Source organism: Nocardia sp. 852002-20019_SCH5090214 (assembly GCF_001665865.1).
GTDB lineage: Bacteria > Actinomycetota > Actinomycetes > Mycobacteriales > Mycobacteriaceae > Nocardia > Nocardia nova.
Window position 1 is genome coordinate 1 of sequence record NZ_LZMK01000021.1, and the last position, 113,644, is coordinate 113,644.

Genomic DNA, 113,644 nt, shown 5'->3' on the forward strand with positions numbered 1-113,644 from the left:
CGCCCCCGCGCCGCTTCCGCCGCCGCCCCCGCCGGCGCCGGTCTACCCGGACAACCTGGACGGCTGGATCCACAACGCTCTCGACATCATGGCCGCGCACGGCATCCCGGGCAGCTACAACGGCATCTACCGCAACATCATGCGGGAGTCCTCGGGTAACACCCAGGCCATCAACCTGTACGACTCCAACGCCGCCATGGGCATCCCGTCCAAGGGTCTGCTGCAGGTCATCGACCCGACCTTCGCGGCCTATCACGTCGACGGCACCTCCTGGGACATCTGGGATCCGGTCGCCAACATCGTGGCCGCGTGCAACTACGCAGCGCATCGCTACGGCTCGATGGACAACGTCAACTCGGCGTACTGAGCCGAGGCGACCGCGCCCGAGCGGGCATGACCCCGCTCACATCGATCCCCGGCCGGGGGTTCCCGCCTCGAGCGCCGCGGCGGCACGGATCTAGGCTGGTCGGCATGACCGACGATCAGCTGGGGTTCTCCACACGAGCCGTGCATGCCGGGTTCGATCCCGACCCGCAGACCGGTGCGGTGAACGTGCCGATCTACGCGAGCTCGACCTTCGCCCAGGACGGCGTGGGCGGGCTGCGTGGCGGCTACGAGTACGCCCGCACCGGTAACCCGACCCGCGCCGCGCTGGAAGCGAATCTGGCCGCGCTGGAATCCGGGAGTTACGGGCGGGCATTCTCCTCGGGGATGGCGGCCACCGACTGTGTGCTGCGGGCGACGCTGCGCCCGGGTGATCACCTGGTGATCCCGAACGACGCCTACGGCGGCACGTTCCGGCTCATCGACAAGGTGTTCACGCAGTGGGGTATCGAATACTCCGTGGCCCCGGTGTCGGATCCGGACGCGGTCGCCAACGCGTTGCGTCCCAACACCAAACTGGTGTGGCTGGAGACGCCGACCAACCCGCTGCTCAACGTCGGCGACATCTCGGCACTGGCCGACGTCGCGCACGGCGGCGGCGCGAAACTGGTGGTGGACAACACCTTCGCCTCGCCGTATCTGCAGCAGCCGCTGCTGCTCGGCGCGGACATCGTGCTGCATTCGACCACCAAATATCTGGGCGGTCATTCCGATGTTGTCGGCGGTGCGCTGATCACGAACGACGCCGAACTCGACGCCGCCTTCGCCTTCCTGCAGAACGGCGCCGGCGCGGTTCCGGGTCCCACCGACGCCTTCCTCACCATGCGCGGCATCAAAACCCTTGCGCTGCGGATGGATCGGCATTGCGACAACGCGGAGACCCTCGCCGGATTCCTCGCCGAGCACTCGGCCATCTCACAGGTGATCTACCCCGGCCTGCCCGAACATCCCGGAAATCCGGTGGCGCAGAAGCAGATGCGCCGCTTCGGCGGCATGATCTCGGTGCGGCTGCGCGGCGGTAAGCAGGCCGCGCACGACTTCTGCGCGCGGACCAAGATCTTCACCCTCGCCGAATCGCTCGGTGGAGTGGAATCGCTGATCGAGCACCCCGGCGCGATGACCCACGCCTCGACCGAGGGCTCCGAACTGGAGGTGCCCGCGGATCTGGTGCGACTGTCGGTCGGTATCGAGGACATCAGCGATCTGCTCGCCGATGTGGAGCGCGCGCTGGGCTGACGCAGGGAAACGACGAACGGCCGCACCGGAATCGGTGCGGCCGTTCGTGTGGGTAGAGCTATATAAGGTATCCGGCCGGGCTGCTGCCGACCCGGCCGAATCTGCCGAGGAGCGCGCGCAACGCAGCCGCGGTGGTATCACCGCCGCTGCTCGCGTCCATCGACGACACCTTCCCGTCAGCTGTGGTACGGCTCCGCGCTGACCAGGGTCACCTTCATCATGTTGCCGTTGGGCAGGCGGTATTCGCGCGTCTCGCCGACCTTCGCGTCGATCAGGGCGCCGCCGAGCGGGGAACTCGGCGAGTAGGTCTCCAGGTCCGATCGGCCCAGGCCCTCTTCGCGGGTCGCGATCAGGAAGGTCTCGGTGTCGGTTTCGTCGCCGTCGTAGTAGACCTTGACCACCGAACCCGGAAGCGCCACACCGGATTTGGTCGGCGCGACGCCGACCTTGGCGTTGTTCAGCAGCTCCTGCAGCTGACGGATGCGGGCCTCCTGCTGACCCTGCTCCTCGCGCGCGGCGTGGTAGCCGCCGTTCTCCTTCAGGTCGCCTTCTTCGCGGCGTTCGTTGATCTCGGCCGCGATGACCGGACGGTTGGCAATGAGCGCGTCGAGTTCGCTCTTGAGCCTCTCATGCGACTCCGGTGTGAGCCAGGTCACTTGCGTCTCAGTCATCTCGATCACTCCCTAGTAGTTGTTCCCGGCGTGCCGGGGTCCGTGATACCCGTCGCGCATGCGCGAGAACGTGTCCGCGCACAGCAACAGTCGACGGCTAGAGCGATCCGGGGGGATGTTCCTCGAACCCCGACGGTGCGCGGGCATTGTGTGCCCGGGAACCGGCAGCGCTGGCCGTCAATGCAGCAAACACGGCTCCGAGCGTTCGGAACCGTGTTCGCGCCATTCTAGCACGAATTGGATATGTGCAGGTAGAAGGCTTGAATGTGGGGGTGTCAGCCGGCCTTCAGGTAGGCCGGTACCTGATCGCTGCACCCATAGATATTGCCGTTGGCGGGCCGGGCGGTGGTCCGCACCGTGGTGGTGAGTTCGACGGTTCCGCTGTCCGAGCCGGGGATCAGCACCTCGCGGCGGCCGATCTCGCTGCCCTCGGTGTCCATGCCCCGTACCAGGCACACCACCGGCTGCTCCGGATGCTTGCGGGTCAGCTTGAAGTGCACGGTCAGCGTGGAATCGTCGACGACGTCGTAGCCGAGTTGGTCGGGCTCGATATCCTTGGGACCGTACTGCCGATAACCCACATAGGCGACGATCAGCCCGAGTATCACCACCACGATGCCGAGTGCGATCGGAACCCAGCGGCGGTTGCGCACGGGACCGGTTCCGTAACGATTCGACACCCGATCGTTGCCTGCTCCCGTCGCCCCGGTCGCGGCGTCGGCGGTGCGCCCGTCCGGATCGGTCCGGTCGGACTGCGGTGCCGCCTCGCTCATGATGTGGTTGCTCCCGTGGTCGATCAGGGGGTAGGTCGGAACAAAAGACCGTCGGATGGAACTATAGGGAATGCAGTTCGGACACCCGCGTGCCGCTCGGGCACGGCGGACGGCTATGAGGTGAAACGGTGAGCAACGAGGTGAACGAGAAGTGAGCGGCAGCTTCGATCGGCCGCTGCGCCTCATGGCGGTGCACGCCCACCCCGACGACGAGTCGAGCAAGGGCGCCGCCACCACCGCGAAATATGCCGCGGAGGGTGACGACGTGCTGGTCGTGAGCCTGACCGGGGGTGAGCGCGGCTCCATCCTCAATCCGGCGATGGATGTGCCGGGCATTCTCGATCGCATCGACGATGTCCGCCGCGAGGAGATGGCGGCCGCCGCGAAGGCACTGGGCGTGCAGCACCGCTGGCTGGGATTCGTGGATTCCGGTCTGCCCGAAGGAGATCCGCTGCCGCCGCTGCCCGAGGGCAGTTTCGCGCTGGTGCCGCTCGAGGAGGCCACCGAGGCCCTGGTGCGGGTGGTGCGCGAGTTCAGGCCGCACGTGATGACCACCTACGACGAGAACGGTGGCTATCCGCATCCGGACCACATCATGTGCCACAAGGTGTCGATGGCGGCCTTCGAGGCGGCCGGCGACCCCGAGCGCTTCCCCGACGCGGGCGAACCGTGGACGCCGCTGAAGCTCTACTACAACCACGGTTTCAGCCTGCAGCGGCTGGAGACCTTCGCCGACGAGTACGACCGGATCGGGGAGCCGTTCCCGATGCGCGACTGGATGGAGCGCATCCGCAAGGCCGCCCAGGAACACGGCGATGTGATGTCGCGGGTGACCACGCAGATCGACTGCGGCAAGTACTTCCCGCAGCGTGACGAGGCCCTGCGCGCGCACGCCACACAGATCGACCCCAACGGCATGTTCTTCGCGATCCCGCTGGAGATGCAGCAGCGGTTGTGGCCGACCGAGGAATTCGAACTGGCCAGGACCCGGGTGCGCACCGCGATTCCGGAGAACGACCTGTTCGCCGGAATCCGGGACGCCGACGATGCGGAGGCAGATGACATGGTCGCCGACGATATGGTCGCCGACCGGGCGGTCGAGGGCACGGTTCGATGATGTCGATGTTGTACGCGCACACCGCGCTGCTGGCCCAGAACACCACCACGAACCCGACCGGTCCGGAATTCGGCAAGGCGTCGCCGCTGGGTCTGGTGATCATCCTCGTGCTGCTGGCCGGCACGGTGCTGTTGATCCGCTCGATGAACAAGCACATCAAGAAGCTGCCCGCGGATTTCTCCCGCGAACATCCGGAACCGGACCAGGAAGCCGACGAGGGCACCGAGCACGGTGTCGCCGGCGAAGATGACGATGCGGCAGGCGGCGATGCGTCAGGCGGCGATCGGGCGGAGCAGCCGCGCGACGGCGCCGCCAACGGATCCGGCCGCAGCGATTCGGGTCCGTCCACCCCTCCGCCGGCCTCCGGTAAGGCCTCCTGAGATCCGCTGATTCGCCGCGTCGTCGCCGATTCGCCGCCCAATCGCAATCCGAGGCCGGTCACGGCCGCGGGCGGCGACGTCGATTGATGCTCTGATCTGCTTTGATGTTGCCCGGGTCATACGACCCGGCGCTCGCTCACGCATGTCTCGATACCGCGCTTCGGCGGTAATCGGCCGGACGACTCCTATGGGATCCCACACGATACGTGCGGGTAACCCTGCACGGCGTACACATTCGTGGAATAAAGGTGCACACTACGCGGAGCCGCGATACCTCGAATTCTGCCCATGCACCGGGCCTACGCTGTGGAAAGGAGTCGGCGAGTGTTCAGCCGCATCGCCATCGTGAACCGGGGTGAGGCCGCAATGCGCCTCATCCACGCCGTCCGAGATTTGGCCGCGGCGACCGCGCGACAGATCGAAACCGTCGCTCTGTACACCGATGTCGACCGGAACGCGACGTTCGTGCGCGAGGCCGATATCGCCTACGACCTCGGTCCGGCCTCCGCCCGCCCCTACCTGGATCTGAAAGCGCTGGAGAAGGCGCTGGTGGCGACCAAGGCCGACGCCGCCTGGGTCGGCTGGGGTTTCGTCGCCGAGGATCCCGCCTTCGCGGAACTGTGCGATCACATCGGTCTCACGTTCATCGGTCCGAGCCCGGACGCCATGCGCAAACTCGGCGACAAGATCGGCGCGAAGCTGATCGCCGAAGAGGTCGGGGTGCCGGTGGCGCCTTGGAGCCGCGGTGCGGTCGAGACGCTGGACGCCGCCATCGCGGCGGCCAAGGACATCGGCTATCCGCTGATGTTGAAGGCCACCGCCGGTGGTGGTGGTCGCGGTATCCGTGTCATCACCAACGAAGCCGAACTGGTCGACGCCTACGAGCGCACCAGCCAGGAAGCGGCCCGCGCCTTCGGCAGCGGTGTCGTCTTCCTGGAGCGGCTGGTCACCGGCGCTCGCCACGTCGAGGTTCAGGTGATCGCCGACGGTCAGGGCACCGCGTGGGCGCTGGGCGTGCGCGACTGCTCGGTGCAGCGGCGCAATCAGAAGGTCATCGAGGAGTCCGCCTCGCCGGTGCTGCGGCCCGAACAGGTCGCCGATCTCAAGGCCTCGGCCGAGCGGCTCGCGGTGGCGGTCGGTTACCGCGGCGCGGCGACCGTCGAATTCCTCTACCACCCCGGCGACGAGTTGTTCGCCTTCCTGGAGGTCAACACCCGCCTGCAGGTCGAGCACCCGATCACCGAGTACACCACCGGGTTCGACCTGGTCCGGGCGCAGTTGCACGTGGCCTCCGGCGGACGGCTCGAGGGTGAGCCGCCGGCCGAACGCGGGCACGCCATCGAGGCCCGCCTCAACGCCGAGGACCCCGACCGCGACTTCGCCCCGGCGCCGGGCCGCATCGCCCTGCTGGATCTGCCGGCCGGCCCGGGTATCCGCGTCGACACCGGTGTCAGCGAGGGCGACACGATCCCCGCCGACTTCGACTCGATGATCGCCAAGATCATCGCCTACGGCCGCGATCGCGAAGAGGCCCTGGGTCGGCTGCGCCGCGCGGTCGGCGAGACCCGCGTGATCATCGAGGGCGGCGCGACCAACAAGAGCTTCGTCCTGGATCTGCTCGACCAGCCCGAGGTCATCGACGCCAGCGCCGACACCGGCTGGATCGACCGGGTGCGCGGCGAGGGCCGATTGGTGGCCCAGCGGCACACCGCGGTCGCCTTGGCCGCCGCCGCCATCGACGCCTACGAGGAAGAGGAGCGGGCCGAGCGGCATCGGCTGCTGTCCACCGCCGCCGGTGGCCGCCCGCAGGTGCAGCACGAGAGCGGCCGCCCGCTGGACCTGAAGCTGCGTGGCGCGAGCTACCGCCTGCGGGTCGCGCGAGTCGGCGCGCACCGATTCCGGATCGGCATCGAGGCGGCCGGCGAGATCGCCACCGCGGACGTCGATCTCGAGCGTTTCGACCGCCACACCGGTCAGATCGTGGTCAACGGCACCCGGTATCGGCTGGTCACCGGCACGCACGGCCCCACCCACGTGGTGGATGTCGACGGCGTGACGCATCGGGTGAGCCGTGACGAAGGCGGTGTCGTGCGCTCGCCCGCGCCCGCGCTGGTCGTCGCCAAGCCGCTCGAGGTCGGCGACGAGGTCGAGGCGGGCGCGCCCGTGCTGGTCCTCGAGTCGATGAAGATGGAGACCGTGCTGCGGTCGCCGTTCAGGGCGCGCCTCAAGGAGTGCAGCGTCTCGGTCGGCTCGCAGGTCGAGGCCGGCGCGCCGCTGCTGCGGCTGGAACCGATCGCCGACGACGATCAGGCCGACGAGGCCGCCGCGGTCGAGTCGGTCGAACTGGACCTGCCCACCGCGCCCACCGAGGTGCTGGCCCACGAGCGCACCGTGCGCGGCCAGGAGGATCTGCGCGGGCTGCTGCTCGGTTTCGACGTCGACCCGCACGACGGCGGCCGTGTCCTGACGGACTACCTGGCCGCGCGCCGCGCGGCGATCGCGGACAGCCGCCGCCCGCTCGCCGAGGAACTGGAACTGATCGAGGTCTTCACCGATCTCGCCGAGCTGAGCCAGTTCTGGGGTGAGGACGCCGGCCACGGCCACGTCCACAGCGCCCGCGAATATTTCCACACCTATCTGCAGAGTCTCGACGTCGAGCGGGCCGGACTGCCGGAGTCCTACCGGGCCAAGCTGTCGAAGGCGCTCGCGCACTACGGCGTCACCGACCTGGAGCGCACCCCGGAACTCGAGGCCGCGGTCTTCCGGATCTTCCTCGCCCAGCAGCGCCCGTCCGACACGGTCACCGTCGTCACCACGCTGCTGCGCGAATGGCTGGGCGAGCCGGTGCCGGATCGGGTGCTGCAGGAACCGGTGGGCCTGGCGCTGGAGCGGCTGGTGGCCGCGACCCAGGTGCGCTTCCCGGTGATCGCCGACATCACCCGCGGTGTGGTCTACGCCTGGTACGGCCAGCCGCTGCTGCGCCGCAACCGCGCGCGCGTCTACACCACGGTCCGCAAGCATCTGAGCCATCTGGACGCGCATCCGGACGCCGCCGACCGCGCCGATCGCATCGCCGAGATGGTGCGCAGCACCGAACCGCTGGTACGCCTGCTGGCCCAGCGGCTGGTGCGGGGCAACCCCGACAACACCGTCATGCTCGAGGTGCTGACCCGGCGGTACTACGGCAACAAGGGCCTGACCGACGTCCGCACCCAGGAGGTGGACGGCTGCACCTTCGTGGTCGCCGAACGCCGCGGTGTGAATCTGGTCTCCGCGGCCGTCAGTTTCGACTCGCTCGACACGGTGCTGAGCGGGCTCACCGAACTGGCCGGCGGCGCCGCCTCCATCGAGGCCGACATCTACCTCGGCTGGGAGAACCAGCCGGAGGACTTCGACGCGATGGCCGCCGCCCTGCAGGAGGTGCTCGGCGCCCGGTCGCTGCCCAACCAGGTGAATCGGATCACGGCCACCGTCGCGGGCAGCAACGGCGCGGTGATGCACCACCACTTCACCTTCCGCCCGTCGGCGACCGGTCTGGCCGAGGAGCGGTTGATCCGCGGTCTGCACCCCTATATCGCCGAGCGGATGCAGATGCGCCGCCTGCGCAAGTTCGATCTCACCCGGCTGCCGTCCTCCGACGAGGAGGTCTACCTGTTCCGCGGTGTCGCGAAGGAGAACCCCGCCGACGAACGGTTGATCGCCTTCGCGCAGGTGCGCGACCTGACCGCGCTGCGTGACCACGAGGGCCGGCTGCTGTCGCTGCCGACCGCCGAGAGCACGGTCGCGACCTGTGTCGATTCGATCCGCCGGGCACAGTCGCGGCGCCCGTCGGCCAAGCGCTTCCACACCAACCGGATCGTGCTCTACATCTGGCCGCCGCTGGATGTGACCCGCGCCGAGCTGGACACCATCGTCGGTCGCGTCGAACCGGCCACCGCGGGCGCCGGGCTGGAGGAGATCCTGCTCATCGCCCGTCAACCCGATGCGCAGACCGGTGAGCTCGTCAAGCTCGTCGTGCGCATCCGGTTCGATGCCACCGGTAGCACCGAGGTCACCGTCGGCGAGCGCACCGACGATCCGGTCGAACCGCTCGACGAGTACCGCCAGAAGGTGCTGCGGGCCGCCGGCCGAGGCACCGTGTACCCGTACGAATTGACCGGTCTGCTCGGCACTTTCACCGAATACGACCTCGACGCCGAGCACGCCCTCGTCCCGGTCGACCGGCCCAAGGGCCGCAACACCGCGGCGATGGTCGCCGGTGTGGTGAACACGCCGACCGACCGGCATCCGCAGGGCATCACGCGGGTGGTGCTGCTCGGCGATCCGACCAAGTCGCTGGGCGCGCTCTCGGAGCCGGAGTGCCGCCGGGTGATCGCGGCGCTGGATCTGGCCGAGCAGATGGAGGTGCCGCTCGAGTGGTACGCGCTGTCCTCCGGCGCCCGGATCTCGATGAAGTCCGGTACCGAGAACATGGACTGGGTGGCGGCGGCGCTCAAGCGCATCGTCGAATTCACCCAGGACGGCGGCGAGATCAACATCGTGGTCTCCGGCATCAACGTCGGCGCGCAGCCGTACTGGAACGCCGAGGCGACGATGCTCATGCACACCAAGGGCATCCTCGTGATGACCCCGGATTCGGCGATGGTGCTGACCGGTAAGCAGGCGCTGGACTTCTCCGGCGGTGTGTCGGCCGAGGACAACTTCGGCATCGGCGGCTACGACCGCGTGATGGGCCCCAACGGTCAGGCGCAGTACTGGGCGCCGAATCTGGCCGGAGCCCGCGATGTGCTGATGTCGCACTACGACCACACCTACATCGCTCCCGGTGAGCAGGGTCCGCGCCGCGCGCAGACCACCGACCCGATCGACCGCGACGTGTGCACGTTCCCACACAACGTGCCGGACAGCGATTTCACGACTGTCGGCGAGATCTTCTCCGCGACCGCGAACCCGGATCGCAAGAAGCCCTTCGATATTCGCACCGTGATGCGGGCGCTGGCCGACCAGGACCACGCCGTGCTGGAGCGCTGGGCGGGTATGGCCGATGCGGAGACCGCCGTCGTCCAGGACGCGCATGTGGGTGGTATCCCGGTCTGCCTGCTGGGCATCGAATCGCGGGGTGTGCCGCGGCGCGGCTTCCCGTCCACCGACGGACCCGACACCTACACCGCGGGCACGCTGTTCCCGCGGTCGTCGAAGAAGGCGGCTCGCGCGATCAACGCGGCCAGTGGCAACCGCCCGCTGGTGGTGCTGGCGAATCTGTCCGGCTTCGACGGATCGCCGGAGTCGATGCGCAAGCTGCAGCTCGAATACGGTGCCGAAATCGGCCGCGCGATCGTGAACTTCCGCGGGCCCATCGTGTTCTGCGTGATCTCGCGCTACCACGGCGGTGCGTTCGTGGTGTTCTCGAAGGCGCTGAACCCGAATATGACCGTGCTCGCGCTGGAGGGTTCGTTCGCCTCGGTGCTCGGTGGCGCCCCGGCCGCGGCCGTGGTGTTCGCCGGTGACGTCAACACCCGCACCGCCTCGGATTCGCGGGTGCGCGAACTGGAGTCGCGGGTCGCGAACGCGTCGGGCACCGAGCGCGCGGAGCTGTCCGCCGAACTCGACGAGGTCCGTTCGCAGGTGCGCGCGGAGAAGCTGGGCGAGGTCGCCGCCGAGTTCGACCGGGTGCACAACATCCACCGCGCCGTCGAGGTCGGCTCGGTCGACGCGGTGATCAGCGCTCGCGAGCTGCGGCCGCGCATCATCGAGGCGATCGAGGCGCGTCTCGGCTGATTTCCTGCCCGTGACCGGCCGTCCGCGGCCGGTCACGGGTTCGGCCGCGTTGCGATGATCATGGCGGGGTAGTCCCTTGTCGTGACGGTAATCACGCGACTTCTCGTAATGGTGTGTGCGGTCGTTGCCGGGGGTACTTTCGCGGCGGGTTCGGCCGCGGCGGACCCGGCGGCGCATGTGGTGGGCGAACATCCGCTGGGTCCGGCGGCGGTCGAGATGGACGTCTATTCGCCATCGATGGACCGGGTGATCACGAACCGGGTGATCCGCGCGGCCGGTGGCGGACCGGCACCCACGCTCTATCTGCTCACCGGCATCGGCGGCGGTGTGGACAACATCTCCTGGTGGGACGACACCGATGTGCGCGCGTTCTTCGCCGACAAGCATGTCAATGTGGTGATGCCGATCGGCGGGCCCAACAGCATGTACACCGATTGGATCGCCGACGACCCGATGATGGGCCGCAATCGCTGGCAGACCTACCTCACCCAGGAACTGCCCGATGTGGTCGACGCCCAGCTGGGGACCACGGGCCGCAATGCGATCGCCGGGGTGTCGATGAGCGGGGCGTCGGCGGTGGACCTCGCCATCCAGGCACCGGAACGCTTCGCCGCAGTGGCTTCTTACAGCGGGTGCCCGTGGTCGAACGATCCGGCCGGGATCGCGATGGTGAGTGCCCAGGTCGTGCGGGGCGGCGGTAATCCGGGCAATATGTGGGGCCTGCCGGGAACCGGGGCGTGGCCCGCGCACGATGCGTTCGCGCGGGCCGGCGCCCTGGCCGGCAAGGCCATCTATCTGTCTGCGGCGTCCGGTATCCCGGGTGGTATCGACCGGGGACTGCCCTTCCCACCGGTGGAGGCCGTCGCGAGTGCGTGTACCGGTGCTTTCGCCGGTCGGCTCGGGCAGCTCGGCATCCCGGCGGTGTTCGTGGACCGGCCCGAGGGCTCCCACACCTGGGGACTGTTCGAGGCGGACCTCCACGATTCCTGGCCCGTACTGGCCGGTGGTATCGGCGCCTGAGCCTGTTCTCGACGGTTCCCAGCAGTGGGAACAAACGCCGCCGAGATCAGCCGGTTCACGAGCGCCATATCGTTGCCGCCACCCGTGACCGGGGTGAAGGAGTAGACCAGGCGGCGACCGAGGTCTCGGGTGGTGAACATTCCGTCCGTGTAGCCGTAGGTACTGCCGGTCTTCCCCCAGACCGTCACTCCGTTCGCCGAGGTGACCCGCATGAGGCCCGCGCTGTAGTAGCCCGGCTTCGGTCACTGTCGCTCGTCCCTCGGCGCTACGTAGCCGTATGGGGTGGGGCCGGGAATCGTCGTATCGGTCTGCGGGGCAGTGGTATCGGGTAGACGCGGCGCTGCCCGGACGGAACCGCCCGTCCACCGGCACCGGGGCTTTCGTGACCGTGCCGGCGACGCCGGAAGTCCCGGGCCACTGCCCTGCGGGTCCGTTCGCCTGCGCGAGAACCGCCGTTGCTCGGTCGGGCGCGCTGGATACCGCGGCCTGCATCGATGCCGAATCGAGTTGTGGGAGAGCGGAATCGGCATACTCGTGGACTCGACTGCTCGTCGAGGGGACGAACTTCAGTGCCAGAGTTCCGGCGCCCAAGATCACTACGGCCGAGGCGGCGCTCACCAGGGCTACCCTCGGCGATCGGACTGCTCGCCGAAAACCGAACGGCGCGAAGAATTTTCAGACCGCTGCGGGCCGGAACCGCCGGTGGCAGATCTCGCAATCACAATCGAAATAGCCGAGTCCGGCATTGCCGTGGGCGCCACGTCGTTCGGCTTCTTCCAGATCCGCGAACCAAGGCCGCCGCCGCATCGGTACCGGTCGAATCTGCGCGCTGTCGTTCATGGCGACGGAGTACCCATTTCGGACAGCGCGTACGGTCACGGTTTCGGCGCGATGGGTGTGGTGATACTGGAGGGGATGGCGAGCACAGATCCCGAACCGATCCGGGAATCGCGCAGGGCGTCGGCGGGCGCCGGATGGTCGGCCGCCGACCGCGCGGCCTACCGCCGTTTCGTGCGCGCCCAACACCCCGACGTCGGCGGTGACCCGGCCGCGTTCCGAGAAGGTCTGGCTCGCTACGAGGCCGCCCGCCGGGCCGGTACCTCCGCATCCGAAGTCGACCCGACGGACCGATTCGACGGGCCGGTGCGGTTCGTCGCCACACCGCGTGGCTGGCGGCGAGCAGTGCGCGTGCTGCGTCCGCGCCGGCGTACCCGGCACCTGCAGTGATCGATATGCCGGAAGCCTATCCGGCTAATGGCCGACAGCAGCGATAGCTGGGTATACGCTGATGTAAGGCCATTCTGTGATGTGGCTTACTCCAAACATCGGGGTGTCGTCGCTCGACCTATCCCGCGGCAGTGTGGCCGCGCCGGCACGCCGAGCAAACAAGGAGAAGGCCATGAAGGGTGGCACAAGTATCGCTGTAGGAGTGGGTATCGGATACCTACTGGGCCGCACGCGGAAGATGCGGTTCGCGCTGGGGGTGGCGGGGGCGATGATGGCGAAACGTTCGTCGGACATTCCCGGTGAGTTGCTGGAGCGGGGGACATCGCTGCTCAAGTCGTCGGCGGATCTGACGCAGCTCACCGATACCGTTCGCGACGAATTGCTGGGCGCGGCCCGGTCCGCCGCCGTGACCGCTGCGAGCAATCAGCTCGACTCACTCAACACCCGGCTGCAGCAGGGCTCGTCCCTGTTGTCGGGCGACTCCCTCTTGTCGGGCAAGGACCGCGAGCGAGCACCGGCAGCCGAGCCGGACGACGAAGGCGAGCCCGAGGTCCTGGACGTGGAGTCCTCCGACGAAGATCTCGAGGAAGTCGATTCCGGCGACCGGGAAGAAGACCGGGAGCCGCCCGCCCCGCGGACACGCAAGTCCGCGGCCCCCCGCGCGCGGAAGACGACTTCTCGGACTTCCACTACTCGTAAATCCGCGGAACGCAAACCCGTTTCGGTCAGCCGACGCCGCAGCAGCTCCGATTCCGACGAACCGCCCGTGCGACGCACGAGGAGGTGAGAGCGATGGCGAAAACGGCTCAGCCGACCAGCCCGCTCCAGCAATCGGTGCAGAACCTCGCGGGCACGCTGGCCGAACGCGCGGTGGAAGGGCTGTCGAACCGGGTCTCGAAGACCGCCGGCCGGTTGAACGACTACGCGGGTGGCGAGGGAAATCTCCTCGCGGCCGTGACCGGCGTCGACAAGCTGGCCGGCGGCGCTTCCCCACTGCACGCCGTCATGAGCGGAGGTATGAGCAAACTCAAGCACTCGGCGGGGGAGACGTTCCAATCGATCAAGAATTCGCTGACCGGTGGTGGCAAGGGAGGCGGGGGGAAGAAGCTCAAGCTGACCAATATCGTCGAGGAGATCGACGTCGGCGTGCCGATCGATCTGGCCTACGACCAGTGGACCCAGTTCGCGGACTTCCCGAAGTTCACGAAGAAGCTCGAGCAGGTCGAGCAGGTCTCCGATGAGAAACTCAGCTGGACCGGCAAGGTGTTCTGGTCGAGGCGAACCTGGGAATCGACGATCATCGAACAGATTCCGTTCGAGCGAATCATCTGGCGTTCCAAGGGCGCCAAGGGCTATATCGACGGTGCCGTCGGCTTCTACGAGCTCACCCCGAATCTCACCCGCATCCTGGTGGTGCTCGAGTACCACCCGCAGGGAGTGTTCGAGAAGACCGCCAATATGTGGCGCGCCGCCGGGCGCCGATGCCGGTTGGAGCTCAAGCACTTTCAGCGTCATGTCATGACCGATGCGGTCCTGCACAGCGATGACATCATCGGCTGGCACGGCGAGATTCGCGACGGCGAGGTCGTGGAAGACGACGAGACGGCGCGACAGCGGGAAGAGGAAGAAAACGCCGCCGAGGAAGACCACGAAGAGGACAACACCGACGAGGACAACGCCGGCGAGGAAGCATTCGACGACGAAGAACCGGATGAGGCAGAAGAAGACGAGGAAGACGAGGAAGACGAGGAAGACGAGCAGGACCGGGATCGGAGCGAGCCGGACGAGGAGGAAGAACCGGAGCCGCCTCGCCGCCGAACGGCCGCCCGCAAGAGCTCGGTCACTCGCCGGCCACGTGTGAGCGGAGGAGCAAGAAGATGACGATCGAACCCGCGGGAGGCGGGGGCGGAGGCGGAGCCGGCACGATGGCCCGGCCGAATTCGTCCAGCCTGGCCGATGTAATCGACACCATTCTCGACAAAGGCCTGGTCATCGACGCGTTCGCCCGGGTGTCGCTGGTGGGCATCGAATTGGTGACCATCGACGCGCGCGTCGTGGTCGCCAGTGTCGACACATATCTGCGGTTCGCCGAAGCGGTGAACCGGCTGGAGATTTCGACCAGTGAGCCGAAGGGCATCACCGACATCGTCGGCGACGTCACCGAGGGCGCGGCCAAGCACAAGACCAAGGGCGCACTCGATGCGGCCGGACAGAAGGTCGCGGACTTCCTCGGCGATGTGCAGGAGAAGCGGCAGACGGTGCACCGGCCCTCCAAGCGGGAGGAGCGGTGATGGCTGCCGATGCAACCGCCGTATACGTCTACGGCATCGTGCCCGCCGACGTCGAGCCGCAGCCACACGCCACCGGAGTCGGCGATCCACCGGGTGAGGTAACGGTGGTGCGGCACGGCGACATCGCCGCGCTGGTCAGTCCGCTCTCCTCCGATCGGCCCCTGGGCACACCCCAGGACCTCACCGCCCACGAGAAACTTCTCGACGGGTCCGCGGCGGTGGCCCCCGTGCTGCCGCTGCGGTTCGGCGCGGTCATGACCGACACCGATGCGGTGGAAAATGAGCTGCTCGAGGCGAACGAAGACGAATTCCACGCGGCCCTGGTGGAACTCGAGGGGCGCGTGCAGTTCGTTATCAGAGGACGTTACGTCGAGAATGCGATCTTGCGCGAACTGCTCGACGAGAATGCCGACGCCGCCCGCCTCCGGGACGAGATCCGTGGGAAATCGGAGGATGCGACCCGCAACGAGCGAATCATGCTGGGCGAGATGATCAATCAGGCCATCGAGACGAAGCGAGCCGAGGACACCCGCAAAGTGGCTTCCGAACTCGAGAAACTCGAGGCGATGGTCAACCTGCGCGACCCCACCCACGAAGAGGATGCCGTGCACCTCGCGGCACTGATCGAAACGGCCCGCCAGGACGAGTTGGAGGAGTTGTTGCGCCGGCTCATGTCGGACTGGGACGGCCGGGTGGAGTTGAGTCTGCTCGGGCCGATGGCGGCTTACGACTTCGTGACCAAGCGAGCACCGGAGGGGTGAGGCATGGGTCTGTTCTCTTCGATACTCCTGCTCCCCGCCGCGCCGGTTCGTGGCGTGATCTGGCTGAGTGAATTGATCCAGGAGCAGGTCGAACAGCAAATGCACGATCCCGTGAGGTTGCGGCGCGAGCTCGAGGACATCGACCGTGCCGCAGCCGCCGGCGAGCTGTCCGCGGAGGAGGCCGCGCAAGCGCAACAAGAGATCCTGAATCGGATGACCGGTCCGAGGTAGGTCCGACCGACCGGAAGAAGTGACTCCCGTGGCCCGCGAAACCATCTCCGACGATGCCCAGGCATCGGACGAACAACCGCCACTCACCGCGGCGCAGGCCGCTGGGGTGGCGGTCGAATGCCTCGCGGAATTGACGTCGCACCCCCTCCAGGGCGTCACGAGCGTGGAGCCGACCGACGACGGGTGGCTGGTGGAGATCGAGGTGCTCGAGGATCGCCGGATCCCCTCCTCGGCGGACATCATGGCGCTCTATCAGGTGGAGATCGATTTCGACGAGAACCTGCTGGCCTACCGCAGAACCAAGCGCTACATCCGCGGCAGCACCGACATCGGCTCGAGGGGGCAACGATGACGGTGGTCGGAGGCGAGTCGTACGCGCCGCAGCCCTACGGGGGCGGGGGTGGGGGCGGGCACCACTCCACCAATCTCGCCGACATCCTGGAGCGAGTCCTCGACAAGGGTTTGGTGATCGCGGGCGATATCCAGGTGAATCTCCTCGACATCGAACTGCTCACCATCAAGTTGCGGTTGGTGGTCGCGTCCCTGGAGACGGCCAAGGCGGTGGGCATCGACTGGTGGGAGACCGATCCCTGGCTCAGCAGTAAGGCGCATACGCTGGAAAAGCAGGACAGCGACCTGGAAATCGAGAACCGGGAGTTGCGCGAGCGGATCGCCCAATTGGAGGCGGCGAACGAACGCCGGCAGCCCATCGAGCGCGGGCGCGAGTCGAGGAAAGAGCGATCGTGACGGATCGTTGCCTGGTCTGGCTGTACGCGGTGGCGCCCCGCGGCGACGAGGAGGCGGAAACCGCCGTGCCGGCCGGAGTCGCGGGGGAGCCGGTGCGGACGATCGTATCCGGCGATCTCACCGCGATCGTCGGCTCGGTGCCGATGGACGTGTTCGGCGAGGAGCCGCTGCGGCGGAACTTCGAAGACCTGGACTGGCTGGAGGCGACCGCGCGGGCACACGACGCGGTCGTCTCGGCCGTGGTGCGCCGCGGCCCGGCCGTACCGTTGCGGCTGGCCACCGTCTTTCGCGACGACGAGCGGGTGCGTGAGCTGCTCGACGAACGGCGAGCGGATTTCGCCGCGGCGCTGGAATTGGTGAGCGGGCGCACCGAGTGGGGAGTGCGCGCCTACGGCGACCGTGCCGTCCTCACCGCCGCCGTGGCCGAGGCCAAGGCCGAAGCCGGCACCATGACGCCGGGCGCGGCCTATCTCGCCCGGCGGCGCGCGCAATTGTCCGCGCAGGAGACGGTCGAACGCGACGCGGCCGAGCGGGCGTCGCAGGTGCACGAGCGGTTGCTGCGCCGGGCCGCGGCCGGACGATGTCAGCCACTGACCGATCCGGCGGTGAGCGGCCGCCGGGACTGGATGGTGCTCAACGGCACCTACCTCGTCGACGACGACCGGACCGAGGACTTCACGGCGACCGTGAACGCGCTCGGCGCCGAATTTCCCGGTATCCGGCTCGAACTCACCGGCCCGTGGCCACCGTATTCGTTCGCCGGCGTACAACGTGAGCCGACATGACGCGGGCCGATATGACGCGGGCCGGCACCACACCGCCCGATCGCGGCGTCGACGCCGAGCGGCGTATCGCGCTGGTGGACCTCTTGGACCGGGTGCTGGCCGGCGGTGTGATAATCACCGGCGACATCAAACTGGCCATCGCCGATGTGGATCTGGTGCAGATCTCGCTACGCGCCCTCATCTCCTCGATCAGCACCCTGTTCCCGCCGGCCCTGTCCACGTCGTCCGACAAGCACGGCGATGACTGAATTCGGCGGTATCCCACCGCGTATCGACACCGACCCGGAATCCGTCGAACGCGGACTGGTCACCCTCGTGCTCACCCTGGTGGAGTTGCTGCGTCAGCTCATGGAGCGCCAGGCGCTGCGCCGCGTGGACGCCGGCGACCTCACCGACACCCAGGTCGAACGCATCGGCACCACGCTGATGCTGCTCGAACAACGCATGGCGGAACTGCGCGAACACTTCGGCCTCACCCCGGAAGACCTCAACATCGACCTCGGTCCGCTGGGGCCATTACTGCCCCCGCCGGAGTGACCGGGTCGCCCTCCGCCACTTGCTGCCGCGTCGAGCATGCGCGATAATTGCGATCGATGATCTGTAAAGTGTTGGAGGGCAATTGGTCTGATATAGCACAATCTCGTTCACTGTTTCTTGTGTGATGCAGCCTGTGGGGGACTTCGCATTGGATACAGTGCCGGAGAGTGAAAACGCGAGCGTAACGCTCGGCAGCGTAATCGCTGCGCTCTGCTGCTCGAGTCGGCAGAGTCCGGGTCGGGGCTGAGGCCCGGGTCGACATATCTGCCTGCGAATTGATTGGTGCGTATTCGCGTCTCTCGTGCACTTCTTCAGGAGTTCTACATGTTTGATATCGCCCTGCTCGGGTCGGGTTGCTTCGTCTGCTATCTGGCGCTGTGTACCGTCGTGGTGCTCCGCACCGGCGACACTTCTGGTTTGCGTGATGTCGCTCTCGCGGTTCAGTGCTTGCGACGGATGCGACAATTGACCTGATGACGCAGGGCGGGGCGATGTATTCGAATCGCTCAATGCTCGCCTCGCCCTACAGCTTTCGATAGCGTTCATGCCTCATGCGGCGTGCACGTACGCGCTCAATACCTCGCGTTCCTCCGCCGCCGCCTGTGAATCCGGGAAGTGTTGTGCCAGAATCTCATCCAGTTGGTTGAGCCGCTTTCGTACCCACGAAAAATGATGTTCGATCGGCTGTTCGAGGACCGGCGCTACCGCGGCCAAGCTGGCGTCGAGGTCGCCCAGCCGGGCGCTGGACATGGCGAGATAAATCGTTGTCAGCATCTCATCACCGGGCGAACGCTGATTTTTCCACGCGCGCAGGGCTTCTTCCGATGCTTTTACCGAACGCTTCAAGGTCTTGGCATCATCGGCCCACATGAGTGAAAACCCGTGATAGTAAATCTGTTTCGCGGGTGTGAAGGTGAACAGACCTGGTATCTCATCGTTGTTGGCTCCGTGATCGCGCGCCCGGTCGGCTTGTACGAGCAATTCTGCGGCCCCCTCTGAATTGCCGAGGTTGGCTACCGATGCTGCCAAGCTGCACAACAGCCGTGGCTCACTGGTGCCGGTCGATGCGCTGACGTAGCGCAAACCGTCCTCCGCAGCGTCGCGGGCCAACTCGAAATCACGCGTGAAGCGGTGTGCGAGCGCCTGGGTTCCCCGCGCCCACGCACGGAGTTGGTCGTGGTTGGCTCGCTCACCGAGCTGGAAGGCCGCTTCGGCGTGCAACTTCGCATGGGAGTGCTGCCCGAGGTCGAGGGTGAGATATGCCAGCACACCGCACACGCGCCCGAGCGCTACGTAGAGGTCGCGAATCGTGTTCGGGTTGTACGCGCCCACTCGCAGCCGCCGCGTCAACTCTGCCCGGAGTGCAAGGGCACGATCGAGGGTGCGGTCATAGGACTCCAAGCGCGCCTGTGTAGCGATGTCCACGATGCGCTGGCCGATGTCATCGAGTGAGACTCCGTCCGGCGCCGCCAGCAGCGCCTCCGACCCGCGCCGAGCATCCTCGAGCATCCGCATGGTGTCGGCCGCTCGGGATCGTTCGATCTGGTCCGCGTCCCAAGCCGTGACCACCTCGCCGTCTGCATCGAGCGCCAGGTCTGCCTGTTCCGCCCACGCTCGATTGCCGGGCCAGCGCCGGCCTGCCTCGATGGAAGCGATCCACGAATGATCGCAGAACAGCGCCGCGGCCAGCTCGCGTTGGGTATGTCTCCGCAGAAGGCGGTAGCGGCGCACCATCTGTCCGACTCGGTTCGCGTTCATATGTGGCAATCGTGCACTGGTCATCTCATCCCCGCTGGTGACAGATCACGGATGCGCGCTTTGTCACCACGGTATCGCTACCGCGAGCTGCTTGCGACTGGTGATCTGAGCTGGACGGTTTCAAGGACCAGGGGAGTAGGGGAGTCAGCAATGTACGGGGTGATGAATCACGATCGCGTGCCGGTGATGACGATCGGCTACGCGCACATCATCATGCAGGTGCATATCGACTGTGCGCTGTGTGTCTGCCCGGTCAAGCAGCAGGCGAAGCAGCGTCTCATCGAAGCGAAGCATCTTGTCCCGGATAGCACACGGCAATGACGGCTGAGGGGTGGGGACTCGTTGCGGCAGTCGGTATTCCGATCGCCGTAATTGTGCTCGCGGTGGTCTGGCCCGAGCGGGTCGCCAAAGACATAGCGCGGGACAACTCGGTGCAGGGAATTCTGAATCGCGTTGAGCGAGAGAAGGAACAGGGTGCGCGGCAGGCGAATTATCTGGGTCGAGCCTACGGCGGACTTGGATTGGATGTTACGGATCGCTTGCCCCGATTGCGGCCAGGGGACGCCGGTGGTGCGAGGTACGGTTGCGAAATTCCTCATAGCGGACCATCTCGGGCGCGACGACGAGACGTGTACGGCAGCTGAAGCTGAAATTCACAGGCGCCTAACCAGACTGAAGTCATGGGAGGAGACCCGGTGGCGGTCGAATTGAGCACAACCAATCTCGGTCGGCAGTGCGCGGACTGGGCATTGACGGACGGGCAAGTCACTGTCTTCGGTTTCGTCGACAGCGACCGCGACCGTCTCTACATGGCCCGGTTCGACCGAGTGAACGCCCTGTGGCGTGAGCCGCGTGGCGTCGCATTCCCGGAGGGGCTGTCGTTGGCTCGGGTTCATTCGATCCTGCCCGAGTTCACCCGCAAGAGCGACCCAGACCTCGGCTTCCCGCATCACTGACGCCAGATGCCGGAGAGCGGAAACCCGTCGTTTCGTGGGTGCCTACGCCTCAGGCCGTCGGTGCCGTGTGTTCGCAATTCGATTGCACGGCAGTGCGCAGTCGTGTGATGATCGGGATCACTCGTACGGTGCGACGAAGGGGAGGCAGCTTGTGGAACGTGCCACGGTCTACCGCTGGAACGTTCGTAACGGCACCGGAGTGCTGACTCGACCGGACGGCTCACTCGCGTGGTTCCACTTGTCAACTGTGGACCAAGAAGATGTTCTTGCACTGCGGGAGGGCGATGAGGTCGATGTCGAGATCGAGAATATTCCTCAGGGGGACTACGAATGTCGAGCTGTATCCGTGCGACGGCATATAGAATAAGCGCCACACTGGCGGCGCTATTTGCTTGCGCCGCAGCGTTTCTCGTATCAGCGCCGCAGGTTGTGGCAAATCCCGGAGCTGTGCCGGGCGTCTATCACTATCATCCGAATGACACTCGCTATCGCTATGACGGACAGCACGGGAGTTTCACGGGTGACGCAATTTACGCCGCCCAGGACCCTGCGGGTGGTAATCGTTTGATTTGGTCGCTGCGCCTGTCACCTTCTGTGCAGGAAATCGTGCAAGGGCCGATGTCGTGCGGTGCCTCCGTACTCGGCAAAGCCGGCTACCACGATTTTCACCCGTCGATCCCAGCGGATTATTGGTGGCATTCAGCAGTCACCGATATCCAACTGGACCGTACGTACAAACTGGAGGCCAAATGCGACTTCACCGCCACCAATGGCCACACCACCGCTCCCGGCAATGTGCGATTCATTGTCGAGTTCACCTTACATTCGAGCTGATGGAGTGATGTCGGCGGAACGTGAAAACTGATCACTGCGCGGCAACTCAAAATGGACCATCTGGTCGGTGACCCTGGCTTTATCCGAGCCAGGGAGGACCGAAGGGATGCTTGCTGTGGAGGATTGGGCTGAGATTCGTCGTTTGCGCCGGTCAGAGGGTATGCCGATCCAGGCGATCGCCCGGGTGCTGGGCGTGTCCCGCAATACCGTGAAGCGGGCCCTGGCCTCGGACGGGCCGCCGAAGTACCAGCGTCCGCTGAGGGGCTCGGTGGTGGACGCGGTCGAGCCGCAGATCCGCGAGTTGCTGAAGGCGTATCCGACGATGCCCTCGACGGTGATCGCCGAGCGGATCGGCTGGACCCGCTCGGTGCGGGTGCTCTCGGGCCGGGTGGCGGAGTTGCGGCCGGCGTATCTGCCGCCGGATCCCGCGTCGCGAACGACGTATGTTGCCGGGGAGATCGCGCAGTGCGATTTCTGGTTCCCGCCGATCGAATTGCCAGTCGGATTCGGGCAGGTCCGTGGCCCGAAACAGCTGCCGGTTCTGACGATGGTTCTGGGCTATTCGCGGTGGCTGATGGCGGTGCTGCTCCCGACTCGGCATGCGGAGGACTTGTTCGCCGGATGGTGGACGCATATTCACCGATTGGGTTCGGTGCCAAGGGTTTTGGTTTGGGACGGTGAAGGCGCGATCGGCCGCTGGCGGGCTGGACGGAGCGAGTTGACTGCCGAATGTCAAGCATTCCGAGGAACGCTCGGCACGAAAGTGCTGGTCTGCAGGCCTGCTGATCCGGAAGCCAAAGGCATGATCGAACGAGCCCATGACTATCTGGAGCGGTCGTTTCTTCCTGGTCGATCATTCAGCGGCCCAGCCGATTTCAACACCCAGCTCGAGAATTGGCTGGCGTTGGTGAACGCCCGGCCGCGGCGGGTGTTGGGTTGCGCGCCGACCGACCGGATCACCGCGGACCGCCAGGCGATGCTGGCGTTGCCGCCGGTCGCGCCGGAGACCGGGTGGCGCCGCTCGGCGCGGCTCCCGCGTGATCACTACATTCGCTTGGACTCCAACGATTATTCGGTGCACCCGTCCGTAATCGGGCGCCGGATCGAGATCCTCGCGGACCTGGAGCGGGTCCGGGTGTTCTCCGGCGGTCGGGTCGTGGCCGATCACGAACGGATCTGGGCGTGGCATCAAACCCTGTCCGATCCCGAACATGTCGAAGCGGCAAAAGTGTTGCGGCGCGGCCGGATCGGTGTCCTGCGCCCGGCTCCCGAACCCGAGGTCGAACAGCGGTGTCTCACCGACTACGACACCGCGCTCGGGGTCGACCTCGAGGCAGAGGGCGGGGTGGCCTGATGCCCGGCCGAACCAGAACCACCGCAAAAACGGCCACCACCACAAGGGATTTCACTGCGGAACTCACGTTTCTGACCCGCGCGTTGAAAGCGCCCTCGCTGCGCGAGGCCGCGCAGCGGCTGCCCGAACGCGCCCGCGCCGAGAACTGGACCCACGAGGAATTCCTCCTCGCCTGCCTGCAACGGGAGGTGTCGGCCAGGGAGTCGCATGGCGGCGAGGGCCGCATCCGCTCGGCCCGCTTCCCTCACCGGAAATCCCTGGAAGAGTTCGACTTCGGGCATGCACGCGGTCTCAAACGCGACGTGATCGCTCACCTGGGCACCCTGGATTTCGTCACCGCGAAGGAGAACGTCGTGTTCCTGGGCCCACCCGGAACAGGCAAAACCCACCTGGCTATCGGCTTGGCGATCCGGGCGTGTCAGGCCGGGCATCGGGTCGCGTTCGCCACCGCGTCGGAATGGGTCTCACGTCTCGCTGAAGCTCATCACGCGGGCCGGTTGCAGGCCGAGCTGATCAAGCTCGGCCGCTATCCACTGCTCGTAATCGACGAGGTCGGCTACATCCCGTTCGAGAACGAAGCCGCGAACCTGTTCTTCCAGCTCGTCTCGGCCCGCTACGAACGCGCCAGCCTTATCGTGACCAGCAACAAAGTCTTCGGCCGCTGGGGCGAGGTCTTCGGCGACGACGTCGTCGCCGCCGCGATGATCGACCGCCTCGTCCACCACGCCGAAGTCATCGCCCTCAAGGGCGACAGCTACCGGCTCAAGAACCGCGACCTCGGCCGCGTCCCCGCTGCCGGCACAACTGAAGAATGAAACCATCAACCCACCGGCCAGATGGTCAATATTGAGGTTCCGTCAGATGGTCCGGATTGGCGTTCCGTTGACAAGTGATCATTCCGTCGCGCACGACCGTGCGTTGCTCCTGGCGAGCCCATCGCCCGGATCCCGGGGCGGAAGGGCCGTAGGGTGAACGTATGAACCGGTTAGGTAGCGCCACTTCTCCCTACCTTCGCCAGCACGCGGACAACCCTGTCGACTGGTGGGAGTGGGGGGAGGAGGCGCTGGCGGAGGCGCGCTCGCGGGATGTGCCGATCCTGCTGTCGGTCGGTTACGCCTCCTGTCACTGGTGTCACGTGATGGCGCACGAATCGTTCTCCGATCCGGCCACCGCCGAACTGATGAACGCGAATTTCGTCTGTGTGAAGGTCGATCGCGAGGAACGGCCCGATATCGACGCGGTGTACATGTCCGCGACCGTGGCGATGACCGGGCAGGGCGGGTGGCCGATGACGTGTTTCCTCACGCCGGCCGGGGAGCCGTTCTACTGCGGCACCTACTATCCGAAATCGCCGCGCGGCGGTATGCCGTCGTTCACCCAGCTGCTGACGGCGGTCGCCGATACCTGGACCAATCGCCGTGCCGAGGTCGACCAGGCCGCCGGTCAGGTGGCGCAGGCGCTGCGGGACCAGGGCGCCGGACTGCCCGCGAGCGAGTTGACCGTCACGCCCGAGTTGCTCGCGCACGCGGTCGCCACGGTGCTGCGCGATGTCGACGAACGCTACGCCGGATTCGGCGGGGCGCCGAAGTTCCCGCCCTCGGCGCTGCTGGAGGGCCTGCTGCGCCATTACGAGCGCACCGGGGAAGACGCTGCGCGACAAGCGGTTTCGGCGACCTGCGCGGCCATGGCGCGCGGGGGAATCTACGATCAGCTGCGCGGTGGCTTCGCTCGCTACTCGGTCGATGCCGCCTGGGTGGTTCCGCATTTCGAGAAGATGCTCTACGACAATGCGCAACTGCTGCGTGCCTACGCGCATCTGGCACGGCTGGAGGCGAGCGGTGAACCGGGTACGGGCGACCCGCTGCCGCAGCGGATCACCGAGGAAACCGCGGCCTTCCTGCTCACCGATCTGCTGACCGCCGAGGGCGGGTTCGCCTCGGCCTTCGACGCCGACACCCATGTGGAACCCGGTGCGCCCGGAATCGAGGGCGCCACCTACGTGTGGACGCCGCAGCAGCTCACGGAAGCCCTCGGTCCCGAGGACGGCCCCTGGGCCGCAACGATTTTCGGCGTGACGCCCGAGGGCACGTTCGAACACGGCACCTCCGTGCTCACCCGGTACACCGATCCCGGCGCCGGACCGGGCGAGGATCCCGCCGACGCCCGCCGCTTCGACGACATCCGGCAGCGGCTGCGCGAGGTGCGGGACCGGCGGCCGCAACCCGAGCGCGACGACAAGGTGGTCACCGCCTGGAACGGCATCGCGATCACCGCCCTCGCCGAGGCCGGTGCCGCCCACGACCGGCCGGAATGGGTCGACGCCGCGGCGCGGTGCGCGCGGTACCTGCTGGACCGGCACCTCGTCGACGGCCGTTTGATGCGCGCCTCACTGGGCGGCGCGACCGGTAACGCGCCCGCCGTCCTCGAGGACTACGCGTGGCTGGCGACCGGACTGCTGACCCTGCACCAGGCCACCGGCGAACTGTCCTGGCTCGACCGGGCGCAGCAGCTGATCGACGCCGTCACAACCCTTTTCGAGGACCCGGCACAACCCGGCAGTTGGTTCGACACGGCTGTCGATGCCGAGGAACTCGTCGCCCGCCCGCGCGATCCGCTCGACGGGGCGACCCCGGCCGGGGCCTCCACCTTCGCCGAAACCCTGCTCACCGCCTCCGCCCTGAGTGCCCCGGACCGCGCGGCCCGTTACCGCACGCTGGCCGATGCCACCCTCGACGCAGGTGCCATCGTCCTGGCCCGTGCGCCGCGGTCCGGCGGCCAGTGGCTCAGCGTCGCCGAGGCGGCACTGGCCGGGCCGATCCAGATCGCGATCTCGCAATCGGCCGACGCCGACGCTAGCGCCGAACTGCTCGGCACTGCACGGCGTTTCGCCCCTGGCGGTGCGGTCATCGTTGCCGGACAGGCAGATTCGGCGCCGCTGCTCACCGAGCGCCCCGCACTGGGAGGCGCCCCGGCGGCCTACATCTGCCGTGGCACCGTTTGCGATCTCCCGGTCTCGGATCCGCAGCGGGTGCGCACAGCACTGGTGGGAGAGTGAAGCGCCGCTGATCCGGTAGCGGCATCCATTCGATGCCGCCCAGCTGTATTCGGGTCTCAGACGGCTTACACGGTACCGAAGCCGAGCGTGCGGGGTGGGCGACGGCGTGAATCGGAGGTAGCGAGAGGTTCACGTGGTGACGATGGGTGCGCGGCATCCGGCCCGGCGCAGCCGCCCTCACTCCTCGACCGGAGCGTTCGCGCCCAGTCCCACCGGTTTGCGATCGGTCCAGCACGCCGTCGGCTCCCGGCGGCCGCGCAGCTGGATCTTGTCGTAGAGCACCCACCGGGAACGTTCGGATTCGGTCGCCGCGTCGATCACGGCCTGGCTGGCCAGGATCCGGCGGGGGACCTCCTTGGCCTCGGTGGTGAGCCGGGAGGCCTCATTGACGGCGTCGCCGATCACGGTGAATTCCAGCCGGGTGTCGGTGCCCACGTCGCCGGCGAAGACGCTGCCGCGCGCCAGGCCGATGCCGATATCGAATTCGCCGCCGAGGGCCACCTCGTCGCGGATGCGCCGCGCGGCGCGCAGGGCGGGAGTCGCGTTGTCGCCCAGAGCGATCGGGGCGCCGAAGATGCACAGCGCCGCATCGCCCTCGAATTTGTTGACCAGCCCGCCGTTGTCCTCGGTGGCCGAGACGACCACGGCCAGTAGGCGATTGAGCTGATCGACGAATTCGCGCGGCGCGAGTTCGGTCGACATCTCGACCGATCCGGTCACGTCCACGAACAGCGCGGTCACCACCCGCACATCGCCGGTCAGGTCGACGCCGCCGGCCAGTGCGCGTTCGGCCACCTCGTTGCCGACGTGGCGGCCGAAGACGTCGCGCATGCGTTCGCGTTCGGACAGATTCTCGGCCAGCTCGTTCACCGACAGTTCCAGGCGCCCGATCTCACTGGCGCTGGTGATCGGCACCCGCGCGGACAGTTCCCCGCGCGCGATCCGGTCCAGCGCCCGCCGCAGCGTCCCCAGCGGCGCCGCCACCGACCGGGCCAGCGTGGCGGTGGTCAGCGCCCCGACCAGCAGGCCGACCAGCGACATGTACAGCGCGGTCCGCACCCGATCGGTGGCGTCGGCCACCGGATCGCCGAGGACGGTGATCAACATCAGCAGCGGCATCGCCCCGGCCACCGCCCAGGAGATGACCAGCCGGTTGAGCACCGTGGCACTCCAGTGCGAGGTACCGCCGAGCACCCGCGCGATGACCGGGATCGTCGGCCGGATGAGCCGGTCCACCACCAGGAAGGTGAAGCCCGCCGACTCCAGCCCGCCCAGGAAGAACATCGCCCCGATCGCCCACAGGGCCCGGGTGGGCACCACCTGGGCGAACAAGGCCGTGGCGATGGCGACACCCGGTATCCAGATGGCCAGCGCCCGCACTGTGATGGCGATGGGTAGTCGGAGTAGTCGCTCGGCCTCGGGACGGGTGGGCCGGCGGGTCTGATCGATCCAGCTGAAGTAGTACACCCGGTCGCGCACCGCCAGCACGATGCCGGCCAGTGCGCCGATCACCGGATAGATCGCGGTCTGGGCCACGGCACTGAGCCAGTCCTCGCCGAGGTTGCCGAGAAATCCGCTCAACCACAATTCGACGACGATCACCGCGAGGCCGCCCAGATTGCAGACCATCACCACCGTCGAAAGGCCCCAGCGCGCACGCAGGGCCCAGAGCACGAGTCGACTGGTCATAGCCCCTGGCAGTGGTCTGGTTCGGTATTACCGGTTTCGGACGTTTGGCACGAACGAGCATAGAACCCGCCCGTACGGCCGCGGCAGGTTACCGGTGATCTTGCCCTACGAGAATACGACCAACCAGATCGCGACGTAATGACACAGGGCAGCGAGAACCGTTGCCGCGTGGAAGAATTCGTGGTGACCGAAGACCTCCGGCCACGGATTCGGCCATTTCGCGGCGTACAGGATCGCGCCGACGCTGTATGCGATGCCGCCGATCAGCAACAGCACCATCGGTGTGACGCCCACATTGTGGGTGAGCGTCGCGGCGACCGGCACGATGGCCCAGCCCAGCAGCAGGTACAGCGGCACCCCGACCCAGCGCGGCGCGGTCGGCCACAGCACCTTCAATGCCACCCCGGCGACGGCACCCGCCCAGACCACGCTCAGCAGGGTGATCCCGGTGCGGCCGGGCAGCCCCAGCAGGGCGAACGGTGTGTAACTTCCCGCGATGAACAGGAAGATCATCGAATGGTCGGCGCGCTTCATCCGGATCCGGGTGCGTGCGGACTGCCACGTCACCCGGTGGTAGACCGCGCTGATGCCGAAGATGCCGCAGACGGTCACGCCGTAGACCAGCGTCGACCAGCCCGCGGTGGCGGAAACAGTGGCCGAGAACGCGACGAGCACCGCCACGGCGATGGCCGCGACGCCGACCGCGTAGGTGTGGATCCAGCCGCGCATCCGCGGTTTGACGGCCAGGGTGCGCAGCCCCTTCTCGGCCAGATGCTCGAGTGTGGACACCTCCCCGCGGACCGGATTTGCCGAGCTCACCGATTCGGACACTAGTTCCCTCCTGAGTAACCTACGGTTGCGTAGGTTAGTTCTTCAGCCACTGTACCGGCAGTAGGCTCCGCGTGCCGGACGCCGCCGCGATAGGGTCGATCGGAACCGGGGAACTGATTCGTGGTGTCCGCTGCCATTCCTGCGCAGCAGAAATTGGCGGAGAACTCGGGCGGCACGCGAGAGGTGGATAAGGTTGGCAGCCGTGAAGCTTGCTAGTCGGGTGCTCAGCGGTAAGGTGCGCAACCTGCCCTATCGCATCTACGAAGCGCAGCTGTCGAAACAGCTGGCAGGCAAACAGCATCCGCGTCACGTCGCGGTCGTTTGTGACGGAAATCGCCGCTGGGCGCGGGAGAACGGCTTCACCGACGTCACCCACGGCCACCGGGTCGGTGCGCTGAAGATCGCCGAACTGGTCGGCTGGTGCGAGGCCGAGGGCATCGAGATGGTGACGGTGTATCTGCTCTCGACCGAGAATCTCAGCCGCTCCGCCGACGAACTGGAAACCCTGTTCGAGGTGATCACCGATGTGGTCGAGGAGCTGTCCGCGCCGGAGAACAACTGGGGTGTGCGCATCGTCGGGTCGCTGAAGGGCCTGCCCGAGGATGTCGCCCGCCGCATGCAGAAGGCGGCCGACGAAACGCACGGTCGTGGCGGTGTGCACGTGAACGTGGCCATCGGCTACGGCGGCCGGCAGGAGATCGCCGACGCGGTGCGCTCGCTGGTGCGGCAGGAGATCGCGGCCGGGGAGACCGGTGAGGATCTGGTGCAGTCGATCACGGTCAACGCGATCGGCCAGCATCTCTACACCTCCGGTCAGCCCGATCCGGACCTGGTCATCCGCACCTCGGGAGAGCAGCGGCTCTCGGGCTTCCTGCTGTGGCAGAGCGCCTACTCCGAGATCTGGTTCACCGAGGCCTACTGGCCGGAGTTCCGCCGCGTCGACTTCCTGCGCGCGCTGCGCGACTACGCCGCGCGGCATCGCCGTTACGGAGTGTGAGCGGGCGGGCCGCAGATAACGGCCCGGCGCAGGATGTGTTGCATTGCATGATCATCCCCCGATCCGGTCGTGTGCTCGCGTACCGTCGCGAACATGAGCGAGATGCGGGGCGGGCCGGGTGGTGCGACGGAGGTGGCCGGAGCGCCGGTGCCCTACGTCACCTATGCCGAATTCGGCCGGCGATTCGTGGCCTACGCGGCGTCCGAACAGCGCATATCCGCTGTTTTCGCCCAATTGGCAGGTAGCGCATTCGATTTCGGCCCGATCGGGGTCGGCCCGGCGCATCTGGCGAAGGCCTCGGCGCAGGTGCGACTCGGTGATCCGGTGCTGGAGCGCTCGGTCGGCGAGGTCGTCGGCTTCGAGCTCGCCATCCCGCTCGATATCGATCTGCTGCTGGATCTGGCCGTCGATCGCCACCGCTTCGAGGTCAGGGGTTTCGTCCACGTCCACCTGACGGTGCGCACCGCGGCGCCGCTGCGGATCCTCATCGATATCGCCGAACCGCGTCCGGGCGATGTGCGGATCAATGTGGCCACCACGACCCGGCGCGGCCAACTGCTGCGGCTGCTGGCCAGCGTCGATCACGAGATCCGCCGGTTCGTCGCCCGCTATGTGGCCAACGAGATTCGCCAACCGCATATCGCGGCCGTCCGCGATATCGATGTCGCCGCACGGCTGGACGCGGCCTGGCCGGCCTGATTCGCCAACTCGTCGAAAGGAACCGAATCAGAGCTTGCGCAGCCGGATCCGGTTGATGCTGTGGTCGGAATCCTTGCGCAGCACCAGGGTTGCGCGTGGCCGCGTCGGGAGGATGTTCTCCACCAGATTGGGCCGGTTGGTGGCGTTCCAGATCTCCTGGGCGGCGATGGTCGCCTCGGAATCACTGAACTTCGCGTAGTGGTGAAAATGCGACTGCGGGTCCGCGAACGCCGTTTTTCGAAGGGAGAGAAAGCGATCGACATACCACCGCTCGATATTCTCGATGCGTGCGTCGACGTAGATCGAGAAGTCGAACAGGTCCGAAACCATCAGCCGCGGCCCGGTCTGCAGGACGTTGAGCCCTTCCATGATGAGGATGTCGGGCTGGCGCACGCAGTGGAACTGGTCCGGCAGAATGTCGTAGGCGATATGCGAATACATCGGTGCGCACACCTCGGACGCACCGGATTTGACCTCGGTGACGAAGCGCAGCAGCTTGCGCCGGTTGTAGCTTTCCGGAAAACCCTTGCGGTGCATGATGCCGCGCCGGGTGAGCTCCGCGGTGGGATAGAGGAATCCGTCGGTGGTGACCAGATCGACGCGCGGATGGTGATCCCAGCGCGCCAGCAGCGCCTGCAATACGCGGGCAGTGGTCGATTTACCGACCGCCACACTGCCGGCGATGCCGATGACGAACGGCACCTGATGATCCGGATGCGTTTCCCCGAGGAAGGTCGCGGTGGCGGCGAACAGCCGCTGCCGGGCGGCGACCTGGAGATGGATCAATCGGGCCAGCGGCAGATAGACCTCGGCGACTTCTTCGAGATCGATCTGCTCGCCGAGACCGCGCAGGCCGATCAGTTCTTCCTCGGTGAGGATCAGCGGAGTCGATTTACGCAGGGTGCGCCATTGTTTGCGATCGAATTCGACATACGGACTCGGCTCGCTCATCCGGGCCACCTACGCACACTCCCGGTCCGGAGTTCCCCCGCTGGGCGGGCGCGCCACCACCCGCAACGACGTCACCGATGAACCTGTGCCGTGCCCGGCGCGGTGAAATGCGCTCGACAGTCCTCGCATAGGCGAATTCTCCTCGGAGTGGGCACCGCGCCGAACGCGGGGTGTTATTACTCGCCGGTAACCCTGGGTGACATTTCTCTCTCGACCGACGGGTTTCGGTCGCCGGCGAGGCCGGGAACGGGGAAGCGGCTATCGTCGGATGTCATGGCTGCGCATCCGCTCGTCACCGAATATCTGCGCCTGGGACTGGCATTCGACCGATTGGAACCCGGCTTCGTCGACGCCTACACCGGCGATCCCGCGCTGCGCCGGGCGGTGGAGTCGGCGCCCGCGCCGCAGCCGCGCGAACTGGCCGACCGGGCGGCGGCCCTGCGCAAGGAACTGCCCGAGGCCGGGCTGAGCGAGCAGCGCGCCGAATTCCTGGAGGCGCATCTGCGCGCGCTGGAATGTTCGGGACGCAAGTTCGCCGGTGACGACATCTCCTTCATCGAGGAGGTGCGGTCCTATTTCGACGTCGATATCGCCCTCGGTGACGTCGAGGACTATCGGGACGCGCACCGGCAGCTCGACGAGGTGCTGGCCGGTGACGGCTCGCTGCTGGATCGGATGACCGCACATCGGCGCGCCGACGAGATTCCGCCGCAGCGCCTCACCGAATGTGTGCAGGCGTTCTCGGGCGCACTGCGCGAGTTGGTGCGCGAACGCTATCCGCTGCCGGATCACGAGCAGGTGGAATACGAGATCGTCGGCGACAAACCGTGGTCGGGATTCAACTACTACCTCGGCAATTTCCGGTCCCGGGTCGCGATCAATTCCGATCTCAAACAACATATGGCGCAGCTGCCGGCGCTGATCGCGCACGAGGCCTATCCCGGTCACCACACCGAACACTGCCGCAAGGAGGCCGGGCTGGTCGCCGCCGGACAGGACGAGCAGACGCTGTTCGTGGTGAACACGCCGCAATGCCTGATGGCCGAGGGGCTGGCGGATCTGGCGCTGAAATCGATCATCGGCCCGGACTGGGGAATCTGGGCGCAGGAGATCTACGCCGACCTCGGCCTGCGATTCGACGGCGAACGCGCACAACGACTGTCGAGCGCCTCGGCGAAACTGCTGGCGGTCCGCCAGGATGCGGCGCTGTTGCTGCACGATCGCGGCCGCAGTGCCGACGAGGTCGCCGAATTCCTGCAGCGTTGGAGTCTGACCACACCCGAGCGCGCGCGGCAGTCCCTGCGTTTTCTGTCCTCGCCGCTGTGGCGGGCCTACATCAGCACCTATGTGGAGGGGTATCGCCTACTGGGCGGATGGCTGGATCGCGCGGTCGACACCGACGATCGGGTGGCGCGCTTCGGCCGGCTGCTCGACGAGCCGCTGACGCCGGCGGCGCTGCGCAGGATGTGAGGACGCGCCGTAGCGAGAATCGGGGAATATTCGGCCCCGGACATTCGGTGGCGATGTCCGTACGCGGAAATAGTTAGCACGGCAAACAATGGTGACCGTGATCGGCATCGCAGTATCCGGTTCGGGGCTATCGAGCAATTCGCCGGAAATCCGATTTCGAGCGCCGACCGGATCCGCGCCCCGACTCGCGAACCCGGCCGAAGGGTGTCGGTGCTACTACGCGCCCCAGCCCGCGCACCCGGCGTTGCCGCCGGAGGAGATGGTGCAGGCGGACTTCAGGATGGCGAAAAGCATGTCCTGAATCGAGTTACCGGTACCCGCGGTGAAAAACAGCATGTGAACCCCTGATGTGATCGAATGAGTCGATGACGCTGTCACAGTCGTCGACAGCGCGGCGAATGTTACGCCTTTTTTACACAGTGGGCAGCCCCGTTTTATGGGGGCGCAACGGGCCGGTGTGCAGTCGCTATTACGCCTCGGCGGGTATCGAGGTCGCCGTGTCCGGCACCGGTGCGGGGCACAACGGAGCGGCCGGGGGCCACCACATAGACTGTGCGCGTGACCCAGACGACCGCCCCCTCTGTCAACACCCAGTCGCTCGCCGATCTCGATCCCGAGCTCGCCGCCGCGATGGCGGGCGAACTCGCCCGTGAGCGCGACACCCTCGAGATGATCGCCTCCGAGAACTTCGTGCCGCGCGCGGTGCTGCAGGCACAGGGCAGCGTGCTGACCAACAAATACGCCGAGGGTTATCCCGGTCGCCGCTACTACGGCGGTTGCGAGCACGTCGACGTGGTGGAAAATCTCGCGCGCGAGCGGGTCAAGGAGTTGTTCGGCGCCGAATTCGCCAACGTGCAGCCGCATTCGGGCGCACAGGCCAACGCCGCGGTGCTGATGTCGCTGATGAATCCGGGCGAGAAACTGCTCGGCCTGGATCTGGCGCACGGGGGTCACCTCACCCACGGCATGCGGCTCAACTTCTCCGGCAAGCTCTACGAGGTGCACGCCTACGGGGTGAGCAAGGAAGACCACCGCGTCGACATGGACGAGCTGCGCAAGCAGGCGCGCGAGGTCCGGCCGAAGGTGATCGTGGCCGGCTGGTCGGCCTACCCGCGTCACCTGGACTTCGCGGCGTTCCGCGAGATCGCCGACGAGGTGGGCGCCTACCTCTGGGTCGATATGGCGCATTTCGCCGGTCTGGTCGCCGCCGGTCTGCACCCCTCGCCGGTGCCGCACGCGGATGTGGTGTCCTCGACCGTGCACAAGACCCTGGGTGGTCCGCGTTCGGGTCTGATCCTGGCCAAGCAGGAGTACGCGAAGAAGCTCAACAGCGCCGTGTTCCCGGGCCAGCAGGGCGGTCCGCTCATGCACGTGATCGCCGCGAAGGCCGCCGCCTTCAAGATCGCCGGCACCGAGGAGTTCAAGCAGCGCCAGGCACGCACCCTGTCGGGCGCCAAGATCCTGGCCGAGCGCCTGACCGCCGCCGATGTCGCCGGTAACGGCGTCACCGTGCTGACCGGCGGCACCGATGTGCACCTGGTGCTGGTGGATCTGCGCAACTCGCAGATGGACGGCCAGCAGGGCGAGGATCTGCTGCACGAGGTGGGAATCACGGTGAACCGCAACGCCGTTCCGTTCGACCCCCGTCCGCCGATGGTCACCTCCGGCCTGCGCATCGGCACCGCCGCGCTGGCCACCCGCGGCTTCGGCGACACCGAATTCGCCGAGGTGTCCGACATCATCGCCACCGCGCTCGCGGGCAAGGCCGATCTCGCCGCCCTGCGCGCGCGAGTGTCCAAGCTGGCCCAGGACTTCCCGCTCTACGACGGCCTGGAGGACTGGAAGCTGCTCGGCTGAGCCGTACCGCAGTGCGATCGACCCCGGTAGCCGGACCCGGCCGCCGGGGTCGATCTGTGAGTGCCCTTGTCCGCCAGGGCATCTCGCTTCGCGGTCGGTCCGGCAGCGCTCAGTCGCGGGTGCTCAGGTATTCGATGTACATGGGCCGCAAGGCCTCGGCGATCTCGCCCTCACCGGAGTGCATGTAGTCGTCGAGCATCGGCAGCACGTACTTGATGTCCGCCTCGCTCTCACCGATGTTCCCGGTGGCGGCCTCCGCCGCCGGAATCTGCTCCAGCAGCCGCCACAGGAACTTGACGTCGCCGTGCCGGACGGCGTGCTTGACCGCTCGGTCGTGCAGTTCCTTCGACGACAGCTTCTCCAGCTCTGCCACATCGCTCATGTAGCGACTCTAGCGGGTTCGGCCGGGTGGCCGGGCAACTCCGTAGCTGACCGATAGCTACCGGTCGGCGTTCACTACCTATTCATCGACACGCCTGTCATCTCGGGAGCCGGAATCGCGAAATCGCAGTACCGTCGAAGTGCGAGCCGCGTCGGTGTGGCTCGTCCGGGAGGTTCTGATCGTGGCTGAGCAACTCAGTACGAGAGGGCCGGTACCCGGCCCTCGGGTCGTTTGACCCCAGGGCGGACCGGCCCAGCGAGAACGTCCGTGCGGGTATGGCACGGACAACAAAGGAGCCCACCGTGACTGATGCACGCTCCGTCATCGCTCCCTCGAAAGCCCGCTCCGACAAGAGCGGAGGCTCCGGAAAGGGAGCCGGCACCTCGCCCCGCAAATCCTTCGTGATCGACACCTCCGTGTTGTTGTCCGACCCCTGGGCCATGACGCGTTTCGGTGAACATCACGTGGTGTTACCGCTGGTGGTCATCAGCGAACTGGAGGCCAAACGGCACCATCACGAACTCGGCTGGTTCGCCCGCGAAGCCCTGCGCAATCTCGATGATCTGCGTTTGGAATTCGGCCGGTTGGACCTGCAGGTCCCGATCGGCACCGAGGGCGGCACGCTGCAGGTGGAGTTGAATCACACCGACCCGGAGGTGCTTCCGGTCGGGTTCCGCACCGACACCAACGATTCCCGCATCCTCGCCTGTGCGCTCAACCTCGCCGCCGAGGGGCAGCGAGTAGTGCTGGTGTCCAAGGACATTCCGCTGCGGGTGAAGGCGGGCGCGGTGGGCCTGCCCGCCGAGGAATACCATGCCCAGGACGTGGTGATCTCCGGCTGGACCGGAATGACCGAGCTCGAGGTCGGCGCCGAGTGCGTCGACCGGCTCTACGCCGATTCGGTCATCGATCTGGACGAGGCCCGGGACCTGCCCTGCCACACCGGGATTCGGCTGCTCGGCGCCAAGGGCAGCGCGCTGGCGCGGGTGACCGCGGACAAGCGGGTGCAGCTGGTCCGCGGCGATCGGGAGGCCTTCGGCCTGCACGGCCGCTCCGCCGAACAGCGCATCGCCCTCGATCTGCTGCTGGACGAGAGTGTGGGCATCGTCTCGCTGGGCGGTAAGGCCGGCACCGGCAAATCGGCCCTGGCGCTCACAGCGGGCCTGGAAGCGGTGCTGGAACGGCGTTCTCAGCGCAAGGTGGTGGTCTTCCGGCCGCTGTACGCGGTCGGCGGTCAGGAGCTGGGCTATCTGCCCGGCAGTGAGAGCGAGAAGATGGGTCCGTGGGCCCAGGCGGTCTTCGACACCCTCGACGGCCTGGCGAGCCCGGAGGTGATGGAGGAGGTGCTGGCCCGCGGCATGCTGGAGGTCTTGCCGCTCACCCACATTCGCGGCCGGTCGCTGCACGATTCGTTCGTGATCGTGGACGAGGCGCAGTCGCTGGAACGCAATGTGCTGCTCACCGTGCTCAGCCGGTTGGGCAGCGGCTCGCGGGTGGTCCTCACCCACGACGTCGCTCAGCGCGACAACCTGCGGGTGGGCCGCCACGACGGTGTCGCGGCGGTGATCGAAAAGCTCAAGGGCCACCCGCTTTTCGCTCACGTCACGCTGACTCGCAGCGAGCGCTCGCCGATCGCCGCGCTGGTCACCGAGATGCTGGAGGAATACGGGCCCAACGCCTGACGGCGGCCGGCCGAGCGAAAACCCCGAGGCGGTAGCGGAACAGGTCCGCTACCGCCTCGGCGGCAAAAGGTGTGTCCCAGCAAACATTCGGAATATGGTTCAGATCACACGGTGGCGGGTATCTTTCCGCAAGAACCCTGCTCGACGTGATTGTCGGTGTGTCGGATAGGTTCGCCGGATCATTGCCGAGCGCTGGCCTGTGGGTCGGTGGTGTCGCATGCGGCACTGTCTGCCTTCACCTTCCGAGAGGATGAACATGCACCACTTCGCTCGACGTTCCGCCGCCGTTGTGATGGCCTTCGCCGGGACGGCGCTGCTGTTCACCGCCGCCTGCAGTAACGACAACAACGACAACAACAGCTCGGGTACCACCACGACCCATGCCGGTGCTGCCGAGACCACCGGCGCGATGGCTACCGGGACCATGGCTACGGGCACCATGACGCCGGGCGAGACGCCGCCGGGCGCTGCCGCGGCCACGGAAACCAAGATCGCGACCCAGAACGGCCAGGAGATCGCGGTCTCCGGCCACATCCTCACCAAGTACACCGACATGGGCGGTGTGCAGAGCCCGCTCGGCGAGCCCACCGGCGCCTCGGTCCAGGGGCCCAACGGTGGTTCCTGTCAGGAGTTCACCGGCGGTGCGATCTGCTGGAGCGAGCAGACCGACGCCCACGTGGTGTGGGGCGATATCCGCACGGCCTGGGAGAGCAACGGCGGCGTGAACGGCAAGCTCGGCTATCCGACCAGCGACGAGAAGGACAACCCGACCGGTAAGGAGAGCGACTTCACCGGCGGCACGATCACCTGGAACTCCGCCGATCGGCAGACCACGGTAACCGCCAAGTAGGCGACCCGCGCGGCGCGGCGGCGAGGCATCGTCACGGTCTCGCGGGCCGCGCCGCTGTGTATCGCACGACGTCCGCGCGTAATTCCCCCGTTCGGCCCGGGCAGCCGGTACCTTGTCGGGGTGCAAACTCAGTTGACCGATCGTGAGCTGCTGGAATCGCTCGCGCACGCGGTGGAAGACAATCTCCGGCGCCACACCGAACTGGCGCAGGTCTGGCAGCCGCACGAATACGTGCCCTTCAGTGACGGACGCAATTTCGGCTTCCTCGGTGGTGTCGACTGGGATCCGGAACAGGCCACCCTGGGCGAGGTTGCCACGGTTGCGCTCACCGTGAGCGTGCTGATCGCCGACAATTTGCCGTCGTACCATCGCGAGCTCGGCAAGTACCTGCGCACCGGGCCGTGGTGGCGCTGGGTCGGCCGGTGGACGGCCGAGGAGAACCGCCACGAGATCCTCATCCGCAACTATCTGATGGTGACGCGGGCGCTGGATCCGGTCGAACTCGAGCGCGCGCGGATGGAGCATATGACCACCGGCTTCCGCCGGCCGCCGCTGCATCTGCTCGATGTGCTGGCGCTGTGCGCCTTCGAGGAGTCCGCCTCGGCCGTGCGGCATCGCAATATCGCCGCGCTGCAGGAGAATCCGATGGTGACGGCGATCGCGGACCGGATCGCGCTCGACGACGAATTGCAGTCGGAGTTCTTCGGCAATCTGGTCGCCGCGGCGCTGGACCTGGTGCCGGATCAGGCCATGCGGGCGATCGCCGATCGGATCGCCGAGTTCCGGGTTCCCGAACTCACCCTGCGCGACGGCCGCAACAGTACCGACGTCCTGGCCGAGGCCGGCATCTACGAACCGAAGCGCGCCGGTGAGCTGGTTTTCGCGCCTCTGCTGGAACGCTGGAACATCTTCTCGCGCACCGACTTCGGTACCACCGGTGAGGCGGCGCGGGCGGAGATCGCCCACCTGCGCGGCTGATGTCGCGACGGTCGTGGTGTGCCGGTGCGCGCACCACGACCTCGAGCACCGGCCGGTGCGGATCCTCGGTCCGCGCCGGGCGCCGCTCGGCTGCGCGTGCTCAGCGCCGGCGGACCAGGTTCCAGATCCCCGCCGCGGTGCCGCGCAGGAAGTTCTCCCAGCTGAAGTGGTCGTGCCACAGGGTGATGCGGCCGTCGACGAGTTCGAACGTGCCGCATACCCAGAACCCGATTTCCAACGGGCCCATGCGCAGGTAGTCGGTGCGCTCGGTCAGCACCGTCTCGCCCTCGACCGCGGGCGCGCCGTCGGTTTCCGCGGCGATGTGGTGCATATCGGCGCGGAAACCGAACGCATCGCGACTGAGCCCGCGCAGCACCGCGCCGACCCGGTGAATGCCCCGGATATCGGGCAGCGACGTGTTCTTCCAGACGATGTCGGGATCCAGCAGATCCAGCGCCTCGTTCACCGCGCTCATTTCCATCGCGGCGAAGAACTCGCGCACCGTGGTCACGGCGTTCTGTTGTAGCTCCGGTAATTCGGCCATAGTCCGACTGTAGGCGTGCGAGGGCGCGGACGGGGGATGATCGGGCTCGTTTCGGCTCGTCGTCGGGTGTTCGGCGCGGTTCAGCCGCGGCGCCGGGCGATCAGGGCGGCCACTCCGTCGAGGATGCGCTCGATGCCGTAGCTCAGGGCCGCGTTGCGATCGTCGGCGGGGGTGTCGGCGAAGGCGGCCACGACCTCGGGATAGCGGTCGGCATGAGCGGCCAGCACCTCGCCGACCTGCCGGGTCATCTCGCTTTCGGCCTGTTCGGGGCCGGTCGCGGCGGTCTGCTGCACCAGGCTGCGGACGTGGCCGTTGAGCAGCACCACCGTGTCGAGGCGTTCGGAGCCCCGTAGACCCGTGCCGGCCAGCGGGGCCAGTGCGGCCTCCATCCAGCCCAGTTCGTTCGGGCCGAGCGGCCGCGCGCCGGCGGTGAGTTCGATGGTCCACGGATGCGCCCGATAGCGCTCGTACATCGTGTAGGACCACTGCCGCAGCGCCTCGCGCCAGGGTTCGGGGTCGGATTCGGCGGCCTCGACCTGCGGCGGCTGTCCCATGCCATAGTCGAGCATCAACGCGGTGAGCTCGGCTTTTCCCGGCACGTAGCGATACAGCGCCATTTTGGCGCAGCCCAGCCGCTCGGCGAGCCGCTGCATCGATACCGCGGCCATCCCGTCGGCATCGGCCAGCGCGATGGCCTCGGTCACGATGCGCTCCAACGACAGCGACGGCTTGGGGCCGCGCCGGGGGCGCTGCGAAGTACCCCACAGCAGTTCGTGGGCAGTCGGTCCGGTCATGACGCCATCCTCTCCGAATCCGGGCTTGACGGGAAACTGCGTCCAACATACGCTAATTAGCGTCCAGCAGACACAGTTACTGACCGAGGGGTCCTCATGCGGAATACGACAGTTCTCATCTCCGGTGCGAGCATCGCCGGCCCGGCGCTGGCCTACTGGCTGCAGCGCTACGGCTTCGCCGTCACCGTCGTCGAGCGGGCGCCCGAATTGCGGCCCGGTGGTCAGGCCGTCGACTTCAAGGGCGCGACCCACCGCACGGTGCTCGAGCGGATGGGCGTCTGGGAGGAGATCCACCGCCGGCAGACCGGCAAGACCGATATGGTCCTCACCGACGCGGAGGGCCGCGAATTGGCCGTCATGTCAGGCGATTTCACCGGTGGCGATGTCGAGATCCTGCGCGGGGACCTGGCCGAGATCTTCTACGAGCGCACCGCGGACCGCTGCGAATACCTGTTCGGCGATTCCGTCACCGCGCTGCGCGAGACCGCTACCGGTGTCGAGGTGGAATTCGAGAGCGCGCCCGCCCGCACCTTCGACCTGGTGGTCGGATGCGACGGTATCCACTCCCGGGTGCGCGCGCTGGCCTTCGGTCCCGAGGCCGACTATGTCAAGCACCTGGGCTACTACTACTGCACCGCCGGTGCGGCCGGCTGGGGCCACGATCCGAACGGGCCGCGGCAGCGCAACCGCTCGCTCGCCTACAGCGAACCCGGACGGCTCGCGGTCCGCGGCGGCAACAAGGCCGCGCACATGTACATGTTCGCCGCCGATCGGCTCAGCTACGACCGGCGCGACGAAGCGGCGCAGCGGCGGGTGCTGGCCGAGGCCTTCGCCGGGGCCGGGGGACCGGTCCCGGCGATGATGGCCGAACTGTCCGGACTCGACTCCTTCTACCTGGACTCGATCGGGCAGGTCCGGATGAAGGGCCGCTACACCACGGGCCGGATCGCGCTGGTCGGCGACTCCGCGTACGGAAATACGCTGGGCGGCTTCGGAACCGGGCTCGCGGTGGTCGGCGCCTATGTGCTGGCCGGTGAGCTGGCGCTGGCCGGCGGCGACCACACCGCGGCCTTCGCGCGGTACGACGAACTGATGAAGCGCTACGCCAAGATCGCGGGCAACAGCAACGCCGGCCGCTTCCTCGCGCCGCGCACCGCCCGCGGGATCCGGATGCGCAACTGGTTCCTCGGCTCGCGCATGTTCGACCTGATGCTGAAGTACACCGACAATGCCGCCAACGACATCGAATTGCGCGACTATCCGGCGCTGGTGGCGGCCTGAAACGCACTTCCGGATCCGACCTCCCGGCGCGTCCCGGCGGCCGGATCCGGAGACCGTGTGATCAGTCCTGTTCCTCGACCTTCGCCATCGACAGCACGTCCAGCCGGCGATCGAGCTCCTCCTCCGACAGCTTCTCGCCGATCAATCCGCGATCGACGACCGTCTCGCGAATCGTCTTGTTCTCGCGCAGTGCCTGTTTGGCGACGGCGGCCGCTTCCTCGTAGCCGATGGCCGAGTTCAGCGGTGTGACGATGGACGGCGAGGACTCCGCGAGCCGGCGCAGCCGTTCGGTATCGGCGGTCAGGCCGGCCACGCACTTGTCGGCGAAGAGGCGAGACACATTGGCCAGCAACCGAATCGACTCCAGCACGTTGCGGGCCATCATCGGAATGTAGACGTTCAGTTCGAATGCGCCGTTGCCGCCGCCCCACGCCACCGCGGCATCGTTGCCGATCACCTGGGCGGCGACCTGCGTAACAGCTTCCGGCAGCACCGGATTCACCTTGCCGGGCATGATCGAGGAGCCCGGCTGCAGATCCGGCAGCTGGATCTCCGCGAGCCCGGTGAGCGGTCCGGACCCCATCCAGCGAATATCGTTGGCGATCTTGGTGAGACTGATGGCGATCGTGCGCAGCGAACCGGAGATCTCGACCAGACCGTCCCGGGCGGCCTGGGCCTCGAAGTGGTTGCGGGCCTCGGACAGTTCGTCCAGCCCGGTCGTCTTGCGCAGTTCCGCAACGACTTTCGCGCCGAAGCCGGCGGGCGCGTTGAGTCCGGTGCCGACGGCGGTGCCGCCGATGGGCAATTCACCGAGCCGCGGCAGCGCGGCGACCAGGCGTTCGGTACCGGCCTCGACCTGGCGGGTGTAGCCGCTGAACTCCTGGCCGAGCGTCACCGGAACGGCGTCCATCAGGTGGGTACGGCCGGATTTCACCACGGTTCGCCATTCGGTGGCCTTGTCCAGCAGTCGCAGCCGCAGATGATCCAGCGCCGGAAGCAGTTCCTTCACCACGGCCTCGGTGGCGGCCAGATGCGTCGCGGTAGGGAAGGTGTCGTTGGACGACTGGGACATGTTCACGTCGTCGTTGGGGTGCACGGTGATGCCGCGGGCGGCGGCCAGGCTCGCTATCACCTCGTTGGCGTTCATGTTCGAGCTGGTGCCGGAGCCGGTCTGGAAGACGTCGATCGGGAACTGGTCGTCGTGGCGGCCCTCGGCGATCTCGTTCGCGGCGGCGATGATCGCCTCGGCCTTCACACCGTCGAGCAGCCCCAGATCCCGGTTCACCGTCGCACACGCGGCCTTCAGCAGGCCGAGGGCGCGGATCTGAGCGCGTTCGAGGCCGCGGCCGCTGATCGGGAAGTTCTCCACCGCCCGCTGCGTCTGCGCCCGCCACAGCGCGTTCACCGGAACGCGGACCTCGCCCATGGTGTCGTGTTCGATGCGGTACTGCGTCTGGTCGTCGGTCATAACTCGACACTAAGCCGGTTGGCGGAGCGAGTGGGCTGCCACGCCTGAGGCTTTTCGCACAGTGCGGCTGGGCCGCCGGCAGGCAACAGCCCGCCGACGGCCCAGCCGCGTTCGGTGTCAGATGTAGATGTAGGCGACACCGTTACTGGTTCCGCCACCCGTCGCGGCCGTGATCTGCACTGTCCCGGCTACCCCCGCCGGGGCGACGGCGGTGATCTGGAAATCGGAGTCGACGGCGAACGAAGTGGCCGGCGTGGCACCGAAATTCACCGCTGTGGTGCCGGTCAGGTTTGTTCCGGCCAGAACGACGACTGTCCCACCGGCGGCCGAACCGGTATTCGGGACCGCCGCGATCAGGGTGGGCACCGCGACATAGGTGAAGGAGACACCATCCACCGTTCCCCCTGGGGTGGTGACAGTGACCAGCACCGTGCCGGCCGACTCGGCGGGAGCTACCGCGGTGATCTGGAGATCGGAGTCAACGGTGAACGATGTCGCCGGCGTGATACCGAAATGCACCGCTGTGGCGCCGGTCAGGCCCGTGCCGGTGAGCACGACGTTCGTTCCGCCGGCAACCGGGCCAACGTTCGGCACCGCCGCGATCAGGGTAGGAACCACGACATAGGCATACGCGACACCGTTGCTGACGCCACCCGCTGTGGTGGCGGTTACCTGCACCGTCCCAGCCGTCCCGGCTGGGACGATTGCCGTGATCTGGGTCGCCGAGTCGACGGCGAAGGTGGCCGGTGTGGCACCGAATGCGACTGCGGTGGTGCCGGCCAGATTCGTTCCGGTCAGGGTGACGACTGTCCCACCGGTCACCGGCCCTGAACCGGGAACTATCCCGGTCAGCGTCGGAGCCGCGACATACGTGAAGGAGACACCGTCACCGGTACCACCCGCGGTGGTGACGGTGACCAGTACGGTCCCGGCCGTCCCGGCGGGTGTCACCGCCGTGATCTGGGTGGACGAGTCGACGGTGAACGCGGCTGCCGGTGTGGCGCCGAAATTCACTGCCGTGGCACCTGCCAGCGCCGTGCCGGTGAGTACGACGGTGGTGCCGCCGGCGATCGGCCCTGAACCGGGAGCGATGGCGGTCAGGGCAGGCACGGCGACGTAGGTGTAGGCGACACCGTTACTCGTGCCACCCACCGTGGTGACGGTGACCTGCACCGTCCCCGCCGTCCCGGCGGGAGCGACCGCCGTGATCTGCGTGGCGGAGTCGACGGTGAACGACGATGCCGGAGTGGCACCGAAATCGACCGCTGTCGCGCCGGTCAGGCCGGTCCCGGTGAGTACGACCGTGTTCCCGCCTGCTACCGCGCCCACGTTCGGCGCCACCGTCGTCAAGGTGGGTACCGCGATGTAGGTGTAGGCGACGCCGTTGCTGGTTCCACCGGCAGTGGTCGCGGTTATCTGCACCGTCCCAGCCGTCCCGGGGGGAGCGACGGCCGTGATCTGGGTGGGGGAGTCGACGGTGAACGAAGTTGCCGGTGTGCCACCGAAACTCACTCCCGTGGCTCCCGTCAGATCGGTGCCGGTCAATGCGACGGTCGTCCCGCCGGTTACCGAGCCGACGTTCGGCACTGCCGTCGTCAGGGTAGGCACGGGAACATAAGTGAAGGCGACGCCGTTGCTGGTTCCGCCCACGGTGGTGACCGTCACCAGTACGGTCCCGGCCGAATGTGCCGGCGCCACGGCCGTGATCTGGGTGGCGGAGTTGACCGTGAACGAGGTTGCCGGTGTGCCACCGAAACTCACCGCTGTCGCGCCCGTCAGATCGGTGCCGGTCAATACGACGGTGGTGCCGCCGGTCACGGATCCGACGTTCGGCGCCACCGTCGTCAGGGTGGGTACCGCGATGTAGGTGTAGGCGACGCCGTTGCTGGTTCCGCCCACTGTGGTGACGGTGATCTGCACTGTCCCCGCTGTTCCGGCGGGGGCGACGGCCGTGATCTGGGTTGCGGAGTCGACCGTGAACGAGGTTGCCGGTGTGGCGCCGAAGTTGACGGCGGTGGCGCCGGTCAAGTTCGTTCCGGTCAGTACGACGGTTGTCCCGCCGGCAACCGGACCGGCGCTCGGCACTATCGCCGTCAGAGTCGGCACCGCGACATAGGTGAAGGCGACACCGTTACTCGTTCCACCCGCCGTGGTCACCGTGACCTGCACGGTCCCGGCCGAATGCGCCGGGGTGACGGCCGTGATCTGGGTGGCGGAGTTGACCGTGAACGAGGTTGCCGGTGTGCCTCCGAAACTCACCGCTGTCGCGCCCGTCAGATTCGTGCCGGTGAGAACCACTGTGGTTCCACCCGTTACCGATCCTGACGCGGGGGAGATGCTGGTCAAGGTGGGCACCGCGGCGTAAGTGTAGGCGACACCGTTGCTGGTGCCCCCCGAGCCGGTGACGGTGACCTGCACGGTCCCGGCGGAATGGGCCGGGGCGACCGCGGTGATCTGGGTGGGGGAGTTCACGGTGAATGTCGTTGCGGTGGTGCCGAATCGGACCGTCAACGGGCCGGTGAATCCGGTTCCGGTGATCGTCACGTTGTTTCCGCCCGCGGTAGGTCCGGACGTGGGGGAGATCGAGGTGATGGTCGGAACGACGACGTAGACGTAGGTGACCGGGTTACTTGTGCCGCCGGGCCCGGTGACCGTCACGGATACGATTCCGGTGCCGGCGGGGGCGACGGCGGTGATCTGGGTGTCGGAATCCACAGTGAACGAGGTTGCCGGTGTGGCGCCGAAATTCACCGCGGTGACTCCGGTCAGCCCGGACCCGGTGAGCGTGACCGTCGTGCCGCCCGCGGTCGACCCCTGGCTGGGGCTGATGCTGTTCAACGCGGGAACGGCGAGGTAGGTATACGGCAATCCGTTACTGGTGCCCGCCGACGTGGTGACGGTGACCTGTACGGTACCGACGGATCCGGAAGGCGCGATCGCGGTGATCTGCGTCGGCGAATCGATCGTGAAAGTCGTTGCGGTAGCGCCGAATCGCACGGTGGTGGGGCCGGTGAACCCGGTACCGGTGATCGTGACGCTGGTTCCTCCGGTCGCAGGTCCGGACGTCGGCGAGAGTGAGGTGATGGTAGGCACGGCATTTGCCTCCTGACTGCTGTGATGGGCAGCGCGGATAGCTGCCCGGGTTGCTCTGTGCTTCCGCTACTTCAATTAACGTCCGTGAAACATGCTGTGGGACGCTCTGCCCGGTTCGTTTTCGTCCGTTATCGCCTTTCCGTCCTGTTCCAAGATCAGCAAGCATCTTGTGCCGCAGCGTGTTTCGGCGTCGGTGCGGCCGTGCTCCGAGAGGACGAACGATCGGGGCGTCCGTGGCAGTTGAGGAAAACGGACGAAAACGGATCGGAGATCCGTTGCTGCCCAACGGTGTTAGGGGGCTTAATGGAAAGTGGGCCACCGATCGAGTAAGGCAACCACCCGGTATGCGGACACGCGGATCATCGCGTTCGCCGTGCCCGGAAAAGGGTCGCGCAGCTCATCGTGGTCGTGATGGGCGGGATCGGTAACGGAATTTCCTGCACCTGCGCTGGCGCAGTACCGGCTTCCAGCCGGTTGCCGCACGCGTCGGCGGCCCCGCGTGAGGTGCGGTTGTCGATCGAGCCGCCGCGGGGGCGGTGGTTGCAGGGGTAAGGGGGTTTCCTTGGCTACCGTTCTGAAGATGCTGCTGGCGCAACAGCATCTCACCAGCCACGCGGATTTCCTGGTGGCGTACGACACCTGCGCCGCGCGCCTCGATCCACCCATTCCGCCCGGCTACGGTCCGGCGAAGACCCAGTACTACCAGTGGCTTTCGGGCAAGATGGTCGGCCTTCCCCGTGACTACCACTGTCGGGTGCTGGCCGAGATGTTCCCCGGCTGGACGGTCGAAAATCTGTTTCGGACGGCGGATGCCACACCCCTCGGCACGGGAGCGCGCGAAACGGGTCCCGTGATCGACGTCGAACTCGAGGCTTTTCTCGGCGCCGAGATGATTTCCGGCGGAATAACTCTCGTCTACCCGTCCCTGGAGCTGCCCCTGCGATCCGTGCCGGCGCACCGGGCGGTCGATACTGCCGACCTGTGCGCAGTCGAGGGACGACTCCGCGCGTTCGCGGCCGATCATCGCTTGAATGTGCTGGCGGCATTGCCGGAGCGGGAGGTTCGCGGACTGCTGTATGTGTTGTCCATGCTTCAGCGCCGGACCGGCCTCTCGGCCGATGTCCGGAGCGACCGGGAGGTTGTCGCGCACGACGACCGGCCCTACATCGCCTTCGGGCTGACCGGAAACGCTTGCACACGGAGGTATCTCGACACCGCCGACCGGCGGCTGTTCACCCTCGACGACAGCGCCGCCGGATCGGAGCAACTGGCGTTGACCGACGGAAGCCGATTCGGTCCGAGCGGAGGACACAGCATCGGCATCATCGCGCGAGTGCGGACGAGCCCGGCGCTGCACCCCACCCGATACCGGATTTTCTGCGCCGGCTTGGGACCGAGAGGTACCACCGGGGCGAGCTGGTACCTCGCCAGCTCGTGGAGTCTCTTGCAGCGCCGAGTCAGTGGCCACGAGTTCGTCGCCGTCATCGACGTCGGGGACGACGGCGACGAGACTGCCCGCCTCGAGTATCTGCTGATCGAATCGGCGCAGTGAGGCGCGAGTCCGGCACTGCGCTCCCACCCCCGAGCGCCGTCGAGGCAGATCCCTGTCGACGGGTTTCGGCCGCCTCGATTTTGCAGCGACGGAGGGAGGGAGCGCAGCGACTGACCGGAGGAGTGAAAAATCGAGGCCAAGAGGCCGAAACCCCGCCGGAGCGAAGCGGAGGCAGATATTACGGCAGCGGCGGGATCGCGGTCTCGTCGCCGACGAAGTCGACCGAGGCGTACTCGTGCAGCTTGGTCAGGCGGTGGTAGGCGTCGATGATGCGCACGGTGCCGGACTTGGAGCGCATCACGATCGACTGGGTCGAGGCGCCGCCGCTGTAGTACCGCACACCGCGCAGCAGGTCGCCGTCGGTGACGCCGGTGGCGGAGAAGAAGACGTTCTCACCCGAGACCAGGTCCTCGGTGGTCAGGATGCGGTCGAGGTCGTGACCGGCATCGAGCGCCTTCTGCTTCTCGGCGTCGTCGGTGGGGGCCAGCTTGCCCTGCAGCGCGCCGCCCATACAGCGCAGCGCGGCCGCGGCGATGATGCCCTCGGGGGTGCCGCCGATGCCGACCAGCATGTCGGTGCCCGAATCGGGACGGGCGCAGGCGATGGCGCCGGCCACGTCGCCGTCGGAGATCAGGCGGATGCGCGCGCCCGCGTCACGGACCTCCTGGATGTGGCGAGCGTGGCGGGGCCGGTCCAGCACACAGACGGTGAGGTCGGAAACCAGCGAATTCTTGGCCTTCGCCACCCGGCGCAGATTCTCCGCGATCGGAACGGAGAGATCGATGACGTCGGCCGCCTCCGGGCCGACCGCGATCTTGTCCATGTAGAACACCGCCGAGGGGTCGAACATGGCGCCGCGTTCGGCCACGGCCAGCACCGAGATGGCGCCCGGCGAACCCTTGGACATCAGCGTGGTGCCGTCGATCGGGTCGACCGCGAAGTCGACCTCCGGACCGGTCCCGTCGCCCACGGCCTCGCCGTTGTAGAGCATCGGGGCCTCGTCCTTCTCGCCCTCGCCGATCACGACGGTGCCGCGCATGGAGACGGTGGCCACCAGTTGCCGCATCGCGTCGACGGCCGCCCCGTCGCCGCCCTCCTTGTCACCGCGGCCGACCCAGCGGCCCGCGGCCATCGCACCGGCCTCGGTCACCCGGACCAACTCCAGTGCGAGGTTGCGGTCCGGGGCCTCGCGGCGGCGACTGGTTGCGGGTGTGGGTGCCGTCATGACGGTGCCTCCTCGAGTTGTGTTTTGCTGCGTGAATTGTCGCAGAACGGTCGGATCGGCCATTCAGGTACTGCTGTTCCACTTCGAGGGAGGAGCGTCCGCGCCGGTGAAGGCGGCTGTGATGTCGGCCTCGTGGCCGGAGGGCGAGGCTCGGCGGCTTCGGCCGCGTGTGGATACTTGGGACGTGTCGCAGAAACCACGCATCCTCAACGACTACCGGGATCTGATCTGGTCGCTGATCCCGCTGGTACTGATCTGCGTGGTGCTGGCCGCGGTGGCCAGTCAGTGCAGCTTCTCCGCGCACGGGCCCACGCCCGGTCAGGTGCCGAATTTCGATGTCCAGTCGGCATTGCACGACGACGCGAAGGCGCTGCCCTTCCCGATCCGCGACCCCGCGGTTCCGGCGGACTGGAAGGCCAATTCCGGTAGTCGCGACACTGTGACCGGCACCGGTGGCGGTACCGTCAGCACCGTCGGTTTCATCACCTCCAACGGCACCTACCTGCAGCTGAGCCAGAGCAATGCGAGCGAGAGCGCGCTGGCCGCCCACATCGTCGACACCCGCAGTCCTTCCGGGTCCCGAATGGTGGGCAACCAGAAGTGGACCGTCTACCACGTGCAGGGCAGTGAGCCGGCCTGGATCTCCGACTTCGGGCAGAGCCGCGTGCTGCTCGAGGGCGCCGCGAACGAGGCGGCCTATCTGACGCTCGCGCAGGCCGTCGACGCCGCCGCCCCGCTGCAGCCCTGAGAATCGCCGCCCCGTGGCTCAGCGGTGGCTCACGACGTTGACGACCGTGCCGTCCGGATCGCGGACGAAGAATCGCCGCACACCCCACGGCTCGTCGCGCAGCGCGTAGACCACCTCGGCTCCGGCGGCGACCATCGTCTCGTGCGCGGCGTCCACATCGGCGACCTCGACGCTGATATCCGGTTGCGGCTCATCGGCATTCGCGCCGATCAGCAGGATCTGTGCGGTCGGATTGCTCGGTGAGGCCAGCCCGACCGCCCAGCCGAGATCCATCACCTCGTCCAGGCCCAGCGCCCGGTAGAAGGCGCGCGCCCGCGCCATATCGGCGACCCGCAGATCCGGGACGACACGACGGATGTCCATGCTCAATCCTGCGCTGCGCCGCGCCGCGACAGCGCGTCCTCTACCCGGCGGCGGGCTCCGGCGAGATGTTCCTCGCAGCGGTTGGCCAGCGCCTCACCGCGTTCCCACAGGGCCAGCGAATCGTCGAGGTCCATTCCGCCCTGTTCGAGCATCTTCACGACGTTGACCAACTCGTCGCGCGCGCGTTCGTAGCCGAAGGTCGCGATTTCGGCGTCTTCGCTCTCGGTCATGACGACTCCTCCTGTTCGGATGGCGGTGCCGGCCGGTCCGTAACCCGCTGAGCCGGCAGGGGATTCGCGAGTGCCTGACTGCCCAGGGCCGCGGCGCTGATCGCGCCGTCGGCGACCCGGATACGCAACTGCGTGCCCGGTGGGGAGTCGGCGACGGTGCGCACGACATGGCGTTCGCTACCGGTAACCCGTTGTACGACAGCGTATCCGCGCGCCAGGGTGGCGGCCGGGCCCACCGCGGTGAGCTTGTCGCGCAGATGCCGCGCGGTGGTGGCCTGGCTGGTGAGGCAGTGCTCGACCGCGCGGTGGGCCGCGGTCCGCAGCCGCTCGATCTCGTCGTGGCGCTGCTCCAGGATCCGCAGCGGATCGGCCAGCACCGGGCGCGACCGCAGCTGCTGCAACGCGCGCGCCTCGCGATCGACCCAGCCGCGCAGGGCGGCGGCCGAGCGGGCGCGCAGTTCCCGGACACCGGCGAGTTCGGCCGCGGCGTCGGGGACCAGCGTTTTGGCCGCATCGGTCGGGGTGGCCGCGCGCAGATCGGCGACGTAGTCCGAGAGCGGATTGTCCGGCTCGTGCCCGATCGCGCTGACGATCGGGGTGGTCGCGGAAACGATGGCGCGGCACAGGGTTTCGTCGGAGAACGGCAGCAGATCCTCGACACTGCCGCCGCCGCGCGCCAAGACGATCACCTCGACCTCCGGGTGATCGTCGAGCTCGGCCAGCGCGTCGAGTATCTGCGGCACCGCGGTGGGGCCCTGTACGGCGGTGTTGCGGATCTCGAAACGCACCGCGGGCCAGCGCTGCTGGGCCACGGTCACCACGTCATGCTCGGCGGCACTGGCGCGGCCGGTGATCAGGCCGATCACCTTGGGCAGGAACGGCATCGGCCGCTTCAGCCGCGGATCGAACAAACCCTCGGCCGCCAGCAGCGCCTTCAGCCGTTCGATGCGGGCCAGCAGTTCGCCGATACCGACGGGTCGAATCTCGGTGACGCGCAACGAGATCGTGCCCCGGCCGGTGAAGTACGACAGCTTGCCGTAGACCACCACCCGGCTGCCCTCCTGCAGCGGGACGGCCGAGGCGCGCAGCAGTTGCGGATCGCAGGTGATCGACAGCGACATGTCGGCGGCGGTATCGCGCAGCACCAGGAACGCGGTGCGGGTGCCGGGCCGCAGATTGATCTGGGTGATCTGTCCCTCCACCCAGACGCTGCCGAGCCGGTCGATCCACTGCGCGACCTTCATCGCGATGGTGCGCACCGGCCACGGCTGTTCGGCCGAGTTGGCGGGGCGGGCAGCAGAACGCGCCGGTTCCCCGGAGGCTCGGGCCCCGGCGGCCGGCGCGTCGGCGTGTGAGTCGGTCACTTGGCCTGCACGGTGGCGATCCGGTTCGTCAGCATGGTCACGAACGGCGCCCGGTCGAGGGTCTGCTGCTCGTAGGCCAGCAGGTCGGCCAACTCCTCGACGCTGAGCATGCGCAGCCGGGCCCGCAGCTGAGCCAGCGTCATGTTCGCGTAGTCGTACCGCCCGGCGACCTCGGGTTCGATCACGCCGCGCGATTGCGCCGGTGCGGACGCCGCGGTGCCGGCGGTGCCCGTTCCGGTGGTGTCCGTGTCCTCGCCGGTCGCCTCGGTGGCCTCCGCGCCGGCCGCCTCGGCGGCGGTGCTCTCCGCCGCGTCCGTTTCCGCGGTGGCCGCTTCGGTAGTGTCCGATTCCGCAGTGTGAGATGCGGCATAGCCGTTGGTCGGCGAGGGGGTGATCGAGGCCGTCGGTTCCGGGACGCCTTCGGCCGGGTCGGATTCGGCGAACAGATCGAAGCGGCTGAGCCGTGCGGCGAAATCGCTGTCGCTCCGCGCCGCGAAATCGCCGCTGCCGAACGGTTGCTCGTCGTCGAGATCCTCGTCGAACGTGGCCCATTCCGGCTGCTCCACCGGGCGATTGGCCAATCTGTCGAAGACCTCGTCACCCTTGAGGGCGAGGCTGGTCACGAACTGCTGCAGATGCATCGAGGTCTGCAGCAACTGGCTGATCGCCGTGATCGGCAGATGGATTGCCACAGTGGGTAACCGGCGAGTTTCCTCGAGGGCGTAGACGGCGGCCCCAGCGGCGACCCGGGCCAGGTAGGGAGGTCGGAACATGTCCCTAGCCTGCCCGAAACGGCCGGTGATGCAAAGAACAGAGTTCACGTGTTCCATTCTCGCGCGTCCCGTCGCACCGCCGCACCCGCTGTGCGCGGTCGGGACTTTCCCCGTCGGCCGGCGCACGTAAGCTGTGGGCATGTCCTCGGCTATCCCCCTGAATGTCGGAATCGCCCGGTCGGCCGATGCGGCCGGCACCGGCGCGGGCAAGCGGGTGCTGCTCGCCGAACCACGCGGCTACTGCGCGGGTGTGGACCGGGCGGTGGAAACCGTGGAGCGCACCCTCGAGAAGCACGGTGCGCCGATCTACGTGCGCAAGGAGATCGTGCACAACCGCCACGTGGTGGAGACCCTGCGCGAGCGCGGCGTGGTCTTCGTCGACGAGACGGACGAGGTGCCCGAGGGTGCGGTGGTGGTCTTCTCCGCGCACGGCGTGTCGCCGGCGGTGCACGAGTCCGCGGCGGCTCGCAACCTGCACACCATCGACGCGACCTGCCCGCTGGTGACGAAGGTGCACCAGGAGGCCAAGCGCTTCGCCCGCGACGACTTCGACATCCTGCTCATCGGCCACGAGGGCCACGAGGAGGTCGAGGGCACCGCCGGTGAGGCGCCCGACCACGTGCAACTGGTCGACGGCCCCGACGCGGTCGACGGCGTCGAGGTGCGCGACGAGAACAAGGTGATCTGGCTGTCGCAGACCACGCTCTCGGTGGACGAGACCATGGAGACGGTGCAGCGGCTGCGCAAGCGCTTCCCGAATCTGCAGGACCCGCCCAGCGACGACATCTGCTACGCCACCCAGAACCGCCAGGTCGCGGTGAAGGCGATGGCGCCGGAATGCGATCTGGTGATCGTCGTCGGCTCCCGCAACTCCTCCAACTCCAAGCGGCTGGTCGAGGTCGCCCTGAACGCGGGCGCCCGCGCGTCCTACCTGGTCGATTTCGCCCGCGAGGTCGACCCGGCCTGGTTCGAGGGCGTGCGGACCGTCGGCGTCACCTCCGGTGCCTCGGTGCCCGAGATCCTGGTGCGTGGCGTACTCGATCTGCTCGCCGAACACGGCTACGGCGAGGTCCAGCCCGTAACCACCGCGAACGAAACCCTGGTCTTCGCCCTCCCGCGCGAACTGCGCACCACCGGCCGCCGCTGAGCGAGCGCGGGTCCTACGAGACCCTCGCAACGCCAGGGCCCGTGCCATTGTCCGGCGACGCTCGCGGGGCGGTCGCGATGGCGATTCGCTCGCGGGACGGTCGGCGGCGTCCGGCGATAGGGCCGCCGTTCACGTCCGGGACGTGTCGCTCAGCTGCGCGGGAGCTCGTCGACGCCGGTGCTTCCCGACCTCGAACCACGTTGGGAGCGTGCTGTTTTGCGGCACGTAACGGCGCGCGCCATCGAGACGATGAGTGGGCGTGGGGAATTCGGGGATGACCGCTACGGGCGCAGCCGTAACCGGTTCGGCGCCCGCGACGTTCGGCTCAGCGGTCGCGGTAGCGCACGTTCGGCCGAGGATGCGGGGGCACATCACTCGGCGGCTGCGGCCGGCCGCGACGAGGCTGCGGTTCGGCGACTCGCGTGCGTTCGGCGGTCCGGGTGCGCTCACCCGTGCGGGGATAGGCCGCGGCGGCGGAGACGCGCGGCGGGCGTTCGGCCACCTTGCCGCCCGTGCGGCGCGCCGCACGGGCGGGTTCCGGCTCCGCGCTCCGCTTGGCCGCCCCGGACCCGCGAGCGGCCGAATCGCCACGCTTGGGAGTCTTGGCGGCCTTGGTGGCCTCCGCACCGCGCTTCTGACCCCGGGAACTGCGCCGCAGGGTGTCCTCGGCGCCGGCTTCGCTCCGCGTGCGACGAGCCCGGCCGGCGGCCGAGCGCGGATTCCAGCTGTCGCTGCCGCGCGTGCGTTCCCGGCCGGGGCGCGCGGTGGTGTCGGCATTGCGGTACAGCCACACCCGCAGGGCGCCCACGCCCAGCACCAGGACCGTCGCCAGTGCCATGGTCGGGAATCTGTTCACCAGCGGAATCGCCAGATTCAGCAGAATGTCCTTCACCGAGGTCGAGCTGTGCCCGGTGAGCTGCTGATAGGCCAGCGGGACGGCGATGAACAGCAGTAGCGGCGGAGTCACCATGGTGGTGAACAGGCCGCGATAGCGCACCACGCACGCCGCGATCACACATCCGATGATGTAGAACGCGGCGAACACATGGGTCAGCTCCTTGCCGCTGTTTCCGGAGTCGATGAAGAATCCGATGAAAGTGCACGCCACCGCGATCAATACCGCGGCGCCGGCGGGGATGCCGGGCACCGACGGGACGATCGAGAGGTGCGAGGCGGGTACATCGGATCGCTCGCGTTGGGTAGCTGCCACGTAAAGCACACTATCTGCCGCGGCCGGAACGTGTGTCGAGGCCGGGCTGCTGCCGGAGTTACTCGTTGGTGTCCGAGAAGCCTACCGCGCGTGGCCACGACTGGACGGGAGCAATTGCCGGTACGGCGCGATCGCCGATATCGAGTTCGTGCAGCCGGCGCGCGGTGACCATCACGCGGGATTCGATCGAGGCCACTGTGTGGTTGAAAGCGTCGACGGCCTTACCGAGTTGGGTGCCGAGCTTGTCGAGATGGTTGCCCGTGGTGGACAGCCGGTTGTACAGCTCCCGACCCAATTGCTGAACGGTTGCCATATCTCGGGAAAGTGCTTCCTGTCGCCAGCCGAACGCGACGGTGCGCAGTAATGCGATCAGGGTCGTCGGTGTAGCGAGGATCACGTTGCGGCCGAAGGCGTACTCGAGAAGACCGGCATCGGCGGTCAGCGCGGCGTCGAGGAACGGATCGCCGGGGATGAACAGGACCACGAATTCCGGGCTGGGATCGAAGGCCTCCCAATAGGCCTTGCCGGCCAGCTGGTCGACATGCGCCCGCAGGTGTTTGGCGTGCCGGGCCAGATGCTCGGTGCGCCGGCGCGGATCCGTCTCGCCGGTGGCGTCCAGATAGGCCGTCAGCGGCACCTTGGCGTCGACCACCAGTTGGCGGTCACCGGCCAGCCGGACCACCAGGTCGGGGCGGATCAGGCCGTCGCGGCCGCTCGCGGTGACCTGCGTGTCGAAGTCGCAGTGTTTGGCCATGCCCGCCAGTTCGACGACCCGCTCGAGTTGTATTTCCCCCCAGCGCCCGCGCACCTGCGGCGCCCGCAGCGCCGACACCAGCTCACCGGTCTGCGTGGACAACTGCTGGGAGATCCGCTGCATCCCCGCGACCTGTTCGCGCAGCCCGGAGTAGGCGTTGATGCGATTGTGCTCGACCTGCTGGATGTGCTGGTTCAAACTGCCCAGCGCCTCGCGTAGCGGCTCGACCAGCGTGCCGATGGCCTGCGAATTGTGCCGTGCCGCATCGGCGCTCGCGGCGCCGAGCGAGTGCCGCAGCAGCTGTTCGTTCTCCCGCAGCGCCGTGAGTTGAGCTTCGGCCGCGGCCGCCCGCTGCCCCGCCCGGGCGGCATGCCCCAGCCACCCGAGGCCGGCCCCCGCGCAGAACACCAACAACAACGCGAACAGCATCGATGCGGTCATGAGCCCGATAGTGCCCTATCCCACCGACAAGTTCGCGAATCCCGGCAATTCCCCAGCACCACTCGTCGACACGCCGGAGCGATTCAACCTTGTCGGTGAGATGGCTTAGCCTCTTGCCACATGCGGATGCTGCATACCTCGGACTGGCACATCGGGCGCACCTTTCACGGTGTCGACCTGCTGGCCGATCAGGCGCGTGCGCTGGAGGCGGTGGCGGAGCTGGTGACCGCGCAGCAGGTCGACGTGGTCGTGGTGCCGGGCGACGTCTACGACCGGTCGATTCCGAGCGCGGACGCGATAGCGGTGTGCAACAAGGGCTTCGAGGCCATTCGCGCCGCGGGGGCGACGATCGTCGCGACCTCGGGCAATCACGATTCGCCGACGCGACTGGGCGCCCTGGGCAGCTTCGCCGCGGCGGGCGGACTGCATCTGCGCACGTCGGTGGCGGAGGTGGACCGGCCGGTGATGCTCGCCGACGAGCACGGACCGATCGCCTGCTACGGCATCCCGTATCTGGAACCCGAAATCACCCGCGCGGAACTGGATGTGCCGCAGGCGCGTTCGCACGCCGAGATCCTGGATGCCGCGCTGGCCCGTATCCGTGCGGACCGGCAACGCCGCGGCGATCCGCGAACCGTGGTGCTGGCACACGCCTTCGTGGTCGGTGCCGAGGCGACCGGTTCGGAACGTTCGATCGCCGTGGGCGGGGTGGAGACGGTGCCGCTCAGCGCGTTCGAGGGCATCGACTACGTGGCGCTGGGCCATCTGCATTCGCCGCAGACGTTGTCGGAGTCGGTCCGGTATTCCGGCTCGCCGCTGCCGTATTCGTTCGCGGAGCGTTCGCATCGCAAGGCGGTGTGGATCGTCGATCTGGACGCCGACGGGCTGGCATCGGTGCAGCGCCACGAACTTCCGGTGGTACGGGGCCTGCGCCAGCTGACCGGCGTGCTGGACGAGCTGCTGTCCGCGGCCGAATATGCCGATGCCGAGGATGATTACGTCTCGGCGGTGCTCACCGATCACGCGCGCCCGGTCGACGCGCTGCGCCGGCTGCGCGGACGCTTCCCGCACGCGGTGCATGTGGAATGGACCCGCCCGGAGGCGAATTCGCAATTGCGTTACCGCGAGCGGGTGCACGGCCGCCGCGACAGCGAGATCGCGCACAGCTTCCTCAGCGATGTGCGCGGTGAACCGACAGCGGGGGAGATGGCGCTGATCGAGCAGGCACTGTCGGCGGCTCGGCGCGAACCAGTCTCCGAAGTGGTGGCGGCCTCGGCGGAGTTGTCGGCATGACCGGCGCCCGGGCGGGTGGCGTATGAGGCTGCATCGGCTGGAGCTCACGGCTTTCGGACCGTTCGCCGAGACGGCGCGGGTCGACTTCGACGAGCTCGGCGCCGACGGGCTGTTCCTGCTGCACGGTCATACCGGCGCCGGGAAGACGACGGTGCTCGACGCGATCGCCTTCGCGCTCTACGGCCGAGTGCCGGGGGCCCGCGGCGAGAGTAAACGCCTGCATTCCGACCACGCCGATCCGCAGACCGCGCCCCGGGTGGTGCTGGAGGCGACGCTCGGCGGCCGCCGGTTGCGCCTGACCAGGTCGCCGGAGTTCGAGCGGCCGAAGAAGCGCGGCACCGGTATGCGGACCGAACAGGCCGCGGCGACACTGGAGTGGCTCGACGGGCGCGGGCAACATCTGTCCCGCATCCCCGATATCGGCGACGAGGTGAGCCGGCTGCTGGGGATGAGCGCCGATCAGTTCTTCCAGGTCGTGCTGCTTCCGCAAGGCGATTTCGCGCGGTTCCTGCGCTCGGACAACGAAGATCGGGAGAAGCTGCTCGAGCGGCTGTTCGACACCGAACGCTTCGGCACGGCCGAGCAATGGCTGGCGCAGCGGCGACGCGAGAGCGCCGCGCAACTGGACAATCACCGCCAGAGCGTCGACCGCCTGATCGCTCAGGTCGCGATCACCGCCGGCCTGGGCGCCACCGAAGCCGTCGGGCCGCTCGAGGCCGTGGAATGGTCACAGCAGCTCCTCGCGCAGGCTCGCGCCGAGGCCGAGCGCTCCGCGACGGATTTGGCTCGCTGCCAAGAGGATTCGGCCCAGCGGCACACCGCTGCCGAGGAACACCGCCGGGTCCAGGAGCGTCGCGAACGCGCCGCGATCGCCCGCCGCCAACTCGACGACTACGCCGCCGGCGCGCCCGCCCGCGATCGTGTCCAGGCCGATCTGGACCGCGCCCGCCGCGTCGAACCGGTGGCGGCCGCGCTCGCCGACGCCCGCACGGCCGCGGTCACCCTGCGCCGCCGCACCGACGAAGCCCGCGACCTGGCCGAACGCCTGGCCGTCCGCCTGCTCGAACCCGAATCCGCCGAGCTTCCGGGAACGACATGGGCCGCAACCGAGCTCGCTGCCGCCGAATTGGCGGATACCGATATGGCCGAGGAGCTCTCCGCCATTCCGGCCATTCCGGACACCAGTCGCACCGCCGCCGACGACGGTGTGGTTGCCACGACACCCTCGCCGGAGGAGCCCGGTGCGGTGGACGAACCGATCGAATGGGAGTTGTTCTCCATCGACCTCGTCCGGCCCGCAGCGGCGCCGGAGTCGCGCGGTAACCGGACTCGCTCCGATGTGGGTGCGCAGAACCAGCCGGGCCGGTCGGGCGGGCAGAAGGTTGCCGGCGCGCTCGACGACTCGGGCGCCGATGCGGCTGGAGCGGACCGTGGTCTCGACGCCGCGGTACAACGGTGGTCCGCGCATATCGGCTCGCTGGAAGAGGTTCGCGCGGACGCCGAGTCGGCCGTCCGCGTGACCGCCGAATTGGCCGGGCTGCGAACGGAATACGCCACCGTATCGCGCGAGCTGGAGCAGCTGTCGCAGCGCAGGGAGCAGTTGCCGCAGGCCATTCGATCGGCCGAGGTGGCGCTGCGCGAGGCGGCGGATGCCAAGGCCGCGCTGCCGGGTCTGGAACGCGAATGCGAGCGAACCCGCGCCGCGGCGCAGGCGGCGGTCGAGCTCGTGGGCACGCGGAAGGAATTGGCCACAGCGACCGAGGAATTCGAGCGAGCCCGGGCGGACCATACCGATGCGCGCGAGCGCACCCTCGATCTTCGCGAACGTCGCCTGGCCGGAATGGCGGCGGAGCTGGCGGGTGCACTCGTCGAAGGGCAGCCGTGCACCGTGTGCGGTTCCGCCGACCATCCGGCTCCCGCCCGGCCCACCGCCGTCACCGTCGCGAAATCCGACGAGGACGCGGCGGTGCAGGCCGAACGCGCCGCCGAACAACGACGCGACCGCGCCCTCACCCGTCGCACGGAACTGGAACGCCGGATCGAACTGCTCGGGGAGCGCGGCGGCAACGGCGACCCCGCGGAATTGGCCGCCGCCGTGAACGCGGCGACCGAGCAGTTCCGCTCCGCACAGCAGAAGGCGAGCGCCGCCGCCGATCGCGGCGCCGAGGTGGAGCGGCTGCGCACCGCCGAAACCGAACTGCACAGCCGCCTTCGAGAACTCGAAAGCCGTTCCAGCGCAGTGCAGGAACGCATCCTGGCCGCCGACCGCCGGCTGGCCGAACTGACGGATCGAGTCCGGGTGGCGGCCGGCGCCGACGGCACGGTCGAGCGTCGCCGTGCCCGGCTCGACGCGCTCATCGCCGACGCCACGGATCTGCTCGCCGCCCGCACCGACGCCGCCGTCGCCGACGACCAGTTCGCCGACCTCGCCCGCCGCGTCGAACAGACCGCCCGCGCCGCCGACCTGCCGGCAGCTCCGGAACCCGAGCATCCCGCGTCCGGCGCGCCCGACCATGCCGTGCTCGCGGCCTACGCGAAAGTCGTTGCGGCCGCGACCCGTACACCGCAGCAGCAGAAGGAGATGGAGGCCGAGCTCGTCGCCGCCGACCGCCGTCGCGCCCACGCCGAAGCGGTTCTGGCCGAACCCGACGTCCGAGCCGCGGCCGATGCCGACGCCGTGGACCTCGCCGAGGTCGACGCGGCCGTGGCCGAGGCCCGCCGCGCGCTGGACGCCGCGGTCGCCGCGCACGCCGAGAGCACCCGCCGCGTGGCCCAACTCGAGGAACTCGGCAGTCAACTGTGGGCCGCGGCCGACCGCATCGCCCCCCTGCAGCAGGCGCACACCGAACTCGAGGGTCTCGCCGACGTGGTCGCGGGCCGCGGTGCCAACAACCGCCGTATGTCCCTGCGTTCCTATGTGCTCGCCGCGCGACTGGAAGAGGTCGCGATCGCCGGCTCGGCACGTCTGCGCCGGATGTCCGGTGGCCGATACGAATTCGTCCATTCCGATGCGGCCGGCCCGCGCGGGCGCCGCGGCGGTCTCGGCTTGGACATCCGCGACGACTACACCGGCGCGGTCCGTCCCGCGAAAACCCTGTCCGGTGGTGAAACCTTCATGGCCTCGCTGTCACTGGCGCTCGGCCTCGCCGATGTGGTCGCGGCGGAATCCGGCGGCCTGGTACTGGACACCCTGTTCATCGACGAGGGCTTCGGCAGCCTCGACGCCGACACCCTCGACGCCGTGATGGGCGTACTGGACGAATTGCGTTCGGGTGGACGGGTTGTCGGTGTGGTCAGCCACGTCGACGAGATGCGACAGCGCATCCCCAGCCGGCTCCACGTCATCCGGGAACCGACCGGCTCGCGGCTGCGTACGATCGTCGCCTGATCACCCGCGGCGCAATCTGCTCCCCGATTCGCGCAGTGCCAGCAGTTCCGCGGCGTGCGGGTCGGGCACGGTGGCCGAGCTCGGGAAGTCGAACATCCGCACCTGTCGGTCCGCTCCGAACGGCGCCCACCCCGGGTCGCCGTGCGTCGCGAAATCCACCCAGGCCCGGTGGACGTCGTCGGCCAGTGGTTGCGGAGGGTTCGGTCCGGTCAGCGGATGCGCCTCGGAGAGTTTGTCGAAGACGAACGGGATCTCCACCACGTGACAGGCGCCGAGATCGGGAACCCCACTGCGCCAGCCGAATTCGTACACGTGCGTCGGCGCACCGGCGGCGGCGTTGGCCGCCGCGATGCGCATCGAATCGTCGCGGAAGACCACGTCGGTGATCACGGCCGCGAACAGGTCGGCGGCTGTGGCCCGCGGCCGATGCTCGGCATACACCCGCACCACGGCGGGGTCGACGCCGTAGCGGGACAGCACCGGCCCCAGCGTCTCGTCGGTGAGCGTGGCCGCGATGCCGGTCGGAAAGGTGAAGAACCGGAATTCCTCGGCCGTCCAGCCGATGAGCAACGGCACCGCGTGGGCGGTGGAGCGCTCCAGCACATCGATCGGCCGGTTCTCGATGAGTTCACCGTCGATCACCGGGAAGAAACTCAGAAGCCCGAGACCGTGGTCGATGATCGTGCGGCCCCACCGATTCGGATCGGGATTGGTGATCAACTCCAGCGCCACCGCGTCCTGTGCGGTTCGCAGCCGATCCGGTCCGAGTTCGCCGAAGGCTGCCGCCGTCGGCTCGATTCCCAGTGTGCGAGCGAGATTTTCGGCGACCTTGACCGCGTCCTCGGCCTCGGCGACCGCGGATCCGTTGCCGCTCTGCACGATCGCGCGACGGAACAGTCCCCGCGCCGGAGCCGCGGTCAGCAGATCGACCACGCTCATCCCGCCCGCCGATTCACCGAAGACGGTCACATTGTCGGGATCCCCGCCGAACGCCGCGATATTGTCGTGCACCCAGCGCAGCGCGAAGATCTGATCGTGCAGCCCGCGGTTGAGCGGCGCGCCGGGCACGGCGGCGAAGCCGGAGATCCCGAGCCGATAGTTGATCGACACCACCACGACCCCGTCGCGGGCGAACGTACTTCCGTCGTACATGGTCCGGGCGTTGGAGCCGCGGGTGAAGGCACCGCCGTGAATCCAGACCATGACCGGCAGACCGGAGCCGCCGACCTCGGGCGTCCACACGTTCAGGTTCAGGTACTCGTCTCCGGGCAGCCCGTCGCTGCCGATCAGGGCGTGGATCGGCGCGGGGTACTGCGACTGCACACAGGTCGCCCCGTAGGTCAGCGCATCGCGCACGCCGTCCCACTCCGGAACCGGCCGCGGCAGGTCGAACCGGGCCGGACCGACGGGCGCGGCCGCATAGGGAATACCGAGGAATGTGCTCACCGCGTTCTCGGTGTTGCCCCGGACCTTGCCACCTGTGACCGACACGATCGTTTCCATGCAGAACTCCTTCGTCGTTCCGCATTCTGCCCGCCGAAGCGAGGGTTCGACACGAGTTCGGCGCGGGGGATCCTGGGAGAGCGTTCAGCGGCCGAGGTGGGCGCTGTCCTCCGCCGCGCGCTCGTGGGCGAGCAGCCAGCGCTTACAGCCGAGCCCCCAGCGGAAGCCGCCGAGCGAGCCGTCCGTGCGGAGAATCCGGTGGCACGGAACGAAGAGGGCGGCGGCATTGCGCGCGCAGGCGTTGGCGGCGGCGCGGATGGCCTCCGGGCGACCGGACCGAACGGCGAAGGCGGTGTAGGTGATCGGCGCGCCGGCCGGCACCGCTCGCAGGACCGACCACGCGTGTTCGAGGAACGGACCGGACACCTGCCGGACCGCCACTCCGTCGACGGCATCCAGCTCGCCCTGGTGATACCGCTCGACGGTGTCGGTGAGCTCGTCCAGCGCGTCGTAGCGGCGCAACGCGTCCGGCCGCAGCCGCGGATGGACGAGACCGCGCAGACCTTCCGCGTCGGCGGTCCAGCCGGAGGCCAGGACCGCGCCGTCGGCATCGGCGATCACCGTGAACGGCCCGATCGGGGTCGGGACGGTCGCGTAATCGGCGGTGCTCATCGCCGCGCGCCCAGATAGGCCGCGCTACGGTCGGCCTCGGCGGCCGCGACTCCGGTGCGCGCGGCGTCGCCACGACGGTCGAGTGTGCTGCGCGCGGGCGCGGGCCGGGTGGCGTCGTCGCGGCCGGCGGGGTATCCACCGTTGCGTGCGAGGGCAGCTCGCGCGGTTGCGGCGCCGGCCACCGCGGTGCGTTCGGAGAGCGCGCGCTTCCACAGATGCATCGACAGATACGACCGCCACGGCGCCCATCGCGACGTATCGGTGAGATCGATGCCGTACTGGGCCGCGCCCTGCCGGACCACGAGATCGGTGTGCAGCAGGATGTCGGGGTCGGCGAGCAGGCGCATCGTCACGTAGTCGGCGGTCCACGGGCCGACCCCGTCGAGGGCGAGCAGATCGCGGCGGACGTCGGCGGCGGTCCGGCCGGCATGCAGACGCAGGTCACCGGAGGCGAGGGCACGGGCGGCGCCCACGATCGAGGCGGTCCGCCGGGCCGGTCCGGTCAGTACGTCGGCGCCCCGTTCGGCGATGGCTTCGGCGGTGGGGAACAGGCGCGGCATCGGGCCGTTGACGTTCTCACCCAGCGCGTCGACCAGGCGGGCGGTGTGCGTGGTCGCCGCCGACACCGAGATCTGCTGTCCGATCATGGTGCGCAGCAACAACTCCGAGCCGTCCAGGCAGCCCGGTACGCGAATGCCCGCGCCGATGGCCGGCGCCCCGGGCCCGAAGCCCTCGGTGAGGGCGGCATCGATCCCGACCGGATCGGCGTCCAGGTCGAGCAGGTGCCGGATCCGCGCGACGGTCGGCGCCAGATCGCGCATATCGTGCAGCGCCAGGCTGGCCCGCACATGGCCGGGGTGGATACTCGCGCGCACCGTGGCATGCCCGTGCGGAGTGCGCAGGCTGCGCGTGTAGACGCCGTCCTCCCAGCTCTCCAGCCCGGGGACGGCATGCGCGGAGAGGAACCATTCGAGCCAGCTCGCGTCGAGCGGTTCACGATAGGGCAGGCGCAGGGTGAGGGCGCCGTTGGTGGCGGGCAGTGCGTCGCCGCGCAGCCGCCGCGCCTCCTCGCGCAACACGGTCGGACTCACCACGAACACCTCGCGCACGGTGTCGTTGAACTGCCGGATGCTGGCGAAGCCGGCCGCGAAGGCGATGTCGGACATGGGCATTCGCGTGGTCTGGATGAGCAGCCGGGCGGTGTGAGCGCGATGGGCGCGAGCCAGGGCGAGCGGACCGGCGCCGAGTTCGGCGGTGAGTACCCGGGTCAGTTGCCGTTGCGAATAGCCGAGCTTGTCGGCCAAGCCGGGGACGCCGCTGCGTTCGATCACGCCGTCGGCGATCAGCCGCATCGCCCGCGCGGCCAGATCGGCGCGGGTGTTCCACAGGGGTGAGCCGGGCGCGGCATCGGGCAGGCACCGGCGGCAGGCGCGGAATCCGTTCTGCTGCGCGGCGGCCGCGGTGGGGAGGAACGTGACATTCGTACGCTTCGGAGTGATAGCAGGACACGATGGCCGACAGTAGATTCCGGTGGTGCGCACCGCCGTGACGAATTGCCCGTCGAAACGGGCATCGCGGGTGGCCACCGCTCGATAACAGCGCTCGAAGTCCAGACCGTTCACACTCACGCAGTCCACCTTGTCAGCCCGGAGCCGCCTGCGCTAGCGGGAATCAGACAACTACCCCGGATGGTCAACGTTTCAGCGACATAGCTGTCGGCTATCAACGGTGCACTGAGTGAGAGCAGCTGGATATAACCGCCGTAAAGGGCCTATTCCGCAGCGTCGCAAGGTTTTCGGGTCGGCCGGGGCGGGCGGGTGAGGTGCGAACGGTTGGTCGCAGATCACACGCGAACGTTTCGGCCACCGGCGCCGCGTGCGGACTGGCGAATCGCACCGGAACCGTACGCTCGCTGGAGGGGTGCGGCGGCCGAGGCGAGCCGGATGCCTGGAACCGCTTCCGGTTGCCCGGTCGACCGGACTCGCCGCCGATCATCGGCGGGGCGAGCTCAGCAGCACCGGGTCCCGGGGTTGCGATCGGCCGCCGCGTGCCGTTCGCGCCAGTATTCACTCTCGGTCGGAATCGGCCGGTCGGGATGCCGACGCCGCAGATGTTCCACATATCGCGGGTAGTCCTGCCCGCCGAGCACCGCGTTCATATAGCGGGCTCCCGCCCGGACCGCGCGCAGCGGCGCCCGCAGCACAGCGAATTCGCTTGCTAAGAAGCCGGTTCCGGCGTCGCCGCGCCGGGGACCTTCGCCGCGCCCGAACGCTCGTACTCCGCCCATTCGCGCTGCACCTCCTTCTCGGCCTTCGTCGTCACGAAACCTGACGGCCCGAAGATCTTCGACGGCACCTCCGGAGTCTCGGTGGTGGCCCCACCGCCGCGGCGCACCGCCTGCACACAGACGATCACACCGACCGCCGCCACGATCAGCACCAGCACCGCGAAAATGATCGACAGTGAGCCCTGGATGAACGTGTTGCGCACGACCTTGTCCATATCGGCCATGCTCTTGGCCGGCGCCAGCACCTTCCCGGCGTCACGAGCGTCGCTGTAGATGCGGTGCTGGGTCCAGTAGCCGATGTTCTTGTCGCCGGAGAAGATCTTCTGCCACGAGGCCGTCATGGTGACGATGAGATCCCAGATCAGCGGCAGCGCCGGAATCCAGGCCCACTTCCACAGCCGCTTCTTCATCACGATCACCAGTACCACCGTCAGCGCGACCGCGGCCAGCAGCTGATTGGCGATGCCGAACAGCGGATACAGCGTGTAGATGCCGCCGAGCGGATCGGTCACGCCCATCAGCAGCACCGAACCCCAGGCCGCGACCACGACGAACGTGCACAGCCAGGCTCCGGGCCGCCAGGACGGATCCTTGAATTTGCGCGCCGGGCCGCCGAGGTTGCCGAGCGTGTCCGAGAGCATGAAGCGCGCGACGCGAGTGCCCGCATCGATGGTGGTCAGGATGAACAGCGCCTCGAACATGATCGCGAAGTGGTACCAGAACGACTTCATCGCGGCGCCGCCGATGAAGTTGTGCATCACCTCGGCCATACCGACCGCCAGGGTGGGCGCGCCGCCGGTGCGGGAGTAGATCGCTTGCTCACCCACGTCGTGAGCGGCCTGGTTCAACTCGTTCGCGGTGATCGGTGTGCCGCCGAGCCCGAGGGCGTTCACCTTGTCGGCGGCGGCCTGCGCGCTGGTGAGGCCGCCGGTGTTCATCGCGAAGTACAGATGCTGGTCGAGAATGCTGGCCGCGATGATCGCCATCACCGCGACGAACGACTCCATCAGCATGCCGCCGTAGCCGATCATCCGTGCCTGCGACTGCTTTTCGAGCAGTTTCGGCGTGGTGCCCGAGGAGACCAGTGCGTGGAATCCGGAGAGCGCACCGCAGGCGATGGTGATGAACAGGAACGGGAACAGGCTGCCGGCGAACGCCGGACCCTTGGAGTTGCCGGCGAATTGGGAGACCGCGGGCGCGTGCAGCACCGGCATGGTGATCACCACGCCCAGCGCCAGCAGCACGATCGTGCCGACCTTCATGAACGTCGACAGATAGTCGCGCGGGGCCAGCAGCAGCCACACCGGCAGCACCGAGGCGATGAAGCCGTAGATGATCAGCATCCACGCGATGGTGGTGCCCGAGAGGGTGAACACGTCACGGCCCCAGCCGGATTCCGACACCCAGCGCCCGGAGACGATGGCCAGCAGCAACAGCGCGAAGCCGACGACGGAGATCTCGCCGACCTTGCCCGGCCGCACATAGCGCAGGTACAGGCCCATCAGCAGCGCGATCGGAATCGTCATCGAAATCGAGAACACACCCCACGGGCTGCCGCCGTGCAGCTGCCCGTCGGCCCCCTTGGTCGCGGCGAGCGCGTTGACCACCACGATGCCCAGCACGGCCAGCAGAATCACCATGATCACCAGCACCGCGATCAGCGCCGCGATACCGCCCACCACACCGAGTTCGTCGCGGGCCATCTGCCCGAGGCTGCGGCCGCGGCGCTTCACCGATGCCCACAGCACCAGATAGTCCTGGACTGCACCGGCGAGCACGACGCCGATCACGATCCACAGCGTGCCCGGCAGATACCCCATCTGCGCCGCGAGGACCGGCCCGACCAGCGGCCCGGCGCCGGCGATGGCGGCGAAATGGTGACCGAACAGGACCCGCCGGTCCATCGGCATGTAGTCGGTGCCGTTCTCCAGTTCCTCTGCCGGAGTAGCGGTGTCGTCGCGCGGTGTGGTGATCTTCCATTCGATCAGCCGGGCGTAGAACTGGTAGGCGATGATGTAGGTGCACACCGCCGCGATGACGATCCACACCGCGTTGACGTTCTCGCCACGAGCGACGGCGAGAATCGCCCAGGCGACCGCACCGAAGACGGCGACGGCCGCGAAGATCGCCTTCTTGGCCGGCGTGATCGGCCGGCGGTCGACGATCCCGACGGGAGGCAGGTCCGGCTCGGTTCGGAGGTATTCGATGGTCGCCATGCGAGCTACTCTCCCGTGCTGGTGTAGGTCCGATCGGCGACGAGTTTCCCCGCCCGCCCGGACATCAGGTGGAACTGACTCAAGGTAGCGGAATCCCGCCGAATCGGGCGAGCCCACTGTGGGATCCGCACTCCGTTCAGAAACTGTTCATCGGACCGGATCCCGGCGTCCGAGGCGAAACCGCAGGTGGCCGCGTGTCGTTCGGGCCGGACGCGGGTGCGATCCGTAGCTCCGAACCTGGTCTGCGGTTGTATAGGTGGGTGAGGACTGCGCGTTCGGTGTTGTCGGCGATCGCCATGCTGCTCGCAGCGGCTTCGGCGATCGGGTGCTCGAGACCGATGCAGGGGCCTGACCAAGCCGAGCGTGATAGCTGGTCGCGGGCGATCGAATCCGCGATACAGGCGTTGCCGGGGGTGGCCGACGCATCGCACACGTTCCAGTACCACCGGTACGGTGACTACAGCTCCGGCCTCGATGTTCGGTTGAAGGACGACGCAACGGCCCCGCAGGCAGAGGCCGTGGTGCGCGTGATGGACCACCCAGCAGCTACCGCCGCAGTACCGAGGTGACTCGACGGTGCTGAAAATGGTCCGGATGACGGACTCGTATTTCGCGTCCTGGCGTTTCGGTGGCGACACCACCAGGAAAGCCGAAGCGGCAAACACTTGGGCGCGAGTGTCGGCGAGCCGGCCTGGAGCCGAGATCCATTGGAGTGACGGCGGAACATTCGCAGCCGACGTCGAAGGCCCGGCCGAGAAGGTCATCGTGGCCGCGAGTTCTGGTACCGAACCTTCGAGCGCCACCGCGGCGATGCGAAAGATCGCCGGCGAGTTTCCCGAACTGGCGGCCCGTGACTGGACGGTGGCCTCCGGTTACCACGATCTCTCGATCGTGGGCTCGAGTCTGGGACCCGACTCGAGCACGAGCCGCCGTACCCGCTTCCCGTCCGACAGTGAACTCCAGTTGTGGGAGTGGTTGGTTACCGATCAGCCTTTCCCGTACTTCGCCGACATCCGTGTGTACGACCCGCCCGGTGTGGGTGGCCGCACACTGGGCGTCGCGATTCTTCCGCCGGCGGGCGAGGTGTTCAGTGCGGAGCAGGCTGCACAGTTGGCCGGTCAGCACCTTCCCCGCCTCGCTCGGTCCGGTGCCGTGGTCGAGTACACCCTCCGCGGGCACCAAGGCTTCCGCTTCGAGGTCCTGGTAGGCGGTTGCCCGGATCCAGGCCGAAAAGTTTCGGCCGAGGCGGAGCCCTTCGTTCGTCTGTACGAACGCTGTTAGTGCCGTATCGGCACCTCACAGGGCCGTCCTCGGGCCCTTTCCGGGGGCCGTCGGAAGCGCTATTCGGGTGGGACAGCCGACGAATAACGACGGCTCAGTGTCCGGATGTGGTCCACGAGTTCCGGCGGCTCGTCGACGCGGAAGTCCATCATCAACATGCTCAGGTAGATCGCGATGGTCTCCAGAGTGTCCGCACCGGTGTACAACACACACGATTGCGCGTCGACGGCTTCCACCACACCGACGGCCGGGTTGATGCGCGCGATCACGGTCTCGGCGGGCGCCAGCACCGTGACCCGGGCGTGGACTCGCCAACCGGCCCTGGCGATTTCCCGCAGGACGAAGGCCACCAGATCGTCATCGGGCAGCGTGCGGGCCGCGAAGTGGTGGGAGCCGGTCGCGACGTCGTCGACGGAGGCCACGGGAAGGGCACGCCAGCAATGGCTTTCGAGATCGTAAGCGACGAGATACCACCGGCGTTGCCAATTGATCAGCCGATACGGCTCGAGGCGTCCGCCGTCGACGTTCAGGACCCGGGTACCGCGTATCGCCGACGCGATGGTGGCCAGAGTCTGCGCCGGCACGGGCGCATCGGGTTCGCGTGAGCCGGTCGTGGCGGGACCGATCTCGGTGGCCGTGCGCAACGCTGTCACCTTGCGCTGCAACCGAACCGGTAGAATTCGCTCCAGCTTGGCGAGCGCCCGCGCCACGTTCTCGTCGATATCCGCGATCCCGGTGGAGCCGTCCTCGGCGAGGCCGATCGCCACCGCCACCGCGACGGCCTCGTCGTCGTCGAGCAGCAGCGGCGGCATGGTCTTGCCCTGACCGATCCGATAGCCGCCGACCGCACCGCGCTCGGCATGGACCGGATACCCCAGTTCCCGCAGCCGTGTGATGTCCTGACGCAGAGTCCGGTCGCTGACATCGAGCCTTTGTGCCAGCTCCCGACCGGTATAGGTGCGGTCCTGCAACAGCGACAGCAGCCGCAGCACACGGGTTGTGGTGGAGGTCACATCGAAGCGCTTTCCGTCGGCGAATTATTAGGAAGAAAACAAGCCTAATTGGCGCATAACCTGAGTTCAACGCCGAAAACGAAGAACGAAAGGCCCTCCGATGAACAGCACCTCCGTTTCCCCCGCCGCCGCTCTCGCCCCGGTCTGGCGTGACGTCGTCGCCGAGTCCTACCGTGCCCTCGCCGACGCGGTCGCGGGAATCGGCGCCGCCCAGTGGGACCTGCCGACTCCCTGCTCGCAGTGGACCGTCACCCAGGTCGTGCAGCACGCCGCCGGTGATCAGCTCGCCTTCGCCGCGGCCCTGGGGCTGGGCACCGGCCCCGCCTACGACCCCTTCGCCCCCTCCGGCTCGCTCGACGGCACCGGCACACAGCTTGTCTCCGCTGCCATCGAGCAGACCGCCGCCGCCTGGGCCACCGTCACCGACGACGCCGAAACCGTTCCCACCCCGCTCCCGCACGGCGTCCTCCCGACCCCCGTCGCCGCCGTCATGGCTGCCCTGGATGCTGCCGTCCACGCCTGGGACATCGCGGTCGCCACCGGCCGGCCGTCTCCGCTGACCGACACCCTGGCCACCCATCTCCTCACTGCCGCAACCGATCTGATCGAACCGCTGCGCCAGTGGGGCGCGTACGCGGCCGTGCTGGATGCCGAGCCCGGCGATACCGCCGTCGACACACTGCTGCGCTACCTCGGCCGCGACCCGCGCGTCTGAGTCTGCCGGTTGTCCAGCACGCGGGTCAGCAGCTCGACCAGGTGTTCGCGCTCCGCCTTCGTCAGCTCGCCGAATATCTCGTCCTGGGCGGCAGTCAACGTGGCATCCAGTTCGTGCAGTCGCCGCTCGCCGGCCGCGGTGAGGGTGATGAGGTTGCGGCGGCGGTCGTCCGGATCCGGCTCTCGCGCAACGTATTTTTGCGCCTCGAGCTCGGCCAGCATGGCGTGCATATCGCTGCGGTCGATCCGGCAGCGCTGGCCGATCGCCACTTGACTGGCGGGCCCGAACTCGTCGAGTGCGGCCAGAATCGAGAAATGGTAGCCGCGGGCGCCGACCGCCGACACGGCTTCTCCGATGCGCCGCTGGGCGAGTGCGGCGGTCTTGCTGACCAGCCAGCTCGGTTTGCCGCGCAGGCGTGCGGGTGTGTCGTCCATGCGTGAAGTCTACTGGATTCGTTGGACGAGCCAACGAATGTGGGGTAGCGTCGCCTGGGCGAACCGTTGGTACAGCCAACGATTATCGGAGGTGGAGAAGATGTTGCTCACGCTGCATGAAGCGCACGCCATCAGCACTCGGATACGCTCTCGCGCTGGGGAATTGGGTGCCCGAGTGACCGTGGCGGTCGTGGACGAGGGTGGACACGTGCGAGTGCTGGACCGGATGGACGGTGCGCCACCGCTGTCGGCCCGGATCGCTCCCGCGAAGGCGGCCGGGGTCGCCCTGTTTCATCGCGAGGGCGGTGAACTGCAGCAACTCCAGGCGGCGTGGCCCGCCCTGTTCGATCGAATCGATCAGCTGTCGCCGACGCCGATCGTGGTGGGTGCGGGCTCTCGGCTGATCCGTCGCGACGGTGTCGTGGTGGGTGCGGTCGCGGTCAGCGGCGGTCGGCCCGAACAGGACGACGAGTGCGCCGAGTTCGGGCTGGCTTGTGCCCGGCCGACGCCGGACCCGGTGTAGCAGAACGCCGGCGGGCGTGGTGCCACGCGCGCAACTGTGCCGGTCGCATGGTCGGATCCCGCTGCGTCGCCGGCTACCAGAGCACGTGCGAGTGTCTCGATCAGGCTGTGTGCGAACGATATTCGTGCCAGCGCTGCACGGCGACCTGCACGGCCTCTTCGTCCTGTGTCGCATGCGCACCCGAGGCCCCGGCGGCCCCGAGAATCACCCCGTTCTCGGTGACGAGCACCCCGCCCGCGAACGGAATGTAATCACCGTCGTAGAGATGCTGAATGCTGTCGACGATCTCACCCGGCAGGGGGAGTTGTCCCGACGGATGCAGTGTCAGTAGTGCGGTGCGCGCCTTGGCCACCGCGAGGCGACTCGTCATCGGCATCCCGCCGTCCGCCCGGCGCAGCGCGATCACCGCACCGCTCACATCGGTAACCGCCACCGCCAGCGGCGGAAATCGATGTTCGGAGGCCACCGCCAGTGCGGCGGTCACCAGCCAATCGGCATCGGCCAAGCCCAATCCGGGAAGTCGAGGGATCTGCGCCATGAAACGACCTTAGCCCGGTGTGGTCGCATGTGCGGGCTGCGGTGTGGATCGTCGAATCCGTTGCGGCAGAGTATGTTTGTTCAGCTGCACAGCGGATCGAGCGCGCGTACGGGTGTTCGCGATTCGTTCCTGGGGTCGAGGGTCGTCGAACGGTAGGTTGACGGCATGTCCATCGACGATCTTCCGGCCGAGGTCGCGCGCAGTGTCGGGCTGTTCCTCACGGCCGTCGACGAGTTGTCGCCGGGCTTGATCAGCGGCTTCTATCTTGTCGGCTCGGTCGCGTTGGAGGATTTCCATCCACGCGGTGCCGGGCGAGGGCGGCTCGCCACCGCGAGCGATATCGACTTCGTCGCGGTGACCGATCGGCGCATCGAGCCGGACTCGCCGGAGATGGCAGCCGTGGCCGAGGCGCACAGCCGCACGGTCCGCGCCGCACGGCGGCCGAATTTCGATGGTGCCGTTGTGCATTGGGCGGATCTCGCGGCCGGGCCGGACGAGTGCCCCGATGTTCCCTGCGCCCAGGAGAGCCGGTTCACCACCTCCGGTCGCTTCGGCATCGACCCGGTGACGTTCTGTGAGCTGGCCTGGCACGGGATCACGGTTCGCGGCCCACAGCCGGGCGATATCGAGCTGTGGGCGGATCGGGTGGCCTTGCGCGACTTCACCGTCGACAACGTGCGCAACTACTGGCGGCCGTGGTGGGAACGTGCCCGGGCAGCGCATCCGCTGTCGCTCGCGGTGGGGTTGACCCCGTGGTTTCCGGTATGGGCAGTTCTCGGGGTGAGTCGCCTTCATCATGTGCTCGCGACCGGAACGATGACCTCCAAATGCGGAGCCGGCCGCTATGCGCTGCGGTCGTTCGACCCGCGTTGGCAGCCGATCATCGCCGAGAGCCTCCACCTCCGCACGCGCGGCGCCGAGGGGTGCCGCTCCTATCGCAATCCGCTCACACGCCGCCGTGACACTCTCGCCTTTCTGGATGCGGCGATCGAGAGCGCGCTCGCGCTGCCCGCCACTTTCTGAGTAGCCGGTCGCGCGCGGGTGACAGAACACGTCCGGATACCGGGCACTCCATCCAGTGGTCGCGACCTGGGCAGATTCGGTTGCCGAACGTGCGCCGCGTAGACTCTTGCACTCGTGAGTCTCACCCTCGGTATCGTCGGCCTGCCCAACGTCGGAAAGTCGACGCTGTTCAACGCGCTGACCCGCAACGACGTGCTCGCGGCGAACTACCCGTTCGCCACCATCGAGCCGAACGTCGGCGTGGTGCCGCTGCCCGACCCGAGGTTGGACAAGCTCGCCGAGATCTTCGGCTCCGAGCGCATCGTCCCCGCGACCGTGTCGTTCGTCGACATCGCCGGCATCGTGAAGGGCGCCTCCGAAGGCGCGGGCCTGGGCAACAAGTTCCTCGCCAACATCCGCGAGGCCGACGCCATCTGCCAGGTGGTCCGCGTCTTCGCCGACGACGACGTGGTCCACGTCGACGGCAAGGTCGACCCGCTCAGCGACATCGAGGTCATCGAAACCGAGCTCATCCTCGCCGACCTGCAGACGCTGGAGAAGGCGGTGGTCCGCCTCGACAAGGAAGCCAAGGTCAAGAAGGACCGCAAACCGGTGGCCGACGCCGCCAAGCAGGCCCAGGAATTCCTCAACGAGGGCAAGACCCTGTACGCGGTCCGCGACAAGCTCGACGCCGACCTCCTGCGCGAACTGTCGCTGCTGACCACCAAGCCCTTCCTCTACGTCTTCAACGCCGACGAGTCGGTCCTGACGGACGAGGCGCGCGTCGCCGAACTGAAAGCCGCAGTCGCCCCGGCGGATTCGGTCTTCCTCGACGCCAAGGTCGAAGCCGAACTCCTGGAACTCGACGCCGAGTCCGCCCTCGAGCTGCTGGAATCCATCGGCCAAACCGAACCCGGCCTGCACGCCCTGGCCCGAGCCGGCTTCCACACCCTCGGCCTCCAGACCTACCTCACCGCCGGCCCGAAAGAGGCCCGCGCCTGGACCATCCACCAGGGCGACACCGCCCCGAAGGCAGCCGGCGTCATCCACACCGACTTCGAACGCGGCTTCATCAAGGCCGAAATCGTCGCCTTCGACGACCTGGTCGAAGCCGGCTCCATGTCCGCCGCCAAGGCCGCCGGCAAGGTCCGGATGGAGGGTAAGGACTACGTCATGCACGACGGCGACGTGGTCGAGTTCCGCAGCGGATTAGCGTCTGCTAAGAAGTAGGCTGAAGCGCCGTTTCTGCTGGCAGAGAGCCTATTGAAGGGCTACCGATACCTAGTCGGGACTCGCTTGCCTCACCCGCGTGCCTCGAGCGGGGGCGTCTACTGCGCGAGCTGCAACCGCCGCTGACTTAGTTCAATCGGAAAGGCTTTTGATGACGCTCATCCAAACAGTAGTGTGTCCGAATGCCTGACGCTGCTGACAACCCGCTCGCGTTTCTGTCAGCCACCGACCTTGACGCGGTTCTATCGATGCCGTGGGTTACCGATGTTGACTATTCTACGTTGTCTACCGAAGTCGTCGCTGCTGGCCTAATGAGCGCCTCGAAGACTTGGGTTGCGATCCTAGAACGCGATAAAGCCTTCACGGCGGAACTCATTGACCCTGAGCACGAGCGCTGGAGGACTGCGAGCATTCGATTGGCGGGACATTTCATTGCGGCAATGCAGCACGCCGAATCCGCATTAGACGGCGAGGAGTTTCCGCTAGAACCGCTCGTCGGCCTCTTCCGCGAACGCACGTTTAATACCGAATATGGCTACGCCGCCGCTATCGAACGAAAGTTAGTCGCCGGATTCTGTAAGGGCTACAACGCAGCCTTGACCACCGGTCAGATCGGGTCCACAGCCCTATATAATAGTTCGACAAGCTGGGACCTGTTCACTTTTTCTTATATAAGCGACCTGTCTATGTATGCGCTAGTCGCCGAGCATCCTGAACATCTTCGACTTGGGCATCTTTTCGCAAAGGCCGTCGCCGACCGCGCCAAGCAGGCGACGTACGAGCGCGACGAAGTAGACTTCGATCTACGAGAGAGGATGTTGGGGCCCCTCGCTACAAGCAATGAGCTGGGCGATTTAGCGCGCCGTGCTAGCCATATGATTGAAAGGTATGGCGAGAAAGACATCGAAGATCGATTTGAGAAGCAACTGGCTGTCCTGTTTCAATCCTTTGGATTCGTAGTAGCGGAGACGGTACGCGGCCAACGCCGCGTAGATCTAATCTGCATTGCGCCAGCGGATGGCGGCGAATCATATACCATCCTTGTTGAAGCAAAGACGACTACTGCGCCTTATTCTCTGCCAACCAAAGACTCCCGCGCACTACTAGAATATGTGGAGACCTGCCGCAGCAGGCTGAATACACTGGCGGCATTGAAATTTGTACTAATCGTAGGGCAAAAGCCTGCCCAAACCGTTGAGCATAAAATTCGCTCATTAGAGTCCGAGGCCGGTATTACTATCCGGTACTGCGATGCGAATCTGCTGTCCCTTCTTCGGTCGTCTTTTAATGGCCCTTTGAATCCGGGCAGATTTCGCAAGGCGATTATGGAAAGTAAATCTCCGATCCTCTCAAGAGACACCATCCGTTCGATAGCGGATGACTATAATAGCAGTACGGAGACCCATCGTGACTTCATTAGGCGCATGCTTTCCTGAACCGCCTACCGCTTGGCAATTCTCGCCGTGGAGGGATGCATTAATCCCCATCGTATCGCCAACTAACAAGGCGGCGATACTCGGAACCGTCTTCGAGAACCACGGGGATTGGACACTCCCTATGACTCGCGAGCATCCCAAAGCTCCCCCAAGGGAAATGCTCGTCGGCATGATGCGGATGCTCTGGCATGGGCAGCATCACCGTCACGGCGGTCAACCGAGTGCGCCCGGCAATGTGAGTCAAGAGGAGTCCGTTGTTGCGATAGGCATTGCGACGACGCTCGTTCATTGGTTCAGCGCTGGTCTGATCACTCGCACTGCTCGCCCATGATCAGTGACTCAGTTCCATGGAAAGAAGACCTCGCCAAGATTGCTGATCGAGTCGAGCGTCGCGGCATCCAGTCTCGTTGGACGTCTCGTACAGCCTTTTTGGTCGAGCGCGATGTGATGGTCGGTTGTTTCGCCATCCGCAAGTTGCTCGATACTCCCGGGAAGCTGAGCGATGAATGTCGCAGCGAGTTGGTCTCGGTGGTGGCGTATCCGGTGGCCCGAGCAGCTCCGGACTTCTGGGACGCCTATCAGTTTTGGGACTTCTACGACCTCGAGCAAGAACAGTCGAAGCCGGAGAGAATTGGACTGCGTGACCTATGTAACCGAGTCATTCACAGTCTGGTCTTCGGCTTCGAAGGAAGTGAGCACGCTGGTAGTCGATTGAGTGGCATCTTCGTTGCCTCCGACGTCACCAGCAAGAAATCACTGACTTCGATCTCGATTCCTGAACTAGCGAGAGTGTTTCGCGTGGTAGCAGACGATCAAGTCGTCAGTCTTCAGATGGTGCGTGATGCGCAGGGGCGCAACAAGGTTGTGCGCGCATCGAGGAATCTGAGCGACGCAGAAAAGGCCGTAGCTGCAAGGTTCGAGTTGCGGAACCGGCGTGCTTGACGGTGAACCTTCAGCAGCCCAGTCAGGTCATGATTCGCTCTGGAGTCTGCTGGTCGGTGCGTCGCCACCGTCGGCCATCGCAATCGGTGAATTCAATTGTGTAGCTCAGCTTCCCGCTGGCGAGGGGCTCCTGCATGTGGTCGTAAACTATGCCGTCGCCGCTGGCCAACTCGATGTCTACAACCATCTGCCGGTTGGGGATGAGTACTGAGACGGGCTGGTATCGCCCAACGATCTCGGGGCTCTCCAGCGCCCCCGGCTTCCAGGTCGCGTCGGGGTCACTTGGCAGCCGAACGGATTCGAGCGAGACGTCGTAGATCGAGTAGCCGCTGCGATTGACGATTCTTACCGCGAGGCGACCCGGCCGGTAGTCCGTTGCCTGAATCTGTCGAGCTTGCCGCCGCTCGTTATCCATCCGCGCCCGAGCATCGACTCTGAACGATCGCGCGGCGTACACAACTGTAATGAAGGTTAGAAGCGTGCCGGCCGCCGATATCCAGCTCGGCACTGCGGACCCCCAGACATTGGCCATGGCTGTGAGTCTAGAAGCGCGGGGCCTTACCTGGCGAAATGCGGGACTGGCAGAGCGTTGACAGGACTCAAGGTCGAGTTGTAGTCCTGTCGAGTGGTTACTCGAAGATCATCTCGCGGCTACGGAGGCTTGCAATCTCGGTTAGCTGGACAGCCTTGAGCTATCCTGTCGGTCGGTTTCGGCAAGGCGAATCTCCCACTTGAGGGTAACGGAAACATGTCCACTGCCGCCGTAGTCGGCCGTGGGTTCGATCGCAGTGACTTTGCAGAGGACATGTCCGTGAGCGTTGCGCATCACGCCGATGGATCCAATGTCGATCTTGGGAGAATGATGTCCGTAGTCGAGCGCATCGGGATCGTCAATCTCATTGAACTCCTTGGCATAGCGCGCCAGTGCGACTACACCAGGCCGGCCTCCATACATGTAGAGCGCAGAGGCACCGCAATTTGTCCACTGGGTTTCCCATGAAGCACTGTCGGGCTGTTCGTCGACGCTGATAGTGAATCTGCCGCCGTTCATAGTGAAGTCAAACTTTGCGCCTGCGGTCATTCCGGTTCCCCTTGTGAAGACCTGCGTGAAGTCCGCGTTGGCCTCGTGGGCTTGCCTGCGGAGGTCCGCCGGAAAGTCGCGGAGTCGGATGCCATGGTCGCGCAGGTACTTCCAGCCGAGGCGGTTCACCTGAGGGTTGGGGTCGTATTCGCCGATGTGGACGACGGCTACGCCGGCGTCTGCGATGAGTTTTGCGCACGGTATCCGAGATGTTCGGGAGTTTGCGCATGGCTCGAGCGTCGTGTACAGCGAGGTACCGGCAAGGCGGGTGCCCGCTGCGGTGGCCTTTTGGAGAGCTACTTGCTCGGCGTGAAGGCCATCGATCTCACCTTTGTGGCCAGTCGCCAGAATGATGTCGCCTCGGACGATGACAGCTCCGACCCGGGCGTTCCCAGGAGACTTCCTGGCCTCTTCTATCGCTCGTACAGCAAACGCGTGTTCAATGTCCTTGAGCGAGAGGGCATATCCTCCATGATCCATGCGTTTAGATTGGCAGCCCTGCAGCACTCTTGGAACAGAGGGGCGACTTGCAGCCCGGCTGACGCAGGATGCCCTACTGTGTCAGCATGACCCATTGCCTAGTCGATTGGGCCCAGCAGCTTGCACAAACCCACTTGAGTTCACTGCACCGTCGGTGGATGCACGTTCATGGGACAAAAGCCGGTCAAAAGCCGGGACAAGTTGTCCCAACTTTTGTCACAGACACCTCACCCCCGCTTACCTTCCTGACGCCAAAACGGCGCTTCGCGCCGTTGACTCTCTCCACCCACCCAGTCCCCCATCTCACCCCCACTACGTGAACGGGGGCGAGATGGGGGACTGGGTGGGTGGAGAGAGTCATGATCAAGTCAAGTCAGGGAGGTAAGCGGGGGTGAGGTGAAAAGACAAAAGAATCTGGTTGCGTTGGGTGGGTATCGGAAAGTTTGCGATGTGGTTGCGTAAGCGACGGTTCAGCACCTGGCGGTGCTGCTTGCAGCTTATCGAGTCGTGTGCGTGCGTGGCGGTCTACTGATGCGCGAATGAGGGGCCAGTGAGGGATGCGCGTGGCGTGACCGGTTCGCGGGGTTGGTCCGCAAGCTTGCGCTTGCGCGGTCTGGCACGCGGTGTGCTGTCTGTCCCTCCGCCATGGCCCTTTCGGGGCTATCACGAACACGGCGAGCATCAAGGGCGCTGACGCGTCGGCTACGCCGATGGCCTGACGGCCACCCTTGACGCTCACCGCGTCCGTGATCGAGTCGCCCCGGGCCATACCGGAGGGACAAACAGCACGAACTACCTCGCGCGCTCTCGACCGAAGAACTGCGCGGCCGGAGGCCGCGAAAAAGCATCGCCTCCGGCGCGGGGGCCGCCCAGAGGGGCAGAGACAGACGTGACAGTGAGTTCGTTGCGCATCGCCGTTCCGAACACTAGCTGGGCATGAAGGACGCGAAGGCGTCGACGGGAAAGGAAGGAGAAACTGCCAGCTTGGCATGTTCTGTTCAGGAACGTGGCTGATTCCGGCTGGCCGTGACGACTCGAACTTCCGCCACCGATGCAAATTCGCGGAACACGCCTACGGCATAGCAAGATGTCACCGTGCTGCTAATACTGTCGGTCACGGTCGCATTCGTTCTGCTCCTTCTCGTCGTCTTCGCCATCGTGAGATTGCGGACCGCTCGACGGATCACGTGGATGAGGGAAAAGGCGTTAAAAGGCATTCGTTCAGCAAAGAAGATGGCCCGCGGCATGCAACTACTGCCCGCTGTGGTGCTGGCCATCGCTGGCGGCGTGGCGGTCACCGGTTTATCTATGTGGGCTCTTCGAGCTGTTGTGGGTTCCACTCGAAAGCCTAGTGATCCGATAGATATCACCAAACTGGCTCTGGCGATTGCGGCGGGAGTCGGCGGGGTCGTGGGACTGGTCGTTGCATACCGACGTCAACGCGACCTGGAGACTAGCCGATTTATCGATCGATTCGGTGCTGCCGCGGCTCAACTAGGTGCACAAGACCCGGCCGTACGTCTTGCTGGAGTCTACGCCATGGCGGGCGTCGCCGACGAGTCAAATGGTCTGCGGCGACAGCAGTGCGTCGATGTTTTGTGCGGGTATCTCCGAATGCAATATCTGCCAGAATTGGATAAGGGCCAACGAACAAAGCGCGTCGAGCGAACAAAGCGGTACAACAACTCCGAGGTCGAAATAGGGGAGACTGAAGATACCTATGAGCCTCGGAAAGGTGACGGTGAGGTCCGCCGCACGATTGTGCGGGTGATAACTTCTCGACTTACAAAAGAGGCTGAAAATGGTTGGTGGGCATGTACATTCGATTTCAGGGAGGCGGTCTTCGAATCGCCCAGTTTCGCCGATTGCCTTTTCATGGGAAACGTACTGTTCGATTATTCGAGATTTGTCGGTACGGCCACATTTAATCGTTCAAATTTTCGAGGCAACACCAGCTTTAGATGGGTTACGTTCGCCAATGGCGTCTACTTTATTGGTACCGAGTTCAATTCCGTGCGCTTCATGAAGGCGGAGTTTTCTGGACCTACCGAGATGAAGGTGGAATTCCGTGGGCCATCGGACTTCTCGGAATCGCGCTGGGGTGCCTGCAAATTCGACGGATCCAATTTTCATGGCGAGACGCGGTTCGATGGCGCATCATTCGTTAATGCCGACATGCGACGCGTTTCTTTTCTGATGCCGGCACTCTTCCGTGGCGTGAGATTTACCGGCTCCACTCAATTTCATACCTCTACCTCGCGACATTTGATAGACTTTTCAAGATCTAAGTTCAAGGGGCCGGTAATGTTTGGAAAGTCAGAGTTTCGGGGCCGGGCTATATTCGATCTTGTAAAGTTTGAAAATAGCGTATATATGAAGCACTCGGCTTTCAAAGACGGCAAAGTAACGTTTAAGTATGTGCGATTCCGAGGGGCGGCCTACTTCGCTCATGCTTTGTTTGACAATTGTCGAACCAGCTTTGATGGGGCGCATTTCCGCTCCGCGGCAGAGTTCACGTATGCGCGATTTGAAGGTGGCTTGACATCGTTCGATGGAGTGCTATTCGGTGATCACGCGATATTCGCTGATGTCAGATTTTTGGGTGAAACTGTGTTCCGGCAGGTGGGATTCAGTGGTTCACGAACAGATTTTCGTCGCGTTGATTTCGGGTCGCAGCAGATTCTGTTCGATTCGCCGGTAGCGTGGGGTCCGCCTGAGCCTGAATTCGATTGGAATCACCCACTCAGCCGCAGAGACCGCGCCAAAATAGCGAATGGTGAAGAGCTTTCGGTGTTGCCACCTCAACCCCTGAATGTTCTACCCTCGGAGTGGCCTCCGATTGTGAGCGAAGGGGACAGTATCGAGCCTGGAGAGTGACGAAGCGCTTTGCCAACGTCGGGATGTGCTCGTTGGCAAGGATGGGGATTGGTTGGCGGATTATTGAGTCTACGGTCGCGTTGCCATCCTCACGTAGTCGGGCGCACTCATTCGAATGCAATAGCCCTGCCATATCAGTGAGAGGCCGTTTCATCCTCCGCTGTGTCTCCCATTCCGCGCGGCCGTCGAGCTATGCTCGCAGTTTGGTCAGTAAGAAATCGCTAGCGATGGGCAGACTGAATGCGTGGCTAACGTGGCTATCTGTCATGGGGCGGGATGTAGGCTGGCTGCTACTTCGGTGTGATCATCACTGATTGAGGGTTGAACGCCTTGTATCCCCGTGGTGATGGCATAAGCCGGACCTCGCATAGTAGATCGATGATGGAGCGACGTGACGCCAAATCTGCTTGGCGGAAGGCTTCTACCGGCGACGGAGCAAGCAGGATCGCGGAGGCTGCGGCGCCTGTCGTCAATGCCATGCGTTGCGCGTCGAGCTGCGCGATCTGCTCTTCAGCCTCCCGCCGGATCTCGAAATACAGGGCACCGTCGATCAGTTCACGCTTGTAGTCGAATTTGGCGCGTTCGACGCGGTCTCGCTGTGCCTGTAGCTGCCCGTTCAGCGTAGCGATCTGCTCTTCGTCTTCCTTCACCAGAAGGTCGGCTAGATCGGGGCGCGCGAGCATGCCTTCGATGTATTCGAGGACCATCGCGTCGATCGGCGAGCGGACACGCATGATGTGGCCGGCGCAGCGATATCGGGGACCGTGTGTGCGAACGCGGGCGTCGCAGATGCCGCAGAGGAAGAGTCCCGACCCGAGGTGCCGGCGGTCGGTTCCCGCTCGGTTTGTCTTTCGCGCTGGATCGTCCAGTCGGCGTTGGACCTCGAGCCAGAGGGAGTCGGACACGATCGGTTCCCATTGGCCGCGAATGGGTTTGCCGGTGCTGTCGCGGACAACCTCACCGGCGAGCATGCTCCAACCTGCATAGCGCGGATTCCGCAGGATCGCGATCACGGATGTCGGGTTCCATGCGCGGCCACTGCGTGACGGCAGTGCCGGCACCGTCTTCGGAAGGTCCTGAACCAAGGTGCGGTCGCCGACAGCGCGAATGGCTGGTTCAGCCCCGGATAGCGCTGCGGCGATCGCCTTGAGGGACGATCCGTTGGCAAATGCGCGGTAGACATCCTGCACGGCCTTGGCCTCGTCGGGGATGAGTTCGCCATCGAGTGTGTAGCCGGTGGCCCGAATGCCCCGGGGCGGGCGGCCTTTCGCAGCGCGTTGCTGCTGCGCACGGCTTTGCCTGGCGCCCTTGCGTTCCATCTCGGCGCGAGCAACAGCGGCCTTGATTCGCGCGTACATTCGGCCGCCGTCGGTTTGGAGGTCCGCTTCGCCGTTCGCGGTTACCAACCGAAGCCCTTGGCTCTCGGCAGCGTCGATCCAATCCTCGAGCTGGCGAGGCTGTCGCGTGAGCCGGTCGAGATCCCACGTGATCAAGGCGTTGAATCGGCCGGCGCGGTAGTCGTCCACCATCCGGTCGTACGCCGGTCGGTTCTTGACCTTGTCAAACGCCGAAATACTGTTGTCCGTATAGGTTTCAACTACAGTCCAGCCGCGGGTTTGGGCGATCTGTTCGCAGTCCTCGCGTTGCCTCTCGACGGCGAGCCCTTCGCCGGTCTGGTCGAGGCTGACTCGCAGGTAGATGGCGGCGCGGACCGAAACGATGGGCATAGGTTATTTTACTACGGAACCTGGTCGAGTTCCGCTTCAACGTATAGCGGATCAGCGTCTAAGAAGAAGTAGGGGCGGGGCATGTACCGCTCCTGGTAGAGACTTTGCTGAGGCCCCCATCCGGTATTCGGGTGGGGGCTTGCTCGTTTCGCCGGTGCTGTGCGATGGCCGGTTCGGTCAGCGCGGTAAGCGGCATTGCCGGATGTCCCGAGCTGCGGCGCGTCCGCATTGTTCAGGCGCGTGCCCAGCGGCTGTCGCAGGACGTGTCCCAAGGGGTTTCACTCGTCGTCGGGAGGTCATGGTGGGGCGTCGCGTGGAAGCTGTTCGCCGGCGGGAAGGTAGATCGGCTCCGGGCGGATTCCGGCCACGTAGTCGCGGAAGGCTCGCAGATACTCGCCTAGTTCCCGCTCGTCGGCGAACCTGATCCCGGTCGGGTCGAACCATTCCTGCGGTGTCGGGCGTCGCACGATCATGTAGTCCAGGGCTTCGCGCACCTGCACCCCGTAGGTCGGATCCCTGACGCACATATCACGCACCTGCGGGGCGTGATATCGCATTCTGCCGTCGCGGTGAACGTCCATCAGCGGCCACCACAGGGCATCGAAATGCGGGATTTCGTCCCACCACATGGAGCGCAGGGGCTCTTCGGTCCGCGTTCGGCGGCGGGATGGCGGAACTGGTGTCGGGTAGTCGCCGGATACGCCTTTGCTGTCGATGGCGCGGATCGGTCCAGTTCCGAGGTTCACCGGCGGGTACCACACGCCGCGCCACACCGGGACTCCGAGATGGCGAGGATTCAGCGGCAGCGGCGCGGCCAGTGAGATGTCGACCGTGATTCGACGCACGGGTGGCAACGGTCCGTCGGTCACCAGATCTGCCGCCATCGACAAACAGTCCCGTACGTCGAATCCGGTCACACCGATAGCTTTTCCGAACCATGGGCCAGGGCAGTCCCGCACGTCGAATTCGATCCAGAACCGTCGCACCATCGACATATGCGCGCACTCCTCCTCGATCTGCTGCCGAGTGCGCAGCCGAGAGTGGACGGCGTCGTGCACGTGTCGCGGTCCACCTCGACGATCGCCGGGATATCACCCGCACGGTACCAACGTTCGTTCGGCAACCACCACTTGATAATCGGCATGGGTGCGCACTTGGGTCCACTAGCTGGGTGATGCGGCCAGAGGGGCGGCCTTGGGTCGCTGCCGGCATCGGTCGGATCGGTGGGTTGCGTGCAGAGGTTATTCGGCTTCGGAACGCGAGTCGAGCCCCGAGTACGCAACGCTCGGCCGAACGCGACCCGGACGCGGTCCTGCCTCAGATGGTGCCGTCCTGCACCGGATAGTCGATGACGACCGCACCGCCGGTGGCGTAGTTGACGACATCGGCGGCCGCCCGCCGGCCGGGCTGTGATGCCCGTGCCGCGGCCACGGCGTCGCCGTCGGCGAAGTCGGCTTCGAAGACCGCGAAATACGGCGAATCTCCGTTCGGGGCCGCCACGTCGAAGCTGTAGCGCCAGGCAAGCAGGCCGGGCATTTTCATGACCAGTGGAAGGTGGTTGGTCACGTAGTAGTCGCGGAAGTGGTCGGGGTCGGCGGGCTCGGGATACAGGACTACCAACTTGTGCATGACTGCCTCCCGGTGTCTGTGGCTGCGGTGTCCGGTACCGCGGTCGGTTGAATCGTCATATGCGCAGGTTAGGGCTTGATGCATGGTCGAGGGAAAGACCGGAAGGGGATAGACTCAGAACGGATCGTTATCAATCGGCAGGGAGGGTATGTGGCGCCGGATACGGTGAGCCTGCGGTACTTTCTGGTGCTGGCGCAGGAATTGAACTTCACCCGCGCGGCCGCACGGATCGGCATCGCGCAGCCCGCACTCAGTGCCCGGATGCGCCGATTGGAGGCGGAACTCGGTACGAGCCTGCTGGTTCGAAACACGCGTAGCGTCGTATTGACCACGGCCGGTGCGGCTTTGGCGGAGTCCGCGCCACCCGCGCTGGCGGCGCTGGATCGGGCATGGGACACCGCCCGGAATGCGGGGGCCGGTGAACTGGGCACGCTGCGCATCGGATACAGCCTCAGCACGGGAGCCGAGACGGCACCGGCCCTGGTGGACAAGCTAATTCGCAGCAGCCCGGGACTCGACGTCGGCGCGGTCCCGATGGCGACACCGGAGATCTCCCCAGCGGTCGCCGACGGCCGCATCGATGCGGGGATCACTCGCGGTGAACAGCCGGGCCATGGCGTGCGCCGGTTCCTGCTGCGGCGCGAGCGCGTCGGGGTCCAACTGGCGCAGCATCATCCGCTGGCCGGACACCCGGAGATCGAGATCGCCGACGCGGCCGCGTATCCGCTGCGACTTCCCGACCGTGCGGCCAACCCCGTGATCCACGATCAGCTCGCCGCACTGTTCCGCGACACCCGGCCGAGCCCCCGATTCGTCACGCCCGCAGTCTCTTTCGATATCTCTCAGCGCGACCTACGCGACGGGCTCACCCTCGCTCCGGCCGGTGAAGTAGCGGTCACGACACAACCGGCCGGTCTCACGTGGCGACCGCTGCTGGGCGCGCCCACCTTGACAATCCACCTGGTCCTCCCGCGCGTGCAGTCACCACTACACCGCCGCGTCCGCACCGTCGCCAAAACCCTGGCACACGAGCTGCACTGGCTGCCGGACTGACGCGCAGGAGGTCACGCGAGACGGACATCGGCCGCGTGTCATCGATGGTGCGTGAGACCCATCTATTGCTGCTGGTGGCGGCTTGCTGAGCCTGCCGAGAGAGTTGGTGCCGCCACCGCGGGCGGCCAATTCTGAGGCTCGATATTGGTTGGCTTCCGACTGTGGTCCTGGCTCCAGTCGAATGTAGGTGTCGGAGGTCCCCACTGTCTCGGTTCGTCGAACGAGATGGTGCCGCTACCGAAGTCTGCCTCATCGAACCGGGCGTTGCCGGCGAAGGTCACACGATCGAACCGGGCCTCGGCGGCGAAAGTCGCGCTGCCGAACCATGTATTGCCGGCGAAATTCACTCGGTCGAATCGAGCGTTTCCGGTGAAGGTGGCGCCGCCGAATCCGGCGTCGCTTGCGAAGGTGGCGCCGCCGAACCCTGTGTTGCCGGCGAAGGTTGCGTCACCGAACTCGGCGCTGCCGGAGAAGGTCGCCTCGCCGAACTCGGCGTCACCGGAAAAAGTCGCGCTGTCGAATCCTGTATTGCCGGCGAAGGTGGCGTCGCCGAATCCCGCGTCGCCGACGAAGGTCGCGTCGCCGAACCGGGCATTCGCGGAAAAGGTCGCGCCGTCGAATCGGGCGTTGCCGGAAAAGGTTACGTTGCGGAACCGGGCGTTGCCGGTGAAGGTGGCGCCGTCGAAGTGGGCGTTGCCGGTGAAGGTCGCGCCGTCGAACCGGGCGTTGCCCGAAAAGGTCGTCTCGCCGAATCCTGCGGCGCCCGCGAAGGTCGCGCCGCCGAACCGGGCGTCGGCGGAGAAGTCCGCGCCGGCGAACGCGGCGTGGTCGGCGAAGGTCGCGTCGTCGAATCGGGCGTCGCCGGACAGGGTCGCGCCGTCGAACCGGGCGTTGCCGGAGAAGGTTGCGTTGCCGAATCGGGCGTCGCCGGAGAAGGTTACGCTGTCGAACCACGCATTGCCGGAGAAGGTTACGTCGTCGAACTCGGCGTTGCCGGCGAAGGTGGCGCTACCGAACCGGGCGTCGCCGGAGAAGGTCGCGCCGCCCAACCGCGCAGAACCCAGCAACTGTGCACGGCTGAAGTCGGCGTTCTCGAGATAGGCCGTGCGAAAGTCGAAATCGACTGTCGACCAGCTGTATGCGGCCTTGGGCCGAAGGTGGTCGGTAATGACGCGGAGGATGGTTGCGCGAACTTCTCGGTCATTGTGCCGATATTCGTGGTGGTGCTCCCGGTCGTCGGCGCGGGTGTTGTCCGCCGTCGCGCGGTGCTGTTTGACGACCAGTTTGCTCTGGTGGTTGGCGCCGAGCTCCGGGCTGTAGGGCAAGCGGAGGTATCCGCACAGCACGTCGATGCATTGCTGGCGGCGCAGGCCGTCGGATTCGTCGGCGACACCGGCCATCGCGTAGACCCCGGCGATTCGGACCGCGACATCCGTCGCGCCGAGTTGGGCGGCTGCGGCGCCGAAGCGTTCGACAAATCGGCTCTGTTCCAGATCGCGTTGACGCCGGTAGGCGATGACCAGGGCGACTACGCCGCCGACACCGGCGACAACGGTCAATGCGACACGAGTGATATCGATTTCGGCGGCTTGCTTGGTTTCATCGACGGGCGTGAGCCAGCGGAGGAATCCGTAGGCCGCGAAGGCCACAGCCAGTCCGGCGAGCAGCGCTGCGGTGACCGCGGGGAACAGTCGTATTCGTCCCGTCCGGCGGCTGAATGCCGCGCGGGATTCCTTGGTCGACGCCGCCCGCAGCGCGGTCATTCTCGAATGTGCCTGTGCGCGAGGCGCGCTCACCCTCCTGGTCACTGCACGATTCTGCTCGATACCGAAAGTAAGCGCCATCGAGCGTGGAAACGGGCACAGCGCGAGACCTCCTCCGCCGTCGGCGTTCACCAGACCCGTCCGGAGCCTTTCACGGCAACCGGTGGCGACTCGAGAGCCTCGACGACTACTTCACTCGCGACTACCGCAACAACAGGCATGCCCCGAACTTTTCGTGCAAACCTCCGCGTTGATGCGCGAAAACCGCCGAATGCGAGGCGGTTTGCACGATTTGTTCAGCACCGAGGGCCGGCGGCGCTAGAAGTCCATGCCTCCGAGCCCGCGGGGCGAGGATTCGGGTTCGCCGGGCTGTTTGCCGCCGGTGGGATCGCTCGTGGTCGAGTGGTGTTCGGCGGCGAGATCGGTGTTCGGTTCGCGGCGGGGGTGGTGGACCATGGCCCACGCCGAATGTGCCGCTGCCGATATTCGCTGTCCCAGGTGGGCCGCAACTCCTGACATCGGATTACTCCTCGTCGGACGACTGTTCTTGTCTCGCGCATACCCGGTGCTGCCCGGAGCATGCGCTCGCCGCCGAGAGGGCGCTTCGGCATGCAGGCCGGACCGGAAGCGGTATCGAGCGCGGGATATCAGATGACATTCTGCCCTTGGTTGGGCCGGGCGGGGACGTCACGCTCGACAGTGACGAATGGTGGCCCGGTCGAGGGTCGAACCGATCCGAAAGGACAAGGAAGATGAAGCCGTTGTCGGAATCGCTGACGGATCTCGCCGCTCGGGTGAAGCAGTTCGAAGAGTCGTCCGCTGCCGCGCGGGAACGGAGTCGCACCGCGTTGCAGGCTCGGCGGGAGGAGCTGAGCGAGACCCTTCAGAACGAGGGAAACGAGTTCGAGAAGACCGCCGCGGACCTGCGGAAGGCCGCGCAGAGTTGGTGGTCGGACACTCAGGACGCCCTGGAACGCCAGATCGATGCGATGCGGGCCGATTTCCAGAAGTGGCAGGCCGACCTCAAAGCGCAGCGTGCGGAACGGACGGCCGGGGACAGCAAGACCGTTGAACCGGCGAGCAAGGACTGACCAACGATCGCGCCGTAGCCAGGCGGCTGCGGGCGGTGCTCGGCCTCCAGTTCGCCACGCGAAGGGACCACTTCGAATGCCGCTGTGAAATGCCCGCACCCGGCGACGACGGAGAGTGATGCAGATCACTGTCTGGTCCTGTCAGGAATTCGCGCGCTGTCTCGTTCAGGCAGCACGCGAACCAGACAGGAGCGAATCATGAAGCACCGCATCGTCGTTCTCGGGGCCGGATATGCCGGAACCTTCTGCGCCGGATACCTGGCCCGCCAACTGCACGCCGACGACTTCGACATCACCGTCGTCAATGCCGAACCCGATTTCGTCGAGCGGTTGCGGCTGCATCAGCTCGCCGCCGGGCAGGAACTGCGCCATCGGCCGCTGGCGGAGATATTCGCGGGTACGGGCATCCGGTTGCGCGTGGCACGGGTGACCGCCGTCGACGTCGAGGCCCGGACCGTCACTGTCGCCGACGGTTGCGGCCTCGATCGGCTCGAATACGACACATTGCTCTACGCGCTCGGCAGTACCGCCGCCGATCAAGGGGTTCCCGGCGTCCACGAGCATGCCTTCCACGTGACCGCGCGCCCGGCGGCCCTGCGTCTGCGCGCCCGCCTCGACGAGCTGGGCGACGACGGAAAAGTGCTGGTCGTCGGCGGTAACCTGACCGCAATCGAGGCCGCCACCGAACTGGCCGAATCACGGCCGGGACTTCGAGTCGGCCTCGTCACCAGTGGTGAATTGGGTGGCTGGCTGGGCGCGAAGGGCCGCGGTCATCTGCTGCGCGCCTTCGACCGATTCGGCATCACGGTTCACGAGCAGACAACGATCGGGCGCGTCGGGAAGGACGCCGCGGTCGCGACCGACGGCACCGTTTTCACGTCCGACGCGACGGTGTGGGCCGCGGGCTTCGCCGTCCACCCGATCGCTGCCGCCAGTGGTCTCGAGGTGGTCGCCAACGGTCAGATCACCGTCGACCGTCAGATGCGGTCGGTCTCGCATCCGGACGTCTACGTCGCCGGGGACAGCGTCTTCGTCATCGGCGAGAACGGCCGCCCGTTGCCGATGTCCTGTGCTTCGGCCGGATTCACCGGCATGCAGGCGACCGCGGCGATCATCGGCGACCGGACCGGACGCAAGATACCGACGACCTCGCTGTCGTATGTCGGCAACCACATCAGCCTCGGTCGCAGGGACGGGATCTTCCAGCTGGTCGACGGCGACGTGCACGCGAAGTCGTGGGCCCTGTGTGGCCGGCCGGCCGCGGTCGTCAAGTCGAAAATTCTCGACACCGCCGCGTGGAGTCTGAGCCATCCGACCTTCGGGAAGCCGAGTCACAAGTACCGCTGGGCCGGTACCCGAGAGAACTCGGCGCCGGTGGTCGCCGCCTAGAGTCGTGCTCATGGATACCGCCACCGTGGCGAGTTTCGAGGCCAGTCGGAATCGGCTGGCCTCGCTGGCCTACCGTCTGCTCGGCTCGGCCGCCGACGCCGAGGACACGGTGCAGGACGCGTTCCTGCGGTGGCAGGCCGCCGACCGAGGGTACGTCGAGGTGCCCGAGGCGTGGCTGACCAAGGTCGTCACCAATCTGGCGCTCGACCGCCTCCGTTCGGCGACAACGCGGCGCGAACGCGCGGTCGGCGCCTGGATGCCCGAACCGTTGCTCGACGGCGACCCGATGCTCGGCCCGGCCGATACCGTCGAGCAGCGCGAATCGGTGACCCTGGCGGTGCTCATGCTCATGGAGCGACTGTCGCCGATCGAACGTGCCGTTTACGTACTGCGCGAAGCCTTTTCGTACAGCCACGCCGAGACGGCCGAAATCCTCGACATCACCGAATCCGCGAGTCAGCAATATCTGCACCGGGCGCGACGTCGAATCGCCGCCGCCGGCACGACCACCGAAACGGACCGGGCAACTGCGCGCCGGATCGTCGAGGCGTTCGTCGCCGCCGCCTCCTCGGGCCGGACCGAACAGCTGGTGGCACTGCTGACCGACGACGCGACCGGCATCTCCGACGGCGCCGGTCTGGGATGGGCCGCGAAATTCATCCGGTACGCGACGCCGCAGCGGATCGCCGGTGCGGTGCGGGCCGGCTTCAAACCGACTCCGGCGAAGCGCAAACTCGCCGGCGGCTCGCCCGCCATCCATGCCGCTGTGGTCAACGCCTGTCCGGCCATGCTCGCCACGCTCGACGATCGCGTTGTGGGTGTGCTGATCCTGGAGGTCCGCGACGACAAGATCGCGGGCGTGCGCGGTATCGCCGCCCGGCAGCGACTCGGCCGCCTCACCGAGGAATGGCAGCGGCAGGAACACGATGTCCCGCTGATCGAATCGTGGTGACTACGAGCGGCCTACACCTGCTCGTCCAGCACCGCCAGGACCGCCGAGGTGTCGTGATAGTACGGCCGAAACTCGGTGATGAGACCGTCTCGAAAGCTGATCCATTGCAGCAGTGAGGTTTCGAGTTCGCGTCCCGTGCGGCGCGCCCGCAAGCGCCCCCGGCTGTAGACGACGACTCGGTCGCCGTCGCTGAGAAACTGCTGGTCGTCGAACCATAGTCCGTCCCAGCTGTCGCCCATTGCGGCGATGAACTGCCGGAAGCCGTCGTGTCCGCGCCATTCGCCCCCGTAGGGCAGGCTCGATGCCTGGTACATGACGACATCGGATGCCAGATGCCGAGCCATCTCCCCGAACTCGGCCCCCTCCGTGAGATAGGCCGCTTCGGCCGCGTAGAACGCTCGCAAGGTGGTCATCACATCCGCCGTCATGCCCACGATCTTGGTGTTCGCGGCCTTGCCGTGCTGGCGAGAATTCGACGTCGTGATGGGCGATCAATCGTCGTAATGTCCGCCCACACCGATGATGACGATCTCGGTCTCGGTCACGTAGTAGATCAAGCGATGTTCCCGGGTTATTCGCCTCGACCAGTTTCCGGCGAGCTGGTGTTTGAGTGGCTCGGGTTTTCCGATACCTCGGAAAGGGTCGGCGAGGACTGCGGTGATCAGTTTGTTCGCCGCCCGCAAAACCGTTCGATCCCGAGTGAGCCACGACGAGTAGGTTTCCCAGCCGTAGGATGTGAAGACCAGCTTCCGGTCAGGCATCCGGGTCCAGCAACTCTCGCGCTTCGATCTCGCCTCGTTGCGCTTCGAGCGCCGACTCCAGCAAGCGAACCCCGCCGTGGGTCGCGAGTACGTAGAGCGTCTCCTGAATGGAATTCCAATCCGATTCCGCGACCAGAACCGCGTTTTCGCCGCTCTTCGTCACGACGGTGACCGTGTCGTGGTCGTCGTTGACCTGCTGTACCAGAGAAAACAGCTGTTGGCGCACGGTGGAGATCGGTAATGCGGTCATGGCGGCCCCTTCGTCTATCTTGTACAAGATATCGTACAAGACGACGCGGTGGGTGACGCAACGATCGCCGGCGAGCGGGTCCTCGCGGTGTCGGGCAGGCCGGCGCTGATCCATACCTGTTCGACCAAGTCGCCGGGCGGCGTCTCGCCGGTCGCGAGCCGGGTGAGCAGGTCGATGCCGACCGCCCGGACGAGCGGTGCGGCGAACGGATCGTCGATGAGCTCCGGATCCGCGCGCGTCGCAATCGCCCGGGCCGCCGCAGCCATGGTGGCGGTCGAACCGACGCCCGTCGCCGGATCCCAGATGTCTCCGTCGTGCCTGGAAGTCATGGTCTCCCTTGTCTGCACCGTAGCTCGCTGTCACCGGTACGGATGTGAGCTATTGCGTTGTCGGGGAACGATTCCCGTGGTCACGCCACGATACGCCCGCCGATCGTCCGAGCCGCTGAGATTCTCGAACGCTCATACGGAGATGACCCGGCGCCCGCGAGCGTGGCCGGCCCGGCTGTCGATGTGTGCCGCGGCCGCCTCGGCGAGCGAGTACGACTTTTCCACCGGGATATGAAGCTTCCCGCGCGCGATGAGATCGGCGGCCTCGCCGAGCGCATCCGGCATACTTCCCGCTACGCCGGAGAATCGGACGCCGAACTCGGGTGCGCCGAGGTCGGCGATGGTGATCACCCGCCGTGGGTCCCCGGTCAGTTCGACGAGTTCGCGGAGGACGCCCGAACCGGCCAGATCGAGGGCCGCGTCGATACGCCCGAGTCGGCGCACGCGCTCGACCCAGCCCTCGCCGTAGGTGGTGGCGACGGCGCCGAGGCTGCGGAGATAGTCCTGGTTGGCCGCCCCGGCCGTGCCGATGACCGTGATGCCGCGCTCGCGGGCGATCTGGAGCACGGCCGATCCGACGCCGCCGGATGCGCCGCTGACCAGCAGGGTCTGTCCGGGCCGCACGCCCGCCTGGTCGATGACGCGCAGTGCCGTCTCGACCACCGAGGGGTAGCCGGCCGCTTCGTCGAACGGCAGCCCGTCGGGCATGTGGGCCCAGGCGGTCAGCACCGCGAACTCGGCGTAGGTGCTCGAACCTTCGCCGAAGACATGGTCGCCGATCGCGAAACCCGTTACGCCCTCGCCGATTTCGTCCACCGCGCCCGCCGCGTCCTGTCCCACTCCGGCGGGCAACTCGATGGGATGGGCCTGCTGGAACTGGCCTTCGCGAATCCGCCAGTCGACGGGGTTCACGCCTGCCGCGCGCACGGCGATGCGGATCTGCCCGGGATCCGCGTGGGGCTCTTCAGCATCGACGAGTCGCAGGACTTCCGGACCGCCGAACTCGGCGAAGCTCACCTTCTTCATACGGCTGAGATCTTCGCGATGATCGAGGGAGCGTGGGCGGTCGCACCCGGGGCCGATTCCGCTGCGGGATAAGCGATTACGTGCCGCCGCGGAATCGACTCCGGTGGGTTCAGCCGGCGACCGAACGGAAGAATTCGCGAATATCGGTGACAAGCTCCGTCGGCGCCTGGAGCGAAGCGAAGTGGCCGCCCGCGGGGTATTCCTTCCAGCGCACGACCGTGTTGGCCGCCTCCGCCAGGCCCCGCACGGCCCGATCGCCCCGGAAGTTCGCGACCCCGGTGGGCACGCCCGAGGGCTCGGGTTTACTGCCCCACGACGCCCCGGACTCCCGGTAGATGCGGGCCGCGGAGCCGGCGGTGCCGGTGAGCCAGTAGGTCGAGACGTCGGTCAGGATCATGTCGCGGTCGATCGGCGATTGATCGGTGGCAGTCGGATCCCAATCGACGAACCATTCGAGATTCCAGGCGAGCTGGCCCACGGGTGAGTCGTTGAGGGCGTAGGCGATGGTCTGGGGCCGCAAGGCCATCTGGGTCGCGTAGCCGTTGTGTCCGTACCACCACATCTGGTTCGCGATCGCCTTCGCGCGATCCGCCTCCGACAGGTCGGCGAGTTCCCGGCCGGAGCCGCTCGCGGTCGCGGCGTCGGCCAGCGCGTTCACATGCACACCGATCACCTTGTCCGGTGCGACCCGCCCCAGGGCCGGGGAGATGAGACTGCCGTAGTCGCCGCCCTGGGCGCCGTAGTCTTCGTAGCCGAGCCGTGCCATCAGCGTTGCCCAGGCGCGCGCGACTCGCGGTACGTCCCAACCGGTTTCGCGGGTGGGTCCGGAGAATCCGAATCCCGGTACCGACGGCGCCACCACGTGAAATGCGTCGGACGGATCCCCGCCGTATGCGCGTGGATCGGTCAGCGGTCCGAGGATGTCGAGGAAGTCGGCGGGCGTGCTGGGCCAGCCGTGCGTGACGATCAGCGGCGTCGCGTCGGGCTCGGGGGAGCGAACATGCATGAAATGCACTGTCTGGCCGTCGATTTCGGTCACGAACTGCGGGACTTTGTTCAACCTCGCCTCGTGTTCGCGCCAGTCGTAGCCGGTGCGCCAGTACTCGGCCAGATCGATCAGGTAGTCGCGATCCACGCCGTAGGACCAGCCGACACCGGGCAGGGCATCGGTCCAACGGGTGCGGGCGAGCCGGAAATTCAGTTCGTCCAAGTCTTCCTGCGGGATATCGATGCGGAACGGGGTGATCGTCGTATCGGTCATGAGAAGAGCATCCGTCCCGTATAGGACGGAAACGGTCCTACACATGCGCGATGATCGATTCATGCCCGAAACCACGCCGGCGCGGCTGTTGCGGCTGCTGTCGCTGTTGCAGACACATCGCGACTGGACCGGAACGGAACTGGCCGAACGACTCGACGTCACCACCCGCACCATCCGGCGCGACGTGGATCGGCTGCGCGAGTTGGGATATCCGGTGCACGGCGTGCTGGGACCGGTCGGCGGATACCGACTCGGCGCGGGTGCGTCACTGCCGCCGCTGCTCCTCGACGACGACGAGGCGGTCGCCGTCACGATCGGACTGCAGACCAACACCACCGGCACTGTCGCCGGCATCGAGGAGACCTCGCTGCGCGCGCTCACCAAGATGGAACAGGTACTTCCGGCCCGGTTGCGCCACCGCGTCGACACACTGCGTGGCGCGGTGGTCGCGATGCCGCCTCGCTACGACCCCGGTCCCGCCGTCGACGCCGACCAACTCACCGCCATATCCGCCGCCATCCGCGCCGCCGAGACGCTGCGTTTCGACTATCGCAGCCACACCGGTGACGACTCCCGGCGCAGCGTCGAGCCGCACCGCATCGCGCATTGGAGCCATCGGTGGTATCTCGTCGGCTGGGACCGCGACCGGGCCGACTGGCGTACCTTCCGCGTCGACCGCATGTCGCTGCGGACGCCCAACGGCCCGCGCTTCGCGCACCGGCCGTCGCCCGACGGCGATGTGGTGGCCTACCTGCGCCGCACCATGGGCTTCGCGATGTGGCCGTACCGGTCGGTCATGCGCGTCCATGTCCCGGCCGAGCGGCTCGCCGGCCGCATCGAAGGTCTGGTCACCCCCATCGACGAGCACACCTGCCGACTCGAAATGGGTTCGGACTCCTACGCTTTGGTGGCCCTGGTGGTCGGCATGCTCGATGTGGAATTCGAGGTCGAATCTCCCCCCGAACTGGCGGAACACCTGAGGGCGCTCGCGAGCCGATTCACCCGAGCGGCAGGTGGATAGAGGCCGCGATACTCGCACCGTTCAGCCGGAGAGAACGGGCCGGGCAGGGCGAGTGGCTCCCTGCCCGGCCTCGCTCGATCAAGGACGCTCAGGACGACCCGGTGCCGGCGCCGAGTTGGCCGCCTGCGCCGAGGTTGATGCCGAGCAAGCTGAGAAAGAGGTTGAATGCGGTGGACAGGTCCATAGGACTTCTCCTGTCGTTGTCGATACATGATTTCTTTCCGACACGATTTTCAGTTGTATGGCGTTTATCGGGCCGGTTCCGCGACCTGTTAGCAGCGTTTCGTGAAAATGATTCGGATCACATCAAATGAGTTGCAGATCGCTGGAGCGGGTAATTAGGTCATGCGTCCAATATTCGAGTTCGCCGCTATGACGACGCTGTCACGTCGGTGCATAAATGACGTATCTGACCAGCTAGCAGCGGTTTTTATTGGATAAAATTCGTATTTTCGAATTCGCGGAGGCTACTCATGTCCGAAGGTTTGGATCTTCCACTGCAGGCAGCTTGGCATACCCAACGAATCGAGGGTGAAACCCAGAGAGTTCGCTCTTTTCCGACCGATAATTTCTACGCGAGGCCGGACGTCGGGGAGCAGTACGAACACCGCTTCGTCCGCGGTCCGGAGGGCACCGTCGTCGGCTCGGCCGAGGACATCGGCTGACGGCGGACACACCACCGGAAGACGTCGGATTCACCCCGAACGGTGGAGCAACCACCGGTTGTGAACAGCGATACTGGCCGAGGAGCGCCGTTGTCATTGATCACCGTTTCGAGGAAAGTGAGGATGATTCCCGATGTCCACTCATCAGGCTGTGCACATCCGATCCGCCGGTGACGCGTTGAAAGTGGTGGAGGTCGACACCACCGCGCCGCCCCGCGACCATGTGCGGATCCGGGTCTCGGCGTGTGGTGTCTGCGGCACGGATCGGGCGTTCGCCGGTGGCGGATTTCCCGGCATGTCCTGGCCGCTCACCCTGGGACACGAGATCGCGGGCACCATCGCCGAACTCGGCGACGGTGTGGACAACTACGCGCTCGGCGACCGCGTCGCGGTGGGCTGGTTCGGCGGGCACTGCGGCGAGTGCATTCCCTGCCGGCAGGGAGATTTCATTCATTGCGTGAATCTGCGGGTTCCCAGTTGGCACTACCCCGGCGGATATGCCGAGTCGGTGACGGTCCCGGCCAACGCGCCGGCCCGCATCCCCGACGAGTTGTCGTTCAGCGAGGCAGCGCCGATGGGGTGTGCCGGCGTCACCACCTTCCACGCCCTGCGTGAGAGCAGGGCACGGCCCGGCGACCGCGTCGCGATCCTCGGCATCGGCGGACTCGGACACCTGGGCGTTCAATTCGCGCGTGCGATGGGCTTCGAAACGATCGCGATAGCGCGCGGTGCGGGCAAGGCCGAGGACGCCCGCGCGCTGGGCGCCCACCACTACATCGACTCGACCGCGGTCGAGGTCGGCGAGGCATTGCGGGAACTCGGGGGCGCGGCGGTCGTCCTCGCGACGGCGGGCAATTCCGCCGCCATGGCCGATACGGTCGGCGGGCTGCAGCCGCGCGGTGAACTGATCACCATCGGCGTCACGGCCGATCCGCTGCCCATCAGCCCGATGCAGCTGATCGTCCCCGGCCTGCGCGTCATCGGCCATCCGTCCGGCACCGCGCGCGATGTCGAGGAAACGATGGAGTTCGCGGTGCGATCGGGTGTCCGCGCGCGCATTCAGGAACTACCGCTCGAGCAGGCGGCGCAGGCCTACGCCGATATGGAGCAGGGCCGCGCCCGCTACCGCATGGTCCTCACGATGTAATGCGGTGACCAGCGCAAACTCCATATCAGCGATCGTGTCAGGCCGACGTCAGGGGCGTATCAGCCGGCCACCGCACAGTTGTCCCCATGAACAGCACAGCAATTGCCGCCTCCGGGTTGCGGAAGGCGTACGGGGACAAGACGATCCTCGACGGGATCGACCTGACCATCGAGGCCGGGACGATCTTCTCGCTGCTCGGCCCCAACGGGGCCGGGAAGACGACGACCGTGAACGTGTTGACCACGTTGGCGAAGGCCGACGGGGGAACGGCTCGGATCGCGGGACACGACCTGGCCACCGAGGGCAAGGCCGTGCGGGCGGCGATCGGGGTGACCGGGCAGTTCGCGGCGGTCGACGATCTGCTGACGGGAGAGGAGAACCTGCGGCTGATGGCGGGGCTGCATCGCCTGCGCGGGGATGCCGGCAAGCGGGTGGTGGCCGAACTGCTGGAGCGGTTCGATCTGGTGGAGTCCGCGGGTAAGCGGGCGGCGACCTACTCCGGCGGTATGCGCCGGAAGCTGGATCTGGCGATGACGTTGGTCACCAAACCGCAGATCGTGTTCCTCGACGAGCCGACGACCGGCCTGGATCCGCGCAGCCGGCGCACCATGTGGGACATCGTGCGGGAGTTGACATCCGAGGGTGTGACGATCTTCCTCACCACCCAGTATCTCGAGGAAGCCGATCAGCTGGCCGACCGGATCGCGGTACTCGACCAGGGCCGCCTCGTCGCCGAAGGCACCCCCGACGACCTCAAGCGCCTGGTGCCCGGCAGCCACATCCAGCTCCGGTTCGCACAACCCGAGGAACTGGACGCGGCGGCGCACAGCCTGCCCGGCGCCACCCGCGACGACAGCGCACTGACCCTGCGCGTGCCCGGCAACGGCGGCACGAAATCGCTGCGCCACCTGCTGGATCGGATCGCCGAATCCTCGGTCGAGGCCGAGGAGGTCACCGTCCACACCCCCGATCTCGACGACGTTTTCCTTTCCCTGACCGGTCACGCGACCACGGAGGTTTCCCCGCGATGAGTACGATCACCCTGCCCGCACCCCTGTCCGATGCGTCGATGATGTTGGGCCGCAACTTCACCCACATCGCCCGCACTCCCGTCACCATCTTCAACGCGGCACTGATGCCGGTCGTGATGATGCTGATCTTCGTCTACGTCTTCGGCAATGCCTTCGATGTCGGCGGCCACTACATCGATTACGCCACACCGGGTTTGATCCTGCTGGCCATCAGCTACGGACTGTCCGGCACCGCGGTGTCGGTGAGCTCCGACATGGCGAAGGGCATCATCAACCGGTTCAAGGTCATGGACGTCTCCCGCAGCGCGATCCTGATCGGTCACGTGGCGGCGACCATGCTGACCAACCTGGTGGCCATCGCGGCCGTCATCGGTGTGGCCTTCGCGCTGGGCTTCCGCCCGCCGGCGAGTGCGACGGACTGGCTGGCCGCCATCGGCATCATGGTCGCGACCTCGTTCGCGGCGTCGTGGCTCACCGTCGCGCTGGGAATGGCCGCGAAGACGCCGGAATCCGCCGGTATGAGCGTGGTGCCGCTGATCATGCTGCCCTTCGTGAGCAGCGCGATCGTGCCGGCCGACAAGATGGGCCAGGGCATCCGGCAGTTCGCGCAGTACCAGCCGTTCACGCCGATCATCGAATCACTGCGCGGATTTCTCGAAGGACACCCGTCCGGCGGCTACACCGCCGCCGCGCTCGCCTGGTGCGCCGGATTCGCCGTGGTCGGATTCTTCTGGTCGCGTGCCACGTTCAACAAGCGAGCGTAGCCGCCGCCAATTCTTCCCAATTCGCTTGTGTCCCTTCCGTCGTCGCCTCGGTGAACCGCTGGTCATCGAGGCGACGTCGTGCTGTCTGCTCGATCCGCTCCACATCCGGCTGGGATCGGTCGACCAGTCCGCGAACCGCGGCACTGGCCGCCAGCAACCGGACCGCCTGTTCGTCCTGTCCGGCCCGCGACGCCAGATCCGCGATTCCCACCAGTATCAAGGCGGTGAGCGGTGCGTAGCCGGCGCCGGCCGAGGCTCGCAACGCGGCGGCGTGCAGTGGGCGTGCGACATCCAAATCTGTTGTGAGACAACCGAGTTGATGGTTAGTCAAGGCGTCGACGTAGTTCCGGTCGGTGTCGCCGCCCTGCATGGAAGTCGCGATCTCGATCTGCCGGCGGGCTTGTTCCGTATCGCCTTGCCAGCGGGCCAGTTCTGCCTTGGTGAAGGCGAATTCGGCCAGAGCGTTCGGCCAGGCGGACCGGTCCGCGTACCGCTGCGCCTCGGTCATGGCGTCGGCGCTCGCCTCCGCATCGCCCAACAGCCAATACAATTGAGCCTGGCGCGCGCGGATCAGGAAGACGTCCTCGATGGCGCCGACCTCGGTGACGACCGCGATGGCCTCGTCGAGATGTGCGCAGGCGGTGGCGAATTCGCCGCGCATGGCGATCCTGTTCGCCAGCTCGGTCAGGGCGAACGACATTCCCCAGCGCTCGCCGAGCGCGCGGAATTCTGCCAGTGCCGTCTCGAGATGCTCGTCCGCCTCCCGGCCGGGGAAGCCGAGGGCGATCCGCGCCTTACCCACCTGTAACCGGGACAGCGCACGCACCCACGGATCGTCGTGGGTGAGCAACGGTTCGAAGGCGGTCAGGAACTCGTCTCCGCCGCGCAACATGCGTTGCAGGGCGCCGATGAATGCCAGAAGCGGATAGTCGGATTCGCTGTTCCGGCCGAGGTGGTAGGCCTTGTGGACCCATTCGGCGACCTGGTGCTCGTCGTTCGGGCCGGAACTCATGAAATGCACGATCAGGCCGTAGACCCTGGCCCGGAATTCGTCGTCGCCGGTCTCCGCCGCGGCGCCGGCACTGCGTGGTGAATCTTCGCTGCCGCCTTCGTGCCCGCCGATTCGTGCGGTTGTATCGGCGGCACTCTCGAGGGCACTGCGTGGTGATGCTTCGCTGCCGCCTTCGTGCCCGCCGATTCGCGCCGCGGCGGTGATCAGTTCCATCCCCTCGGCTTTGTGCCCGCCGAGCCACCAGTACCAGCCGGCGGCCGCCGCGAGCCGCAGCGCGCCCGCCGTGTCGTCGTCGGCGAGCGCGCCGCGCAGGGCGGCCGCGATATTGTCGTGTTCGGCCTCGAGCCTGGCGAGCCACTCCAGCTGCTCGGCGCGGCGCAGATGCGGCTCCGCGGTGTCGGCGAGGGTCGTGAAGTACGAAAGATGGTGCCGGCGAACGCGTTCCGATTCGCCGGCCGCGACCAGGCGGTCGTATGCGTACTGTCTGATCGTTTCGAGCATCCGGTAGCGGGGTTCGCTGTCGGCCGTGTTGAGCAGCAGCGACTTCTCGGTCAGTGCCGTCAGCAAGTCGAGCACCTCCCACTGCTCGACTTCCCCCGGTGCGTCTGAGATGGCGCAGATCTGCTCGGCCGCTTCGAGACTCGCACCGCCCGCGAAGACCGCCAGCCTGCGCAGCACCGTCCGCTCCGCGTCGGTGAGCAGTTCCCAGCTCCAATCGACCACCGCGCGCAACGTACGGTGCTGCGGGATGGCGGTGCGGCTGCCGCCGGTGAGCAGGCGGAACCGATCGTCGAGGCGGTCGGCGAGCTGGTCCAGGGACATGGTGCGCAGCCGGGCCGCGGCGAGCTCGATGGCCAGCGGTATGCCGTCGAGGGCACGGCAGACGCGCGCGATGGTCGACAGGGTGGCGGGATTCGTCATATCCAGATCGGTCCGGACCGCGCCGGCCCGGTCGCGCAGCAACTGCACGGCGGGGGAGGATTCGATCTCGGCCGGTCCGGCGTCCTCGTCCGGCAGCGCCAGCGGCGCCACCTGCCACAGCGCCTCGCCCGTGATGCCGAGCGGTTCACGGCTCGTGGCGAGAATCCGCAGGCCCCGGCATTCTCCGAGCACCCGGTGGGCGAAGGCCGCCGCGGCGTCGATCACGTGCTCACAATTGTCCAGGATCAGCAGCGTCTCGCGGTCGCGGATCGCCGCGACGAGCCGGTCGACCGGTTCCGCATCCGGTGCGCCGCCGAGCAGTGCGTCGCGCAGCCCGAATGCGGCCAGCGCCGACTGCGCCACGTCACCGCCGGCGCCGACGGACGCCAGTTCCACCAGCCAGGCCCCGTCCGGCAGATCGTCGAGCAGGGTGCGTGCGGTTTCCAGCGCCAGCCTGGTCTTCCCCGAGCCGCCCGGACCGGTCAAGGTGGTGAGCCGGTGGTTCGCGATGAGTTCGCGCACGGCGGCGATGTCGGTGTATGTGCCGACGTAGCTGGTCAATTCGGCCCGCAGGTTGGTCTTGCGTTCGCTGTCTCGCGGTCCCGCTTCGCCGCGCAGCAGGGCCACGTGTAGATCGGACAGTTCCGGTGCGGGATCCACACCCAGGGTGTCGGCGAGTGCTTCGCGGGCCCGCTGGTAGACGAGCAGGGCCTCGGCGCCGCGGCCCGCCGCGGCCAGGGCCCGCATCAACGCGGCGACCAGTCGTTCCCGGACCGGATGCCGGGCCACCAACTCCGTGAGTTCGGCGACCAGTTCCGGTCCGCGCCCGAGGCGAATCTCCGCTTCGTACAGGTCTTCCAGCGCTGCCAGCTGCAGCCCCTCGAAGCGGGTGACCACCGCCTCGACCGCCGCACTGTCGCGCATATCGATGTCCTGCATCGGCGCCCCGCGCCACAGCACGAGGGCCTCGCGCAGCAGGTGCGTCTGCCGGACGACGTCGCCGCCACGCGCCTGATCGAGGAGCCGTTCGAACCGCAACGCGTCGACCGCGTTCGGATCCACCGCCAGCCGGTAGCCGCCCGCCTGCCCGTCGAGCGAACCGTCCGGCAGCACCCGGCGCAGCCGGGAAACCAACGCCTGCAACGCATTTGCCGCGTCGGCGGGCGGTTGCTCACCCCAGATCCAGTCGACCAGCGTCGCTTTGGGGACCGCGCGGCCGGGTTCGAGTGCGAGGGCGATCAACAGCGCCCGCAACCGGGCGCCCGGTACCTCGATCACTGCACCGTCATCTGCCCGGATGTCGAGCGTTCCAAGCATCCCGATTCGCACCCGGATCATTCTGCCGTGGTCGGCCGGCCCGTGTGAGATCGCCCGGTCCACGGCTGACAAGAACACCGGAGAGACCGGAATCGACCCGCGTGACCAGCGGAAACAGTATGTCAGCGGGCATGTCAGCCCGGCATCAGCCCGATATCAGCCGGGTTGGCGACAGTAGTTCTCGTGAACAGCACAGCGATCCGCGCCGCGGACCGGTTCACCGGCCGGGTCCCCCGATCCCGCCGCCCGATTCCCAGCAGAGCCCAGGAGAACACCATGCCTACCTTCCAGACCCCGGAACCGATCGCCGTCGCCGTCGAGGTGCTGTCCGGCACCGTCACTGTCATCGCCTCCGACCGCACCGACACCGTCGTCGCGGTCCGTCCCGCCGACGCGGCCAAGAAGGCCGACGTGCGCGCCGCCGAGCAGACGCGGGTCGATTTCGCCGACGGCGCCCTCACCGTGACGACGCCGAAGGACTGGCGAACCTACACTCCCTTCGGCGGCAACCCGTCGATCGAGGTGACCGTCGAGGTGCCGACCGGTTCCGCTTTCCGGGGCACCGCCGGTGTGGGCCGAATCCTCGGCGCCGGCGAACTCGGCGACTGCGTGCTGGAGGTGTCGGCCGGGGACATCGTCGTCGAGCGTCCGCTCGGTTCGGTGACAGCGAAGACCGCCCAGGGCAATATCCGGATCGGCGAGGCCACCCGCGGTGTGCTGCGGCTGGAGACCTCGGTGGGCGATCTGGAGGTCGGTATCCGTCCGGGTAGCGCGGCGCGGCTGGAGACCACGGTGGCGAGCGGCGCCGTGCACAACCAGCTCGGGCCGGTCGACGGCGCGCAGGACGACGAGCACACCGTGCGGGTGTATGCGCGCAGCGCCCTCGGCAACGTCGTCATCCAGCACGCGTCCGCCGCCTAGTTCCCCTCGATATCCGCCGATCCGTCTCCCGAGAGGAATACGCCATGACCCGAACGGTTCCCGTCCCGCACGGCCTGCCCATGGAACGCGATGCGGGCCCCTTCGATCCGCCCCGCGAGATCACCCGCTTGCGTGATGCTCACCCCGTCGGCCCGATGATCTTCCCCGACGGACACGAGGGCTGGCTGGTCACCGGATACGACGAGGTGCGCAGCCTGCTGGCCGACCCGCGCTTCAGCTCGCGCCAGGACATCGGCGTTCTGCATGTGCCGTACGAGATTCCGGGCATGCCGGTCGCCACCGAGCCGTCGCCGCAGATCCCGGGCGTCTTCATCGCGATGGATGCGCCGGACCATACCCGGTTGCGGCGCAAGCTCGTCGGCGCCTTCACCGTCAAACGGATGAAGCAGCTCGAAGACCACATCGTGGACGTCGTCGAGCGGCAACTGGAGGCGATGGCCCGGCTGACCCCGCCGGTCGACCTGGTGGCGGAGTTCGCGCTGCCGGTGCCCTCGCTGGTGATCTGCGAACTGCTCGGCGTTCCCTACGAGGACCGCGACACCTTTCAGGTCAACTCGGCCAAGTTCCTCGTCAAGGACCAGGCGCTCGAGGAGAAGATGGCGGCCTACGGCGCGCTGACGTCCTATCTGGCCGAACTGGTCGTCCGCAAGCGCGCCGAACCGGGTGAGGACATCCTGTCCGACCTGGCCCGCCACGACGACCTCACCGTCGAGGAGCTGACCGGCATCGCCTTCCTGCTCCTGCTGGCGGGGCACGAGACCACCGCGAATATGTTGGGGCTCGGCACATTCGCGCTGCTCGAGCATCCGGAGCAGGCGGCCGAACTGCGTGCGGATCCGGCGCTGGTTCCCGATGCGGTCGAGGAACTGATGCGCTATCTCTGCGTCGCCGACATCTTCTACCGCTACGCCACCGACGACATCGAACTGGGCGGTGAAACCATCGGCAAGGGCTCGACCGTCGTCGTCTCGCTGCTGGCCGCCAACCGCGACCCGCGCCGCTTCGACGACCCCGACACTCTCGACGTGCATCGCACGGCCCGCGGCCACCTGTCCTTCGGCCACGGCATGCACCTGTGCCTCGGTCAGCAACTGGCACGGATCGAAATGCGCGCCGGATTCGCCGGCCTGCTACGCCGCTTCCCGACCCTGGCCCTCGCCGTCCCGGCCGATGCGGTGAGGTTGCGGACCGATATGAATATCTATGGGGTGCACGAACTTCCGGTCACGTGGACGGATGTCGCGGAGTAGCCGGAGCGGTCGGGCGCGGCGGTTCAGGCGGCCGGGGTGATGTGCTCGGCCGATCCGCCGATCACAGCCGCATCGGGTCCGGCGAGGGTGCGGATGAAGGCCAGTTGCGCGGCCCGGCCTTCGGCGACGACGCGCTCGAACTGGCCCGGGATCAGCGGGGCCCGCGCCGACCGCGCGAGGTTGACGGGTATGCGCAGCACGGGATACCAGGGCAGGGTGCGACTGGGCAGGCCGAGTCGCTTCATGGCGGACGGGCCCAGATACATCATCGCGATCGACAGGTGCTGGGACCGGGCGATCCGCCGCCGCAGTCCCGGCAGCCGGTCGTAGTGCCAGCCGAGCGGTTCGTCACGCATCGGGATCGCGAGTTGGCGGGAGGTGTCGTCCGGGTTCGTGATGGCGGTCATCGTGTGGTAGAGAATGCGGACGCTGTCGCGAAAGTCGTTGGGCAGGAAGCGTTCCTCGACACCCATCACCCAGCCGACGTAGCGGGCCAGGTGGGCCATGGCCTCCGCGTCGCGGGGCGTGATGACGACGCCCATGCCGATGGCGCCGATCATCGGGGCGATCAGCGCGCCGACCAGTGTGGCGGCCATATCGGTCTGATTGATCGGCAGTCCCCACTCCTCGGCCCGCCAGTCCGGCATGGCGGCCACGTGGCGCCGCACCAGCGAGTGGATCAGCCGGACGTGCACGGTCGAGCGAAAACCGTTGCCGCCCGGCGCCATTCCGCCGGTCGCGGTGACATCCATCGCCCACTGCGTGGTCTCGGCGAATCGCTTGGCCGGGCCCTTTTCCAGGGCGCCGGTGCGCAGCAGGGTCTTGTTGAAACCGGAGGCCAGGTATCCGCCCAGGAACGACATGTCGCGGGCGACGTAGATCCCGTCGCGGCCGCCCAGGCAGGAGACGCGCTCCGCGTGGCGGATCTTTCGCCGATTCACCCACTCGGGTACCGCTTCGACGTATTCGAAGAATTCGCGCAGGGGCGCCGGGGCATCCGGTACCGCGGCGATGCCCTCCCGCAGGGCGCGGTCGAACAGCGGCCGGGTCGTGGCCATGCCCTCGCGATACATCCAGTCCACGAGCTTGTCCATCGGCCGGTCGCCGACGGACAGTGCCTCGCCCAGTTCGCGAAATTCGGCCGGGCCCGGTGCGCCGAGCCCGAGCATCCGTGCGAGCGTGCCGAGACCGGGCCCGGGGACGGGCCGGGGTGAGCTCGGGTGCCGGAGCGGAACGGTCGGCGTCACGATGTCCTCCTCGTCGAAGATCTGGCAAGATCCTCTACCAGAAATCGACTTTTGGCAAGACCGCCTACCAAAAGCGGCGACCCGCAGTCCGCCGTGAGTCTCGGTCGATGTTCCTTTTGTACGCCGTCCGATTCCGGTGGATGATGCTGCTTACCATTCGTCGTCACCGGAGGTCATGGTGGAGATCGCGTACTGGATCGTCGGCGCGCTGCTGGCGGTCTTCTACCTCTACTCGGGCGGGATGAAGATGCTGCGGTCGAAGGACCGGCTGCGCCCGATGATGGGGTGGATCGACACCGTGCCGCTGGGCCTGGTGCGAGGCATCGGCGCGAGCGAGGTCCTCGGCGCGGCCGGGCTGATCCTGCCGCCGCTGACCGGGATCGCCGTGGTTCTCGCGCTCGTCGCCGCCATCGGATTGGCGCTGGTGCAGGTCGGTGCGATCGTGGTGCATCTGCGCCGCGGCGAGGTGAAGCTGATCGGCCTGAATGTGGTCCTGCTGGCGCTGGCCGTCGTCGCCGCGTGGTTGTCCACCGTGTGGTTGTGAGCAGGGTTCGAAACTCCAGGTGGGGAATCCTCGGCAATTCGGTATGGTGCCTCGAAATTACCTATAGCCCCACGTAGATTGCAGAAATCGGTCGCGGCTCGGAACTCGTGACCGAATGACAGCGAGCCTGTGGCAAATAAATCGCTCGTGCGGCCGAAAGGAACGGCGGATGGGCACCGTGATCGGGAGGACCCTGCCCTTGGCCGCCGCGATCGCGGTGAGTCCACTGCCGCTGATCGTGGCGGTCCTGATGCTGGTGTCGGGGCAGGCGCGGGCGAAGAGCAGTGGATACCTGCTCGGCCGGATCTGCGGGTTCGCGGTGCTCGTCACCGCGGTGGCCTGGCTGATCGGCGCGTCCGCGGCCCGGCATCTGCATCCCCATCACGCCTCGACCGCGACCTCGCTCATACGCCTCTTCGGCGGGATCGGGCTGCTCGGTGTCGCGGCGTGGTTCGGGTTCCAGCGCGGGCGCGGCGAGGCGAAGCCGCGGAAACTGTGGGACCGAGTCGACCGCGTGACTCCGGCGGGCGCCTTCGGGCTCGGTGTGGCGCTCGTCGTCGTCGACGTCAGCACCCTCGTCCCCGCCGTCATGGGCGGGCTCGACATCGCCGAGGCGCGGCTGCCGGCGCCGAGAGCGGTGGGCGCCGGTGCGATCTTCCTCGTGATCGCGCTGGCCTCGTGCATCGCGCCGGTCGTCGCGTACCTGGTCGCGGGCGAGCGGCTCGATCAACCCCTGGCCGCCACCAAAACCTGGCTGGTCGCCAACGACCGAACCGTGATGATGGTGCTGCTGCTGCTCGTGGGAACGATGCTGATCGGCCGAGCCATCGAAGCCCTGACCTCCGGATAGCCGCGGCGGTTCAGCGGTGGCGCACCGGTGATGTAGATCACTGTCGCGGGTTGTTATGCGACGGGCTCGACGGGCGTCTTGTGTGCGTCCACGCAACGAAGGGGGCTCGGCGACGGCGGCGGATTTCGTCTCGCCCGCCGCCGGTCCGCCTCCTCTGTCCGAAGGAAAAGTCATGCGTATCACCATCTTCGGGGCCAACGGCCCCACCGGCCGCCAGCTCACCGCGCAGTCGCTGGCCGCCGGACATCAGGTCGCGGCGGTGACGCGGCAGCCGGGCGAATTCCCGCTGCGCCATGAGCGGCTCGACGTGATCGGCGCCGATGTGCTCGACCCGGCCGCGGTCGACACCGCGGTGAAGGGGTGCGACGCGGTGCTGTCCGCGCTCGGGGTGCCGCCGAGCAAGGAACCGATCACCACGTATTCCGAGGGCGTGTCGAACATCGTGACGGCGATGCGGCGGCACGGGGTGAGCCGGATCGTGGTGGTGAGTTCGGCCGGCGTCGATCCGCGCCCCTACAGCGAGGGCGGCTTCCTCTTCAATCGGCTGCTGGTGCCGTATGTGACACGGGTGGCGGGCAAGACGCTCTACGACGATATGCGGCGGATGGAAGCACTGCTGCGCGACAGCGATCGAGAGTGGACCGTGGTGCGTCCGAGCGGACTCTACGACCGCCCGGACGTCACCGATTACACGATGGTCGAGGACTACGCCGACGGGATCTTCACCGCCCGAAGCGATCTGGCCGCGAGCATGCTCGCCGCCGTGACCGAGGGCCGTTTCGTCCGCGCCGCGGCCGGTGTGATCACCACCGATTCCGGTAACCCCACCCTGCTGCGATGGATCCGGCAGCAGGCGAGCGGCGGCCACTGAACCATGCACCACCCAAGGTATGGAAATTTCATTCTCGATGTTGGAGAATCCGATTAGCAAGTGAGCGATCGCTCGGCGCGGGTGGTCGGGAATCCGGCATCGGGCATTGGTGTGCCCGAGTGGCAATGAACGAGGTGCGTTATGGCTGGGCGGGTAGAGGGCAAGGTCGCCTTCATCACTGGTGCGGCACGTGGCCAGGGGCGAAGTCATGCGGTGCGGCTCGCGGAGGAGGGCGCCGACATCATCGCCGTCGACGTCTGTAAACCGGTGAGCGGTACCGATCTGATCCCGGCTTCGACCCCGGCCGATCTGGCCGAGACGGTGGAGCTGGTCAAGGGTCTCGGCCGGCGCATCGTCACCGCCGAGGTCGACGTCCGCGATTTCGACGCGTTGAAGGCCGCCGTGGACAACGGGGTCGAGCAGCTGGGCCGGCTCGACATCATCGTGGCGAACGCCGGGATCGGCAACGGGGGTGCGACCCTGGCCGAAACCAGTGAGCAGGACTGGAACACGATGATCGGCATCAATCTGGAAGGTGTCTGGAAGACCGTGAAAGCCGGTGTGCCGCATCTGATTTCCGGCGGCAGCGGCGGCTCGATCATCCTCACCAGTTCGGTGGGCGGACTCAAGGCCTATCCGAACACCGGGCATTACGTCGCCGCCAAACACGGCGTGGTCGGCTTGATGCGGACCTTCGCGGTCGAGCTGGGCGCGAATTCGATCCGGGTCAATTCGGTCCATCCGACCAACGTGAACACCCCGATGTTCATGAACGAGGGAACGATGAAGATGTTCCGCCCGGATCTGGAGAATCCGGGCGTCGAGGATTTCGAACCGGTGGCGAAGTTCATGCACGTCCTGCCGGTCGGCTGGGTCGAGCCGGTGGATATCAGCAATGCGGTGCTGTTCCTCGCCTCGGACGAATCGCGCTACATCACCGGCCTGCCGGTGACCGTCGACGCGGGCAGCATGCTCAAGTAGGCGTGCCGGCGAGTACGGCCACACCCGTCCGCCCGCCGTCGACGTCCACGACGGTGCCGTGCACGAACGATGCCTCGTCGGAGGCCAGGAAGACCGCGGCCGCCGCGATGTCCTCGGCGGTTCCGGCCCTTCCGGCGGGCGTGCCGTGCATCATGGCGCCGGCGGCGGGGTCACGCTCCGGCGGCAGCACGACGCCGGGCGAAATGGCATTGACGCGAACGCCTTTCGGGCCGAACTCCGCCGACCACGCCCGCGTGAGGGTTTCCACCGCTCCCTTCGTCGAGGCGTAGAGGGCGCCGACGGGCACGCTCAGCCGCGCCACCCACGAGCCGAGATTCACGATCACGCCGCCACCCGCCTCGACCATCGCCGGAGCCACCGCCTGGGTGAGGAAGAACGGCGCCTTGACGTTGACGGCGTAGACGCGGTCGAACATCTGCTCGTCGGCGGTCGTCGTGGTCGCCGGCGGAAAGATCCCGGCATTGTTGACCAGGATGTCGATGCGCCCACCGAGCGCTCGGGTGGCCGCATCCGCGAGCGCACGGGCGGAGGCCGCACTGCCGTCGAGGTCGGCGTGCACATAGTCGGCGCGGCCGCCGCCCGCGCGGATCTCGGCAACGACCGCGGCACCGCGCTCGTCGTCGCGGCCGGAGACGACGACATGCGCCCCCGCCGCGGCGTAGGCCACCGCGATGGCGCGTCCGATATTGCTGGTGGAACCCGTGATGAGGGCTGTTCGGCCCGAGAGTCGTGACATGAGACCGAAGCTACGAGCGATTTTTTGGACCAGCAAGTCCAAAGTTGCCCGGGTGACTTCGGCTAGGCCCCGCCGAAACCCCGGTACGGGCTCAGGGGGATCACGGTGAATTCGGAGACTCCGGCCGCGGCCATGGGCAGTTCCGCGACGATCGCGTTCGCCTGTTCGGCATCGGCCGCCTCGATCGTGAAGCAGGCACCGGCGATATCGCCGCGCAACCAGATCTGGCGGACGACGCCGTCGAGATAGAGCTTGCGGACGTGCTCGGTTTCGGCCGGTAGTACTTTCTCGAAATCCGCGTCGGTGAACGATTCGGTGCGGCGCCGGGAAAGAACCATGAATTGCACTGTGCCTCCTGGTGTTCATCGGTTCGGACGACCATTCTCTCGCCTCGGTGCCGCGGCATCCGGCGTCGTCGCTTCCCATCAGTTGGGCGAGAGAATGTGACGACTCTTCACTCACCGTTGACCGTCGATGCCCGGCTGCCTACAGTGATCGGAACCGGCTCGGTGCGGCTCGGCCCTCGGATCGAGGTCGCCGCGGGTCGAAACCCGCTGTCGCGCACGGAGGTTCGAATGAACGACGCTCGTCGGTTCGTGGTGATCGGCGGTGGTCTGGCCGGGCTGGCATCGGCCGTCTGGCTGGCCGAGGCCGGGAAGCGGGTGACGTTGCTGGAGCGCCGGGCCCGGCTCGGTGGCCGCACCCAGGCGATGACGGTCGCCGAGGTCGGCGATACGCCCGACAATGGTCAGCACGTGATCGCCAGCGGCTACCACCACCTCTTCCGGTATCTGGCGAGCATCGGCACCGAGAAATATCTGGAATTTCCCACCGGGGGAACGCTGCGCTGGCCGGGTGGACGCGCAACGGCGTTGCACACCAGAGGTATTCGAGCCTTCGGCACACTGCTGGGCGCACATCCGGATGCCGGGTTCGGCGAGCGGCTGGCCGCGGCGCGGGCGACGATGCGGTTGGGTATGCAGTGTCTGTTCCAGCCCGCGGATCTGGCCGACATCACCACCGAGCAGTGGTTCGAGCGTATCGGTATGCCCGCGAAAGCGCGTGAGGCGCTGTGGGATTGGCTGGCGCTGGGCATCGCCGCCGAGCCGGTGCAGCGGGAATGCGCGAAGGTCTTCGCCGATGTGCTGGCCACCGGCATCCGGCTGGGAGTGCGGGATCGGCGAGCGGTCACCATCGGCTATCCGACTGTCGACCTCGATACGCTCTACATCACCGGTGCGGAGGAGGTGTTCCGCCGCCACGGGGTCGAGGTCCGCTATCGCGCGGTGGCGGACCGGATCCGGATCGTGGACGGCGCGGTGACCGGTGTCGATCTGGTGGACGGCACCACGGTCCCGGCCGATGCCGTGATCTGTGCGGTACCCAATTCCCGGATCCACGGCCTGCTCGACGATCTCCCCGAACACGCCGAAATCTACGCCGCGGCAGACAAATTGGGTGCCACGCCGATCGTCAGCACCAATCTGTATCTGGACCGGCCGCTCGGCACCCGCAGTGCGATGGAGGCGATCATCGGCGGGACGGGAGTGATCGACGAGGTGTTCGACCGGCAGCGCATGCACGGCCGCGAACCGAACGGCACCTGGCTGTACTGCCTGACCACCAGCGGCGCCTACGAACAGATCCACAAGAGCAGCGACGACATCATCGACGAGCAGATGGACCTGCTGCGCCGCTACTACCCCGAGGCGGCCGATGCGCGGGTAGTGCACGGCCACGTGGTCAAGATGCCGAAGGCGACCTTCTCCCAGGCCCTCGGCACCGACGGCCTGCGACCCGATCAGCGCACCTCGGTGCCCACTCTCATGCTGGCCGGGGACTGGACCAGCACCGACTGGTCGGCCACCATGGAAAGCGCTGTTCAGAGCGCCTCCAAGGCGGTGGCGGCGCTGCTGCGACTGCCGCCGCTCTAGCGAGTTCGCGGCCCGCGAAGCGGCTCCAGGAACGCCCGGGCGAGCTCGAGGTGGTCGGGAGTCAAGCCGGTGTGGCGATCGACCGGGACGAGCAGGGTCGGGGCGACGGTGGCGGTGCGGCGCTCGGCCCAGCCCTGGTCGGCGTGCTGGAATTCGTCGTCGAACCAGCACAGCGGCCGGCGTCCGGCCCAGCGGTCGATGGTCGGAAGCTTGCCGTGGTGGCCCTCGCGATGCCGAATTCCGGTGTCCTCGAAGATGATCACCTCCAGCGGCGGCAGGCCGAGGACGGGACCGAGGACCGTATTCGCCGCATATTCCCACGCGGTCGCCCACACCAGTTCGGCATCGGTGATGTCGGCCAGTTCCAGCAGCCGCGAGCCGACGGCCGCGTCGAGCAGCACCTGCTGATCGATGGGCGGAATCGCGGGAATGATGCTGTGCTGCAACACATAAGACCGGTAGCCGTGCGGGGGTGGGTGCGTGGCCCGGGGGTAGGGATTGAGGGGGCCGTCGACATCGAGCAGGATCGCGGCCCGTGATGTTTCGGTCATGACGCCCCCCGTTCGCTCATCCCAGGCTACGACGGCACCTGCGGATGAGTCCGCCACTCGCGGCAACGGTTTCGTGTCGACCCGATAACCGGGGCGAACGCACCGAAAATCGCCTCGGGAACCGCCCCGGCGGGCCCTCTGCGACGCGCCGAGCGACACGCGAGCAATCCCGTTAAATTTACGCCAGACCTGCATTCTCGACGGCACACGTTCGGTTATCGTTCATCTCACTGTCCGATGCTGCTGCCGGCGCGCCAGGACTGGTCGTCGATCCGGAGCGTTGTGGGCCGGTGTGACGATCGTTGGGCGTTACCGGAGTCCGTCCCGAAAGATCGAGGGAACGTGCCTGCACCCGTCATCCTGACCGGCCGCCACGTGCGGCTGGAACCTTTGGCACCGCACCATGTTCCGGGGCTCGCCGAGGCGGGCGCCGAGGATCGCGATGCGTTCGCGTTCACCCCCGTACCGCACGGCCGGGCCGAGGCCGCGGACTACGTCGCGCAGGCCGCGGCGGCGCACGCCGTCGGTTCGGCGCTGGCCTTCGCGGTCGTCGCGACGGCCGACAACCGGGTACTGGGCTCGACGCGGTTCAACCGCTTCGACTACTGGCAGGGGCCGCTGGTGTGGCCGATCGTGCATGGTATGCCGACCGGAGATCCGCTGCTCGCGGTGCCCGACGCCGCCGAGATCGGCAATACCTGGCTCTGCTCGCAGGCGCGCGGCGCCGGTATCAATCTGGAATCGAAATTGTTGCTGCTCGAGCACGCCTTCGACGTGTGGCGGGTCCGCCGGATCGCGCTGCGCGCCGATGTGCGAAATGTGCGCTCGCGCATGGCGATCGAGCGGTTGGGGGCGACCAGCGACGGCGTCCGCCGGGCGCATTCGCGCGGTCTGGACGGAACCGTGCGCAGTACCGCGTTCTATTCCATCCTGGACGAGGAATGGCCGGCGGTGCGCCGGCGCATCGACTCGGAGCTGGCCGGTCTGCCCCGGTTGCTGAACGCCTGATCGCACCCCGGAAGCAACCGGATAGCGAATTCCGGATATCGCGTCGTGCCCCCGGCTCCTATAATTCATGGCACAACGGTCGGACGTCGAGGAGATCGGTCCGAGTCGGGTAACTCGGCGGCCGGCGCATGCTTCGGACCTCGTACCAGCGCGTTCGCGGGAGGGTCGATCGCCCTCCCCTCCAGGAGACCGCATGTCCGACCGGATCCCCACGCCCCCGTCCACCCCCGCCGCGCCGCGAGCGCACGATCGATCCCATACGCGGATATGCCTGACCGATGCCGCCCATACCGGCCCGATGGTGAGTCTGTTCCTGGTGCCCGAGCCGCGGGTGCGGGGCGCCTCCATGCTGCATCTGCTCGAACAGGTTCCGGTGCGTGATGTGCCGGCGGCGGATCCCGAGCTGACCGCCGCCCTGGAAGCGCCCAGCCTGCCCGGTGCGGCAATCCGGTTGTTGCCCTGCGTTTCTCGACGCTCCGATACCTCGGTGATGCGCCATATCTTCCATGATCACTACATCGCCGACGGGCCGATGGGCCTCGACGTGTGCGATCCGGAGGAGATGGCGCGACTGGCCGCACTGCCCGAACGTGCCATCGGCCCGCGCCGCATCGACGATTTCGCCGACTACTCCGTGCGGCAGGCGATGCTGGCGGTCTTCCGCTATTTCGGTGTGGACCAACGGATTCCGCTGATGTATCACGGCTACGCCGACCCGGGCGGCCGCTGGCTGGCGGTGCGCACGGCACTCGCCTGATCTCAGCCCGCGGTGACGAATCCCTGCCGGATCAGCCAATCGCGCGCGACGGTGGCCGGTTCGGCGCCGTCGACGTCGACCTTGCGGTTCAACTCGGTGATCGTCTCGTTGGTGAGCAGCGCGGAGATCGGCGCCATGACCTGCGCCACCTGGGGATGCGCGTCGGCGAACGATTTCCGCATCACCAGTGCCGCATTGTATTTGGGGAAGAAGCTCAGATCGTCGGCGAGCTGTACCAGATTCAGTGCTTTGGTGCGGCCGTCGGTCGCGGTGACGTCGCCGAATTGACAGGTGCCGTTCGCCGTGGCCGAGTACACGAGCGAATCCTGCATGATCTGCTTGTGCACCTTGCCGAGGTCGATACCGTATTTGCGGGCCAGGCCCGGAAATCCGTCCTGCCGGACGCTGAATTCGGTGCCGAGGCAGGTCGATCCGGTGCTCGGATCGGTATTCACCAGACGGGCATAGTCGGAAATCGTCTTCGCGCCGGTGCGGGCGGCACTGTCCGCATTGGTGACCATGGTGTAGGTGTTGTTCATCGGCGCCGGATCGGCCCACACCATGCCGTGTTGTGCGAGATCCGTATCGCGCACCGCCTCGAATTGCCGGGTGGAGTCCGGAATCGGTGTCTCGTTACCCAGATAATTGATCCATCCGGTCCCTGTGTAGTCGTAGGCGACATCCACCTGTCCGTGCAATTGCGCATCGCGCAGGCTGTTGGATC

General features: G+C 66.9%; 106 protein-coding genes and 1 pseudogene (1 of these 107 cut by a window edge). 62 read left to right on the plus strand and 45 right to left on the minus strand.

All coding sequences use genetic code 11. The annotated features are described in order from the left end of the window. Both A5780_RS01965 and A5780_RS01970 read left to right on the plus strand, forming a co-directional pair. The coding region (locus A5780_RS01965; RefSeq protein WP_156769335.1) for a transglycosylase SLT domain-containing protein at positions 1-367 on the plus strand (367 nt) is incomplete at its 5' end. A gap of 104 nt (positions 368-471) precedes the next feature. Then, positions 472-1,620, plus strand: a complete 1,149-nt coding sequence (locus A5780_RS01970; RefSeq protein WP_063017008.1) for a cystathionine gamma-synthase — start codon at positions 472-474, stop codon at positions 1,618-1,620. Between the two features lie 176 nt (positions 1,621-1,796). On the opposite strand, the gene greA is transcribed toward A5780_RS01970, so the two are convergent. Together greA and A5780_RS01980 are read right to left on the minus strand one after the other, a co-directional pair. Further along, complete coding sequence (gene greA / locus A5780_RS01975; RefSeq protein ID WP_030518168.1) at positions 1,797-2,291, minus strand: transcription elongation factor GreA; 495 nt, start codon at positions 2,289-2,291, stop codon at positions 1,797-1,799. A 275-nt stretch (positions 2,292-2,566) separates the two neighbouring features. Beyond that, on the minus strand, positions 2,567-3,064 hold the full coding sequence (locus tag A5780_RS01980; protein ID WP_030518167.1) for a DUF4307 domain-containing protein: 498 nt from the start codon (positions 3,062-3,064) through the stop codon (positions 2,567-2,569). Positions 3,065-3,248: 184 nt separating this feature from the next. On the opposite strand from A5780_RS01980, the gene mca reads away from it, so the two are divergent. The 16 genes from mca to A5780_RS39715 all read left to right on the plus strand — a co-directional run bounded on the left by mca (position 3,249) and on the right by A5780_RS39715 (position 18,412). Then, positions 3,249-4,181, plus strand: coding sequence for a mycothiol conjugate amidase Mca (gene mca / locus A5780_RS01985; RefSeq protein WP_063017006.1), 933 nt, complete (start codon positions 3,249-3,251; stop codon positions 4,179-4,181). A 5-nt stretch (positions 4,182-4,186) separates the two neighbouring features. Then, positions 4,187-4,561 (plus strand): hypothetical protein, encoded by a 375-nt coding sequence (locus A5780_RS01990; RefSeq protein WP_181068686.1) that lies wholly within the window; start codon positions 4,187-4,189, stop codon positions 4,559-4,561. 324 nt (positions 4,562-4,885) lie between these two features. After that, complete coding sequence (locus tag A5780_RS01995) at positions 4,886-10,339, plus strand: carboxyl transferase domain-containing protein (protein WP_064907566.1); 5,454 nt, start codon at positions 4,886-4,888, stop codon at positions 10,337-10,339. A 108-nt stretch (positions 10,340-10,447) separates the two neighbouring features. Beyond that, positions 10,448-11,359: an alpha/beta hydrolase family protein gene (locus A5780_RS02000; protein WP_063017000.1), complete on the plus strand. Its 912-nt coding sequence runs from the start codon at positions 10,448-10,450 to the stop codon at positions 11,357-11,359. 915 nt (positions 11,360-12,274) lie between these two features. Continuing rightward, positions 12,275-12,586 (plus strand): hypothetical protein, encoded by a 312-nt coding sequence (locus tag A5780_RS02005; RefSeq protein ID WP_197516548.1) that lies wholly within the window; start codon positions 12,275-12,277, stop codon positions 12,584-12,586. 172 nt (positions 12,587-12,758) lie between these two features. Next, positions 12,759-13,373, plus strand: coding sequence for a hypothetical protein (locus A5780_RS02010; RefSeq protein WP_064907567.1), 615 nt, complete (start codon positions 12,759-12,761; stop codon positions 13,371-13,373). Positions 13,374-13,378: 5 nt separating this feature from the next. Continuing rightward, complete coding sequence (locus A5780_RS02015; protein WP_064907568.1) at positions 13,379-14,467, plus strand: SRPBCC family protein; 1,089 nt, start codon at positions 13,379-13,381, stop codon at positions 14,465-14,467. Further along, positions 14,464-14,877 carry a gas vesicle protein GvpJ gene (gvpJ, locus tag A5780_RS02020; RefSeq protein WP_174553898.1) on the plus strand — a complete coding sequence of 138 codons (414 nt, stop codon included), beginning with the start codon at positions 14,464-14,466 and terminating at the stop codon, positions 14,875-14,877. The genes A5780_RS02015 and gvpJ overlap by 4 nt, the downstream gene beginning before the upstream one ends. Next, positions 14,877-15,638: a GvpL/GvpF family gas vesicle protein gene (locus A5780_RS02025; protein ID WP_051757144.1), complete on the plus strand. Its 762-nt coding sequence runs from the start codon at positions 14,877-14,879 to the stop codon at positions 15,636-15,638. Before gvpJ ends, A5780_RS02025 begins: the two co-directional genes overlap by 1 nt. A 3-nt stretch (positions 15,639-15,641) precedes the next feature. Then, complete coding sequence (locus A5780_RS02030; protein ID WP_063016993.1) at positions 15,642-15,869, plus strand: gas vesicle protein GvpG; 228 nt, start codon at positions 15,642-15,644, stop codon at positions 15,867-15,869. Between the two features lie 28 nt (positions 15,870-15,897). Further along, positions 15,898-16,221 carry a gas vesicle protein gene (locus A5780_RS02035; protein ID WP_227462984.1) on the plus strand — a complete coding sequence of 108 codons (324 nt, stop codon included), beginning with the start codon at positions 15,898-15,900 and terminating at the stop codon, positions 16,219-16,221. Beyond that, the gene (locus A5780_RS02040; RefSeq protein ID WP_030518154.1) at positions 16,218-16,616 is read left to right on the plus strand and encodes a gas vesicle protein; all 399 of its coding nucleotides are present in this window, start codon (positions 16,218-16,220) and stop codon (positions 16,614-16,616) included. Before A5780_RS02035 ends, A5780_RS02040 begins: the two co-directional genes overlap by 4 nt. Next, complete coding sequence (locus tag A5780_RS02045) at positions 16,613-17,401, plus strand: GvpL/GvpF family gas vesicle protein (protein ID WP_064907569.1); 789 nt, start codon at positions 16,613-16,615, stop codon at positions 17,399-17,401. Before A5780_RS02040 ends, A5780_RS02045 begins: the two co-directional genes overlap by 4 nt. Further along, positions 17,398-17,649: a gas vesicle protein gene (locus A5780_RS02050; RefSeq protein ID WP_063016989.1), complete on the plus strand. Its 252-nt coding sequence runs from the start codon at positions 17,398-17,400 to the stop codon at positions 17,647-17,649. Before A5780_RS02045 ends, A5780_RS02050 begins: the two co-directional genes overlap by 4 nt. Further along, positions 17,642-17,938 carry a gas vesicle protein K gene (locus A5780_RS02055; protein WP_030518151.1) on the plus strand — a complete coding sequence of 99 codons (297 nt, stop codon included), beginning with the start codon at positions 17,642-17,644 and terminating at the stop codon, positions 17,936-17,938. The genes A5780_RS02050 and A5780_RS02055 overlap by 8 nt, the downstream gene beginning before the upstream one ends. A 324-nt stretch (positions 17,939-18,262) precedes the next feature. After that, complete coding sequence (locus A5780_RS39715) at positions 18,263-18,412, plus strand: hypothetical protein (RefSeq protein WP_156769336.1); 150 nt, start codon at positions 18,263-18,265, stop codon at positions 18,410-18,412. Positions 18,413-18,487: 75 nt separating this feature from the next. On the opposite strand, the gene A5780_RS02060 is transcribed toward A5780_RS39715, so the two are convergent. After that, entirely contained in the window at positions 18,488-19,696 is a 1,209-nt protein-coding gene (locus tag A5780_RS02060; RefSeq protein WP_064907570.1) for a helix-turn-helix transcriptional regulator, read from the minus strand. A 150-nt stretch (positions 19,697-19,846) separates the two neighbouring features. Here A5780_RS02060 and A5780_RS40575 point away from each other — a divergent pair, with 150 nt between their 5' ends. The 6 genes from A5780_RS40575 (at position 19,847) to A5780_RS02085 (ending at position 25,895) form a co-directional block, all read left to right on the plus strand. Continuing rightward, positions 19,847-20,017 (plus strand): hypothetical protein, encoded by a 171-nt coding sequence (locus A5780_RS40575; protein WP_169812449.1) that lies wholly within the window; start codon positions 19,847-19,849, stop codon positions 20,015-20,017. Positions 20,018-20,376: 359 nt separating this feature from the next. After that, positions 20,377-20,652, plus strand: a complete 276-nt coding sequence (locus A5780_RS02065; protein WP_146101045.1) for a hypothetical protein — start codon at positions 20,377-20,379, stop codon at positions 20,650-20,652. 429 nt (positions 20,653-21,081) lie between these two features. Next, entirely contained in the window at positions 21,082-21,486 is a 405-nt protein-coding gene (locus tag A5780_RS39720) for a hypothetical protein (protein WP_156769338.1), read from the plus strand. A 106-nt stretch (positions 21,487-21,592) separates the two neighbouring features. Beyond that, a complete protein-coding gene (gene istA, locus A5780_RS02075; RefSeq protein WP_064907572.1) occupies positions 21,593-22,840 on the plus strand; it encodes an IS21 family transposase in 1,248 nt (415 codons plus the stop codon). After that, entirely contained in the window at positions 22,840-23,655 is an 816-nt protein-coding gene (istB, locus tag A5780_RS02080) for an IS21-like element helper ATPase IstB (protein ID WP_064907573.1), read from the plus strand. The genes istA and istB overlap by 1 nt, the downstream gene beginning before the upstream one ends. A 161-nt stretch (positions 23,656-23,816) precedes the next feature. Beyond that, on the plus strand, positions 23,817-25,895 hold the full coding sequence (locus tag A5780_RS02085; protein ID WP_064907574.1) for a thioredoxin domain-containing protein: 2,079 nt from the start codon (positions 23,817-23,819) through the stop codon (positions 25,893-25,895). Between the two features lie 177 nt (positions 25,896-26,072). On the opposite strand, the gene A5780_RS02090 is transcribed toward A5780_RS02085, so the two are convergent. Beyond that, positions 26,073-27,584: an adenylate/guanylate cyclase domain-containing protein gene (locus A5780_RS02090; protein ID WP_036526294.1), complete on the minus strand. Its 1,512-nt coding sequence runs from the start codon at positions 27,582-27,584 to the stop codon at positions 26,073-26,075. Between the two features lie 105 nt (positions 27,585-27,689). Then, positions 27,690-28,313, minus strand: coding sequence for a hemolysin III family protein (locus A5780_RS02095; protein WP_064907624.1), 624 nt, complete (start codon positions 28,311-28,313; stop codon positions 27,690-27,692). A 304-nt stretch (positions 28,314-28,617) separates the two neighbouring features. On the opposite strand from A5780_RS02095, the gene A5780_RS02100 reads away from it, so the two are divergent. Together A5780_RS02100 and A5780_RS02105 are read left to right on the plus strand one after the other, a co-directional pair. Beyond that, positions 28,618-29,412 (plus strand): isoprenyl transferase, encoded by a 795-nt coding sequence (locus A5780_RS02100; RefSeq protein ID WP_063016981.1) that lies wholly within the window; start codon positions 28,618-28,620, stop codon positions 29,410-29,412. Positions 29,413-29,505: 93 nt separating this feature from the next. Continuing rightward, on the plus strand, positions 29,506-30,111 hold the full coding sequence (locus A5780_RS02105; protein ID WP_063016979.1) for a hypothetical protein: 606 nt from the start codon (positions 29,506-29,508) through the stop codon (positions 30,109-30,111). A gap of 27 nt (positions 30,112-30,138) precedes the next feature. Here A5780_RS02105 and coaA read toward each other — a convergent pair whose 3' ends face one another. Next, on the minus strand, positions 30,139-31,071 hold the full coding sequence (coaA, locus tag A5780_RS02110; protein WP_064902142.1) for a type I pantothenate kinase: 933 nt from the start codon (positions 31,069-31,071) through the stop codon (positions 30,139-30,141). 264 nt (positions 31,072-31,335) lie between these two features. On the opposite strand from coaA, the gene A5780_RS02115 reads away from it, so the two are divergent. Next, positions 31,336-32,532 (plus strand): hypothetical protein, encoded by a 1,197-nt coding sequence (locus A5780_RS02115; protein WP_063016974.1) that lies wholly within the window; start codon positions 31,336-31,338, stop codon positions 32,530-32,532. 558 nt (positions 32,533-33,090) lie between these two features. Continuing rightward, entirely contained in the window at positions 33,091-34,389 is a 1,299-nt protein-coding gene (gene glyA / locus A5780_RS02120) for a serine hydroxymethyltransferase (RefSeq protein WP_063017012.1), read from the plus strand. A 109-nt stretch (positions 34,390-34,498) separates the two neighbouring features. Here glyA and A5780_RS02125 read toward each other — a convergent pair whose 3' ends face one another. After that, complete coding sequence (locus A5780_RS02125; protein ID WP_030518599.1) at positions 34,499-34,771, minus strand: hypothetical protein; 273 nt, start codon at positions 34,769-34,771, stop codon at positions 34,499-34,501. A gap of 302 nt (positions 34,772-35,073) precedes the next feature. Between A5780_RS02125 and A5780_RS02130 the strand changes: the two genes are divergently transcribed. The 3 genes from A5780_RS02130 (at position 35,074) to A5780_RS02140 (ending at position 38,281) form a co-directional block, all read left to right on the plus strand. Beyond that, complete coding sequence (locus tag A5780_RS02130) at positions 35,074-36,453, plus strand: PhoH family protein (RefSeq protein WP_030518600.1); 1,380 nt, start codon at positions 35,074-35,076, stop codon at positions 36,451-36,453. Positions 36,454-36,709: 256 nt separating this feature from the next. Further along, positions 36,710-37,303 (plus strand): LGFP repeat-containing protein, encoded by a 594-nt coding sequence (locus A5780_RS02135; RefSeq protein ID WP_063910885.1) that lies wholly within the window; start codon positions 36,710-36,712, stop codon positions 37,301-37,303. Positions 37,304-37,423: 120 nt separating this feature from the next. Beyond that, positions 37,424-38,281 carry an acyl-ACP desaturase gene (locus A5780_RS02140; protein WP_064902141.1) on the plus strand — a complete coding sequence of 286 codons (858 nt, stop codon included), beginning with the start codon at positions 37,424-37,426 and terminating at the stop codon, positions 38,279-38,281. A 100-nt stretch (positions 38,282-38,381) separates the two neighbouring features. On the opposite strand, the gene A5780_RS02145 is transcribed toward A5780_RS02140, so the two are convergent. After that, positions 38,382-38,825: a limonene-1,2-epoxide hydrolase family protein gene (locus A5780_RS02145; protein ID WP_036505026.1), complete on the minus strand. Its 444-nt coding sequence runs from the start codon at positions 38,823-38,825 to the stop codon at positions 38,382-38,384. A gap of 80 nt (positions 38,826-38,905) precedes the next feature. After that, positions 38,906-39,619 (minus strand): TetR/AcrR family transcriptional regulator, encoded by a 714-nt coding sequence (locus A5780_RS02150; protein WP_063016968.1) that lies wholly within the window; start codon positions 39,617-39,619, stop codon positions 38,906-38,908. A gap of 96 nt (positions 39,620-39,715) precedes the next feature. Here A5780_RS02150 and A5780_RS02155 point away from each other — a divergent pair, with 96 nt between their 5' ends. Next, positions 39,716-40,900: an FAD-dependent monooxygenase gene (locus tag A5780_RS02155; protein WP_064907575.1), complete on the plus strand. Its 1,185-nt coding sequence runs from the start codon at positions 39,716-39,718 to the stop codon at positions 40,898-40,900. 61 nt (positions 40,901-40,961) lie between these two features. Here the strand turns inward: A5780_RS02155 and A5780_RS02160 are convergent, their stop codons facing one another. Then, positions 40,962-42,368: a class II fumarate hydratase gene (locus tag A5780_RS02160; RefSeq protein ID WP_063016964.1), complete on the minus strand. Its 1,407-nt coding sequence runs from the start codon at positions 42,366-42,368 to the stop codon at positions 40,962-40,964. Positions 42,369-42,485: 117 nt separating this feature from the next. Next, positions 42,486-45,461: an S-layer family protein gene (locus A5780_RS02165; RefSeq protein ID WP_197521644.1), complete on the minus strand. Its 2,976-nt coding sequence runs from the start codon at positions 45,459-45,461 to the stop codon at positions 42,486-42,488. Between the two features lie 562 nt (positions 45,462-46,023). Here A5780_RS02165 and A5780_RS02170 point away from each other — a divergent pair. Next, on the plus strand, positions 46,024-47,013 hold the full coding sequence (locus A5780_RS02170) for a hypothetical protein (protein ID WP_156769339.1): 990 nt from the start codon (positions 46,024-46,026) through the stop codon (positions 47,011-47,013). Between the two features lie 178 nt (positions 47,014-47,191). On the opposite strand, the gene glpX is transcribed toward A5780_RS02170, so the two are convergent. Further along, positions 47,192-48,238: a class II fructose-bisphosphatase gene (glpX, locus tag A5780_RS02175; RefSeq protein WP_063017010.1), complete on the minus strand. Its 1,047-nt coding sequence runs from the start codon at positions 48,236-48,238 to the stop codon at positions 47,192-47,194. 184 nt (positions 48,239-48,422) lie between these two features. Between glpX and A5780_RS02180 the strand changes: the two genes are divergently transcribed. Next, the gene (locus A5780_RS02180) at positions 48,423-48,986 is read left to right on the plus strand and encodes a DUF4245 domain-containing protein (protein ID WP_063016961.1); all 564 of its coding nucleotides are present in this window, start codon (positions 48,423-48,425) and stop codon (positions 48,984-48,986) included. Between the two features lie 18 nt (positions 48,987-49,004). Here the strand turns inward: A5780_RS02180 and A5780_RS02185 are convergent, their stop codons facing one another. From A5780_RS02185 to A5780_RS02200, 4 genes are all read right to left on the minus strand, one after another. Then, complete coding sequence (locus A5780_RS02185; RefSeq protein WP_030518610.1) at positions 49,005-49,349, minus strand: VOC family protein; 345 nt, start codon at positions 49,347-49,349, stop codon at positions 49,005-49,007. 2 nt (positions 49,350-49,351) lie between these two features. Further along, on the minus strand, positions 49,352-49,579 hold the full coding sequence (locus A5780_RS02190) for an exodeoxyribonuclease VII small subunit (RefSeq protein ID WP_063016960.1): 228 nt from the start codon (positions 49,577-49,579) through the stop codon (positions 49,352-49,354). Then, a complete protein-coding gene (gene xseA / locus A5780_RS02195; RefSeq protein ID WP_218022062.1) occupies positions 49,576-50,823 on the minus strand; it encodes an exodeoxyribonuclease VII large subunit in 1,248 nt (415 codons plus the stop codon). Before xseA ends, A5780_RS02190 begins: the two co-directional genes overlap by 4 nt. Before the next feature lie 116 nt (positions 50,824-50,939). Further along, on the minus strand, positions 50,940-51,716 hold the full coding sequence (locus tag A5780_RS02200) for a lipid droplet-associated protein (protein WP_063016959.1): 777 nt from the start codon (positions 51,714-51,716) through the stop codon (positions 50,940-50,942). Between the two features lie 139 nt (positions 51,717-51,855). On the opposite strand from A5780_RS02200, the gene A5780_RS02205 reads away from it, so the two are divergent. Beyond that, positions 51,856-52,863, plus strand: a complete 1,008-nt coding sequence (locus A5780_RS02205; RefSeq protein WP_063016958.1) for a 4-hydroxy-3-methylbut-2-enyl diphosphate reductase — start codon at positions 51,856-51,858, stop codon at positions 52,861-52,863. 325 nt (positions 52,864-53,188) lie between these two features. On the opposite strand, the gene A5780_RS02210 is transcribed toward A5780_RS02205, so the two are convergent. Both A5780_RS02210 and A5780_RS02215 read right to left on the minus strand, forming a co-directional pair. After that, positions 53,189-54,073, minus strand: coding sequence for a DUF6542 domain-containing protein (locus A5780_RS02210; RefSeq protein ID WP_064902137.1), 885 nt, complete (start codon positions 54,071-54,073; stop codon positions 53,189-53,191). Positions 54,074-54,131: 58 nt separating this feature from the next. Further along, positions 54,132-55,268, minus strand: a complete 1,137-nt coding sequence (locus A5780_RS02215) for a DNA recombination protein RmuC (protein WP_064907578.1) — start codon at positions 55,266-55,268, stop codon at positions 54,132-54,134. A 120-nt stretch (positions 55,269-55,388) separates the two neighbouring features. Between A5780_RS02215 and A5780_RS02220 the strand changes: the two genes are divergently transcribed. Together A5780_RS02220 and A5780_RS02225 are read left to right on the plus strand one after the other, a co-directional pair. After that, positions 55,389-56,561, plus strand: a complete 1,173-nt coding sequence (locus A5780_RS02220; RefSeq protein ID WP_064907579.1) for an exonuclease SbcCD subunit D — start codon at positions 55,389-55,391, stop codon at positions 56,559-56,561. 22 nt (positions 56,562-56,583) lie between these two features. Beyond that, complete coding sequence (locus tag A5780_RS02225) at positions 56,584-59,949, plus strand: AAA family ATPase (RefSeq protein WP_064907580.1); 3,366 nt, start codon at positions 56,584-56,586, stop codon at positions 59,947-59,949. Here A5780_RS02225 and A5780_RS02230 read toward each other — a convergent pair whose 3' ends face one another. The 5 genes from A5780_RS02230 to A5780_RS02250 form a co-directional block, all read right to left on the minus strand. Further along, positions 59,950-61,452: a carboxylesterase/lipase family protein gene (locus A5780_RS02230; RefSeq protein ID WP_064902134.1), complete on the minus strand. Its 1,503-nt coding sequence runs from the start codon at positions 61,450-61,452 to the stop codon at positions 59,950-59,952. An 84-nt stretch (positions 61,453-61,536) separates the two neighbouring features. Continuing rightward, positions 61,537-62,064: a methylated-DNA--[protein]-cysteine S-methyltransferase gene (locus A5780_RS02235; protein ID WP_030518620.1), complete on the minus strand. Its 528-nt coding sequence runs from the start codon at positions 62,062-62,064 to the stop codon at positions 61,537-61,539. Then, positions 62,061-63,701: an AlkA N-terminal domain-containing protein gene (locus A5780_RS02240; RefSeq protein ID WP_082976235.1), complete on the minus strand. Its 1,641-nt coding sequence runs from the start codon at positions 63,699-63,701 to the stop codon at positions 62,061-62,063. The genes A5780_RS02235 and A5780_RS02240 overlap by 4 nt, the downstream gene beginning before the upstream one ends. Before the next feature lie 371 nt (positions 63,702-64,072). Then, positions 64,073-64,267, minus strand: a complete 195-nt coding sequence (locus A5780_RS41675) for a YbdD/YjiX family protein (protein ID WP_369829502.1) — start codon at positions 64,265-64,267, stop codon at positions 64,073-64,075. 14 nt (positions 64,268-64,281) lie between these two features. Next, positions 64,282-66,567 carry a carbon starvation CstA family protein gene (locus A5780_RS02250; RefSeq protein ID WP_064907581.1) on the minus strand — a complete coding sequence of 762 codons (2,286 nt, stop codon included), beginning with the start codon at positions 66,565-66,567 and terminating at the stop codon, positions 64,282-64,284. A 594-nt stretch (positions 66,568-67,161) separates the two neighbouring features. Here A5780_RS02250 and A5780_RS02260 point away from each other — a divergent pair. Further along, on the plus strand, positions 67,162-67,848 hold the full coding sequence (locus A5780_RS02260; RefSeq protein WP_156769340.1) for a hypothetical protein: 687 nt from the start codon (positions 67,162-67,164) through the stop codon (positions 67,846-67,848). Positions 67,849-67,907: 59 nt separating this feature from the next. Here A5780_RS02260 and A5780_RS02265 read toward each other — a convergent pair whose 3' ends face one another. Continuing rightward, positions 67,908-68,861, minus strand: a complete 954-nt coding sequence (locus A5780_RS02265; RefSeq protein ID WP_064907584.1) for a YafY family protein — start codon at positions 68,859-68,861, stop codon at positions 67,908-67,910. Between the two features lie 100 nt (positions 68,862-68,961). On the opposite strand from A5780_RS02265, the gene A5780_RS02270 reads away from it, so the two are divergent. Then, positions 68,962-69,576: a TIGR03086 family metal-binding protein gene (locus A5780_RS02270; protein WP_064907585.1), complete on the plus strand. Its 615-nt coding sequence runs from the start codon at positions 68,962-68,964 to the stop codon at positions 69,574-69,576. Here the strand turns inward: A5780_RS02270 and A5780_RS02275 are convergent. After that, positions 69,549-70,010: a MarR family winged helix-turn-helix transcriptional regulator gene (locus A5780_RS02275; protein WP_063012466.1), complete on the minus strand. Its 462-nt coding sequence runs from the start codon at positions 70,008-70,010 to the stop codon at positions 69,549-69,551. The two genes, A5780_RS02270 and A5780_RS02275, sit on opposite strands and share 28 nt — an antisense overlap. A gap of 100 nt (positions 70,011-70,110) precedes the next feature. On the opposite strand from A5780_RS02275, the gene A5780_RS02280 reads away from it, so the two are divergent. After that, complete coding sequence (locus tag A5780_RS02280) at positions 70,111-70,533, plus strand: heme-binding protein (protein ID WP_197521645.1); 423 nt, start codon at positions 70,111-70,113, stop codon at positions 70,531-70,533. A 100-nt stretch (positions 70,534-70,633) separates the two neighbouring features. On the opposite strand, the gene A5780_RS02285 is transcribed toward A5780_RS02280, so the two are convergent. Further along, on the minus strand, positions 70,634-71,071 hold the full coding sequence (locus tag A5780_RS02285) for a heme-binding protein (protein ID WP_030518629.1): 438 nt from the start codon (positions 71,069-71,071) through the stop codon (positions 70,634-70,636). A 165-nt stretch (positions 71,072-71,236) separates the two neighbouring features. On the opposite strand from A5780_RS02285, the gene A5780_RS02290 reads away from it, so the two are divergent. From A5780_RS02290 to A5780_RS02300, 4 genes are all read left to right on the plus strand, one after another. Beyond that, positions 71,237-72,094 (plus strand): hypothetical protein, encoded by an 858-nt coding sequence (locus A5780_RS02290; RefSeq protein WP_064907587.1) that lies wholly within the window; start codon positions 71,237-71,239, stop codon positions 72,092-72,094. A 114-nt stretch (positions 72,095-72,208) separates the two neighbouring features. After that, positions 72,209-73,303, plus strand: a complete 1,095-nt coding sequence (ychF, locus tag A5780_RS02295) for a redox-regulated ATPase YchF (protein WP_064907588.1) — start codon at positions 72,209-72,211, stop codon at positions 73,301-73,303. A gap of 182 nt (positions 73,304-73,485) precedes the next feature. Further along, positions 73,486-74,739 (plus strand): hypothetical protein, encoded by a 1,254-nt coding sequence (locus tag A5780_RS39730; RefSeq protein ID WP_156769341.1) that lies wholly within the window; start codon positions 73,486-73,488, stop codon positions 74,737-74,739. A gap of 327 nt (positions 74,740-75,066) precedes the next feature. After that, entirely contained in the window at positions 75,067-75,681 is a 615-nt protein-coding gene (locus tag A5780_RS02300; protein ID WP_156769342.1) for a hypothetical protein, read from the plus strand. A gap of 22 nt (positions 75,682-75,703) precedes the next feature. Here the strand turns inward: A5780_RS02300 and A5780_RS02305 are convergent, their stop codons facing one another. Continuing rightward, positions 75,704-76,213, minus strand: a complete 510-nt coding sequence (locus A5780_RS02305) for a hypothetical protein (RefSeq protein WP_156769343.1) — start codon at positions 76,211-76,213, stop codon at positions 75,704-75,706. A gap of 141 nt (positions 76,214-76,354) precedes the next feature. Beyond that, positions 76,355-77,242 carry a deaminase gene (locus A5780_RS02310; RefSeq protein ID WP_064907625.1) on the minus strand — a complete coding sequence of 296 codons (888 nt, stop codon included), beginning with the start codon at positions 77,240-77,242 and terminating at the stop codon, positions 76,355-76,357. 1,191 nt (positions 77,243-78,433) lie between these two features. Here A5780_RS02310 and A5780_RS38820 point away from each other — a divergent pair. Then, positions 78,434-80,119: a pentapeptide repeat-containing protein gene (locus A5780_RS38820; protein WP_156769344.1), complete on the plus strand. Its 1,686-nt coding sequence runs from the start codon at positions 78,434-78,436 to the stop codon at positions 80,117-80,119. Between the two features lie 290 nt (positions 80,120-80,409). Here A5780_RS38820 and A5780_RS02315 read toward each other — a convergent pair whose 3' ends face one another. The 3 genes from A5780_RS02315 to A5780_RS02325 form a co-directional block, all read right to left on the minus strand. Next, complete coding sequence (locus tag A5780_RS02315; RefSeq protein WP_064907591.1) at positions 80,410-81,846, minus strand: recombinase family protein; 1,437 nt, start codon at positions 81,844-81,846, stop codon at positions 80,410-80,412. Between the two features lie 296 nt (positions 81,847-82,142). Further along, positions 82,143-82,904, minus strand: a complete 762-nt coding sequence (locus A5780_RS02320; protein WP_064907592.1) for a hypothetical protein — start codon at positions 82,902-82,904, stop codon at positions 82,143-82,145. Between the two features lie 259 nt (positions 82,905-83,163). Beyond that, the gene (locus A5780_RS02325) at positions 83,164-83,475 is read right to left on the minus strand and encodes an EthD family reductase (RefSeq protein ID WP_064907593.1); all 312 of its coding nucleotides are present in this window, start codon (positions 83,473-83,475) and stop codon (positions 83,164-83,166) included. Positions 83,476-83,625: 150 nt separating this feature from the next. Here A5780_RS02325 and A5780_RS02330 point away from each other — a divergent pair, with 150 nt between their 5' ends. Continuing rightward, positions 83,626-84,528 (plus strand): LysR family transcriptional regulator, encoded by a 903-nt coding sequence (locus tag A5780_RS02330; RefSeq protein ID WP_064907594.1) that lies wholly within the window; start codon positions 83,626-83,628, stop codon positions 84,526-84,528. A gap of 62 nt (positions 84,529-84,590) precedes the next feature. On the opposite strand, the gene A5780_RS02335 is transcribed toward A5780_RS02330, so the two are convergent. Continuing rightward, positions 84,591-86,291, minus strand: coding sequence for a pentapeptide repeat-containing protein (locus A5780_RS02335; RefSeq protein WP_064907595.1), 1,701 nt, complete (start codon positions 86,289-86,291; stop codon positions 84,591-84,593). A gap of 318 nt (positions 86,292-86,609) precedes the next feature. Continuing rightward, the gene (locus A5780_RS39735; protein ID WP_146098637.1) at positions 86,610-86,810 is read right to left on the minus strand and encodes a hypothetical protein; all 201 of its coding nucleotides are present in this window, start codon (positions 86,808-86,810) and stop codon (positions 86,610-86,612) included. A gap of 233 nt (positions 86,811-87,043) precedes the next feature. On the opposite strand from A5780_RS39735, the gene A5780_RS02340 reads away from it, so the two are divergent. From A5780_RS02340 to A5780_RS02350, 3 genes are all read left to right on the plus strand, one after another. Next, positions 87,044-87,382 carry a hypothetical protein gene (locus A5780_RS02340; protein ID WP_064907596.1) on the plus strand — a complete coding sequence of 113 codons (339 nt, stop codon included), beginning with the start codon at positions 87,044-87,046 and terminating at the stop codon, positions 87,380-87,382. Positions 87,383-87,580: 198 nt separating this feature from the next. Beyond that, entirely contained in the window at positions 87,581-88,771 is a 1,191-nt protein-coding gene (locus tag A5780_RS02345) for an NAD(P)/FAD-dependent oxidoreductase (protein WP_064907597.1), read from the plus strand. Between the two features lie 10 nt (positions 88,772-88,781). Further along, positions 88,782-89,723: a sigma-70 family RNA polymerase sigma factor gene (locus tag A5780_RS02350; RefSeq protein WP_064905540.1), complete on the plus strand. Its 942-nt coding sequence runs from the start codon at positions 88,782-88,784 to the stop codon at positions 89,721-89,723. A gap of 11 nt (positions 89,724-89,734) precedes the next feature. Here the strand turns inward: A5780_RS02350 and A5780_RS02355 are convergent, their stop codons facing one another. The 6 genes and pseudogenes from A5780_RS02355 to A5780_RS02380 all read right to left on the minus strand — a co-directional run bounded on the left by A5780_RS02355 (position 89,735) and on the right by A5780_RS02380 (position 93,350). After that, positions 89,735-90,151, minus strand: a complete 417-nt coding sequence (locus A5780_RS02355; RefSeq protein ID WP_197516721.1) for a nuclear transport factor 2 family protein — start codon at positions 90,149-90,151, stop codon at positions 89,735-89,737. 63 nt (positions 90,152-90,214) lie between these two features. Next, a complete protein-coding gene (locus A5780_RS02360) occupies positions 90,215-90,484 on the minus strand; it encodes a Txe/YoeB family addiction module toxin (protein ID WP_063012445.1) in 270 nt (89 codons plus the stop codon). Continuing rightward, the gene (locus A5780_RS02365; protein WP_064907598.1) at positions 90,477-90,734 is read right to left on the minus strand and encodes a type II toxin-antitoxin system Phd/YefM family antitoxin; all 258 of its coding nucleotides are present in this window, start codon (positions 90,732-90,734) and stop codon (positions 90,477-90,479) included. The genes A5780_RS02360 and A5780_RS02365 overlap by 8 nt, the downstream gene beginning before the upstream one ends. Positions 90,735-90,808: 74 nt before the next feature. Then, positions 90,809-91,063 (minus strand): annotated as a pseudogene (locus tag A5780_RS41680) (class I SAM-dependent methyltransferase); the annotation flags it as partial. Positions 91,064-91,195: 132 nt separating this feature from the next. After that, positions 91,196-92,089, minus strand: coding sequence for an NADP-dependent oxidoreductase (locus tag A5780_RS02375; RefSeq protein ID WP_064907600.1), 894 nt, complete (start codon positions 92,087-92,089; stop codon positions 91,196-91,198). A 109-nt stretch (positions 92,090-92,198) separates the two neighbouring features. Continuing rightward, positions 92,199-93,350, minus strand: a complete 1,152-nt coding sequence (locus A5780_RS02380; protein ID WP_156769346.1) for an epoxide hydrolase family protein — start codon at positions 93,348-93,350, stop codon at positions 92,199-92,201. A 61-nt stretch (positions 93,351-93,411) separates the two neighbouring features. Between A5780_RS02380 and A5780_RS02385 the strand changes: the two genes are divergently transcribed. From A5780_RS02385 to A5780_RS02405, 4 genes are all read left to right on the plus strand, one after another. Next, positions 93,412-94,371: a YafY family protein gene (locus A5780_RS02385; RefSeq protein WP_064907627.1), complete on the plus strand. Its 960-nt coding sequence runs from the start codon at positions 93,412-93,414 to the stop codon at positions 94,369-94,371. A gap of 798 nt (positions 94,372-95,169) precedes the next feature. Further along, a complete protein-coding gene (locus A5780_RS02395) occupies positions 95,170-96,183 on the plus strand; it encodes an alcohol dehydrogenase catalytic domain-containing protein (RefSeq protein WP_063012430.1) in 1,014 nt (337 codons plus the stop codon). A gap of 86 nt (positions 96,184-96,269) precedes the next feature. Further along, on the plus strand, positions 96,270-97,214 hold the full coding sequence (locus A5780_RS02400; RefSeq protein WP_064907602.1) for an ATP-binding cassette domain-containing protein: 945 nt from the start codon (positions 96,270-96,272) through the stop codon (positions 97,212-97,214). Then, on the plus strand, positions 97,211-97,978 hold the full coding sequence (locus tag A5780_RS02405) for an ABC transporter permease (RefSeq protein WP_063026675.1): 768 nt from the start codon (positions 97,211-97,213) through the stop codon (positions 97,976-97,978). The genes A5780_RS02400 and A5780_RS02405 overlap by 4 nt, the downstream gene beginning before the upstream one ends. On the opposite strand, the gene A5780_RS02410 is transcribed toward A5780_RS02405, so the two are convergent. Then, on the minus strand, positions 97,962-101,249 hold the full coding sequence (locus tag A5780_RS02410) for a BTAD domain-containing putative transcriptional regulator (RefSeq protein WP_197521649.1): 3,288 nt from the start codon (positions 101,247-101,249) through the stop codon (positions 97,962-97,964). The two genes, A5780_RS02405 and A5780_RS02410, sit on opposite strands and share 17 nt — an antisense overlap. A 162-nt stretch (positions 101,250-101,411) precedes the next feature. Between A5780_RS02410 and A5780_RS02415 the strand changes: the two genes are divergently transcribed. Next, on the plus strand, positions 101,412-102,149 hold the full coding sequence (locus A5780_RS02415) for a hypothetical protein (protein ID WP_231982799.1): 738 nt from the start codon (positions 101,412-101,414) through the stop codon (positions 102,147-102,149). 44 nt (positions 102,150-102,193) lie between these two features. Next, positions 102,194-103,420: a cytochrome P450 gene (locus A5780_RS02420; protein WP_063012421.1), complete on the plus strand. Its 1,227-nt coding sequence runs from the start codon at positions 102,194-102,196 to the stop codon at positions 103,418-103,420. Positions 103,421-103,443: 23 nt separating this feature from the next. Here A5780_RS02420 and A5780_RS02425 read toward each other — a convergent pair whose 3' ends face one another. Continuing rightward, positions 103,444-104,667, minus strand: a complete 1,224-nt coding sequence (locus A5780_RS02425) for an oxygenase MpaB family protein (RefSeq protein WP_064907603.1) — start codon at positions 104,665-104,667, stop codon at positions 103,444-103,446. A gap of 175 nt (positions 104,668-104,842) precedes the next feature. Here A5780_RS02425 and A5780_RS02430 point away from each other — a divergent pair, with 175 nt between their 5' ends. The 4 genes from A5780_RS02430 (at position 104,843) to A5780_RS02445 (ending at position 107,913) form a co-directional block, all read left to right on the plus strand. After that, positions 104,843-105,211, plus strand: a complete 369-nt coding sequence (locus A5780_RS02430; RefSeq protein WP_197521647.1) for a DoxX family protein — start codon at positions 104,843-104,845, stop codon at positions 105,209-105,211. 169 nt (positions 105,212-105,380) lie between these two features. Then, positions 105,381-106,061 carry a GAP family protein gene (locus A5780_RS02435; protein WP_063012418.1) on the plus strand — a complete coding sequence of 227 codons (681 nt, stop codon included), beginning with the start codon at positions 105,381-105,383 and terminating at the stop codon, positions 106,059-106,061. 172 nt (positions 106,062-106,233) lie between these two features. Beyond that, positions 106,234-106,932 (plus strand): NAD(P)-dependent oxidoreductase, encoded by a 699-nt coding sequence (locus tag A5780_RS02440; protein ID WP_063012416.1) that lies wholly within the window; start codon positions 106,234-106,236, stop codon positions 106,930-106,932. A 141-nt stretch (positions 106,933-107,073) separates the two neighbouring features. Beyond that, the gene (locus A5780_RS02445) at positions 107,074-107,913 is read left to right on the plus strand and encodes a mycofactocin-coupled SDR family oxidoreductase (protein WP_064907604.1); all 840 of its coding nucleotides are present in this window, start codon (positions 107,074-107,076) and stop codon (positions 107,911-107,913) included. Here the strand turns inward: A5780_RS02445 and A5780_RS02450 are convergent. After that, positions 107,906-108,670, minus strand: coding sequence for an SDR family NAD(P)-dependent oxidoreductase (locus A5780_RS02450; protein WP_064907605.1), 765 nt, complete (start codon positions 108,668-108,670; stop codon positions 107,906-107,908). The two genes, A5780_RS02445 and A5780_RS02450, sit on opposite strands and share 8 nt — an antisense overlap. A 62-nt stretch (positions 108,671-108,732) precedes the next feature. Continuing rightward, positions 108,733-109,008 (minus strand): hypothetical protein, encoded by a 276-nt coding sequence (locus A5780_RS02455; protein ID WP_197521648.1) that lies wholly within the window; start codon positions 109,006-109,008, stop codon positions 108,733-108,735. A gap of 237 nt (positions 109,009-109,245) precedes the next feature. Between A5780_RS02455 and hpnE the strand changes: the two genes are divergently transcribed. Further along, the gene (hpnE, locus tag A5780_RS02460; RefSeq protein ID WP_063012527.1) at positions 109,246-110,604 is read left to right on the plus strand and encodes a hydroxysqualene dehydroxylase HpnE; all 1,359 of its coding nucleotides are present in this window, start codon (positions 109,246-109,248) and stop codon (positions 110,602-110,604) included. Here hpnE and A5780_RS02465 read toward each other — a convergent pair. Next, complete coding sequence (locus A5780_RS02465; RefSeq protein WP_064907606.1) at positions 110,601-111,155, minus strand: HAD domain-containing protein; 555 nt, start codon at positions 111,153-111,155, stop codon at positions 110,601-110,603. The two genes, hpnE and A5780_RS02465, sit on opposite strands and share 4 nt — an antisense overlap. 342 nt (positions 111,156-111,497) lie before the next feature. Between A5780_RS02465 and A5780_RS02470 the strand changes: the two genes are divergently transcribed. Both A5780_RS02470 and A5780_RS02475 read left to right on the plus strand, forming a co-directional pair. Continuing rightward, the gene (locus A5780_RS02470) at positions 111,498-112,163 is read left to right on the plus strand and encodes a GNAT family N-acetyltransferase (protein WP_063012406.1); all 666 of its coding nucleotides are present in this window, start codon (positions 111,498-111,500) and stop codon (positions 112,161-112,163) included. A gap of 193 nt (positions 112,164-112,356) precedes the next feature. Next, entirely contained in the window at positions 112,357-112,920 is a 564-nt protein-coding gene (locus tag A5780_RS02475; protein ID WP_227463024.1) for a hypothetical protein, read from the plus strand. A gap of 2 nt (positions 112,921-112,922) precedes the next feature. Here the strand turns inward: A5780_RS02475 and A5780_RS02480 are convergent, their stop codons facing one another. Beyond that, positions 112,923-113,644, minus strand: partial view of a glycine betaine ABC transporter substrate-binding protein gene (locus A5780_RS02480; RefSeq protein WP_063012404.1) — the 3' portion only. The gene runs 271 nt beyond the window's last position; only the last 722 of its 993 coding nucleotides appear in the window; its start codon lies beyond the right edge, outside the window; it ends in the stop codon at positions 112,923-112,925.

What these genes read in the sequence shown, in the direction of transcription:
- A5780_RS02285 (WP_030518629.1), bottom strand. Translation starts at nt 71,071, where the DNA reads ATGGCGCAGATCCCTCGACTTCCCGGATTGGGCTTGGCCGATGCCGAT.
- A5780_RS02350 (WP_064905540.1), top strand. Translation starts at nt 88,782, where the DNA reads ATGGATACCGCCACCGTGGCGAGTTTCGAGGCCAGTCGGAATCGGCTG.
- A5780_RS02335 (WP_064907595.1), bottom strand. Translation starts at nt 86,291, where the DNA reads ATGACCGCGCTGCGGGCGGCGTCGACCAAGGAATCCCGCGCGGCATTC.
- A5780_RS02000 (WP_063017000.1), top strand. Translation starts at nt 10,448, where the DNA reads ATGGTGTGTGCGGTCGTTGCCGGGGGTACTTTCGCGGCGGGTTCGGCC.
- A5780_RS02475 (WP_227463024.1), top strand. Translation starts at nt 112,357, where the DNA reads ATGTCCGACCGGATCCCCACGCCCCCGTCCACCCCCGCCGCGCCGCGA.
- A5780_RS02065 (WP_146101045.1), top strand. Translation starts at nt 20,377, where the DNA reads ATGGGAGGAGACCCGGTGGCGGTCGAATTGAGCACAACCAATCTCGGT.
- hpnE (WP_063012527.1), top strand. Translation starts at nt 109,246, where the DNA reads ATGAACGACGCTCGTCGGTTCGTGGTGATCGGCGGTGGTCTGGCCGGG.
- A5780_RS02400 (WP_064907602.1), top strand. Translation starts at nt 96,270, where the DNA reads ATGAACAGCACAGCAATTGCCGCCTCCGGGTTGCGGAAGGCGTACGGG.
- A5780_RS02440 (WP_063012416.1), top strand. Translation starts at nt 106,234, where the DNA reads ATGCGTATCACCATCTTCGGGGCCAACGGCCCCACCGGCCGCCAGCTC.
- mca (WP_063017006.1), top strand. Translation starts at nt 3,249, where the DNA reads ATGGCGGTGCACGCCCACCCCGACGACGAGTCGAGCAAGGGCGCCGCC.
- A5780_RS02115 (WP_063016974.1), top strand. Translation starts at nt 31,336, where the DNA reads ATGGCTGCGCATCCGCTCGTCACCGAATATCTGCGCCTGGGACTGGCA.
- A5780_RS02030 (WP_063016993.1), top strand. Translation starts at nt 15,642, where the DNA reads ATGGGTCTGTTCTCTTCGATACTCCTGCTCCCCGCCGCGCCGGTTCGT.
- A5780_RS02085 (WP_064907574.1), top strand. Translation starts at nt 23,817, where the DNA reads ATGAACCGGTTAGGTAGCGCCACTTCTCCCTACCTTCGCCAGCACGCG.
- istB (WP_064907573.1), top strand. Translation starts at nt 22,840, where the DNA reads ATGCCCGGCCGAACCAGAACCACCGCAAAAACGGCCACCACCACAAGG.
- A5780_RS02235 (WP_030518620.1), bottom strand. Translation starts at nt 62,064, where the DNA reads ATGAGCACCGCCGATTACGCGACCGTCCCGACCCCGATCGGGCCGTTC.
- A5780_RS02435 (WP_063012418.1), top strand. Translation starts at nt 105,381, where the DNA reads ATGGGCACCGTGATCGGGAGGACCCTGCCCTTGGCCGCCGCGATCGCG.
- A5780_RS39715 (WP_156769336.1), top strand. Translation starts at nt 18,263, where the DNA reads ATGTTTGATATCGCCCTGCTCGGGTCGGGTTGCTTCGTCTGCTATCTG.
- A5780_RS39735 (WP_146098637.1), bottom strand. Translation starts at nt 86,810, where the DNA reads ATGTCAGGAGTTGCGGCCCACCTGGGACAGCGAATATCGGCAGCGGCA.
- A5780_RS02050 (WP_063016989.1), top strand. Translation starts at nt 17,398, where the DNA reads ATGACGCGGGCCGATATGACGCGGGCCGGCACCACACCGCCCGATCGC.
- A5780_RS02055 (WP_030518151.1), top strand. Translation starts at nt 17,642, where the DNA reads ATGACTGAATTCGGCGGTATCCCACCGCGTATCGACACCGACCCGGAA.
- A5780_RS02365 (WP_064907598.1), bottom strand. Translation starts at nt 90,734, where the DNA reads ATGACCGCATTACCGATCTCCACCGTGCGCCAACAGCTGTTTTCTCTG.
- xseA (WP_218022062.1), bottom strand. Translation starts at nt 50,823, where the DNA reads ATGAAGGTCGCGCAGTGGATCGACCGGCTCGGCAGCGTCTGGGTGGAG.
- A5780_RS02325 (WP_064907593.1), bottom strand. Translation starts at nt 83,475, where the DNA reads ATGCACAAGTTGGTAGTCCTGTATCCCGAGCCCGCCGACCCCGACCAC.
- A5780_RS02200 (WP_063016959.1), bottom strand. Translation starts at nt 51,716, where the DNA reads ATGTTCCGACCTCCCTACCTGGCCCGGGTCGCCGCTGGGGCCGCCGTC.
- A5780_RS02275 (WP_063012466.1), bottom strand. Translation starts at nt 70,010, where the DNA reads ATGGACGACACACCCGCACGCCTGCGCGGCAAACCGAGCTGGCTGGTC.
- A5780_RS02260 (WP_156769340.1), top strand. Translation starts at nt 67,162, where the DNA reads ATGACGGACTCGTATTTCGCGTCCTGGCGTTTCGGTGGCGACACCACC.
- A5780_RS02305 (WP_156769343.1), bottom strand. Translation starts at nt 76,213, where the DNA reads ATGGCCAATGTCTGGGGGTCCGCAGTGCCGAGCTGGATATCGGCGGCC.
- A5780_RS02385 (WP_064907627.1), top strand. Translation starts at nt 93,412, where the DNA reads ATGCCCGAAACCACGCCGGCGCGGCTGTTGCGGCTGCTGTCGCTGTTG.
- A5780_RS40575 (WP_169812449.1), top strand. Translation starts at nt 19,847, where the DNA reads ATGTACGGGGTGATGAATCACGATCGCGTGCCGGTGATGACGATCGGC.
- A5780_RS02430 (WP_197521647.1), top strand. Translation starts at nt 104,843, where the DNA reads ATGGTGGAGATCGCGTACTGGATCGTCGGCGCGCTGCTGGCGGTCTTC.
- A5780_RS02375 (WP_064907600.1), bottom strand. Translation starts at nt 92,089, where the DNA reads ATGAAGAAGGTGAGCTTCGCCGAGTTCGGCGGTCCGGAAGTCCTGCGA.
- A5780_RS02150 (WP_063016968.1), bottom strand. Translation starts at nt 39,619, where the DNA reads ATGACCGGACCGACTGCCCACGAACTGCTGTGGGGTACTTCGCAGCGC.
- A5780_RS02090 (WP_036526294.1), bottom strand. Translation starts at nt 27,584, where the DNA reads ATGACCAGTCGACTCGTGCTCTGGGCCCTGCGTGCGCGCTGGGGCCTT.
- A5780_RS02125 (WP_030518599.1), bottom strand. Translation starts at nt 34,771, where the DNA reads ATGAGCGATGTGGCAGAGCTGGAGAAGCTGTCGTCGAAGGAACTGCAC.
- A5780_RS39730 (WP_156769341.1), top strand. Translation starts at nt 73,486, where the DNA reads ATGCCTGACGCTGCTGACAACCCGCTCGCGTTTCTGTCAGCCACCGAC.
- A5780_RS01990 (WP_181068686.1), top strand. Translation starts at nt 4,187, where the DNA reads ATGTTGTACGCGCACACCGCGCTGCTGGCCCAGAACACCACCACGAAC.
- A5780_RS02360 (WP_063012445.1), bottom strand. Translation starts at nt 90,484, where the DNA reads ATGCCTGACCGGAAGCTGGTCTTCACATCCTACGGCTGGGAAACCTAC.
- A5780_RS02230 (WP_064902134.1), bottom strand. Translation starts at nt 61,452, where the DNA reads ATGGAAACGATCGTGTCGGTCACAGGTGGCAAGGTCCGGGGCAACACC.
- A5780_RS02215 (WP_064907578.1), bottom strand. Translation starts at nt 55,268, where the DNA reads ATGACCGCATCGATGCTGTTCGCGTTGTTGTTGGTGTTCTGCGCGGGG.
- A5780_RS02270 (WP_064907585.1), top strand. Translation starts at nt 68,962, where the DNA reads ATGAACAGCACCTCCGTTTCCCCCGCCGCCGCTCTCGCCCCGGTCTGG.
- A5780_RS02405 (WP_063026675.1), top strand. Translation starts at nt 97,211, where the DNA reads ATGAGTACGATCACCCTGCCCGCACCCCTGTCCGATGCGTCGATGATG.
- A5780_RS02465 (WP_064907606.1), bottom strand. Translation starts at nt 111,155, where the DNA reads ATGACCGAAACATCACGGGCCGCGATCCTGCTCGATGTCGACGGCCCC.
- A5780_RS02060 (WP_064907570.1), bottom strand. Translation starts at nt 19,696, where the DNA reads ATGAACGCGAACCGAGTCGGACAGATGGTGCGCCGCTACCGCCTTCTG.
- glpX (WP_063017010.1), bottom strand. Translation starts at nt 48,238, where the DNA reads ATGACGGCACCCACACCCGCAACCAGTCGCCGCCGCGAGGCCCCGGAC.
- A5780_RS02250 (WP_064907581.1), bottom strand. Translation starts at nt 66,567, where the DNA reads ATGGCGACCATCGAATACCTCCGAACCGAGCCGGACCTGCCTCCCGTC.
- A5780_RS02005 (WP_197516548.1), top strand. Translation starts at nt 12,275, where the DNA reads ATGGCGAGCACAGATCCCGAACCGATCCGGGAATCGCGCAGGGCGTCG.
- A5780_RS02355 (WP_197516721.1), bottom strand. Translation starts at nt 90,151, where the DNA reads ATGACGGCGGATGTGATGACCACCTTGCGAGCGTTCTACGCGGCCGAA.
- A5780_RS01980 (WP_030518167.1), bottom strand. Translation starts at nt 3,064, where the DNA reads ATGAGCGAGGCGGCACCGCAGTCCGACCGGACCGATCCGGACGGGCGC.
- A5780_RS02105 (WP_063016979.1), top strand. Translation starts at nt 29,506, where the DNA reads ATGAGCGAGATGCGGGGCGGGCCGGGTGGTGCGACGGAGGTGGCCGGA.
- A5780_RS01970 (WP_063017008.1), top strand. Translation starts at nt 472, where the DNA reads ATGACCGACGATCAGCTGGGGTTCTCCACACGAGCCGTGCATGCCGGG.
- A5780_RS02410 (WP_197521649.1), bottom strand. Translation starts at nt 101,249, where the DNA reads ATGATCCGGGTGCGAATCGGGATGCTTGGAACGCTCGACATCCGGGCA.
- A5780_RS02420 (WP_063012421.1), top strand. Translation starts at nt 102,194, where the DNA reads ATGACCCGAACGGTTCCCGTCCCGCACGGCCTGCCCATGGAACGCGAT.
- A5780_RS02160 (WP_063016964.1), bottom strand. Translation starts at nt 42,368, where the DNA reads ATGACCGACGACCAGACGCAGTACCGCATCGAACACGACACCATGGGC.
- A5780_RS02300 (WP_156769342.1), top strand. Translation starts at nt 75,067, where the DNA reads ATGATCAGTGACTCAGTTCCATGGAAAGAAGACCTCGCCAAGATTGCT.
- A5780_RS02145 (WP_036505026.1), bottom strand. Translation starts at nt 38,825, where the DNA reads ATGGCCGAATTACCGGAGCTACAACAGAACGCCGTGACCACGGTGCGC.
- istA (WP_064907572.1), top strand. Translation starts at nt 21,593, where the DNA reads ATGCTTGCTGTGGAGGATTGGGCTGAGATTCGTCGTTTGCGCCGGTCA.
- A5780_RS02455 (WP_197521648.1), bottom strand. Translation starts at nt 109,008, where the DNA reads ATGGTTCTTTCCCGGCGCCGCACCGAATCGTTCACCGACGCGGATTTC.
- A5780_RS02340 (WP_064907596.1), top strand. Translation starts at nt 87,044, where the DNA reads ATGAAGCCGTTGTCGGAATCGCTGACGGATCTCGCCGCTCGGGTGAAG.
- A5780_RS38820 (WP_156769344.1), top strand. Translation starts at nt 78,434, where the DNA reads ATGAGGGAAAAGGCGTTAAAAGGCATTCGTTCAGCAAAGAAGATGGCC.
- gvpJ (WP_174553898.1), top strand. Translation starts at nt 14,464, where the DNA reads ATGACGATCGAACCCGCGGGAGGCGGGGGCGGAGGCGGAGCCGGCACG.
- A5780_RS02095 (WP_064907624.1), bottom strand. Translation starts at nt 28,313, where the DNA reads ATGCGCGGCTGGATCCACACCTACGCGGTCGGCGTCGCGGCCATCGCC.
- A5780_RS02205 (WP_063016958.1), top strand. Translation starts at nt 51,856, where the DNA reads ATGTCCTCGGCTATCCCCCTGAATGTCGGAATCGCCCGGTCGGCCGAT.
- A5780_RS02280 (WP_197521645.1), top strand. Translation starts at nt 70,111, where the DNA reads ATGTTGCTCACGCTGCATGAAGCGCACGCCATCAGCACTCGGATACGC.
- A5780_RS02220 (WP_064907579.1), top strand. Translation starts at nt 55,389, where the DNA reads ATGCGGATGCTGCATACCTCGGACTGGCACATCGGGCGCACCTTTCAC.
- A5780_RS02310 (WP_064907625.1), bottom strand. Translation starts at nt 77,242, where the DNA reads ATGGATCATGGAGGATATGCCCTCTCGCTCAAGGACATTGAACACGCG.
- A5780_RS02315 (WP_064907591.1), bottom strand. Translation starts at nt 81,846, where the DNA reads ATGCCCATCGTTTCGGTCCGCGCCGCCATCTACCTGCGAGTCAGCCTC.
- A5780_RS02450 (WP_064907605.1), bottom strand. Translation starts at nt 108,670, where the DNA reads ATGTCACGACTCTCGGGCCGAACAGCCCTCATCACGGGTTCCACCAGC.
- A5780_RS02040 (WP_030518154.1), top strand. Translation starts at nt 16,218, where the DNA reads ATGACGGTGGTCGGAGGCGAGTCGTACGCGCCGCAGCCCTACGGGGGC.
- A5780_RS02015 (WP_064907568.1), top strand. Translation starts at nt 13,379, where the DNA reads ATGGCGAAAACGGCTCAGCCGACCAGCCCGCTCCAGCAATCGGTGCAG.
- A5780_RS02190 (WP_063016960.1), bottom strand. Translation starts at nt 49,579, where the DNA reads ATGACCGAGAGCGAAGACGCCGAAATCGCGACCTTCGGCTACGAACGC.
- A5780_RS02155 (WP_064907575.1), top strand. Translation starts at nt 39,716, where the DNA reads ATGCGGAATACGACAGTTCTCATCTCCGGTGCGAGCATCGCCGGCCCG.
- A5780_RS02185 (WP_030518610.1), bottom strand. Translation starts at nt 49,349, where the DNA reads ATGGACATCCGTCGTGTCGTCCCGGATCTGCGGGTCGCCGATATGGCG.
- A5780_RS02395 (WP_063012430.1), top strand. Translation starts at nt 95,170, where the DNA reads ATGTCCACTCATCAGGCTGTGCACATCCGATCCGCCGGTGACGCGTTG.
- A5780_RS02380 (WP_156769346.1), bottom strand. Translation starts at nt 93,350, where the DNA reads ATGACCGATACGACGATCACCCCGTTCCGCATCGATATCCCGCAGGAA.
- A5780_RS02225 (WP_064907580.1), top strand. Translation starts at nt 56,584, where the DNA reads ATGAGGCTGCATCGGCTGGAGCTCACGGCTTTCGGACCGTTCGCCGAG.
- A5780_RS02135 (WP_063910885.1), top strand. Translation starts at nt 36,710, where the DNA reads ATGCACCACTTCGCTCGACGTTCCGCCGCCGTTGTGATGGCCTTCGCC.
- A5780_RS02025 (WP_051757144.1), top strand. Translation starts at nt 14,877, where the DNA reads ATGGCTGCCGATGCAACCGCCGTATACGTCTACGGCATCGTGCCCGCC.
- A5780_RS02010 (WP_064907567.1), top strand. Translation starts at nt 12,759, where the DNA reads ATGAAGGGTGGCACAAGTATCGCTGTAGGAGTGGGTATCGGATACCTA.
- A5780_RS02345 (WP_064907597.1), top strand. Translation starts at nt 87,581, where the DNA reads ATGAAGCACCGCATCGTCGTTCTCGGGGCCGGATATGCCGGAACCTTC.
- greA (WP_030518168.1), bottom strand. Translation starts at nt 2,291, where the DNA reads ATGACTGAGACGCAAGTGACCTGGCTCACACCGGAGTCGCATGAGAGG.
- A5780_RS02290 (WP_064907587.1), top strand. Translation starts at nt 71,237, where the DNA reads ATGTCCATCGACGATCTTCCGGCCGAGGTCGCGCGCAGTGTCGGGCTG.
- A5780_RS02445 (WP_064907604.1), top strand. Translation starts at nt 107,074, where the DNA reads ATGGCTGGGCGGGTAGAGGGCAAGGTCGCCTTCATCACTGGTGCGGCA.